Genomic DNA, 115,343 nt, shown 5'->3' with positions numbered 1-115,343 from the left:
GATTCCCCACGATTGTCCGATTCTCCACCAAGGATGAAACGCGGTCCACATCTGCGCAAACGAATTTTCGTCCCGAACCATCCTCCGGTCGGTTTGTTCCGAATATGTACTGCGGCGGGAAAACGCGGAGGTTTCGATATGAGAGCGATATGACCACTAGTGTCGTGATCGATGAACTCGATCATGAACCCGTCTGTTGGGACGACTTTCCGATGAGCGCGCCGTTGTCGGGTGCGTCCGGATCGTCGGATGCCGGCCGTGACCGGACGACATCCGATGCCTCGGAGAACTACTCGGCAGAGGATGCGGTGTGTGCTGTTCCCAGTCCACAGCTCAAGAACCTCCGTGCCGACGAAGCGGATCGTCTCCGTCGGTTGATGGCGTCGATCGCGCAGGGCGATCGGGCGGCATTCGCCGAGTTGTACGACGCGACCTCGTCGCGGGTCTACGGCATGGTGCTGCGGGTGCTTCGTGACCCGGGGTACAGCGAGGAGACCGCGCAGGAGGTGTTTCTCCAGATCTGGCGTGCGGCACCGAACTACGACCCGAACCAGGGCAGTCCACTGGCCTGGATCATGACGCTGGCGCACCGTCGAGCCGTCGATCGCGTTCGGAGCGAGCAGTCGGGTACCGACCGTGAGGCCGCGTACGGCGCAGTCAGTCACACACCGGAGCACGACGAAGTGCTCGAGACGGTGACGCAGCGGCTCGAATCGGAAGCCGTGGTCGCCTGTCTCGACACTTTGACCGATACGCAGAGCGAGTCGGTCCGAATGGCTTATTACAGCGGTTACACCTATCGCGAAGTTGCGGAGCGGCTCGGGGTCGCGGTTCCTACCATCAAATCGCGCATACGAGACGGATTGATCAAATTGAAGACATGCCTGGGGGTGATCCCGCAATGAACGAATCGTCACGACAACGACTGCTCGACGACGCGGAGGTCTATGCCCTGCACGCGACCACCGAAGCCGAACGACGCGACATCGAGACAGAACGGTTGCGCGTCGACGACACCGCACGCGCCCAGTTCGACGTCCTGGTGGGCGAGATCCACGAGACGCTGGCCCTGGCAGCGGCGGCCGACGCCTCTCCCGCGCCCGAGTCCCTTCGGCAACGGGTGCTCGATCAGGTCGCCGTCAGCGATCAGGAGCCCACGGTCCACAAGCTGCCACCGAACGTCACACCGCTGCACAGGCATCGGCGCGAACGCTCGAAGGCCTGGCGGTACTCGATGGTCTCGGCTGCGGCCGCGGTGGTCGTCGCCGTCGGTGGCGTTGTGGTCGTCAGTCAGACCATGGGCACCGATGCGCAGCCGTCTCAGGCGGACCAGATCGTGGCCGCGCCCGATTCACGACAGGTGACGGCGGAGTTCCCCGGTGGCGGCTCGGCGACCGTGGCGTACTCGCTGGCCCGGAACGCGGTCGTCGTCGATCTCGATGGAGTTCCGCAGCCACCGCCGGGCCGCGTTTACCAGATGTGGTTCGTGGACGGTTCGCCTCGCTCTGCCGGTGTGGTGACCGAGGATCAGCTTTCCTCCGAGGACGGCACGGTGATCGACGGTCTCGGGGCGTCGACGAACTTCGCGTTCTCACTCGAGCCCGCAGGCGGGTCGGCGCAGCCGACCGAGGTGCTCACGATGCTGACGTTGGGCGCCTGAGAGCAGCACACGCACAGTCGCCTCGGGCGGTTCGACGTTCGGTCAGATGCCGATGTCGAACCGCCCGAGCGTTCTGATCACCGCGGCCATCTGGCCGTAGGCTCCGGTGGCGAGATTTTCCAGCAGCGCCAGCTTGATCTCCGGTGCATCGCGCGTGAGCGCCTGGAAGTGCGCCGCCGACACCACCACGAGATCGACCGGTGTGTCGGCGACCATGTCGAGCAGGAACGGTACCGACATCAGCAGGGGCATCTCACCGAAGCTCATGCCGGGGGAGAGTGTCGTGATGCGGTGCTTGCCGCCGTCGGCGGCGACGGCCGTGGACGTCACCTCACCGCGCAGCATCAGGAACAGGCCCGCAGCCGCATCACCCTGGCGAACGATCACGTCTCCGCGCGCGTAGTGCCGCTTCTCCAGATACGGAGTCACGGCGTCGAACTGTGCGGCGGACAGCCCGGCCAGCAACGGATGCTCGGCCGTGGTGACGACCGTCGGCTGTCGCACACCCGCGCAATGGCGATCGAGCAACAGATTCTCGGCCCACTGGATGGCCGCACCCAGGCTCGAGTAGGTTCGGCCCGCGGGGTCGGCCGGGTCGAGACTCGACGTCGTGTGACCCATGATCGCTCTCGGATCCACCAGACCCACCACACAGCCGTGCTCCGCGAGATCCTGACGGAGATCCTCGAACATGGTCCGGGCGATGTCACTGACCTCGTCGACGCCTCGCACATCGATGACGAGGGCATCCAGTTCCCGATCGAGGTCGCCGATCTCACGGACAGCAGTCTCGGCACCGGAGAACAGCAGATCCCCGTGTAGTTCGTACACGCGGGCTCGATCGCCCACGGCAGCCAAGGTGTTCTGTTCCACGTCCGATCGCCGTTTGCGTGACGGTGCCTCGGTGACCACGTATCGGCGCCGGATCGAGGACTTCGCAGCTCGGGTGACGTGCAGGAAGTGCAGTTCGAGGCGTTTCGAGAGTTCTCGGCAGGCGGCGACTCCACGGACGCTGTTCCCGTGCGAATCGAGCCGCGGGGAGTAGACGGCGATGCCCATCTGCCCCGGGAGTACCGCGAGGATCCCGCCTCCGACCCCGCTCTTGGCCGGCAGGCCGACCCTCGCGACCCAGTCGCCCGCGCCGTCGTACATCCCACATGTCGTCATGACCGACAGCACTCGTTCGACCAGAGCCGGTGCAAGTGCACGTTCACGCGTGCGCGGGTTGACGCCGTTGTTGGCCATCGTGGCCGCCATCATGGCGAGGTCCGCGGCGGTGACGTCGATAGAGCACTGGCGGAAGTACAGATCGACGGCGGCGTCGGGATCGTGGTCGATGATGTCGAACGAACGGAGCATGTACCCGATTGCGCGGTTGCGATTGCCGGTGCGGGCCTCCGACCGGTAGACGGCGTCGTTGAACGTCAGAGTCCTCCCTGCATACCGCGAGTACGAGGCTCGAATGCGCTCGAATCGATCCTCGGCACTTCGCCCGGCGATCAGCGACGCCGACGTGATGGCACCGGCGTTGATCATCGGGTTGCGCGGTCGCTCGGTGACGGGGTCGAGACTGATCTCGTTGAACGGCTCACCGGACGGTTCGACGTCGACCTTGCTCGCGACGACGTCCAGTCCCCGGTCGGCCAACGCCAGTGCATAGGTGAACGGCTTGGAGATGGATTGAATCGTGAAGGGGAGTCGAGTGTCGCCGACCTCGTAGACGTAACCGTCCGTGGTCGTCAGCGCGATACCGAACCCGTCCGGCGTGACGGCGGCCAGTTCGGGAATGTAGTCCGCCACCTGCCCGGACGTGTCGTCTCGGCATAATTCGTGAACTCGGCGCAGGATGGCATCGACCACGTTGCTCATAGGCCACACTGTATGTGTGATGTCCGATTCGTCTCCGCCGAGGTTAGGGGCGGCTGGCCCAGAGCACCTCGATGTTCGACGGTACTGTCGGCGTGACGATGCTGGGCGGAGCAGCAGTGCACGGTAACTCCGTAGACTGAAATTTCATTGTGTTTTCCGGCCGGAGGGAGCGATCTCGTTGGGTGTCCTAGCTCGAATTCAGACGCCCGAGGACTTGCGCGACCTCGGCAGTGCGGAGCTGGCCGAACTGGCTCGCGAGATCCGTGCGTTCCTCGTCGAGAAGGTGTCCGCTACCGGCGGCCACCTCGGTCCCAATCTCGGTGTGGTGGAACTGACATTGGCGATTCATCGCATCTTCGACTCCCCGCGTGATCCCGTCATTTTCGACACCGGTCATCAGGCGTACGTACACAAGATGCTGACCGGGCGCACCGGTCTGTTCGACACGCTGCGTAAGCAGGGCGGCCTGTCGGGCTACCCGTCACGGGTCGAGAGCGAACACGACTGGGTCGAGTCCTCGCACGCGTCGGCGTCCCTCTCCTACGCCGACGGCCTGGCCAAAGCGTTCGCCCTGAAAGGCGAAACCGACCGGCACGTGGTCGCAGTGGTCGGCGACGGCGCGCTCACCGGTGGAATGTGCTGGGAGGCCCTCAACAACATCGCCGCAGGCCGCGACCGATCCCTGGTGATCGTCGTCAACGACAACGGTCGCTCGTACGCCCCGACCATCGGGGGCTTGGCCGATCATCTGGCGGCCCTACGGCTCCAGCCCGGGTACGAGAAGGTGCTGGACAACGGTCGCCGCATCGTTCGTCGCATTCCGATCGTCGGGCCCACGGCCTACGCGATGTTGCACGGCATGAAGGCCGGAGTGAAGGACGCCATCAGCCCGCAGGTGATGTTCACCGATCTCGGAATCAAATATCTGGGTCCGGTCGACGGCCACGACCAGCACGCGATGGAATCGGCTCTGCGTCGAGCCAAGGCATACGGCGGCCCGGTCATCGTCCACGCGGTGACGCGCAAAGGCATGGGTTACGTTCACGCGGAGAACGACGTCGCAGATCAGATGCACGCCACCGGGATCATCGATCCGTTGACGGGACTGGCGCGGTCGAAGTCGGCACCGGACTGGACCTCGGTGTTCTCGGCGGCCCTGATCGAGCAGGGCGAACAGAACGAGGACGTCGTGGCGATCACCGCTGCGATGGCCGCGCCCACCGGTCTCGCCGCGTTCGGAGTTCGCTTCCCCGACCGGTTGTTCGACGTCGGAATCGCCGAGCAGCACGCGATGACGTCGGCTGCCGGACTCGCACTGGGCGGCATGCATCCGGTGGTCGCGATCTACTCCACCTTCCTCAATCGAGCGTTCGATCAATTGCTGATGGACGTGGCGCTGCTCGGCTTGCCGGTCACCGTGGTGCTCGACCGCGCCGGTGTCACGGGGGCCGACGGTGCCAGCCACAACGGCATGTGGGACATGTCCCTGCTCGGCATCATCCCCGGTATGAGGGTGGCGGCGCCACGAGATGCCGAGACACTGCGAGAAGAACTGGCCGAGGCGATCGCAACGTCCGACGGACCCACCGCGCTGCGCTTTCCGAAGGGCGCGGTGACCGAAACCGTGCCCGCAGTGCGCAGACTCGACGGAATTGTCGACGTACTGACCGAGCCGTCCGGTGCCACGGGCGATGTGCTGATCGTGGCCGTCGGAGTGTTCGGTCCGCTGGCCGTGCACGCCGCGGAGAAACTCCGACAGGACGGCATCTCGGCGGCTGTGGTCGACCCCAGATGGGTGCTGCCCATCCCACAGGCGCTGCTGAAATTGGCGGAGGACTATCGGATGGTGGTCACCCTCGAAGACAGTGGCCTGCACGGTGGTGTCGGCTCGACCCTGTCCGCGGCTCTTCGCGCGGCAGGCGTCGATACCCCGTGTCGTGATCTCGGTGTGCCACAACGATTCCTGGACCACGCATCACGCGAACAGCTGCACCACGAACTCGGTCTCACCTGCGAGGACGTCGTACAGCGGGTCTCGCACTGGGTCAAGAGCCTCTGACGCCGGTCTCCTGCCGGACGTCGCCGCCGTAGAACGCGCGGCGTCCGGCCACCGCGCCCGCGACTGCCATCGGAGCCGTCATCACGAGCAGGAAGAGCACCGACGGTTCCCACCGTTGCGTTGCCGAATGTACTGCGCCGCACACCACCGGGCCGCAGGCTGCCAGCATGTAGCCGACCGTCTGTGCCATCGAACTCAGCGATGCAGCATCACGTGCCGTCGCGGCCCGCAGATTCATCAGCGTCATCGCCAAGGACAACTGCCCACCTTGGCCGAGTCCGAGCAGCACGGCCCACAGCAGCGCCCATGAATCGGCCGAGGACAGCACTCCCAACAAGCCGGCAACCGTGGGCAACACCACCGCAACGGCCAGAACGCTCTGCCTCGACAATCCGGTGGCCACGTTCGGCACCGTCAGCGCCGTCACGACACTGCTGACCGACAGAGCCGTCAACAGCAATCCGGCCGCGGCGGCGTCCACACCTCGGTCCTGGTAGATCGTGGGCAGCCACGCGATCAACGAATACGCCATGAGTGACTGCACACCCATGAACGCCGTCACCGCCCACGCGACGGGGGAGCGCAGCACGCCCGAACTGCCCCGCGATCCCACGGAACCGGACACCGCCGGCGACGACCCCGTCCTCGCGAACATCCGGGACAGCAGTGCCATACACAACGCCGCGATCACCACCGGGACCGCCCACAACCCGAGCACCCACCGCCACGCGCCGTCGAGCGACTCCGTCAACGGAACCGAGACCCCCGACGCCACACCGGCACTGGCGCTGATCACGGCCGTCAACACACCGGTCAACAACCCCAGCCGGCGAGCCGACACCGCCGGACTCTCCGGTCGTTCCCGCAGGCTCCACTCCTGTTCACCGGGTCGTTCCTGCAGGCTCCACTCCTGCTTTCCTGGTCGTTCCCGCAGGCTCCACTCCTGCACGATCACGCGCACCAGTACCGGACCCAACACGTTCGCGACCGCAATGCCCGCAGCCGCCGCGAGGGTTCCCGCCACCAGTACCGGCCAGGACGGCACCGCGCGCACCGCGGTGCCGACCGCAACGAGAATCAAGCACCCGACGAGCACGTGTGTGACCCGCGCGCGACGCAGCAAAGAACCTGCAGCGGCAGCGCACACACCGAGGAAGATCACCGGTCCCGTCGTCAACAGCGCCATCGAGACGGAACCGGCAGAGTAGAACGCCGCAATATTCGAGGTGAGAGCCGAGGTGCTGCCGAACAGCAGACGCAGTCCGAGACCGAAGACCACGACGGTGAACACAGCGAACACGGTTCGGGACTTCATGGCCTGCTTTCGGCGTCCGGTCGACGGATTGTTTCTATCCCTCACAATGCACTACCGGTCATGTGAGAACCTTCTCGACCTGGCTGCAGGTTCGGTACCGAGAGCAACACCGAACTCTCGGATTTCACGAACGAGTGATCGACGAATGCAGCGAGGAGTACGGAATCGATCGCGTCGTGACATCGAGTCGATTCACGCCGAGTGTCGATCATTTTCTTTGCGAATATGTGACCTGCGTGGCTGGTGTGTCGTTGTTGTCCAAACCGTGACGACTGGCATGTTTTGTCCATGACCCTCGTCTTCGACGGTAGAACCGACGTCTCGGACAGCCGAAGCGATCCGGCTCTCGGCGACGGTGACTCCGACTGGGCCGCCGTCGAGTCCGTGGATGGCACCCCGCCGCGGGATTCCCGGAACGACGGGATCGAGCGACGGCATTCGCGGTGGTTCGTGGCGATGTCGGCAGTGATCGGTGTGGTGGCATTCGCCGCTCACGATCGTTTGCTGTCGTTCGACTCGTTGTACGGGTTGTTCGGCAACGGTGTCGACGCTCTCGTCTACCGACACGGCGGCGCAACCGTACTCGGTAGCGAAGAGCTGTACTCGTTTTCGTTGTTCGGCGCGCTGCCGTTCACGTATCCGCCGTTCGCTGCTGTGCTGTTCGCACCCCTGGGCTTGCTCTCCGATACGGCGACCGGATTGCTGGTGAACGTATCCAATGTCGTGTTGCTCTACGGCGTGGTCCATCTCAGCTGGCGACGACTCGGATACGAGAATTGCACGCGGACCAAAGTGGTGAGTGTGGGTCTGGCGGTGGGTTGCTCGTGGCTGGAGCCGGTGCGCATGTCGCTGTGGTTGGGCCAGATCAATCTGTTGTTGCTCGTGTTGGTGCTGTGGGATCTCGGCCGGCCCGAGGGCAGTCGGCTCCGCGGGGTCGGCGTCGGAATCGCGGCAGGTCTGAAGCTGACACCCGGCCTGTTCATCGTCATGTCGATCGCGCAGAAGCAATGGCGAGCGGCATGGACTGCGGCCGTCACCGGTCTGGTCACGGTGCTGATCGGATTTGTGGTCGTGTTCTCCGACGCGTGGCGCTATTGGACCTCCGCGATCCTCGCCTCGGACCGAGTGGGGTCGACCACGTCTCCCGCGAACCAGTCGGTTCGGGGGGTGGTGGCGCGGGCGTGGGGAACCGAGCATCCGCCTGTGATCGTGTGGTTGCCTGCGGCCTTGATCGTCCTTGCTGCGGGGATGTGGGTGTCGTATCGAGCTCACCGTGCGGGGAGAACACTGCTGGCGATGACGCTGTGCGGTCTCACGGCGCCGATGGTGTCGCCGTTCTCCTGGGGCCATCATTGGGTGTGGTGCGTTCCGCTGTTGGTGATCGGACTCGATGCATGTGCGAGCTCGCGGACGAGCGTGCGCGGCCGCACGCTGCGCATCCTCGGATTGCTCGCCGCCACAGCTCCTTTCGTGGCCTGGTATCGCACTCAGGCCGACGTGGTGGTGATCGGCACGTTCATGCAGTCCTTATCGCCGATCCTCGACGGAGGACTGCGGAACGCGTATTGCGTTGTTTACGTGATCGTTCTGGTGGTAGCGGCGATAGGACTGCGGAAGGACTCGACTGTCCGCTACGTCCCTGCCACCCACTCTTCGATCTGAACGCGATCTATCAGATGGGCCAGGGCGAAGGGATCGTGTGCGAACATGCGCTCCACACTCGCCTTGTCGGTGCCGTCGACGATCATCGTGGCACCACTGTGATCGGCGAGTGGGCTCGACGATCGGAGGATCTTGCGGCGCTCGAGTTCGCGCAGCCAGGCGCGGTGGTCGGTGCGGTGATCGTCACGGCCCGAGGATGTCTCGGGGGTGTACGCGTATTCGACGACGAACATCGGCATGTCAGATCTCCATGTCCTCGAGCTCCATTCCTTTGGTTTCCGTGATCTTGTACTTGACGAAGAAGAAAGACAGGATCGCGAAGAACGCAAAGAACGAATAGATGAATCCGAGTCCGATGGTGTCGGACAACGGCGGAAATGCGAGTGTGATGGCGAAGTTGGCAATCCAGTTCGCGGCAGTACTGATACCGAGAGCGACGGCTCGCATTCGGTTGGGGAACATCTCCCCGAGCATGACCCACATGATCGGTCCCCAGGTTGCGGCGAAGAAGACCACGAAGAGGTTCGCTCCGACGAGAGCGACCGGTCCCCACGGGGACGGCAATTCGAGTTGGTCCCCGCTGCCCACTGCCTGAGTGAACGAAACGGCCGCCAGTACGAGGCCGACGAACATACCTATCGAGCCGATCATGAGCAGATTCCGTCGGCCGAATCGGTCGACGAACAAGATGGCGACGAATGTCATCGAGACATTGATGACAGAGGTGATCACCGAGGTGACGAAAGATTGGTTCTCGCTGAAACCGACGGATTTCCACAGGGTCGTCGAGTAGTAGAAGATCGCGTTGATGCCGACGAACTGCTGCAGAATCGCCATCGTGATGCCGACCCAGACGATCGGTTGCAGACCGAACTTGGGTCCACGGATATCGGCGAAGGACGATTTCGATTCCCGACGCAAGGTCAGTCGGATCTCTTTGACCCTTTCGTTCGGGTTCACCTCTCCGGTGATGTCTCCCAGAATGCGAGCCGCTTCCTCGTCGAGATGTTTTCCGACGAGGTATCTGGGCGACTCGGGAATCAGTGTGGCGAGAAAACCGTAGACGAGTGCCGGTGCCACGCCGACCAGGAACATCCATCGCCAGGCTTCGAGCCCGAACCACAGGTCGTTCGACGGCCCACCTGCCGCGTTCTGCAGCACCGCGTCCGACAGCAGGGCGGCGAAAATTCCGATGGTGATGGCCAGCTGCTGCAGCGAGGCCAATCCACCTCGATAGCGCGCCGGGGCAATCTCCGAGATGTAGGCGGGCGCAATGACCGATGCGATGCCGATGCCGAGGCCGCCGAGTACACGCCACAGCATGAGATCCGGGACGCTGAACGCGAACCCGGATCCCACCGACGAGATGGTGAACAGTGCGGAACCGAGCAGCATCACCTTCTTTCGGCCCCAGCTGTCGGCGAGCCGGCCGGCGAACCAGGCACCGACCGCACAACCGAGAAGCGCGATGGCCACGGCGAAGCCGGTGACGAACGACGACAGTGCGAAGTTCTCCTGGATGGAGTCCACCGCGCCGTTGACGACGGACGAATCGAACCCGAACAAGAAGCCGCCGACAGCGGCGGCAATCGTGACTCCGATGACTTTGGCAGTGTGCCGATCGGTGGATTGCGTCATCACGTGACCCAGCTTTCGAGGTGAACCAGCATCCTTGGTGGTCGATCGCCATCATCGTCCTCGCACCGGCGGATTGGGAGCGAAATCGACTCGATATTCGAGGCGTGCGGCAATCCGCTCACCGAAAAAGGTGAATTGTCCGATATTGCGCCTGTCGAACTCGAAGTTGCGGACGGAAAACTGCCGAAAGTCGTCCATGGCTTCGAGTTCGGCGGCAGGTGGCTATCGCGCCTGGGCGGCCGCCCACTGACCGAAGGTCTGGAGACCGTGATCCGCATCGGTCGTGGTGACCAGCGTTCCGTCTCGCATCGCGCGACCGTATGCGCCGGGAATCGGGACTTCGAGCACCAGGCCGCGAGTACCGATGGCCCGTGCGTAGCGCCGAACCATCTCGGCCATGCGTTCTTCACGCGGTCCACCGAGGTCTGCGACTCGGCCGGCCGGGGTCCGCTCCGCCAGGTCGATCAGTCGTTCGGCGACCTCGCGGGCGGCGATCGGTTGCGAGACCATCTTCGGGATGATGCTCACCGGACCGAACGAGGATCGTGCGCGAATCTGGCCGGCGAACTCGTGGAACTGGGTGGCTCGAAGAATGGTCCACGGCACTGTGCCGGCTCGAATGATTCTCTCCTGCTTGACCTTTCCGGCGTAGTAGGAGTGTGGAACCCTGTCTATCCCCACGATCGACAGCGCCACGTGATGGCCGACACCGGCCGCGACCTCTGCCGTCAGCAGGTTTCGCGTGACAGCGGCGAAGAACGACATCGACTCCTTCGCCGAGATCGTCTGCGTCGACGCGACGTCGACCACCGCGTCGACTCCGGCCAGGGCGTCGGACAGACCCGACCCGCTGACGAGATCCACACCCGCAGATCGCGACAGAACGACCACCTCGTGTCCGCGTTGACGGGCGACCTCGACGACATGCACTCCGACGGTTCCGGTTCCACCGGCTACGGCTAGCTTCATCGCGTATCCACCTGATTCTCGAGAGCTGATGCGGACCGCACGGCGCGGCCCTCCACTCTCTGACGACACAGCCGTGCCGAATGTATGGCGAGTGTCAGGGCCAATGTCGGAGTTTGTCCGGATTGAGCACGATCCAGATGTCGGCCACCACCCCGTCCGCTGTGTCGAACCCGATGACGCCGAACACCTGTCCGCCGCGTCGGATCACGATGCCGGACAGGCTGTTGACGGCCTCGATGGACCAACTGAGGTCCGTGGACTTGGCGGTGATGCCGCGAACGAAACGAGCGACTCGGTCGGAGCCCACAACAGGATTGCGGGCCGCCGAGACCTGCCCGCCTCCGTCGCTGATCAGGGTGACATCGGGGGCGAGCAACGAGACGAGCGTCGCAAGGTCTCCGTCTCCCGAGGCCATCGCAAAGGCGCGCACGACGCGATCGTGCTCGAGGGGGTCGGCAGAGGTGAGATGGCGGCCGTGCACGTGTTTTCGGGCGGCAGACGCGAGCTGGCGGCATGCGGCAGGGGAGCGGTCGAGCACGGCCGCGATGTCGTCGAACGGAACGGCGAAGGCATCGTGCAGCACGAATGCGACTCGCTGCGCAGGACCGAGCGATTCGAGAACGACGAGCAAGGCGAGAGTCACCGAATCCTGTTGTGCGACTCGATCAGCCGGGTCGGCGGCCGTCGAGTTCACCGAGTGCAGGCCGCAGACGGGTTCCGGCAACCATTGGCCGACGTACTTCTCGCGGCGGACGCGGGCCGATCCGAGCAGGTCGAGGCAGATGCGGCCGACCACCCGGGTGAGCCACGCAGCAGGGACGTCGACGGCGTCGCGTTCGGCGTCGGTGAGTCGGTACCACCGAACGAGAGCCTCGGACGCAGCGTCTTCGGCGTCGCAGTAGGAACCAAGCATGCGATAGGCGATACCGATCAGCCGACCGCGTTCCTCGTTCATGGCGTCAGACCTTATCGCGACACAACGATGCCGAGTTCGAGGTGATGGACGAAAATCCGGAGAATTCCGTCCACAACCTCGAACTCGGCGGGGCAATGCTAGACGCTGGCTACGCCCGGAGCGAGGAAGCGCTGACCGGTTGCGGCCTCGGAGGCCCCGCTGCGGTCCAGGTACGGGGTGATGCCGCCGTTCCAGAAGCCGAAGCCGCCGCCGAGCAGCAGGCAGAGGTCGATGTCCTCGGCTGCTGCCACGACGCCCTCGTCGAGCATGATCTTGATCTCGTCGGCGATCGCGTTGCGGGTGCGTTCGAGCACCTGCTCGGCGGTCGACGGCGAATCACCTTGCGGCCACAGTGCGGCCACCTCGGGGTCGACGACCTGGCCCTCGGGGCCGTAGGTCCACACACCCGGCTTCTTCGCCTCGACGAGTGCACGGAATCCGGGGGAGTCCTTGAATCGATCCGGGTACGCCTCGGCAAGCGTCTCCGCGGTGTGCAGAGCGACGGCCGGTCCGACGAGTGCCAGCAGGGTCAGCGGACTCATCGGCATGCCGAGTTCGCCCACTGCGCCGTCGGCGACCTCGAACGGGGTGCCCTCGTCGATCGCGCTGATGATCTCGTTCGACGCGCGGGTGACGAGACGGTTGAAGACGAATCCGGGGAGATCCGCCGACAATACTGCCGACTTCTTCAGGGTCTTGGCCGTCGCGAATGCCGTTGCGAGGGTGGCATCGTCGGTCTTCTCGCCCTTGACGACCTCGAGCAGTGGCAGGACCGCAACGGGGTTGAAGAAGTGGAAGCCGACAACGCGCTCGGGGTGCTTCAGATCGGCCGCCATCTTGGTGATCGACAACGAGGACGTGTTGGTCGCGAGAATCGTTTCGGCAGAGACGAATTCCTCGACCTCGGCGAACACCTTCTTCTTGACGTCGAGGTTCTCGAACACGGCCTCGATGACGAAGTCGGTGTTGGCGAACGCAGACTTGTCGATCGAGCCGGACACCAACGCCTTCAACCGATTCGCGGCGTCGGGGGACAGGCGCTTCTTGCCGAGCAGCTTGTCGATCTCGCCGTGGACGTAGCCGACACCCTTGTCGATGCGCTCCTGATCGATGTCGGTGAGGATCACCGGCACCTTCAGCTGCCGCACGAACAGCAGTGCGAGCTGGCTGGCCATCAGACCGGCACCGACGATGCCGACACCGGAGATCTTGCGCGCCAACGACTTGTCGGGCGCACCGGCGGGACGCTTCGCGCGCTTCTGCACCAGATCGAAGGCGTACAGCCCGGCACGCAATTCGTCCTTGACCAGCAACGTGGACAGGGCCTCGTCCTCGGCCGCGAAGGCTTTGTCGAGCGAGGCCGAGTCGGTGATGTCGGTGTTCTTGGCGAGCTCGAGCAGCTCAACCGCGGCGACGGGGCCGGGGGCGAAGTTGTTGGTCTTGCCCGCCACGATTCCCTTGGCGCGGGCGATGGCGTCGTCCCAGGCCTGCCCGCGGTCGATCTCCGGACGGGCAGGGGTGATCTCGCCCTTGATGACCTGAGCAGCCCACGCGAGGGACTGCTCGAGGAAGTCGGCTCCGCCGAAGAGAGCGTCTGCGATACCGAGGTCGAGTGCCTGCTGCGGCTTGAGGACGCGGTTCTGGTTCAGTGCGTTCTCGATGACGACGGTGACCGCGTTCGAGGCTCCGATGATGTTCGGCAGCAACTGAGTTCCGCCCCATCCCGGTACCAGCCCGAGGAAGGCCTCGGGTAGTCCGAGCGCGGCAGCGTTCTCCGCGACGGTCCGGTAGTGCGAGTGCAGTCCCACTTCGAGACCACCGCCGAGTGCGGCACCGTTGATGAAGGCGAACGTCGGAATCGTGCTTTCGCGCAGGCGACGGAAGACCTTGTGGCCGAGCTGCCCGATCTGCAGCGCCTCGTCCTTGGTCTTGATGTTCGGCACACCGTTGAGGTCGGCACCGACGGCGAAGATGAACGGCTTACCGGTGACGGCGATGGCCACCGGGTTCGCTGCGAAGGCCTCGTCGAGGGCGGCGTCGAACTTGGCGAGTCCGCCGGGACCGAAGGTCGACGGCTTGGTGTGATCGAAACCGTTGTCGAGCGTGACGAGGGCGATGGAGCCGTCGAGTCCCGGTACGGAGACGATCTTGGTGAAGGCGTTCGTGACTACCTCGTCTTCGAACGCTGTGGTGATGTCACTCATTTGGCTGCTCCCGAGTAGTCAGCGTGGTTGGGGTTCTCCCAGATGACGGTGCCGCCCATGCCGAGACCGATGCACATGGTCGTCAGGCCGTAGCGGACGTCGGGCTGCTGAGCGAACTGGCGGCTCAGCTGGGTCATCAGGCGCACGCCTGAGGACGCGAGAGGGTGGCCACACGCGATGGCACCGCCCCACTGGTTGACGCGGGGATCGTCGTCGGCGATGCCGTAGTGCTCGAGGAAGGCGAGAACCTGGATGGCGAAGGCCTCGTTGATCTCGAACAGGCCGATGTCTTCGATTTTTAATCCGGTTCGGCCGAGCAGCTTTTCGGTGGCAGGAACCGGGCCGATGCCCATGACGGCCGGGTCGACGCCTGCGAAGCTGAAGCCGACCATGCGCATGCCGACGTTCAGGCCGAGTTCGTGCGCGGTGTCCTCGCCGGCGAGGATCGCGGCTGTGGCACGTCGTTGAGTCCCGCAGCGTTGCCTGCGGTGACGCGACCGGCAGGACGGAACGGCGTCTTGAGCTTGGCGAGGTCTTCGACGGTAGTGCCGGGGCGAGGCGGCTCGTCCTCGGTGGCCAGGCCCCACCCGGCGGCGGACTTGGTGGCTACGGGCACGAGAGTGTCGGCGATGAAGCCGGCCTTCTTGGCCGCGTCGTACTTGTTCTGACTGGCGACGGCGTACGCGTCGGTGCGGTCCTTGGTGATGCTCGGGAACCGGTCGTGCAGATTCTCGGCGGTATTACCCATCACCAGTGCGCTGGGATCGACGAGCTTGTCGGCGAGGAAACGCGGGTTGGGGTCGACGCCTTCACCCATCGGGTGGCGGCCCATGTGCTCGACGCCACCGGCGATCACGACGTCGTACTGGCCGAAGCCGATACCCGATCCGGTGGTGGTGACCGAGGTCATTGCGCCTGCACACATGCGGTCGATCGCGAATCCGGGGACGCTGCGGGGGAGACCGGCGAGCAGTGCGGACGTACGGCCGATGGTCAGGCCCTGGTCACCGGTCTGCGTGGTCGCGGCGATCGCGACCTCGTCGATGCGCTCGGGAGGGAGGTTGGGGTTCTTGCGAAGGAGTTCGCGGATTGCCTTGACGACCAGGTCGTCTGCGCGAGTGTCGGCGTACATGCCCTTGGGGCCTGCTTTGCCGAACGGGGTACGGATGCCGTCGACGAAGACAACATTCCTCTGTGAGCTGGTGGACGCGGGTACAGACACGCTTTTCGATCCTCCCGACAGATGCGGACGACTCGCCCGGGTACCCGGACGCGACCCCTACTGTAGCGGGTATTACCCGTCGGTAACTTGGGAAGGGTGCAGTGCCTTCGTCAGTACCGGCACCACCAGTGTCCGCTGCCAGGGCCGGGCCCCGCCGTCGGCCAGTCGGGCCTCGATCAGCTCGGCCGGGTCGACGTCGGGATCGGCCGGATTCTGCCAATCCCACACCAGGCGGCGCAGCAGATCCGGCATCAACAGATTCTCGACCGGCACTGCAACCGATTCGCTGAGCTCGGTCATCGCGGCCCGTACGTCGGCGAGTCGCGCAGCTGCATCGGGATCGCGTCGAGCCCACCGATTGACCGGGGGCGGACCGTCGAAAGACGCTGCCATCGAGGGCAGTTCGGACGTCGGAAGCGCTCGCGCACGGGTCAGGGCGGAGGCCCACAGTCGGGACGATCTGCGCTGACGCGGACCGCCGAAGACCGGCAGTTGCTCGAGCTCCCGCGAGGACTTCGGGTCCGCCGTTGCGGCTGCGACGATCGCCGAGTCGGGCAACACCCGGCTCGGTGCCACATCACGCTTGGCCGCCAATTCGTCTCGGGTGGACCACAATTCGCGGACGGCAGCGAGGGTGCGGGGAGATTTGATCGCGTGAATCCCCGATGTCCGACGCCATCTGTCGGTCTTGGGTTTGGGCGGTCCGAGAGTGAGGATGTGGGCGAATTCCTGTGCTGCCCAGTCCGTTTTACCCTGCTGTTCGAGCTCCGCGGCCATTGCGTCACGCAGTTCGAGCAGAACTTCGACGTCGAGTGCGGCGTAGTTGAGCCAGGTGTCGGGTAGTGGCCGGGTGGACCAGTCGGCAGCTCCGTGGCCCTTCTGCAGGGCAAGGCCGAGAGTGCGTTCGACAATGGCGCCGAGCCCCACTCGGTCGAATCCGGCGAGGCGGCCTGCGAGTTCGGTGTCGTAGAGCGTCGCGGGTACCAGGCCGAGTTCGGCGAGCCCGGGTAGGTCCTGATCGGCGGAGTGCAACACCCATTCGAGCGGGTTGATCACCTCGGCGAGTGGAGCGAGGTCGCCGGTGACGGGGATCGGATCGAGCAGAACGGTCCCTGCGCCACGCCGACGGAACTGCAGAAGGTAGGCACGCTGGGAGTACCGAAAGCCCGACGCGCGTTCGGCGTCGACTGCGAGAGGCCCGTGACCTGCCGCGAGGAGCTTCGCGGCCATGAGAACGGCATCCGGTGTGTCGACGACATCGGGTACACCGTCAGCCGGGGCGAGCAACGGAACGGCGACCGGCTCGTTGACCGGCGCGTCCGACGGGGCGTCGTCCGACGTGGTGTCGGGGGAACTCTCGGCTGACATGGACAGTGACTCTAAGCCCTACGGGTGGAAGGGCCGCCCACTATGTCCGGCTGGAACTGCGCTGACCGAGGGTGGTGATGCCCGCGGGAGGCAAACCGGCCGCGTAGGCGAGCACCTCACAGAACGCTTCGACGTGCGTCGAGAGGTCCTCGGACGTGGCCGTCCACGAGGCGCGCAGTTCGAGCTGGTGGGCCTTGGGCGGCCCGGCGATGTCGCCGTAGCGCACCGAACTGGTCGAGGTGACAGTGCCGCCGAGTGCGTTGAGCGGCTCGGACCGTGACTCCAGCGCGTCGACCAGCCAACTCCACCCGACCTCGGGGAGCAGGGGATCGTCGGCGAGGGATTCGTCGACGTCCGCCTGGATGTACGCGACCAGTCGAAGGGTGCCGTTCCATGCCTCGGCACCGTCGGGGTCGTACAGCAGGATCAGGCGGCCGAAGGCGTCACCGTCACTCTGTTCGTCGACCTGGTCGGAATCGGGATGCTTGACCTCGGCCCCGATCGCATAGCTGTAGGGGGCGAGACGCTGCGGCGGCCGGATCGGACCGATTTCGATCGCCGGGTGTACCTGAGCCCGATGCATCGCGTCGATGGCGGCGCGGAACGGCGCAGGTTCGGCGGTGGATTGGGATTCGGTCACGTCACCGGACGTTAGACGCGTCACGTTGCGCTCAGGCGGAGGCGCGCCGAGCCGTGATGGAACCGAAGTGGGTGTGTCGCCCTTGGTGGCAGGAGCTTTTTTCCCGCGTGGCAGCATGGAAGACGATGAACGCCGAACCGCACGCCACAGCCCCCGCCCGTCGAGAACTCCCGGACGCGCCGTTCCTGGCCGCGATCGCGGGTCGAGCTCCCTCGCGTCGGCCGGTGTGGTTCATGCGCCAGGCCGGTAGGTCGCTGCCCGAGTACCGCAAGATTCGCGCCGGCATCGGCATGTTGGATTCCTGCTTCCGGCCCGACCTCGTGGCGGAGATCACCCTCCAGCCTGTTCGTCGGCACGACGTGGACGCGGCAATCCTGTTCTCGGACATCGTCGTTCCGCTCAAGGCCGCCGGTATCGATCTCGACATCGTCGCAGGTACCGGACCGGTCGTCGCGCAGCCGGTGCGGTCGGCTGCCGATGTCGCCGCACTGCCGATCCTGACCGCCGATCAGGTGGAGCCGGTGGCCGATGCGGTGCGGATCCTCACCCGTGAACTGGCCGGTACGCCGCTCATCGGTTTCGCGGGCGCACCGTTCACCCTCGCGTCGTATCTGGTCGAGGGTGGCCCGAGCCGCAATCACGAGAAGACCAAGGCGCTCATGCGGTCCGATCCGGCGACCTGGCATGCCCTGCTCGACGCACTGGCCACCACGACGATCACCTTCCTGCAGGCTCAGCTCGCCGCAGGCGTCGACGCAGTGCAGGTGTTCGACTCCTGGGCGGGTGCGCTGTCCCTCGCCGACTACCGCGAGTACGTGCTGCCGCACTCGACGCGAGTGTTCGACGCCGTGTCCTCGGCCGGTGTACCCAAGATCCATTTCGGTGTCGGAACCGGAGAACTGCTCGGGGCGATGGGTGAGGCCGGTGCCGACGTGGTCGGTGTCGACTGGCGTATTCCGCTCGACGACGCCGTGCACCGGGTCGGCGGCGGCAAGGTGCTGCAAGGAAATCTCGATCCCGCGGTGCTGTTCGCCGGCTGGGATGCCGTCGAGGCCGAAGTTCGTCGTATCGCCGCCGAAGCGGACCGCGCGGTGGCGGCCGGTGCGCGCGGACATGTGTTCAACCTCGGACACGGAGTGCTCCCCGATACCGATCCCGAGATTCTGACCCGCGTGGTGTCGCTGGTGCATTCGTTGTGACGGTGCGGCGGTACGCCGTGGTCGGCGGCGGAATCTCCGGACTCGTCGCGGCGTATCGCCTCCGACAGTCCTGCGGACCGGATGCTGAGATCACGCTCGTCGAGGCCTCGTCGCGCATCGGTGGCACGCTGCGCACCACGGCAGTCGGAACGGACTCGTTGGACGTCGGTGCGGAGGCCTTCATCGGTCGTCGTCCGGAAGTGCCGGCTCTGCTCGCCGAACTCGGCCTGTCGGATCAGCTGGTGCACCCGTCGTCGGCGCGTCCACTGGTCTACTCCGGCGGTCGGACGCATCCCCTCCCGCTCGGCACCTTGATGGGGATACCGTCCTCGGCCGATTCGGTACGGGATCTGGTGGACGGTGAAGACTTGCGCCTCATCGAGACCGAGACCGCGCGGCCCTTCGCCTGGACCTCGGGTTCGGACGTGAGTGTGGCCGATCTCGTGGGCACCAGGTTCGGCTCCCAGGTCGTGAGCCGTTCGGTGGACCCGCTGCTCGGCGGCGTGTATTCCGGCTCGGCGAGCTCCATCGGCGTCCGCGCGGCTCTGCCCACGTTGGCTGCCGCGTTGGACGGCGGAGCGGCGAACCTGACCGAGGCAGTGCTGGCAGCACTGCCCACTCCGTCGCCGGGACCGGTCTTCGGCGGACTGCGCGACGGTTATGCGGTGCTGCTCGATGCTCTCGTCGCTGCGACCGATGCCCACACGGTCGTCGGAGCAGGCGTCGGTGAGATTCGCCGCGACGCCGGCGGGTGGTTCGTCGAGGGCGTCGGACTCGTCGACGGAGTGGTGCTGGCGGTCCCGGCGCCGATTCTCGGTCGCCTCATCGCCGAGGTGGCCCCCGCGGCGGCGCAGGCCGCGCGCAATATCGAACTCGCGTCCTCGGTCGTCGTCGCGCTCGCGTTCCCCAAGACGACGCAGCTACCGCAGAATTCCGGAATCCTGGTGGCCACGGACGCAGGCTTGGACGTCAAGGCATTCACCCTGTCGAGCCGCAAGTGGCCGCACCTGGAGGAGCGTGACGCGGTACTGCTGCGGGCCTCGCTCGGCCGCTTCGGTGACACCACGGCGTCGGACCGATCCGACGCCGAGTCGATCGAGACCGCACTCGCGGACCTCGCGGCGGTGGCGAACATCGATGCGCAGCCGCTCGCCGCGACCGTGCAGCGCTGGCCGGGAGGTCTGCCGCAGTACGCCCCGGGGCACCTCGATCGCGTCGCCACCATCGAGGCCGGAGTGGCCGACCTACCCGGCCTCGAGGTCACCGGGGCCTGGCAGCGCGGCGTCGGAGTGCCCGCGTGTATTGCGTCCGCCACCACCGCTGCCGCCCGTCTGATCGAAGTGGCACGATAGGGCCATGGCACGCCTCGATTACTCAGCGCTCAACTCGACTCTTCGCTACTTGATGTTCTCGGTCTACAAGGTCACGCCCGGCGTTCTCGGCGAGGATCGGGCCGCGGCTGCCAAGGAAGCGAAGGTGTTCTTCGAAGGTCGTGAAGACAAGGGCGTCGCGGTGCGAGGGGTCTACGACATCGCCGGTATGCGCGCCGACGCCGACTTCATGGTGTGGACGCACGCCGAGCGCATCGAGGATCTCCAGGCGACGTACTCCGATTTCCGTCGCACCACCGCGCTGGGCAAGGCGAGTACTCCGGTGTGGAGCAACACCGCGTTGCACCGCCCGGCCGAATTCAACAAGAGCCACGTTCCGGCCTTCATCGCCGGTGAGGATCCGGGCGCGTACATCTGCGTCTACCCGTTCGTCCGCTCGATCGATTGGTACCTGCTGCCCGACGACGAGCGTCGCACGATGCTCGCCGACCACGGCAAGGCCGCACGCGACTACAAGGACGTGCGCGCGAACACCGTGCCGTCGTTCGCGCTCGGCGACTACGAGTGGATCCTCGCCTTCGAGGCTCCCGAACTCGATCGCATCGTGGACCTGATGCGTGACCTGCGGGCCACCGAGGCGAGGCGTCACGTGCGCGAGGAGACCCCGTTCTTCACCGGCCCTCGGGTCGAGGTGGACGCGCTCGTCGAATCTCTCCCGTGACGACGACGGGCACACCCGCGATCGAGGCCGTCCTGTTCGACTTCTCGGGCACGCTGTTCAGGCTCGAGGAGCACCCCTCCTGGTTCGACGGGATTCACGATGCCGATGGCACCCCCGTCGACGGTGCCGGAGCCGCGGAACTGATGCGACGCATGACGGCACCGGTGGGGGAGACGGTCGAGTTCGACGACGCGACGCGTCATGCTTGGCGGAACCGAGATCTCGATCCGGCCCTGCACCGACAGGCCTATCTGCATGTGCTCGCGCAGTCCGGTGTCACCGATCCGGCGCACGCAGAATCCGTCTACGGTCGCGTGATCGATGCGGATTCCTGGACGCCGTACCCGGATACCGAGCCGGCTCTGAAAATGCTTGCGGCCGAATCGATTCGGACCGGTATATTGAGCAACATCGCGTTCGACATCCGTCCTGCCTTCGTCGATCGCGGTCTCGACAGATTCGTCGACGAATTCGTGCTCTCGTTCGAGGTGGGTCACGTCAAACCGCAGCCCGAGATCTTCCGGCACGCGGTAGCGGCCTTGGGAGTCGATCCCTCGGTGACACTGATGGTGGGCGACAGCGCCGAGGCCGACGGTGCCGCTCGAGAGATCGGATGCAGCTTCGCTCTCGTCGATCCGGTGCCGACGGCGCAGCGGCCCGATGCACTACTGAAGGCGCTGCGCCAGTTCGGAATTCGATGACCGGGGTGGTTCGATGAACGGGGTGGCCGGCGTTCAACACATGGGCCACTGGGGCATGTTTCGTGCCGAGTCGGACGGGCGCGATGTCACCGCGATTCATCCCCAGGTGACGGACAGTAATCCCTCCCCGGTGTTGGGCAACCTCGTCGGGTCGGTGACCCATCGATCCCGCGTCACCGCACCGGCGGTGCGCAAGGGCTGGCTCGAGCACGGGCCGGGGCCGACCGACAAGCGTGGCAGCGACGAGTTCGTCGAGGTCTCGTGGGACGAGTTGACCGACCTGCTGTCCGACGAACTACGCAGAGTGATCGACACATTCGGCAACAACGCCGTGTACGGCGGGTCGTACGGGTGGGCGAGTGCCGGACGCTTCCATCACGCGCAGAGTCAGGTGCATCGCTTTCTCAACTGCATCGGCGGTTACACGCGATCGGTGCACAGCTACTCACTGGGTGCGACCGGCGTCATCATGCCGCACGTCCTCGGTGCGCATTGGAAGATGTTCTCGCGCTCCACCTCCTGGAACGTGATCGCCGCACATACCGAATTGCTGGTGGCGTTCGGCGGAGTTCCGGTGAAGAACACCGGCATCAATCACGGCGGTACGTCGGACCACCCAACCGTCGATTCGCTCGACGCGATGCGCGCCCGCGGTGGGCAGATCGTCACCGTGAGTCCGCTTCGCAGCGACATGAACGGCGACGCGCGCTGGATCTCTCCGCGGCCCGGTACCGACGTGGCGATGATGCTGGCGCTCGCATACGTGCTCGCCGACGAAAAGCTGCACGACACAGCATTTCTCGACACGTACTGCCAGGGCTATCCGGAGTTCGAGCGATATCTGCTCGGCATCACGGACGGCACACCCAAGACCCCGCAGTGGGCCTCGGCGATCTGCGGCATCGACGCCGCGGAGATCGCGGATCTGGCCCGCGAGATGGCGTCGAAACGCACGATGGTGACGGTCACCTGGTCACTGCAGCGGACGCGACACGGCGAGCAGGCTCCGTGGATGGGCGTCACGTTGGCGTCGATGCTCGGTGGGATCGGCGTTCCTGGTGGCGGATTCGGGCACGGTTACGGGTCGATGAACGAGCCGGGCCTGGCCCCGGTGCCGTATCCGTTGCCGACTCTGCCCCAGGGAATCAATCCCGTTCCCGATCTGATTCCGGTCGCTGCTGTCTCGGACATGCTTCTGAATCCCGGTGGTGAATTCGACTACGACGGTGGACGATTGACCTATCCCGATATCAAGATCGTCTACTGGGCCGGCGGAAACCCTTTCCACCACCACCAGGATCTGGGGCGGCTACGTCGCGCTCTCGGGAGAACCGACACCGTCGTGGTGCACGACCCGTACTGGACACCGATGGCCAAGCACGCCGACATCGTCGTCCCGTCGACCACATCGTTGGAGAGGTCGGATCTGAGCTGCACGCGCAACGATCCCTTGCTCGTCGCGATGGCCCCGGCCGCCGCACGGTTCGCCGATTCCCGCGACGACTACGACACGTTCGCCGAGCTGGCGACGAAACTCGGTGTGGGCGAGCAGTTCACCGAGGGGCGTAGCTCGCAGCAGTGGGTCGAGCACCTGTACGAGCAGTGGCGCGGATATCTACGCGCCGGGGGCGTCGATACTCCCGAATACGACGATTTCGTGCGTGCGGGCTCGTTTCGGATGAAGACCGAGGATGATCTGACGTTCTTCGAGGACTTTCGACGCGACCCGGTGGGCAACGCGCTGCGCACCCCGAGCGGCAAGATCGAAATCTTCTCGTCGACGGTGGCGGGGTTCGACTACGAGGACTGCCGTGGGCATCCGATGTGGTTCGAGCCGCAGGAATGGCTCGGTGGACCGCGAGCCCGGCAGTTCCCGTTGCACCTGATCGCCAATCAGCCACGCACCAGGCTGCACAGTCAGCTCGATCACGGTGCGGTGAGCCGTAACTCGAAGGTTCAGGGCCGCGAGCCGATACGAATGCACCCGTCGGCGGCCGGGGTCAGGGGAGTGTCGGACGGCGACGTCGTACGGGTGTTCAACGACCGCGGTTCGTGTCTGGCCGGTGTGGTTCTCGACGACGCGATGCTGGAATCGGTCGTGCAGTTGTCCACCGGAGCCTGGTACGACCCGCTCGATCCGGCGGATCCCGATTCGATGTGCGTACACGGCAGCGTGAATGTGCTCACCGCGGACGAGGGCTCGTCGGCGCTTGCGCGCGGCTGCACCGGCCAGCACGTGTTGGTGGAGATCGAACGCTACGACGAGCCGTTGCCGCCGATCACAGCGTTCGATCCACCTGTTCGATCCGAGGTCAGAACACGACGCGAGAGATGATTTCGGCGACCAGCGCCGGCTTGTCCTCGCCCTCGATCTGCAACGTTCCCGCCGTCACCATCTGCAGTGCCCCGCCGGATACCTCTTCGACGGAGACGAGGGTGGTCTGCAGGCGCACGTGGGCACCGACCTTCACCGGGTTGATGAAGCGAACCTTGTTGGAGCCGTAGTTGATTCCGAGCTTGGTGTTCTCGATGGTGTAGATCTGCCAGTTGAGCATCGACACCAGGGACAGGCTCAGAAATCCGTGGGCGATGGGTGCGCCGAACGGGCTTTCCTTCTTCGCCCGCTCGACGTCGACGTGGATCCACTGATGATCGCCGGTGGCGTCGGCGAAGGTGTTCACCCGTTCTTGGGTGATCTGCAGCCAGTCACTGGTGCCGAGGTCTTCGCCGACGGCCGCTTTGATCTGCTCTGGTGAGGTGAAAGTGCGCATGCTCACAGTATGCACTTTCGCAGCAGGACGCTCGAGGGCGAATGAGTGGGTGAACGAAGTTCGGCTCTGTTCTCGGCCTGCGGAATTCAGGCCGCGCAGCGCGGAGCGAACGGAAAAGCGGCAATCAGATCGTCTTGGATTTCCGTCAGATTCGGAATCGGGCGATAGTCCTTCCGAAGTTGCGCGATTTTCTCGTGATCCCGCGCAAGGTCCGACGAATGCTGGAGTGCTTGTCGGTCGAAAGCGGAGTAGTAGTCGTCGAATTTGTATCCGTTGCCGCCGATGTCCTGCGCCAGCTTTATCCACGCGTTGGGGACTCCGTACGAGTCTGCGACGATCAAGCCGTGCAGACTCGTCGACATCACGAACTCACATGCAGTGATGTCCGCGATGACAGCTGCGGGATGTCTGGACGGGTCGATCAACGTCACGTTCTTCTCTCGCGCGAGCGCTTGCACTACGGGATCCTTCTTGTGCACCCAGTGGTAGACGAGGCCGATTCGACCTGGTACGCGCGGAGAGCGTGAGTAGACCCTGTTCGCCAAGAGCCCGGGGTCCCCGACCGCGACCTCGCGGTCGGACTCGATACGACTCAGCGACAGATGTCCGCGCACAGCAAAGAAATCGAAGTCGGGGTAGCTGAAGTCTTTTTCGTGGGCAGTGTCGCTGAGCATGAATCCTGAACCCCAGACCTTCAGGCTCTTTCGTGCCTCCATGAGCTGGACCATTTCGAGGGTGGAACCCGCCCCGATCATGTCGCTCCGCTTCGCACGACGCCAGGAACACTTCAGCCCGAACAGTGACCTCACCAGTCCGGGCGTCAATTCGTCGCCGAAATTGGGTCTGACGCCGGTGAGTTTTACCTGACGCCACCAGAAAGTTTTGATCGACGTGGCCATAACCGTAAATTTACCTTATGCATAGGTAATCAAAGGTAAATCTACCGAGTTCTGGGCTCTGTTTCGACGGATCTGCAGCTCATGACGCGCGGTACTGCGCGGCGATCCCCGGGATTTCCTGGTCGATCAGGATGCAGGCTTGAGTGTCAACGAGATCGAGTTGATGCAGTACCGCTGATCGGTCGGGGTGGGGTAGCCCTCGCCCTCGAAGACGTGCCCGAGGTGGCTGTGGCAGGTGCGGCAGACGACCTCGACGCGGCGCATTCCCAGTGTGGTGTCTTCCTTCAGGATGACGGCGTCGCTGTCGGCCGGGTCGAAGAAGGACGGCCAGCCGCAATGCGATTCGAACTTTTCGGTGCTGCGGAACAGTTCGGCTCCGCAGGCGCGGCATTCGTAGATGCCTTCGGTGGTGGTATCGGTGTATTCGCCGACGCCGGGACGTTCGGTGCCTGCCTGGCGGAGCACCGCGTATTCCTCGGGGGTCAGCTTCTCGCGCCACTGCGCGTCGGTGAGCTGGACGGCCGGGGCGGAGTTTTTGTCGGTAGCTGAACTCATGCTTACACGCTAATACGATTTGTCGGGCTATGCCGTTTTCGCTGGTGGAGCGCTCGGCAACAGGTAGCTCGGTTCGATTCCGTCGTCGAGTCGCCCTTCGCTTCGGGCGGCGAACCAGCGTCCGACGAGCACGCCGAAGATGACGACGATCAGCAGGGCCCAGCCGAAAGTGGTGCGGAGATAGTCCAGCGCGCGCCCGGTTTCGATCCATCGCCCCGAGAGCCATCGGTCGTAGTTCATGAACCCGTAGATCGCGAGCCAGGCAGGCCAGTTTCGCAGCAGCGAATTCTTCAACACGACGGTCATGAGCAGCGGGAACAGCATCATCGAGTAGTACATCTGGCCGAGCGAGCCCAACAGCCAATGCGCGGTGAGGATCAAGCCCGAGGTGGTCGCGAAGAAGAACAGTCGGTCCTCGCGGCAGTACCGGTAGAGCAGCCACAGCGAGATCAGAACCATGATTCCCAGGACCGCGCGGATGCCGAGGGTGAGCAGTTCGGGAACACCGTAGTAGCGCCCGTTACCCACGACAGCACTGTTGAAGTAGTCGCGAGTCTGCAGTAGGTATGGCAGCGTCCGGTCGATGAAGTTCATCGGGTCCACCGAGAGCGGCCAGGCGATGGCCATCATGACCACGGGGATCGCGATCGAGGTGATGAACACCTTCCACTGACGCGTCATCAGGGGAAGCAGCAGTAGCGGCGCAAGCATGGGCTTGATCGCCAGAGTCAGACCCATGGCAACGCCGGCCGACAGGTCCTTGCGCTGGAGGAGGAATCCGAGGAAGGCGACCTCTCCGAGAAGCACGAAGCCGTTGAAGTTGGTGAACACCAAGGTGTTGGTCACCGTTTCGCTGACGAAGGCGGCCAGCAGGAGTGCGGGGGCTGCCACCGAATCGAGGCGGAATCCGAAGATGCGCAACAGGATGTACAGCGCCAGCAGTATTGCGATCGTGCTGGCGATGATGAACAGCCAGCGGGATCGCTCGGGATCGATGACGGCAATGGGGGAGAGCAGCATCGTCGCGCTCGGCTGATACAGGTAGTGCGGATCGACCGAGTCGAAATTCGCCGTGTACACCGGCTGGCGGTTGAGGAATGCCAGGGCGGCGCTGTACACCGGGTTGAAATCGTTGGTGATGTCTCCGTTGACCGCCTTGATCACCACCCGCTGGATGACGGTCATGATGGCGATCGGCCACAGGGCGTACTTGATTACCTCGGCGGTCGTCCGCCCTGACCGCGGCTCCAGAAAGCTAAGTGACACCCGGGAACGGTACCCGAGACGGGGACCGCACCGGCGAAGGACACCCCGCGATGGGCGCCCGACTCAGGCGGGGCAGACGGTGCCGTCGGTCGGAAGTGCGGTGTCGCGTGCGTAGTTCACCGCAGCGCTCTGTAGACACTGCGATCCGCCGAGGCTCGGATGCCCGCTGCCCTGCCACGCGGCCGACGCGACGCCTGCACCGGTCGCCCCGACCAACCCCGTGACCGAGGACAAACCGCCGTTGCCCACGATCGGATCGCCTGCATTGGACAGGACCAACACCGGAACCTCCAGGGAAGTGGGCAGCGGTGTGGACGGAGCCGTCGGCCACGACGAGCACAGCAGCGCCGTCAGAGCGGCGTCGGTGCCGTAGATCGGGTAGCGGTCGTTCCACTGCGACGACAGGTCGCGAACGCCCTGCGGCGACGGCCACTGCTGCCCGTCCGTGCACCGAGACACGAACTGACCGTCGGTGCTGTAGGCGTTTCGGCCGCGTTCGGCGAGGGCCGCCAGCGCGGTGGTGTCGGAATCGGCAGCCGAGGACAGGGCTGTGGAGAGCCCCGTGGCCCGAGACGAGGCGTCGCCTGCTGTCGATGCCAGGGCGAAGGTGATGCCGTCGAGAATCTCGTGGGTGGACAGCGGTGAGAACTCGCCGCCGGCGGCGCGTCGGAGCAGCTCGGCGACGGCGGCCGTCGGATCGCTGCCGAGGGAGCAGTTCAGCGCGACGCATCGCTGCGCGAACGCTCTGAAGGCCGCTTCCTTGCCCTGCGTGCGCTGCTCGGCCAACGTGATCTGATCGGTGCCGACACCGGTCGGCGAATCGAGGATCAAGCGCGAGATGTTGGCCGGGAACTTCGCCGCGTACGCCAGCGCGGTGAGCGCGCCGTTGCCCGATCCGATCAGGCCGATCTGTTCCACACCCCACAGTTGCCGCAGACGGTCCAGATCGTCCGCCGCGTAGGTAGTTCCGAACGCGAGCTCCTGCGGTTGCAACGTGTCGGTGCACTCGATCGTGGCGTCACGACCGGCGTCGACAGCGCGGTCGACCGTGTCGGCATCGGATCTGGTGAACTGCCCCAGCGCGTCGACGGCGGGTCCGGTGACGTCGTCGATGCAGTCCACGGCAGTGGATCGGCCGATTCCGCGTCGATCCACCGCGACGATGGGATGAGCCTCGAGCAGCGTCGCGAGCGGACCGGCGGCCATCGTGGCCAACGTGGCAATCGAGGACCGATCCGAACCGGACGTGAACACCAGCGGTCCTGCATCGGCTGGCGTTCTGTCGAGCCGCGCTCGCAGCGCCCCGACGGCGAAGGTGCCGAACATCTGCCCACTCGCATCCACGTCGGCTTCGTATTCTGCGCATTCGAGTGTCAGACCGGGGGTGGTGGAGGTGAGCCCGAAGGTCCCGAGTGTTGCTGCGGTGCAGTCGGCCCAGTCGAGATCGGTGGCCGGAACGGCGAGTGCGACCGGTTCCGGTGGCGCGTCTGCCGAGGACTCGGCGGGCTGACCGGGGGAGCGTTGTTCCACCGCGACGTCGGGTCGGATCGACGGGCCGGCACCGCAGGCCGCGCACATCGTGGCGAGGACGAGGACCGCGGCGAGCAACGTTCGTTTCTGCGTCACCGTGCGAGGCTATCGACTTTTCGATCGACGGCGGTCCGCGCGCTGCTCATCGCTGACGCACCCAGCGCGTGAGCAGCGTTCCGTCCGCATCTCCCAGGACGTGTGCCCGGTGCATGGGCGCGTCGGACGCGTCGGATGCATGGGCGATACGGCCCGCCTCTCCGGCGACCAGCGTCGGCGAGATCGTCAGACACAGATCGTCCGCCGCCCCGTCGGAGACGAGTTGCCCGAACAGTCCTGGTCCGCCCTCACACAGGATGCGACGGAATCCGAGGTCGCCCAGCGTCGCAACGATGTCGTCGGTCGACACCGATTCGCCGGAGACCTCGAGCACCGTCGCTCCCGCCGAACGAAGCGCTGCCACCTTCGAGCCGTCCGCCGCCGCCGAGGTCAGCACCACCGGCTGCACGTCGGTGTCGGTGATCAATCGAGAATCTGCGTCGATCGACCCGGAGGCGGTGACCACCACGATCGTCGGAACCGGTGCCAGTCCGCCCGCCACCCGCCGTGCCTTTGCTTCGGCGGACAGTGAGACGCCGCCGTAGTTCTCGGCGCGCGCGGTACCGGCCCCGACCAGGACGGCGTCGCACATTTCTCGGAGAATGCCGAACAGTCGGGCATCCGCGGGGGTTCCCAGGCCCGCCGACTTACCGTTCGCGGTGACCGATCCGTCGATGCTGGCGACGAAGTTCGTGCGGATCCACGGTCGGTCGAGATCGGTCGGGTACGCGTGCAGGGCGCGGACGGCATCGTCGTCGAGTGTCGATCCGACGGTGAGCACGGACTCGGTTGCCTGCTCCGATGTGAAGTAGGTCCCAATATGGAGAAGCTGCATGAGAGAGATCAGACCACGTCGTTACGCTTGACAAATGCCCGCACGCCTTGTCGACCGAAATCCCGTGGTCCCCTCCGATCAGCTGATCGCGCAGATGGTCCCGCCGGCGATGTTCGACGACGTCAGTTTCGCCTCGTACATTCCCGACCCCAAGGAGCCGACGCAGGCTGCTGCGGTCGCGAAGGCCGAGGAGTTCGCGAACAAGGTGCAGAAGATCCGCGGCAAGGGCAAGCGCGGCCTTTTCGGCAAGAAGACCCCGGCCATCGGTGCAGGCCTGTACCTCGACGGTGGCTTCGGCGTCGGCAAGACCCACTTGCTCGCCTCGATTTACCACAGCGTTCCCGAACCCAAGGCGTTCGGCACGTTCGTCGAGCTCACCCACGTGGTCGGTGCCCTCGGCTTCAACAAGGCACTCGAAGAACTCTCGAACCACAGCGTGTTGTGCATCGACGAGTTCGAGCTGGACGATCCCGGCGACACGATGTTGGTCTCGCGGTTGCTCTCCGAGCTCTCGCAGCGCGGAGTGTCCATCGTCGCGACCTCGAACACCTTGCCCGGGCAGCTCGGTGAGGGTCGCTTCGCTGCCGAGGACTTCATGCGGGAGATCAAGAAGCTCGGTTCGATCTTCGAGTCCATCCGGGTCGACGGCCCCGACTACCGCCACCGCGATCTGCCCCCGGCTCCCGAGCCCACGTCCGAGTCCGAGCTGATCGACCGCGCCGATACTGTCGAGGGCGCAACCTTGGACGATTTCGACGAGCTGCTGGCGCATCTGAGCACTCTGCACCCCTCGCGCTACGGCAAGTTGCTCGACGGCATTCCTGCGGTGTTCTTGAAGAACGTGCACCCGGCATCGGATCAGGCCATCGCCCTGCGCCTGGTGGTTCTCGCCGACCGCCTGTACGACGCGGGCATCCCGGTGACGGCCTCGGGCGGCAAGCTCGACGAGATCTTCACCGAGGAGATGTTGGCCGGCGGCTACCGCAAGAAGTACCTGCGCGCTACCTCGCGTCTGCTCGCGTTGTCCCGTTTCGCCGCAGTCGGCTGAGCTGTCGTCACAGCCGCACCTGCATGACGTAGTCGTCGTGCGTCTGGACCCCGACGACGAACGTCTTGGTGCCCACGATCTCGAAGCCGTGTTTGGCGTAGAACTTCTGGGCCCGCACGTTCTGCTGATTGACGCCCAACCATGCTGTCGCACAACCGGAGTCACGTGCATGGACGAGCGATGACGTCATCAATCGCCCTGCTGCTCCGCTGCCGTGCTGGGTCGGCCGCACATAGAGTTTGCTGATCTCCGTGGTCGGATGGTGCGAGAGGGTCGCGCGAATGTCCGGGTCCGTAGGAGTTCCCGACACGAGCATCGCGTAGCCAACGACGTCGGCATCGACGGTTTCGTCGACGAGGACCGTCCGGGCAGCGTCGGCGATGTAGTTCTCGAAGTGCTCGGTCGACAACACGGTGGAGATGAACTGCTCGATGTCCTCGGGCCGGGTTCCCGGCGGGCAGGCGAGCGGAAAAGTCGACGCGGCCACCTCGGCGACGCGATGTGCATCGGCGAGTGCTGCCACGCGCACGGTCACAGCAGATCCACCGCGTTCTTGGCATCGCTCAACGACAGACCGGTTCGGTCACGAAGCAGCTTGATCGCCGAGATCGCTTTGCCCTCCGATTTCAGTGACTGCAATCGCGGGATCAGATCGTCCCAGGGTGTCGGACCGGAGTGAGCGGCGTCGACGATGGTGGCCGAGGACGGAAAGGGCTCGCCGCGTTGGACGCTTTCGATCGCGTTCTTCGCGTCGAGGAGACCGGCACCTGTCCGTTGACGAAAGACCTTGATGGCCTGGATCTTCTTGTTCGCGGCAAGCAGCCGATGAATATCTGCGCGGGCACCCTCGTCGAGACCGACGAGCCCGATGGTGTGCGAGCCCGCCGGGGACGTGCCGGGCTTCTTGCGGGCCAGCAGCCACGCTGCCAGCACTGCGGCGTCGACGAGGACCAACGCCACGATGAACCATCCCCAGGTCGGCATGCCTTAGTAGACCACTTCAGCGCGACGGGTCGAAGAGCGGGACGACAACCGACGAATCGGACGTCGGGCCACCGAACAACGAGGAGGCACCGGCAAGGGTCTTCGTGGCTGCGTCGTATTTGATCGGAGCAAGGTCGTGGCCTGCACCCTCGATGTCGACAAGCAGTGTGGGGGCCGGGACGAGCGCGAGCGCAGCGATCGATTCGGCAGTGGTGCCGAACGGATCCTTCGTGCCGTGCACCATCACCGTCGGTGTTCGCAGTTCGGGCAGGTGCTGGGTACGAGCTTTCTCCGGCTTGCCCGGCGGGTGCAGGGGATAGGAGGTCAGAACGAGTCCGTCGACGAGACCTGGTTGCTCGGCCGCGATCATCGACCCTTGTCTGCCACCGTAGGAATGCCCACCGAATGCGATGAAGCCGCCGGTCTCGGCGCGAAGGCGGTCGACGGCAGCGGCGATGCCCAGCCGGTCCTCGGCCGACCGGGACGGGTGCGGCGGCCCCTTGGGCTTGCGTACTCGGAAAGGAAGGTCGAAACGCAGCACCGTGAAGCCGGCTGCTGTCCATACCGACGCTATGCGCTGCAGTAGAAGCGACTCGCAGTTGCCGCCCGCACCGTGCGTGAGAGCGAGGCCGCCCCGTGACGGCATCGAGGGGGTGTGCAGAAAGGCGACGCCCCCGCCGAGATCGATGTCGGCGGGGGCGTCGGGACCATCGAGTTCAGGCATCGTTCGAGGACGTTACCTTTTCCTGGGTGTCGGCGTGATCCGTGTCAGTAGGGCTGTCGGAGTCGGTGGAGTCCTGGTCATCGGCGTCCACCATCTCACCGTTGTCGTCGACCATGTCGGCGAAGGCGGTCCCGGCGACGGTGCCGTTGGTTCCCGGAAGGGCCACGGTGGGCCGGGCACCGGGGCGATACCGGTCGTCGAGGCCCTCGACGGACTTCTTCGCTTCCTCCAGGGTGGCGTCGTCGACTGTGGGTTCGCTCTGAGCATCGTCCGACACGTGAGTGTCCTTCCATCGAAGTGTGTGCGTCATCTCCACTGTGCACTTCTATGGCGTGAATCACCACAATTGATTCGTGAAGCACAAAAAAGACCCCCTCGACAGGGGGTCTTAGCCGCAATGCGGAAGCAGGTAGCAGGTAGGAACCATCCCGTGCGACCGGTGTCAGCAACTGATCGTTCCTAACACACCATAGGGCTTGGGCCACTCCGACGATCGATCAAACTATATCGGGCCATCCCACGCGACGTGCATCCGCGCAGAAGCAGGGCGCGTGAGCCGCCTGTACCGATAGGCACGCACCGCAGCTCAGCGTGACACGTAAACCCTCTGACCTGCGGCTAGGTAGTCTACCCGCCCTGGTGCTGATCCTTACGCCAAGCGCCGACGGAAGCGCTGGTCAAGGGCCGTCTTTGGCCGGACAAGTTCAAAGCTTGGGCTAGCTTGTCGTACCCGTGGGATAGAAATGCAGGTATGTTGAGATATCCGAGCAAGGAGGCAAACATGACTGCCGTGCTGGAACCGGACGATACCGTGATCGTCGCTACGGCCGAGGACCTGACCATCGCAATCGAAAACGCTCTAAGGCGTGCGGGGTGCACGTTCGATGAACTAGCCGAGCAAGCGCGGGATGGCTACTTCGACTCTCTGCGCGCGCGACTAGCTTGGTCCGCCGTGGGCGACTTGTACCGGGGCCGAGTTGGCGCGACAGTTTGACTTGAATCGTGAGGCGCATGGGTTCGCAACTGGGTTGTCAGAGACGCTGAACAGCACAGTCTGCCACGGCATCAGACTAAACTCGGTGGTAACGCATGGCACCAACCCACGAGCCACCGTCGGTTACAAACTTGACAGGTACAACCTGGATGCTCAGGTAGGAGTACCACTATCTATAGGTGGAGAGCCTTCTCTCTTCCTCGGCATTCAGATGCGCCTGGAGTGCGACGACGAGCAAAAGTATCTGATGGTGACGAGTTCAGTCCTGGTGCTTTCCGTTGATGCCGATCTCGAACAGACGCTGCTGCACTACGACTATGAACGCGAGAAGTCACACGGCTACCCGGAGGCTCACGTACAGATTAACGCCACGTCACCTGACTGGGAGCTAAGTTGCACCCGGTCGGACGGCAACGTGCGGGCCCTTCGTAAGCTTCACCTGCCGGTGGGCGGACGCCGCTTTAGACCGACGTTGGAAGACTTCATCGAGTTTCTGATTCTAGAGAAGTTGACGCTCGGCCGTGAAGGGTGGGAGCGAAGCATCAAGATCACGCGAGATGAGTTTCACCACCGTCAGCTGAAGGCCGCGATCCGGCGAAATCCGGCCCTCGCCCGGCAGTGCCTAATTGACGAAGGCCTGCTCGACGATCGGTAGGCCTATGCAATTACGTGTTGCAACTACCTGGCGTGAGGCCAACGATTACGATTCCCCAATGCCTGTAGATGCAGAGGAAGTCCAAGAGCTTGGACGAGTAGGGGTGGCAGCAGTGAAACGCTGGCTCGAAGCCACTACTTTCATCGAACTCAACTGGAACGTCTACGAAGACGCAGGTCAGTGCATTGCCCTGTGCCTTGACGGCTCGCGAAAAAAGTTCGACCTGGCCGGTTCATTCATCGGAAGCCGCCGGTCGCCCGTGGTAGTCGAGAGCAAGAGATACTCGTCCCCAGGGAATCAGCACAAATACTTTAAAGAATTCTTAGCTACTGCCTACAGCTCGACAGTTCACGAATCTGAGCTTCGTGGATCAGACATTAAGCGCGAGTATCTATGGGTCACATCCCACCCGTTTCAGATTAGTGAGTGGCCCGAACTGACTACGGAAGAGAAAATTCGCTCGGCTCTTGAAGAATACTCTGATCTCCTTGACGGTCGAGAAATTGATTCGAAGATGCTGAGGCGAGTCTCTGAGCGGATATGGATCCTAGTTTGGCACGAAAAACAGGAGGACATCTCGCTTACCCACGAAGAACTAATGACAGTGCTGGCAACCTTGAACCGGAAGGCACCGACCCTATGAGCACCTTTGTGAATGAACTTGCCTATGCGCGTTCGGCCGAGGATCCGGATTCATACATCGCCGGCGTTAAAGCTGCGGTAAGGCGAGAATTTCAGAGAATAGATAATACTGCTAAGTTGGACGATACCGAATATTTTAACCATTCCGCTGTTCCGGACTTCGTAATCAAGTGGCCAGACAAGACGGAAAGGCGGCTTTATCTCAGAAATTCATATGAATCTATTGTTGCCGCCAATGATGCAGTGAGATTTAACGCCGTTCGTCCAGTTGTTTTAGCGCTCAATTCAAATCCGGCCGAAAACCGCGTAGAAGAGGAGATGCGTGAGCAGTCATCGGCAGCGCCTGAGACGTTAGTAGCCGACGCGCAATCCTTTGATGCCGTTTCGATTGACGACGATGAGGTCGTTTCCGAATCCCCCCTTGCTGGGCTTATTCGATCTAATCTGGCCCGCGGTGGTCGAGGTCTGCTGACTACTTCGCGTGTCAGTGAGCTACTCTCGCTAGGAACATCATCCACTGACGACAGTGATCTCACCTATGTGGAAAAGCTTTCCGAAAGTTTCCTTCCTGAGTCGGTTGCGCGGATAACGCGAACTGCACGTCTTGTTGAATTGGCCCTTGGCGACGACTTTTCAGAATTGGAACGCCTCAGCCAAGAAGACTCGAAACTCGATGCGTCAGAGATTCGAAAAATGATTCCCTGGCTGATTGAAAATGAAGGAGTTACCCGCAATATATCCTTCTGGCGATATGTCGGTTCGATGGTTGATTTCATGGACGTGGTGTCCTTAAAAGAAGCACTTGGCGGTCTGGACTTGACGCCACTGGTCAGTGCCAATATGGGTAAATGGGCTGGAAAGCGCGCGTATATTGGGCTTGAAAACATTCCGTCTGACAACGCGACTGAGCAAGAGGCTAGAGTTCGTGCCGATGGCGTTTGGTCTATCCTCGGATCGACTCTGGGTGTCAATTTTGGAGGCTCGCGATTGCACCTTGCTCCGTCTGGAGCGACGTTGCGTGGTCGCGACAAGAAGTCCGCTGTTCTGTGGCCAGATCTTGAGGAAGCCCTTGACGGTTTCGACGTCTTGTCCGTCAGTTTGACGGGTATCTCGCGGTCGATAAGCGTAAATGCGGAAGAGAGTCGAGATGTGTCCGAGGACGTCGAAAGCATCGCTCGTTCGGTAGACGACACGTACTACGTTCGCAGCTTGGGTTTGGGATTTCCTGCTGCCGACGCAGAGGATGAGATTGCTGACGTCAAGGTTAACTTCGACGGTCAGATCGTTGCTGCAGATCGTTCGGTGGCGCTCGCAGACTTGGCTTCGGTTGCCCTGAAGGTGCTCCGATACCGCGACCCCGTGGAAGAATCGGTTGTCAATGTTCTGACTGGCTCCAGCGATGTACCGTTGGAGGGCTCAGGTGTTGAGGGGTAGCGCGTAGTTGCCAATGACGGCTAGGGGACTGGAACGCTACTGATCAGGCGCGAGTGCCCATTCTGTCGGTGACACCTGTACCCAGTTCTCGGGATCGGCTGTGGTCAGCACGTGCTCGGGTACGCCGAGCGTCCGACCTAGGGCCGTAGCGTCGTCGTGGTACGGGATCGTTCGGTCCAGTTGGCCCTGCAGATCCCGGATGCCCGATTTTCTCCCGGCCTCGTCCACCGTCAGGCCGGCGGCGTCACACTTCTCGGTCACGACTCGTTTGTTCCACATGACCATCAGTCAACGCCGGTCGGCGTCGGATCGGCGTCGTTCGAGTGAATGAACGTGGGCTGGGTCGCCGGGTTTGTCGCACTCGCCTGGCACACTGCCGCCCATGGCACTCACAGACCCACCGCCCCGAACTCTAAATGCCGTGGATGCGCAGCTTCGCGAGCGTTTAGAAGCGCTCCTGTCCGTGATCGACGGTGCTGTGGAGCTGTTCGAGTCCCGGAACACACTCCGTGAGGGCTGCGACTTTGTCGCCGAATTCTGCCTATTTAAGAGTCGGACGCCGTACGAGACTGCCGTTCTGGTGTCGCTGAACGTTCTCGACCATGTGCGGTTTGTCGCGAAGGCCGTACTGTCCGGGGACCGACTGACCGCCTTCGCCCCGTTTTCGATCGTTCGTTCGGCGCTGACCGGGGCCACACTGGCGGCATGGATATTGGACGAGAATCCGAACGAGCGGCGAAGGCGCACGCTGACGATCACACATCACGAGCTGAAGAATCAGCGCAACGCGTTTCGCGGCCTAGCTGATGCTCCGGAGCGTCCCAATACGGAGGCCAACGTGTACTACAACACGCGACGTGAACAGGCTCGCAATCAAATCGCGAAGGTGAATGCGCAGATTGCGGAAGTAAGGACGGACGCAGCGGCCTTCGGGTTCGACTTTGACGAAATTAAGCGGAAGCCGTACGACACCGACATCGTCGAGATCGGCGCGGCTGTGATATCGCCTGATCTGCCCTATTACGAGGACTTTGGTAAGCAGTACGAGGCCGTCCGAACCTGGCGAACATTGAGCGCCCATGCGCACGGATTCAGTTGGGCCGCGGAGCTGACAACCGCAACGGCGAACCGGGCGGACGGCTCAAAGGTCCACGCGTTCGATCCTCAGGGCGAAGACCTGCTGCAGGGGATACAGGTCGTTTGGGACGTGTTTTACGGGGTAATGGATCGGTTCATCATTCTGGCGGGAGCACGCGAATAGCCGCAGAGTGGCTCTGCACTCTGCATCATGGTCAACGAACTTGGGCTAGTGGCGTGGGCCGCGGCAACTTCTCAGAAGGGTGTGGGTCACTTTGAATGCTTAGATTCCAGTCGTCGGAATCGTTCTTACGGCGTTCGGGGCATGGGCGGGGGATCTGGTTAGACAGTGGATCGGACGTCGTGACGTCCGAACGCTGTTGAAATCGGACTTAGACCTTTACACCAGCTTGGGGAACGAGTTTGAAAGCCGCTCGGATCTTGCGGCCAGCATCGAGGCAAGGGTCCGCGGCATATCCGCGTTGCCGCTTTCGGCTGAGTCCGAAACTGACCAGGTGCGGGCAAGAATCGGCAGGTTCCGGCGCTTTCAGTACGCTGGCTTTTCGCTCTACGTCTTGGGCACACTCGTTACCGCGTTGACTGTTGTCAGCCAGGTTGGACGGTCGACGGAGGAAATGAACGCAGCAAGTTTGGGTGTAGCCGGTGCTGGCCTAGTAGCAGCGGCGCTCGGGCTAGCGATTTACGTCCGAAGCGGAGCCGCACGCCGTCGTGCGGAAGTGGGACCGCCCGATTTGGTACGCATCTTCGAAGACGCTTTGAGGGACGACGATTCTTCGAATGGTGGCACCACTTAGAACAGTTACAACTGCACCTTCGACCTAGCTTGCGGTGAGGACGGTGCCTAAGTAGGGGCCATCGTGACCCACAGGCACGCCGAAGGATCTGGTACGTATCTGGCACAAAACAAATCAGGCCCCCTCGAAAGGGGGCCTGACTTGTCTTGCTGTGGTGCGCGATACTGGGATTGAACCAGTGACCTCTTCCGTGTCAGGGAAGCGCTCTCCCGCTGAGCTAATCGCGCGTGTCCTCGCATCGATCTTGCAACCGATGCACTAGCGAGGTGGAGACGGGAATCGAACCCGTGTGCACGGCTTTGCAGGCCGTTGCCTCACCACTCGGCCACTCCACCATGGGTCGAGACCCTCGAGCGGATGACGGGATTCGAACCCGCGACCCTCACCTTGGCAAGGTGATGCGCTACCACTGCGCCACATCCGCATACCCCGGAGGCGCTCACTGCTGGGCAGTTGTTGTCTCCGTGGTGCGGGGAAAACATTAACCCAACGGGAGTGAAACTCACAAATCTCGTGGTCAGGCATCGAATTCGGTAGATCGGCGCGTGTGAAAGGTGTGAAAGCAGAGGCCAGAGCAGCCCCGCGGAGGCAGTCCGTCGACTTGTTCGGCGATCGGACAGGCGATTCGGTTCGCCGCGGCACCTCGTGTTAATGTTTTGCCTCGTTCGGTCCCGTGGCTCAGTGGGAGAGCGTCCGCTTCACACGCGGAAGGTCGCTGGTTCGATCCCAGCCGGGACCACAGAAAAGAAGGCCCGCACCGCCAGTCGGTGCGGGCCTTCTTTCGTTCGAGGCCGGTAACCTGAGCCGGTGAGCACCGAACAGTCGAAGCCCCGGGCCGTCGCCGACCAGGGTCCGATGGACACAGCCAAGGTGAAGCACCGGCGTTTCCGGGCGCGCATCGCCGAGAACAAGTCCCTCGATCTCGCGTACCGAATAACGGTCGGCGTGGTCGGAACAGTCGTGTTGGTGCTGGGAGTACTCGCCATTCCGTACCCGGGGCCCGGCTGGCTGATCGTGTTCGCAGGCCTGGGCATCCTGGCCTCGGAATTCGCGTGGGCCAAGAGTGCGCTGCGGTTCGTCCGCAAGAGATACGACGCCTTCATGGCGTGGTTCTCGAAGCAGTCCATGTTCGTGAAGGGTCTCGGCGTGCTGTTCACCACCGTCGTCGTGCTGGCAACACTGTGGTTGCTGGGCACGTTCGCGTTGGTCGGGGGCTGGATCGGGCTCGACTGGACGTGGCTCGAAAGCCCGATCTGACGTCACTCGTCGCGCTGAGGCCAATCGAGTGGACTGTTGCCGATAGGCTGTCGGAGGCCTTCCTGGCCAGAAGAACCGATCGAGGAGTACATCGCTGTGAGCATGCCCGTTGTCGCCGCTGTTTCGCCCGCCCGCATCATGGTGCCGGCCGGAACCACGGCAGGTACGGCGCTCCGCGACACCGGCCTGCCGAACAAGGGACCCGACGCGATCGTCGTCGTGCGCGATCCCGACGGCAAGCTCCGTGACCTGTCCTGGGCACCGGAGGACGACACCGAGGCCGAGCCCGTTCCGGCGAACACCGAGGACGGACGAAGCGTCATCAGGCACTCGGCTGCGCACGTGCTTGCGCAGGCCGTTCAAGAGCTCTTCCCCGACGCCAAGCTGGGCATCGGACCGTTCATCAAGGACGGCTTCTACTACGACTTCGACGTGAAGCAGCCATTCACTCCCGAGGATCTGACGGCACTCGAGAAGAAGATGAAGCAGATCGTCAAAGCCGGACAGCGTTTCTCGCGTCGGGTGTACGAGTCGGTGGAGCAGGCCCGCGAGGAGTTGGCGAACGAGCCGTACAAGCTCGAACTGATCGACGACAAGTCCGGCATCGACGATCCCGAGGTCATGGAGGTCGGTGGGGGAGAGCTGACCGCCTACGACAACCTCAATCCCCGGACCGGCGAGCGCATCTGGGGCGATCTGTGCCGCGGACCGCACATCCCCACCACCAAGTACGTGCCCGCGTTCAAGCTCACCCGCAGTTCGGCTGCGTACTGGCGCGGCAATCAGGACAACGCCGGACTGCAGCGCATCTACGGAACTGCGTGGGAGTCCGCCGAAGCACTCGACGCTCATCTCGAACTGCTGGCGGAGGCGGAACGTCGCGATCACCGCAAGCTCGGATCCGAGCTGGACCTGTTCAGCTTCCCCGACGAACTGGGCTCCGGTCTGCCGGTGTTCCATCCCAAGGGTGGCGTGATCCGCAACGAGCTGGAGAACTACTCGCGCCAGCGGCACATCGAAGAGGGCTACGAGTTCGTCAACACCCCGCACATCACCAAGGGCCATCTCTACGAGGTCTCCGGTCACCTCGACTGGTACCGGGACGGCATGTTCCCGGCGATGCACCTGGACGCCGAACTCGACGAGAACGGCGACGTGCGCAAGCCCGGCCAGGATTACTACCTCAAGCCGATGAACTGCCCGATGCACAACCTGATCTTCCGTTCCCGCGGCCGCTCGTACCGTGAACTACCGTTGCGCCTGTTCGAGTTCGGCTCGGTCTACCGCTACGAGAAGTCCGGCGTTATCCACGGTCTGACCCGCGTGCGCGGCATGACCCAGGACGACGCACACATTTTCTGCACCCGTGAGCAGATGCGCGGCGAGCTCACCAGCACCCTCGAATTCGTTCTCGGGCTGCTCAAGGACTACGGCCTCGACGATTTCTACCTCGAACTCTCCACTCGCAACCCGGAGAAGTCGGTCGGTAGCGACGAGGTCTGGGAAGAAGCGACCAACACCCTCGCCGAGGTAGCGGCGGCGTCGGGCCTGAACCTGGTGCCCGATCCGGGTGGTGCCGCGTTCTACGGACCGAAGATCTCGGTGCAGGCCAAGGATGCTCTGGGGCGCACCTGGCAGATGTCGACCATTCAGCTCGACTTCAACCTGCCCGAACGCTTCGAGCTCGAATACACCGGCTCGGGCGGAACCAAGGAACGCCCGGTGATGATTCACCGCGCGCTGTTCGGTTCCATCGAACGCTTCTTCGGAGTGCTCACCGAGCATTACGCGGGCGCCTTCCCGGCCTGGCTCGCTCCGGTCCAGGTCGTCGGAATCCCGGTTGCCGAGGTCTACCAGGACCATTTGTTCGCGGTGGTGAACGAGCTCAAGAAGCGCGGAGTGCGCGCCGAGGTCGATGCCAGTGACGACCGGATGCAGAAGAAGATCTTCAACCAGACCGCCCAGAAGGTCCCCTTCATGCTGCTCGCCGGCGAACGGGACGTCGAAGCCGGTGCCGTGAGCTTCCGATTCCGGGACGGCACTCAGGTCAACGGCGTCCCCGTGGCACAGGCCATCACTGTCGTCACCGACTGGATCTCCCAGCGCAACAACGCATCACCGACCGCCGAGCTCGTGCAGACCGAACCCGCAGGAGTGAGCTGATCATGTCGGAACAGGACGAGTCGATCGTCGTCACCGGAGCCGGTGAGCCCGATCGGCTGCAGCGACTGTGGACACCGCACCGGATGTCCTACATCGCCGAGGCTCCCCAGGGGTCGGCGAAGTCGAACGAGCCCTTCACCGACATTCCGAAGATGAGCGACGAGGACGGTCTCGTCGTCGCACGAGGCGAGTCGGTGTACGCGGTCCTCAACCTGTACCCCTACAACCCCGGCCACGCGATGATCGTGCCGTATCGCCGCGTCGCAGCACTGGAAGATCTCACGCCCGCGGAGAGCGCCGAGTTGATGGCATTCACGCAGCAGATGATTCGCGTCATCAAGCGGGTGTCACGTCCGCACGGTTTCAACGTGGGACTCAACCTCGGCGCAGCCGCGGGCGGGTCGTTGGCCGAGCACCTGCATCAGCACATCGTGCCCCGGTGGGGCGGCGACGCGAACTTCATCACCGTGATCAGCGGCGCCAAAGTCATGCCGCAGTTGCTCCGCGACACTCGGGCCCTGCTCGCGTCGGCCTGGAACGAATGAACCACAGGCGAGAGGAGCACGCGCCGTGCTGAGCATTTTCGGCCGTGCGCCGGTCTCGAAGGTGACCGCCCCGCTCGGGCGTGCCCTCAACAGCACCGGGCTGACCCCCAACTCCGTGACGATCATCGGCACCGTCGTCACCATCACGGCCGCGGTCACGATGTACCCCGCCGGCTACCTGTGGTGGGGTTCGGTCGTCATCACCCTGTTCGTGTTGTTCGACATGCTCGACGGTGCCATGGCGCGGGCTCGGGGCGGTGGCACGAAGTACGGTGCCGTCCTCGATGCGACGTGCGATCGAGTGGCCGACGGTGCGATCTTCGGCGGCCTGGCCTGGTGGGCGGTGTACTCCGAGCAGGACAAGCTACTGCTCGTTGCCACTCTGATCTGCCTGGTCACCTCCCAGGTGATCTCCTACGCCAAGGCGCGCGCCGAGGCCAGCGGACTCTCGGCGGACGGGGGTTGGATAGAACGCCCGGATCGCTTGGTCATCGTTCTCGTCGGTGCCGGATTCACCGGCGTCGGACGGCATTTCGACATCCCGTGGCTGGACAGCGTGATCTACCCGGCGATGTGGATTCTCGCCGCCCTGAGCATCGTGACCGTGTTCCAGCGCGTTCTGGCAGTCCGTGGATCCGAGGGTGCTCGCGACATCATCGTGCCTCCGGTGGCACCGGTATCCGACGACGGCGACGTGGCCGCGTCGTGAACGTCTCGGAAAGAGCCAGCGACCTCGGGTACGCAGCCGGGTGGCGACTTGTCCGATCGCTGCCCGAGGGTGTGGCGAGAAGTCTCTTCGATCGAGGCGCGGATTTTGCGTCAACCCGAAACGGTGGACCGGACCAATTGCGCCGCAATCTCGCTCGTGTCCTCGGGACCACTCCAGCCGAGGTGCCCGACGAGCTGATACGCGACAGTGTTCGCTCCTACGCCCGGTACTGGCGTGAGGCGTTTCGGTTGCCGTCGATGGATCTGGCTGCGCAGGCCGCCGTCATCGATCGGTGCGTGAACGGCAAGGAACATCTCGAGGGTGCGCTCGCAGCCGGTAAGGGAGTGGTGCTGGCGCTGCCGCACAGCGGCAACTGGGACATGGCCGGAATGTGGCTGGTGCGCACGCACGGTGGGCTCTCGACCGTTGCCGAACGGCTGAAGCCGGAGTCCCTGTACCAGCGATTCGTCGCCTATCGGGAGAGCCTGGGCTTCGAGATCTTTCCACTCAGCGGCGGTGAGCAGCCGCCTCTTCTCGCGCTGTCCGAAAGGCTGCGCCAGAACAAGGTCGTCTGCCTGCTCGGCGAGCGAGACCTCGCCAAGCACGGAGTACCGGTCACCTTCTTCGGCGAACCGACCCGGATGCCCGCGGGCGCCGCGAAACTCGCGATCGACACCGGAGCGACTTTGCTGCCGGTGCACGGCTATTTCGACGGCGACGGCTGGGGCTTCGACATCTCGCCCGCCGTGGACGTCTCGGCCGGAGTCGGGCCCGCCACCCAGACGTTGGCCGACCATTTCGCTGCCGGAATCCGAGCCCATCCGGCGGACTGGCACATGCTGCAACCCCTGTGGATGAGCGACTGGTCGGCCGAGCGACGCGCCCGAATCGAGGGCGCGTGAAGATCGGCATGGTGTGCCCGTACTCGTTCGACGTTCCCGGTGGAGTGCAGGCGCACGTTCAGCAGTTGGCCGAGGTGTTCATCGAACGCGGACATCGCGTCAGTGTGCTGGCTCCGGCGTCGGAGGACGTCGAGTTGCCGGACTTCGTGGTGTCGGCGGGCGAGGCACTCGCCATTCCATACAACGGATCCGTCGCGCGCCTGCGATTCGGACCGGTCACTTATTCTCGAATCCGTAAGTGGATCTCCGACAACGATTTCGACGTCCTGCACATCCACGAACCGAACGCGCCGAGCCTGTCGATGTTGGCGCTCAAGGCCGCCGACGGCCCGATCGTGGCAACCTTCCACACCTCGACGACGAAGTCCTTGGTGCTCAGCACCTTTCAGGGTGTGCTCCGTCCGTACCACGAGAAGATCAGCGGCCGAATCGCCGTGTCCGAACTCGCCCGACGCTGGCAGGTCGAGGCCCTCGGCTCCGACGCCGTCGAGATCCCCAACGGAGTCGACGTGCCCGCGTTCGCCGATGCCCCTGTGCTGGAGGGCTATCCACGCGCCGGTCGCACGGTGCTCTTCCTCGGCCGTTTCGACGAACCGCGCAAGGGAATGGCCGTCCTGCTCGGTGCCCTTCCCACGCTCGTCGAATCCCATCCCGACATCGAGATCCTCATCGTCGGGCGCGGCGACGAGGACAAGCTACGTAAGGACGCAGGCGCACTCGCGTCGCACCTGACGTTCCTGGGGCAGGTGGACGACGCGACCAAGGCATCCGCGATGCGCAGCGCCGACGTCTACTGTGCACCCAACCTCGGCGGTGAGAGCTTCGGCATCGTCCTCGTCGAGGCCATGGCCGCCGGAACTCCGGTGGTGGCAAGCGAACTCGACGCATTCCGTCGAGTTCTGCGGGACGGCACCTGCGGGCTTCTGGTCCCGATCGACGATTCCGATGCCATTGCCGCCGCAGTGACCTCGGTCCTCTCCGACGACTCCGTTCGTGAGCGCCTGGTCGACGCCGCTTCGGTGGCCGTGGCCACCTACGACTGGCCCGTCGTTGCCGAGCAAATCCTGCGCGTCTACGAAACCGTCACCCTCGGGGGCCAGAAAGTGCGGGCGGCGAACTGATGACCCTCTCGGCGCTCACGATCCTGGTACTCGGGCTGGTCGCGGTACTGATCCTCGTCGTCGGCCTGTGGGCGTACGGAACGGCGAACCGACTCGACCGCCTCCACGTGCGCACCGACCTCGCCTGGCAGGCTCTCGACGCAGCACTCGCCCGCCGTGCCGTCGTCGCGCGAGCGGTGTCCGCTGCCACCCGAGACTCGGCCCCGTCGAGCAGAGAACTTGCCGCACTGGCCGACCGGGCCGAGCGCGTAGACCGGTCGCAGCGCGAAGAGGCCGAGAACGCGGTGTCCATGGCTCTGGCCGTCGTCGAACCGAACGCCTTGCCCCCGCAACTGGTGGCCGAACTCGCCGACGCCGAGGCCCGCGTGCTGATCGCACGGCGTTTTCACAACGATGCCGTTCGCGACACCCTGGCGCTGCGCGTCAGACGTCCGGTCCGCTGGTTGCACCTCGGCGGAACCGCGGCCCTGCCGTCGTATTTCGAGATCGCCGAGCGGTCTGCTGCCGCGGCGTTCGGCAGCGAGAACCGCGCCACTCCGAGAACGTCCGCGCGGGTGGTGCTGCTCGACGAGCGTGGCCGCGTCCTGCTGCTGCGCGGACACGATCCGACGGTTCCCGACACTTTCTTCTGGTTCACCATCGGTGGGGCAGTGGAGAAGGGCGAGTCGCTCCGCGAGGCTGCGGTGCGTGAGGTACACGAAGAGACCGGCCTGACCGTCGCCGCGTCCGATCTGCGCGGTCCGTTGTGGCGCCGGGTTGCGACGTTCCCGTTCAACGGAACCCTGATCCGCTCCGAGGAGCTGTTCTTCGCGCATCGAACGCAGGAGTTCGAGCCGCAGAGCGCCGGCTTCACCGACTTCGAGCGTCGCACCGTGACCGGCCACCAGTGGTGCACCGAGGCCGACATCCGTGCGCTGAGCGCCGTCGGCGAGAACGTCTATCCCCAGGACCTGGCCGAACTGCTCGACGAGGTCAACGTGGCTCTCGCTCGACGCGGCGATCCGGACGTGCGCGCTATCCGCTAGCAATCTGGACCCTTTTCGAGCAGTCCAGCAATCGTCAAGTGGTTATGGGAAACCGCCGCGTCGAGGCCTACAGTTCTGGGCGCGACTTCGCGCCGCGCGCAATCGTCCGCTCGTGCGCGGCCGGACGTGGTCGCACGTATCAATCCGGAGCACCGCGAACGGTGCCCAGAACACAGGAGTTGGCTTGAGTACCCCACACGCATCCACTACACCCGCTGGATCGGCCGAAGGCGGGTCGAGCGAGAACGGAATCGGCACCGCGCGCGTCAAGCGGGGCATGGCCGAGATGCTCAAGGGTGGCGTCATCATGGACGTGGTCACCGCCGATCAGGCCAAGATCGCCGAAGACGCCGGAGCAGTGGCCGTCATGGCACTCGAGCGCGTCCCCGCCGATATTCGCGCTCAGGGTGGGGTGTCGCGCATGAGCGATCCCGACATGATCGACAGCATCATCTCCTCGGTCAGCATCCCGGTGATGGCGAAGGCCCGCATCGGCCACTTCGTCGAAGCGCAGATCCTGCAGAGCCTCGGCGTCGACTACATCGACGAGTCCGAGGTGCTCACCCCGGCCGATTACGCCAACCACATCGACAAGTGGAACTTCACCGTTCCTTTCGTCTGTGGTGCCACCAACCTGGGTGAGGCACTGCGTCGAATCACCGAGGGCGCGGCCATGATTCGCTCCAAGGGCGAGGCCGGAACCGGCGACGTCTCGAACGCGACGACGCACATGCGCAAGATTCGCGACGAGATCCGTCGTCTCACCTCGCTTCCCGAGGACGAGCTGTACGTGGCGGCGAAAGAACTGCAGGCCCCGTACGACCTCGTCGTCGAGGTCGCCCGGGCCGGCAAACTGCCCGTCACACTGTTCACCGCCGGCGGCATCGCGACTCCCGCAGACGCAGCGATGATGATGCAGCTCGGTGCCGAGGGCGTGTTCGTCGGATCGGGAATCTTCAAGTCCGGCAACCCCAAGGAGCGCGCCGAGGCGATCGTCAAGGCCACGACGTTCTTCGACGACCCCGACGTGCTCGCCAAGGTCTCGCGCGGTCTCGGCGAGGCCATGGTCGGCATCAACGTCGACGATCTCCCCGTCGGACACCGTCTCGCCGAACGTGGCTGGTGACGATTTTACGTCAGTTGCGTTCGAGTGCCGGGCGGTCCGGATGGTCCCATCGGACCAGAAAATCCGGCCGCTCGGCCGAGGGGTCCAGGCTGTCGTAGTAGTCGATCAGTGGGGCGCACGTCCACTGATCGGCAGCGCTGGTTCTGCGGCGTAAAGCGCTCGCGGACAGGCGTAGATGCACCGACAGGTCGGCGTTCAATCCCCGTCCGAGCAGCATGGGTCCCGCGATCAGGACGATCTGATTCGCTGCCGCCGAGGCGCTGCGGGCCCGAGCCGAACGGTCGGCGGCCTCATCCCACAGTCGCGGTAGAAAGTGACCTCCGCCACCGGGCCGCAGTGGGACGATGACCTCTCGAACGAGGGCGTCGTAGTCGAACCACAGTGTGCGATAGCTCAATTCGTCGGTGCGCGAGTACTCGAATCGAATCGATGCAGGTCGGACGTAGTCGTGCAGGTCGACGACGGCAGCCGGACGGCCCCGTGAGCGGGCGTGTTCGGCTGTGCGCGTGGCGAAGTCGACCGGCCGCGCGGCATCCGCGCCGTCGATCACGATGATCGAGCGCGCCCCGTCCTGGCACGAATCGACGATCGACTCCACCAGAAGATCGGGAAATATCGGCACCGGTTGACCCACACCGACCATCTTGCCTGGTCCGTCCATTGTTAGCCTGAGCCGTTGTCACAGAAAGGTGGACACCAGCCATGGCCAGCATCGAGGACATTCTCGAATTGGAACGGATCGAGAACGACATCTATCGGGGACGGACTTTCCCGAGTCGGCTGCCCCGTACGTTCGGCGGTCAGGTGGCGGGCCAGGCGCTCGTCGCGGCGGTGCGCACAGTGGCACCCGAGTTTCGTGTGCACTCGCTGCACGGCTACTTCCTGCGTCCGGGAAATCCGAACGAACCGGCCGTGTTCATGGTCGACCGGATTCGCGACGGACGCTCGTTCTGCACGCGCCGCGTCACCGGAATTCAGCACGGCAAGGCGATCTTCACGATGTCTGCCTCGTTCCACGGCGACGACGACGGCATTTCGCATCAGGACGTCATGCCCGAGGTCGTGGGGCCGGACAGCCTGCCCGATCCCACCACCCTCGCCGAGTACGACCACTCGTACTACAAGGAGTGGTCGGAATGGGACATCCGCCTCATTCCTGATGACCAGACCGTCAAGCATCCCAGTTTCGCTGCGCAGCAACGTGTGTGGTTCCGCTACCGAGACACGTTGCCCGACGATCAGGTGTTCCACGTCTGCGCACTCGCCTACATGAGCGACATGACGCTGCTCGGATCGGCCAAGGTGCCACACCCGGACGCCGTCACGCAGACGGCCTCGCTCGATCACGCGCTGTGGTTCCTTCGTCCCTTCCGGGCAGACGAATGGTTGCTCTACGACCAGACGTCGCCCTCGGCCGATTTCGGGCGCGCACTGACCCAGGGGCGAATCTTCGACACGTCCGGACGGCTGGTTGCCGCGGTGGTGCAGGAAGGTCTCATGCGGTACGAGCGGGACCCCGACGCGCCCCATGTCGATCCCTTCGGGCGCAAGTGAACGCTCCGACCATCGGAGTTCTCGCACTGCAGGGCGACGTTCGCGAACATCTGGCTGCGCTCGAGTCGAGCGGCGCGCGCGGTGTCACGGTGCGTCGGCCCGCCGAGCTCGCGCAGATCGACGGACTGATCATCCCCGGCGGGGAATCGACGACCATGAGTAACCTGCTCGACGTGTTCGATCTCCTCGAACCGTTGCGCGCCCGGTTGGCCGACGGGCTGCCCGCTTACGGTTCGTGCGCGGGCATGATCCTGCTGGCGTCAGAGATTCTCGACACCAGGCCCGACGCCCGACATCTCGATTCCCTCGACATCACCGTGCGACGCAACGCTTTCGGCCGTCAGGTCGATTCCTTCGAGACCGACCTCGACGTCATCGGCATCGACGGTGGGCCGGTGCGGGCGGTGTTCATCCGCGCGCCCTGGGTGGAGCGGGTGGGCGAGCACGTCGAGGTGCTCGCCACGGTGCCGCACGGACCGGCCGCCGGACGCGTGGTGGCCGTTCGTCAGAACTCCGTTCTCGCGACGAGCTTTCACCCCGAGGTCACCGGCGACGATCGAGTACACGCACTCTTCGTCGACATGGTGCGAGGCCGCTAGAACCTTCGACGGTCGGTCGGTGCCGAGCGTGGAACCGGGCGAGTAAAGTCGACAACACTGATTTCGAGCAGGAAGGGGCCCTATCGCATGAGCGGCCACTCAAAATGGGCCACCACCAAGCACAAGAAGGCGGTGATCGACGCCCGACGCGGCAAGTCTTTCGCCAAGCTCATCAAGAACATCGAGGTGGCGGCCCGCACGGGTGGCGGTGACCCCACCGGCAACCCGACCCTCTTCGACGCCATTCAGAAGGCGAAGAAGACCTCGGTTCCGATCGACAACATCGAGCGGGCCCGTAAGCGCGGAGCGGGCGAAGAGACCGGTGGAGCCGACTGGCAAACCATCATGTACGAGGGCTACGGACCCAACGGTGTCGCCATTCTCATCGAGTGCCTCACCGACAACCGCAACCGCGCCGCAGGCGAGGTGCGTGTCGCGATGACCCGCAACGGCGGAAACATGGCCGACCCGGGTTCGGTGTCCTACCTGTTCTCGCGCAAGGGCGTGGTGACCCTCGAGAAGAACGGTCAGAGCGAGGACGACGTTCTGATGGCCGTTCTCGAAGCCGGTGCCGAGGAAGTCAACGACAACGGTGACACCCTCGAGATCGTCAGCGAGCCGACCGACCTGATCGCCGTGCGCACCGCGTTGCAGGAGGCCGGAATCGACTACGACTCGGCCGAGGCGAGCTTCCAGGCGTCGGTGAACGTTCCGGTCGATGCCGACGGTGCACGCAAGGTGTTCAAGCTCATCGATGCACTCGAAGACAGTGACGACGTCCAGAACGTGTGGTCCAACGTCGACCTCTCCGACGAGGTCATGGCGGAGCTCGACGCAGAGGACTGAGCCTGGCGCACCCGACGACGTGATCGACCGGGTGTCGTATCCCTGATCCGACGGTGGGCTCCGCTACGCTATCGAACAACAGTTCGTAAGCGGAAGGTGTGGTGGCGTGCGGGTGATGGGTGTCGACCCCGGTCTCACCAGGTGTGGGCTCAGTCTGATCGAGGGTGGCGTGGGCCGAACGGTGGTCGCGCTCGATGTCGATGTGGTGCGGACGCCCGCGGACATGGATCTCGCGCAGCGTCTGCTGAGGATTTCCGAGGCCGCGGAGTACTGGCTCGATACGCACAAGCCCTCGGTGGTCGCGATCGAGCGAGTCTTCGCCCAACACAATGTGCGGACGGCGATGGGCACGGCCCAGGCCGGTGGCGTCATCGCCCTCGCGGCGGCCAGGCGCGGCGTCGACGTCTGCTTCCACACTCCCAGCGAGGTCAAGGCCGCAGTCACGGGCAACGGCTCGGCCGACAAGGCTCAGGTGACCGCCATGGTCATGCGCATTCTCGGCCTGCAGACCGCACCGACTCCCGCCGACGCGGCCGACGCTCTGGCCCTCGGTATCTGTCACTGCTGGCGAGCGCCCATGATCGCCCGGATGGCGAAGGCCGAAGCGATGGCCGCCGAACAGAAACGCAAGTACGACGCGCGTCTGGCCGAGGAGCGCAAGGCTCGCGCCGTCGTGGCACGCAGGATCGAGAAGATGGCCAAGAAGGAGGCGGGCGCACGATGATCGCGTCGATCAGGGGTTCGGTGTTCGACATCGCGCTCGATCACGCCGTGCTCGAGGCGGCGGGCGTCGGGTACCGGGTCAACGCCACTCCGGCGACGTTGGCCACGCTGCACCGGGGGAGCGAAGCGACCCTTTTGACGACCATGATCGTGCGTGAGGATTCGCAGACGCTGTACGGGTTCCCCGACAAGGAGTCGCGTGAGCTGTTCGAGTTGCTCCTCACCGTGACCGGCGTCGGCCCGCGAATCGCCATGGCAACTCTTGCTGTACACGAGCCCGATGCGCTGCGAACTGCGTTGGCGGACAGTGATATCGGAGCTCTGACCAGGGTGCCCGGTATCGGGAAGCGCGGCGCGGAGAGAATGGTCGTCGAGCTGCGCGACAAGGTCGACGCGGTGGTCGGACGAGCCGGAAGCGCGGCCGTGCCGGGATCCGGTGCGGGCAATTCGATGCGAGACCAGATCGTCGAAGCGCTGATCGGTCTCGGATTCCCCACGAAGCAGGCCGAGGAAGCAACCGACGCGGTACTCGCTCAGCAGCCGGAGGCCACGACGTCGACCGCGTTGAGGTCGGCGCTGGCGTACCTCGGCAAGTCCAGGTAGGCCCGGGTGACCGAGGACGACCAGTTCGCCGAATCCCAGGTCGGTGCGGACGCGATGTCCGACGACTTGGACGTCGAAACGAGTCTGCGTCCGAAGAACCTCACCGATTTCATCGGCCAACCTCGCGTGCGGGAGCAGCTCCAGCTCGTGTTGTCGGGTGCCAAGATGCGTGGCGGCACCCCCGATCACATCCTCATGTCCGGGCCGCCGGGCCTCGGCAAGACCAGCATGGCGATGATCATCGCCGCAGAGCTGGGAACCTCGCTACGGCTCACGTCGGGTCCGGCGCTCGAGCGGGCAGGTGATCTGGCGGCGATGCTCAGCAACCTGGTCGAAGGGGACGTGCTGTTCATCGACGAGATCCATCGCATCGCCCGTCCGGCCGAGGAGATGCTGTACCTGGCGATGGAGGATTTCCGGGTCGACGTCATCGTCGGCAAGGGGCCGGGAGCGACGTCGATCCCACTCGAGGTCGCGCCGTTCACCCTCGTCGGCGCCACCACCAGGTCGGGTGCGCTGACCGGGCCGTTGCGCGATCGGTTCGGATTCGTGGCGCACATGGATTTCTACGAGCCCAGCGAGCTCGAACGAATCCTGATGCGGTCGGCAGGGATTCTGGGCGTACCGATCGACCGGGACGGCTGCGCAGAGATCGCCGGGCGCTCGCGCGGAACCCCCCGAATCGCGAACCGATTGCTCCGTCGAGTCCGCGACTACGCGGACGTCCGGGGCGACGGCACCGTCACCCAGGACACCGCGAAGGCCGCGCTGGTGGTCTACGACGTCGACAAACTCGGGCTCGACCGACTCGACCGCGCAGTACTGAGCGCGCTCATCCGGAGCTTCGGCGGGGGACCGGTGGGTGTATCGACACTGGCCGTCGCCGTCGGCGAGGAACCGTCGACGGTCGAGGAAGTGTGCGAGCCGTTCCTGGTGCGTGCCGGAATGATCGCCCGTACCCCCCGCGGGCGCGTCGCGACCGCTGCTGCGTGGCAACACCTCGGTCTGACGCCGCCGCCGGACCTCGCAGTGGGTGGAATTTCGGTCCGATCGTCGGAGGTCCAGCAGGGATTATTCGAATGAATCGGGCACAACGGGACACGAACGGACCGGACCGGTTCCAGGTAATGGCACACTGGGTAGCTGCGAGGCCCGCACCGGCGACGTTCTCGCACGAGACAATGACGTATTTCGAACCCGACTTCGAGGACTGACCTTCCGATGGATTTGCTGTTTCCGCTGCTGATCGTGGCCCTTCTGGTACCGCTGTTTCTCAATGCGCGTCGACAGAAGAAGGTGTTGGCCAAGACCACGGAAATGCAGGACTCGCTGAAGATCGGCGACGAGGTCGTCACCACCGCAGGCCTGTATGCCCGCGTCGTCCTGGTCGAGGACGACACGATCGACCTGGAGATCGCCGACGGCGTCATCACCACCTGGTCGCGTGCGGTCGTACGTGAGGTGTTGCCCGACGACACCGAGTTCGACGACACCGACATCGACGCGACCACCGAGGCGGACCTCGCGGCCCTCGGCTCGAACGACACCGCGGGACCGTCCCTGAGCAAGGCAGACGCGACCCGGCCGGACGAGACGATCGAGCAGACGTCGAAGAGGCTCGAAAAAGAGTGAGCACGATGTGAACGAACCGCTGTCGGAGACAGTATCCGGCAGCGGTTTTCTCTGCGGTGACCGATGTGGTGCACAATCGCACCGCTCACTGCTGACACAGCGGGCCGCCAGGCCCTGCAGGAACCGACACTTTCCATCGCCTCAGAGGAGAAACACACACCGTGGCACCTTCCAGCGGACCGGTGCAACCCGCCCGCTATCTCGCCGTTTTTGCGGTGCTGATGGCAGCGGTGTACGCCATGGTCTTCTTCACCGGAGACAAAGACCCCTCGCCGAAGTTGGGAATCGACCTGCAGGGCGGCACGCGCGTGACACTCACCGCGCGGACCCCCGACGGCAATGCACCGACGCAGGACAGCTTGAAGCAGGCGCAGCAGATCATCGAGACCCGCGTCAACGGTCTCGGTGTCTCCGGCTCCGAGGTGGTCATCGACGGTGACAACCTCGTCATCACGGTGCCCGGCGACGACAGCTCCCAGGCGCGCACCCTCGGGCAGACCGCGCGACTGTTCATCCGGCCCGTCGTTGGATCCGTTGCTCCGTCGACGGGCGAGGGTGCTGGCACGCAGCAGACCCCGGTCGACCCGGCCGCGCCGGTCGATCCTGCGGCACCGGCAGACCCTGCTGCTTCGGCGGATCCGGCTGCGCCCGCAGATCCGGCCACTCCGCAGAACCGTGTGTTCCCGGCGCAGGATCCGTCTGCGGTGGATCCGACGCCTGCTCCTGCGACCGACGCACCCGCTACAGACGAACCCGCGACAGACGATCCCGCCGCGGATGCTTCGCTGTCCGACGCGGATCGCGCTGCCCAGGAGATCGCCGACGCCAAGACCCTTCGGCAGAGCGAGGACCCGCAGGTCCAGCAGCTCGCGATGCAGTCCCTCGACTGCAACGCAGCAGACCCGCTCGCCGGTAACGACGATCCGGCGCTGCCCCTCGTGGCGTGCTCGACCGACGGAACGGCCGTCTACCTGCTCGGTCCCACGATCATCGACGGTCAGCAGATATCCGACGCCACCTCCGGCTTCGACAGTCAGCAGGCCCAGTTCCAGGTCAGCCTGACGTTCGACTCGGAAGGCTCGAACACCTGGGCTCAGTTCACCGCGGCCAATCTGCAGAAGCAGGCGGCGTTCGTGCTGGACTCGAAGGTGATCAGTGCACCGGTCATTCAGGGGGCCACCCCAGCGGGCAGCGCCACCTCGATCACCGGCAACTTCAACAACCAGACCGCGTCCGAGCTCGCCAACACCCTCAAGTACGGCTCTTTGCCGCTCTCCTTCGTGTCCTCCGAGGCCGAGACGGTGTCGGCAACACTGGGATTGGCCTCGCTCGAAGCAGGTCTGCTCGCCGGTGCCATCGGACTGGCGCTGGTGTTGGTCTACTGCCTGCTCTACTACCGTGCCCTCGGGCTGCTCACTGCGCTGTCGTTGGCGCTGGCCGGTCTCGTGGTCTACGGAATCATCGTTCTGTTGGGCCGATGGATCAGCTTCACACTCGACCTCGCAGGCATCGCAGGCCTGATCATCGGCATCGGTATGACCGCGGACTCGTTCGTGGTGTTCTTCGAGCGCATCAAGGACGAGATCAGGGAGGGCCGCAGCTTCCGATCGGCGGTTCCTCGCGGTTGGGCACGCGCCCGCAAGACGATCCTGTCGGGCAATGCGGTGAGCTTCATCGCTGCCGCAGTGCTCTACGTGTTGGCGGTCGGTCAGGTCCGCGGCTTCGCGTTCACCCTCGGACTGACGACGATCCTGGACATCATCGTCGTGGTGCTGGTGACATGGCCGCTGGTGTACCTGGCATCGAAATCCACGTTCTGGTCCAAGCCGTCCGTCAACGGACTCGGTGCCGTCCAGCAGATCGCGCTCGAACGCAAGCGCGCAGCCAACAAGGCACTCGCCGTCAAGACCGGCACTGCGCCGTCGAAGGAGGCATGACATGTCGGACACGACCACGTCGACCCCATCGCCCCTCGACGATTCGGGTGTCGATCAGTCCACCCAGCCGAAGCACAGCTGGCTGTCCAGGTTGTACACCGGTACCGGTGCCTTCGACATCGTCGGTCGTCGCCGGTTCTACTACATCCTCACCGGCGTCATCGTGCTGGTGTGCCTGCTGAGCTTCCTCGTTCGCGGCTTCACCCTCGGTATCGACTTCGAGGGCGGAACCCGGATCGCGCTGCCCGCGGCCGACAACATCACTACCGAGCAGGTCGAGACCGTGTACGACGACGCGCTCGGCATGCCGCCGGTGTCGGTACAGACCGTCGGTGCGGGTGCCGCAGCAACGGTGCAGATTCGCTCCGAAGCTCTCGACCCAGCCGAAGTGGACACCCTTCGCCAGGCGTTGTTCGAGGCATTCCAGCCGCAGGACAACTCGGGTACCGCGACCCCCAACGCCATCAGCGTGTCGGACGTCAGCGAGACCTGGGGCAGCCAGATCACCCAGAAAGCTCTGATCGCGCTCGTAGTCTTCCTGGTCATCGTCAGCATCTACATCGCTGTCCGATACGAACGAGACATGGCGTTGGCGGCGCTGGCCGCCTTGGGATTCGACCTCCTGGTGACCGCAGGCGTGTACTCGCTCGTCGGATTCGAGGTGACGCCGGCAACCGTGATCGGCCTGCTGACAATCCTCGGTTTCTCGCTGTACGACTCGGTGGTGGTGTTCGACAAGGTCGAGGAGAACACCCGCGGCATCCTGAACCTGCATCGCAAGACCTACGCCGAACAGGCGAACCTGGCCGTCAACCAGACCCTGATGCGCTCGATCAACACCACCGTGATCGGTGTCCTCCCGGTGATCGCACTCATGATCATCGCGGTATGGCTACTCGGAGTGGGCACGCTGAAGGATCTGGCTCTGGTGCAGTTGGTCGGCATGATCGTCGGTGCCTACTCGTCGATCTTCTTCGCCACTCCGTTGCTGGTGACGCTCAAGGAGAAGTGGGGCCCCGTCGCAGTCCATACCCGCAAGGTCCACTCCAAGCGCGCCGAAGCGGCAGCCCGCGCAGCCGGCCTCGCTCCGGAGCCGGTTGCCGTCGGTGTGGCCGCCCCGAAGGCGTCGGCTCCGCAGCCGGGCAACCGCCCGACCGGGAAACGAAACAAGAAGCGTCGGTAGAACCACCCTCGACAGGGACGGAGAGTGCACGTGAAACGACGGTGGAGCGCGGCACTGGTGGCAGCGAGTGTCGGCGCAGTGTCCATCACTGCGTGTTCGTCGCCCGAGGACAAGGTGCCCTCGATCGGCTACTCGTTCGACAACGTGGTGAACACGTACAACGCCAGAACCGTCGACGGCGCGGCGTCGGGAGCCCGGCAGGCGTTCACTCGGGTGCAGGTGGGCTTCAGCTACCTCGGGCCCGAGGGAGACGCGTTGTCGGACAACGACATCGGAACAGCCACGGTGGTTCCCGGTGACACGCTGACCGTGCAGTACTCCATCGCCCCGGCCGCGACGTACTCCGACGGTGCGCCGATGGCCTGCGACGACCTGGTGTTGGCCTGGGCGGCGAACAGCGGAAGGTTCGCCACCGACCGCCCCCTGTTCGACGCGGCGTCGACGGCCGGGTACTCCGACATCGAGCGCATCGATTGCGTTCCTGGGGCCAAGGAAGCCACTGTCGTCTTCGCGTCCGGCCGCAGCTACCAGAACTGGCGCGCCCTGTTCGGTGCCACCGACCTACTACCGGCACACGTCGCGGCTCGGGCCGCGGGCGTGCCGAACGTCGTCGATCCCATCCTGGGCGAGGACGACGACGTGGTGAGCCGCATCGCCGACTTCTGGAACACCGGATGGACCCTGACTCCGGGCTCGATCGACCTCTCGCTACTGCCCTCGGCCGGCCCGTACCGGGTCGAGTCCTTCTCCGCCGAGGACGGTCTCGTGCTCGTGGCGAACGACGCCTGGTGGGGAAACCCGCCCGAGACCGCGCAGGTGGTCGTCTGGCCCAAGGGCACCGACCTGACGGCGAAGGCTGCGGACGGCTCGCTGGACGTGATCGACCACGGGGCCGGTGCCGTCGATCTCGGGACCCCCGAGGGATTCACGACCACCGGGCAACCGTCGCGAGGCGTCGAGCAACTGACGTTCGCAACCCAGGGGGTGTTGGCCGACGCGAGTGCACGTCGAGCAGTGGCCGCGTGCATCCCGAGATCGGATCTGTTCGACACGTTGGGTCACCCCGGTTTCGAGGCGGCTGCGGCGGGCCTCGGCTCGGGCCTCGTCGACTCTCGTCTCGTCCAGCCCGACACACTCGAGTACCCATCGGTCGCAGCGGTGGTGGGTGATCGATACCAGCGTTCGGACCTGGACCAGGCGGGCCGAGAACTGGAGGCCGCAGGCGTGGACGCACTGACCGTTCGTGTCGGCTACCGGGGACCGGACGCGCGCCGCGCCCAGGTGGTGAGTCGCATGGCTGCAGATTGCGCGGCCGCAGGCATCACCGTCGAGGACGCGAGTTCACCGGACTTCACACCGTCCGCCCTGCGGGCCGGGGCGGTCGATGCCGTCCTCGGTAGCAGTGGATCGCTTCCCGGACCGTCGGGTTCGGCTGCCGCGGTCACCGCACGGTATTCGTTGCGGACGGGCATCGGTCTGAACGTCGGCGGATACAGCAACGGCAGGATCGACTCCATCGTCGATCAGTTGGCGGTGACCGACGATCCCGAGCGCATTCTGGCGCTGGCCACCGAGGGCGAGAACATCCTGTGGAACGACATGCCGTCGCTTCCCCTGTACAACGAGCCGCGTACGACTGTCGTCAGTGACGGCATGCAGGACGTGGTGCCCAACCCGACGGCCGCTGGTGCCGGATGGAACATGGATCGGTGGGTGCTTCTTCGATGAACGACGCAGGCGGTGCAGTGGGTGCTGCCGCTGCCGTGACCAGGCTGACGCGGTGGGTCGACGACTTCCCCGTCCCCGGTGTGCGCTTCGGCGATCTGACACCGGTGTTCGCGGACGGGCCGGCGTTACGCAGTGTCGTGTCGGAGCTGGCGCAAGGGTTCGAGGACGTCGACCTGGTGGCGGGTATCGACGCACGGGGATTCCTGCTGGGGGCCGGAGTCGCCCTCGAACTCGGGTGCGGTGTGCTCGCGGTGCGCAAGGCGGGAAAGCTTCCGCCTCCGGTGCATTCACGGTCGTACGATCTCGAGTACGGAACCGCCGAACTGCAGATCCCGACTGCGATCGACGTGGCCGGACGACGAGTTCTGGTGGTCGACGACGTGCTGGCGACCGGCGGTACCGTCGATGCGACGGCTCGGTTGTTGGCCGAGCAGGGCGCGGTGATCGCCGGTGCTGCTGTGGTTCTCGAGATCGCCGTTCTGGGTGGGCGCGACAAGTGCAGTGGCTACCCGCTCGGCTGCCTGGTTCGAGTATGAGGACTAAAGTCTCTTTCACAATGCGTTGATGTTCCGGCGTCAGCACGGAACGTGTGGCAGGAGGTGATGAGAGTGACCCGTTACATCGATCAGCCCTTGCCCGATCGGCCTGCCGTCCCCGAGCGGCCCGCAGTTGCCGATCAGACCGGCGTTACCGATCGGACCGGTGGACTCGTCACGACCGACGAGGCCGCGTCCGGTGATGCCGGCCCGGCCGTCGACACTCCGGTTTCCCGCGATCCGCTGGCGTCCGATTCGCAGGCGCCGTCGGGAACCCGTAACTCGGCACCTGTCCCCACTTCGGCGTCGCGGCGGGTGCGAGCACGTCTGGCGCGCCGCATCACCGCTGGACGCAGCGCCGCGGTCAAGCCGGTGCTCGAGCCACTGGTAAGCCTGCACCGCGAGCTCTATCCCAAGGCCGACCTGGCGTTGCTGCAGCGGGCCTACGACGTGGCGGACGAGCTGCATGCCTCGCAGATGCGCAAGTCCGGGGACCCCTACATCACGCATCCGCTCGCCGTGGCCAACATTCTGGCCGAGTTGGGGATGGACACGACCACCCTGGTTGCGGCGCTGCTGCACGACACTGTCGAGGACACCGGATATTCGCTCGCCAAGTTGACCGAGGAATTCGGCGACGAGGTGTCTCATCTCGTGGACGGAGTGACCAAGCTCGACAAGGTCGTGCTCGGAACCGCGGCCGAGGGCGAGACGATCCGCAAGATGATCATCGCGATGGCGCGAGATCCACGGGTGTTGGTCATCAAGGTCGCCGACCGGTTGCACAACATGCGCACCATGCGGTTCCTGCCTCCGGAGAAGCAGGCGCGCAAAGCCAAGGAGACGCTGGAAGTCATTGCGCCGCTTGCTCATCGGCTCGGGATGGCGACGGTCAAGTGGGAGCTCGAAGACCTGGCGTTCGCGATTCTTCATCCGAAGAAGTACGACGAGATCGTGCGTCTCGTCGCCGATCGTGCGCCGTCCCGCGACACCTACCTCGAAAAGGTTCGGGCCGAGATCAACGCGACACTCGCCGCGTCGCGAATCAGTGCCGTCGTCGAGGGTCGCCCGAAGCACTACTGGTCGATCTACCAGAAGATGATCGTCAAGGGCCGCGACTTCGACGACATCCACGACCTCGTCGGCGTCCGCATTCTGTGCGACGAGATCCGTGACTGCTATGCCGCTGTCGGCGTGGTCCATTCGTTGTGGCAGCCGATGGCGGGCCGTTTCAAGGACTACATCGCGCAGCCGCGTTACGGGGTCTACCAGTCGCTGCACACCACGGTGATCGGCCCCGAGGGCAAGCCCCTCGAAGTGCAGATCCGCACGCGCGACATGCACCGCACAGCCGAGTTCGGCATCGCTGCGCACTGGCGTTACAAGGAGACCAAGGGCAAGCATTCGCAGGACAATGCCGAGGTCGACGACATGGCGTGGATGCGTCAGCTTCTCGACTGGCAGCGAGAAGCCGCCGATCCGGGGGAGTTCCTCGAGTCGCTGCGCTACGACCTCGCGGTCAAGGAGATCTTCGTCTTCACCCCCAAGGGTGATGTCGTCACCCTGCCTGCCGGATCGTGTCCGGTCGACTTCGCGTACGCGGTGCACACCGAGGTGGGGCATCGCTGTATCGGCGCGCGGGTCAACGGTCGACTCGTCGCACTGGAACGGACTCTCGACAACGGTGAAGTGGTCGAGGTGTTCACCTCCAAAGCCGCCACTGCCGGTCCAAGTCGGGACTGGCAGGGGTTCGTAGCCTCTCCGCGAGCCAAGACCAAGATTCGCCAGTGGTTCGCCAAGGAGCGCCGCGAGGAAGCCCTGGAGGCAGGCAAGGACGGCATCGCCAAGGAGGTTCGTCGAGGCGGACTTCCCTTGCAGCGCTTGATGAATGCCGAGTCCATGTCGGCGATCGCGCACGAGCTACGGTACGTCGACGTCTCCGCGCTCTACACCGCGGTCGGCGAGAATCATGTGTCCGCCCGCCACGTGGTGCAGCGGCTGGTCGCCCATCTCGGTGGCGTCGGCGATGTCGAGGAAGAGCTCGCCGAGCGGTCGACACCGTCAACGATCCCGACTCGACCCCGTCAGGTCGGCGACGCGGGAGTGCTGGTCACCGGTGCCGAGGGTGTTGTCGCGAAACTGGCGAAGTGCTGCACTCCGGTGCCGGGAGACGAGATCCTCGGATTCGTCACCCGTGGTGGATCGGTGAGTGTCCACCGCACCGACTGCACCAACGCACGCTCGCTCGAAGAGCAGTCCGAACGGTTCATCGAGGTTCAGTGGGCACCGTCGGCGTCCTCGGTGTTCCTGGTCGCCATTCAGATCGAGGCACTCGACCGTCACCGGCTGCTCTCCGACGTCACCAAGGCGCTCGCCGACGAGAAGGTCAATATTCTCTCGGCGTCCGTCGCGACGTCGGGGGACCGGGTTGCGATCAGCAAGTTCACGTTCGAGATGGGCGACCCGAAGCACCTCGGGCACGTGCTGAACGTCGTGCGCAACGTCGAGGGAGTGTACGACGTGTACCGCCTGACGTCTGCGGCCTGAGCGGCAGTCCACGGAAGCAACGAGAGGGTGAGCAGATACTCTGCTCACCCTCTCGTCTTTCTGAACTCAGGCTGCGGACTCCACGATCACCGGATTCGCCGGTGCACCGTCCTCGGAGCCACCGGTGACCCCGCCCGCTGCGATGGCGTCGAGGGTTTGCAGACCGGCGTCCGAGATGGTGCCGAACACCGTGTACTGCGGCGGCAGCACCGAATCGGCGTACACCAGGAAGAACTGGCTGCCGTTGGTATCGGGGCCTGCATTGGCCATAGCCAGCGTTCCGCGGGGGTAGACCACCGGATTCTCGGCCTGCGCCGGATCGTCGGTGTACGCGGTGGTGGGGTACTCGTTGGCGAAGGTGTATCCCGGTCCGCCTCGACCGGACCCGGACGGGTCACCGCACTGCAGCACCTCGAGGCCCGGTGACGTCGTCAGACGGTGACAGGGCGAGCCGTCGAAATATCCCTGCTGGACGAGGCCGACGACGCTGTTGACGGTGCACGGTGCCTGCGTCCGGTCGAGCGTGATGTCGATGGGACCCTGATTGGTGGACAACGTCACATCGACGTTTCCGTACACGTCGATGTTGTCGGTCGCGGGAGCCTCGACCTCCTTGGCGGCCGGGGACTCGGCCGGATACGAGCAGGACACCGTGTCGGTCGTCGGCTGCGGCACGGGCGGCAACGCGCCGAAACGGGACAGATCGAGGGCAGGCCGCGGCGCGGGTGCTGCGGTGGTCGTCGTCGTTGTCGACGACGGTGTGGTGGCCGGTGCAGCTGTCGGTTCGGCCGAACTGGAACACCCTGCGAGTACCAGCGCGGTGGCCGAGACCACGATCGTCAGCGCCGAGGTGCGCTTCACAGGTCGCTCAGCATGGACGTGATGTCGACCGGTTCGGCGGGGGCTCCGTCGGATGCGCCGCCCTCCACTCCCTTGGCTGCGATGGCGTCGAGAGTGGCGAGTCCGGTCTCGTCGATGGTGCCGAACGCGGTGTAGGCGGGCGGCAGTTCCGAATCGCCGTAGACGAGGAAGAACTGGCTGCCGTTGGTACCCGGGCCTGCGTTGGCCATGGCCAACGTTCCGCGTGGGTAGGCGATCGGGGTCTGAGCAGCGGGGTCGCCCTCGGCATAGGTATCGGTGGGGAATTCGTCGGCGAACTGATAGCCCGGTCCGCCGGAGCCGGTGCCCGTGGGATCGCCGCACTGCAGAACCTGCAGGCCCGCGCCCGTTGTGAGTCGATGGCAGGTGGTGCCGTCGAAGTAGCCCTGATTGGCGAGCGAGACGAAACTGTTGACCGTGCACGGAGACTCGGGATTGTTCAGCGTCAGCCCGATGTTCCCCGCAGACGTGGTCATGCTGTAGCTCAGCGGCTCGTCGCTGGTGGGGACGTTGTCGGTGCGCGGGGGAGTGTTCTCCTTGGCCGCAGGCTGTGTCGCGGCGGGATAGGAGCAGTTCACCGTCTCGGGCAGCGGCTCGGTGCGCCCTGCTGCGATGATCGAATCGGCGGGTGCCGACGTCGTCGACTCCTGGGCGGTGCTCGCATCGTCGTCACCGCGGGTCACCACGAACACGACCGAGACGACGGCCACGACCGCGACGACACCGAGAATGGAACCGGCGATCGTCAATTGCTTACGACGTCGCGCTCGCTCGGCGCGGCGTACGAGTTGGCGTTCGAGCTTTCGTTTGGCAGCCTCGCGCCGTTGCTCGTTGCTGGGCAATTCGTGTTCCTCCCGCTTGTCGAAAAACGACCTCGCCCGCTCGCTGCACGGACCGATCGTGTGGTAATCGGCCGAGAATCGGCCAACGCGAGTTTGCCATCACTGCCTGAGAGCATGCTGGGGGGACCCGGCGGGAGCGGCCCCACTAAGCTTGCTCGGTACTTCGGCCTCAGCCTTTAGGAGCGTTTGTCTTGCTCGTCACCGGATTCCCCGCAGGCATGTTTCAGACGAACTGTTACATCCTGGCCCAGGACGACGCGTCCGAGTGTGTCGTCGTCGATCCCGGTCAGGACGCCGCTGATCCGTTGATCGACTTCCTGACGCAGTCCTCGCTCACCCCCACCGCAGTACTGCTCACGCACGGTCATCTTGACCACACGTGGTCGGTGGAGCCGATCTGCGCAAAGTACGGCATCCCGGCGTACATCGCACCCGAGGACCGCTACATGCTGTCCGATCCGATCAAGGGAACGGGTCCGACGTTGGCGGCGGTGCTCGGCGACCTCGAGTTCCACGAACCGGCCGAGGTGATCGAGCTCACGGACGGTCTACGGCTCGAGCTGGCCGGCATCGAATTCACGGTGGTGCACACTCCCGGGCACACCCAGGGGTCGGTGGTGTTCCTCGCCCATGCCGACGGGCCCGACGGATCGGTTCCGCTGGCCCTGACCGGGGACACCCTCTTCGCGGGATCGATCGGGCGCACCGATCTGCCCGGCGGCGATCACGACCAACTGCTGAGGTCCATCGCGACTCGGCTGCTCCCGCTGAGCGACGACACGGTGGTGCTCCCGGGGCACGGCGGACAGAGCTCGATCGGCCAGGAGCGCGGGTCCAACCCGTTCCTCGTTGGACTCACCGACCCCGAGCAAGGAAAGCTGTGAGCGTGAGCAAGCCGACCGCCTTTTCCGCCCCCAAGGGGATTCCCGATTACTTTCCCCCGAACTCGGCCGAGTTCGTCGCCGTTCGCGAAGGGCTGCTCGACGCGGCCCGCAACGCTGGCTACGGCCACATCGAACTGCCGATCTTCGAGGACACCGGCCTGTTCGCCCGCGGGGTCGGGGAGTCGACCGATGTGGTGAGCAAGGAGATGTACACGTTCGCCGATCGCGGAGATCGGTCGGTGACGCTGCGCCCCGAGGGCACCGCAGGGGTCATGCGCGCGGTGATCGAGCACGGTCTGGATCGGGGAGCACTGCCGGTCAAGCTCGCCTACGCCGGGCCGTTCTTCCGTTACGAGCGCCCACAGGCCGGGCGGTACCGGCAGCTGCAGCAGGTCGGTGTCGAGGCGATCGGCGTCGACGACCCGGCGCTGGACGCCGAGGTCATCGCCGTGGCCGATGCCGGTTTCCGTGCCCTCGGGCTCACCGGGTTCCGACTCGAGATCACCTCGCTCGGTGACGACACCTGCCGCCCGCAGTACCGAGAGCTGTTGCAGCAGTTCCTGTTCGCCCTTCCCCTCGACGAGGACACCCGTCGACGCGCCGAGATCAATCCGCTGCGGGTTCTCGACGACAAGCGGCCGGAGGTGCGTGAAATGACCGCGGACGCGCCGTTGATGCTCGATCACCTCTCCGACTCGGCGAAGGAACACTTCGACGAAGTGCTGGCATACCTGGACGTGATGAACGTTCCGTACCTGGTGAATCCGCGGATGGTGCGTGGCCTCGACTACTACACCAAGACGACGTTCGAGTTCGTGCACGACGGGCTCGGCGCACAATCGGGCATCGGCGGCGGTGGACGCTACGACGGATTGATGGAACAGCTCGGTGGGCAGGCACTCTCCGGAATCGGGTTCGGTCTCGGCGTCGATCGCACAGTGCTGGCACTCGCCGCCGAAGGCAAGACCGCGGGCGCGACGGCACGATGCCAGGTCTTCGGCGTTCCGATGGGGGCCGGCGCCAAGCTGGCGATCGTCGACATCGCAGCTCAGCTTCGCGAACGAGGAATAGCCGTGGACATGGCCTACGGAAATCGCGGAATCAAGGGTGCCATGAAGGCCGCCGACCGATCCGGCGCGCGGATCGCGTTGGTGCTCGGCGACCAGGAATTGGCTGCGGAATCGGTTCTGGTGAAAGACCTTTCGAACGGCGAGCAGGAGACCGTGCCGATGGCCGACGTGGTCGATGCCCTCGGAGCGCGCCTTGGCCGGTGATCCTCGGCCCGGTGACTCCGGGTCCAACGCGGGGCCGGTAGCCCTGGACCTGGTCTCGGTGGAGTTCCTGGCACCGCGCCTGCGCAAGATCATCGTCGGGTCGGCCGCGATCGGGATTCTTCTCGCCGTCGTCCTGGCGCTGTTCGCGCCGGTATGGGTTGCAGTTCTCGTCGGGGTGATCGTCGGCGGTCCCGCAGTACTGTCGGGTTGGCTCGGTCTGCGCCGACGGGTGTGGCTCGACGGCCCGCAACTGTGCGCGCGGGGGTTGCGCACTCGCCGGCTGAAGATGCCGGAGGTGGTGACGGCCGAACTGACGATTCGGACGGCCGGAATCGATCAGATCTCGCTGCGGCTCTACGACGGGCGTACCCACATCGTGCTTCCCCTAGCGCTCTACACCAGGGATGGGGGCCGTGAGCTGCCGATTCTCGCGTTACGCACCCTCGCCGACTCCCTGTGGACCACCGAGCTGGTGCCTGCCGCGGCGATCGCATCGGTGCTGGTGGATCAGCTGCGCGCCGAGGCACGCGACGCCGGACTCGACCAACGGCCGCTCTACCGCGCCGTCGAACTCGTCCGGAGCAAAGGACGAACTCCGCAGGCGACGCTGACCGACCGTGAGGTCGCTCAGCTGCTCGACTGAGTCGTGGTCAGGTGACCAGGAAGGCGTCGAGCACGACGGCTTCGGCGGAGCGAGATCCGGACGTGACGACGAGTGCGCGGTTGAGATAGGTGAACTTCGGAACTGCGGTCGACACGCTGAGGGTGCCGCGGAAGTAGTAGGTGGCGGGATCGACCTCACGTTCGGGATCGTTCAGAGCGTCGATGACGTCGGCAGGCCCGAACTGAACCCCGCGGTAGTCGAGCGAGAGGTAACCGCCGGTCGCCAATTCGAGAACGAGATCGCTGCTGAACTCGGTGCATCCGTCCGGCCGAGTGACGCTGACGACGGTCGACCCTGCTGCGAGGGTGCCCTCGATGTCGGGGCCGGGAGCTGCGCCGCCGAGCACGGTGGTGACCACCCGCTCACCGGCGGGTACCGAACCGATGTCGATTCCCGGTCCCAGCGTGAGGCCGAGACGCAGAATGGGTTCGAGGGTCGGTGTGTTCGGGGCGGTCACGGCGGTGCACTCCTAGGATCGACTGTGGGCCTACGCTATCGCCCTCCGGTGACCACACCCGAGCGGGTACCGGCGGGGTCGGCCGGCCTTGACACGACATAGAACAAATGTTCGACTGTGTGCATGCGATGGGCCGGTCAGACTCTCGACGCCGCGGACGACGGGGCGCTCCCGGGGCTCGAGCGGTCCGGGCTGGTCCGAAGCGTGCAGACGCCCGAGTTCGAGGGCATCACCTTCCACGAGGTGCTGTGCAAGAGCGCCCTGAACGAGGTGCCGAGCGAATCGCAGGTGCCGTTCTCCTGGACCGTCAATCCGATGCGTGGGTGCTCACACGCATGCCGGTACTGCTTCGCTCGCCCGACGCACGAATATCTGGATCTGGACTCCGGCAACGATTTCGACACGCAGATCGTCGTGAAGACGAACGTGGCGGCGGTACTGCGCAAGGAACTCTCACGCCGGTCGTGGAAACGGGAGCCGGTGGCCCTCGGTACCAACACCGACCCCTACCAACGCGCGGAGGGTCGGTATCGGTTGATGCCCGGCATCATTCGGGCACTGACCGAATCGGGCACGTCGTTCTCGATTCTCACCAAGGGCACCTTGCTGCGGCGTGATCTGCCCCTGTTGACGCTCGCCGCGCAGCAGGTCGACGTGCAGGTGAGCATCAGCCTGGCCATTCACGACGCCGACCTGCAGAAGCAGCTCGAGCCCGGAACCCCCAGTCCGCGAGCGCGATTGGACCTCATTCGTGCGGTACGTGATGCGGGACTGGACTGCGGGGTTCTGGTGGCACCGGTCATTCCGTTTCTCACCGACGGGGCCAAGCAACTGGACGGTCTGATCGGTGCCCTGGCCGAGGCCGGTGCGACGACCGTGACGGCCCTGCCGATGCATCTGCGTTCGAGCACCAAGGACTGGTACATGAGCTGGCTGGTGAAGGAACACCCCGCGTTGGTGCGTCGATACCGTCAGCTCTACGGACACGGGGCGTACGTGACTCCCGAGTACAAGCAGTGGCTGAAAGCCAGAATCGATCCGCTGCTCGACACCTACGGGTTCGCCGCAGAGCAGACCCGCTCGCTGCCCGCCAACGAGCCGGCCGATTCCCGAGAACTGGTGACCTCGGGGCCCGCTCTCACCCTGTTCTGATCGGTGCCGGTTCAGGGATTGTTCAGATCGCGTGCCGCGAACGTGTCGCAGGCCGCCACCTGTCCGGTCTCGTAGCCCGCGGTGAACCACGCCTGTCGCTGCGCGGACGAACCGTGAGTCCAGCCCTCGGGGTTGACGCTGCCCGTGGATGCCTGCTGAATTCGGTCGTCGCCCACCGACGATGCCGCGGAGAGGGCGTCGTCGATGTCGGTGGTGGTCAGCGGCTCGAGGAACGGAACCCCGGTGTCCGGGTCGACGGTGTCGGCTGCGTAGTGCGCCCAGATTCCCGCGTAGCAGTCGGCCTGCAACTCCACTTTGACGCCACCGGACTCGGGTCCCTGCGGATCGGCCTGGGCGCGGCCGATGTCGCCCAGTTGGTTCTGCAGGTGGTGGCCGATCTCGTGCGCCACCACGTACTCCTGCGCCAACGGGCCGCCGCTGGAGCCGAACTGGTCGACGAGAACCTGAAAGAAGCTCGTATCGAAGTAGGCGGTGGAATCGGCCGGGCAGTAGAACGGCCCGACGGCGCTGGTGGCGTTGCCGCAGCCGGTGTTGGTTGCTCCCGAGAACAGATTCACGCCGGGTTGAACGTAAGCGACACCGGTCTGCGCTTGCAGCTGAGATTCCCAGACGGTGTCCAGACTCGATACCGTGAATCCGATACGGCAGTCGATCTTGCTGTTCGCTTCGGCCTCTGTCTCGCAGCCCTCGAGGGTCCCCGAGGTGCCGGAGTCGACCTGCCCGGCAGAGCTGTCGCCGCCACTGATCTGATTGAGAATCGAGCCGGGATCTCCGCCGAAGAGCAGTGCGATGACGATGATGATCAGGCCGCCTGCACCACCGCCGATGGCGAGTTTGCCACCGCGTCCGCCGCCACCGCTGCCGCCGACGGAGACTCGACCCCGCTCCATCCGCGAACCTTCTCTGAAGGTCATGCCCGAGTTCCTCTCCGCCGAGCTCCCACCCTGTGGCGAGAACACACATCGCTGCTGTCGGCCATAGCTTCGCACGCCGCGGCGCGATCTCGTTTCCTTCTACGGTCATGTGCTCCGTAGGATCGGTGAGCGAAGAACACGATCAGCGGATTTTTCTCGAAAGGACACCCGTGCTGCGCACCCACCTCGCCGGCTCATTACGCCCCGAGCACGTCGACCGAACCGTGACGCTGACGGGATGGGTGGCCCGCCGACGCGATCACGGCGGCGTCATCTTCATCGATCTGCGCGACGCGTCCGGTGTGTCCCAGGTCGTCTTCCGCGAGGGAGCAGCACTCGAGCAGGCGCACCGCCTGCGCGCCGAATACGTCGTGAAGGTGACCGGCAAGGTCGAAGGCCGCCCCGAGGGCAACGCCAACTACGAGATCCCGACCGGCGCGATCGAGGTCGAGGCCTCCGAGATCGAGGTTCTGTCCGAGGCCGCACCGCTGCCGTTCCAGCTCGACGACCAGCCGGGTGAAGAAGCGCGTCTGAAGTACCGCTACCTCGATCTGCGTCGTGAGGGCCCCGGGCGTGCCATTCGCCTGCGCTCGCACGTCAACGCTGCGGCCCGATCGGTGCTCGCGCATCACGAGTTCGTCGAGGTCGAGACTCCGACGCTCACGCGATCCACCCCCGAGGGTGCCCGCGACTTCCTGGTGCCGGCGAGGTTGCAGCCGGGTAGCTTCTACGCTCTGCCGCAGAGTCCGCAGCTGTTCAAGCAGCTGCTCATGGTCGGCGGCATCGAGCGGTACTACCAGATTGCTCGGTGCTACCGAGACGAGGATTTCCGCGCCGACCGTCAGCCGGAGTTCACGCAGCTCGACGTCGAGATGAGCTTCGTCACCCAGGACGACGTCATCCTGCTGGCCGAGGAGATCCTGGCCTCGCTGTGGAAGCTCGTCGGCCACCACTTCACGGCTCCGATTCCACGGATCACCTACGCCGAGGCGATGCGTCGCTACGGTTCGGACAAGCCCGACCTCCGCTTCGACATCGAACTGGTCGAATGCACGGACTTCTTCTCCGACACCACGTTCCGAGTGTTCCAGGCCCCGTACGTCGGCGCGGTCGTCATGCCCGGTGGCGCGAGCCAGCCCCGAAAGCAGCTCGACCGGTGGCAGGAATTCGCCAAGCAGCGAGGCCACAAGGGCCTCGCGTACGTTCTCGTCGGTGAGGACGGCACGCTGGGCGGCCCGGTTGCCAAGAACCTGACCGACGCCGAGCGCGACGGCCTTGCAGCACACGTCGGTGCGAACAACGGCGACGCGATCTTCTTCTCCGCGGGCCCGATCAAGGCATCACGTGGATTGCTCGGTGCCGTGCGCGGCGAGATCGCTCGCAAGCTCGACCTGATCGACCCGAAGGCATGGGCGTTCGTGTGGGTCGTCGACGCTCCGTTGTTCGAGCCCACGTCCGACGCCACCGCCAGTGGCGACGTGGCCGTCGGGTCAGGTGCATGGACTGCAGTGCACCACGCCTTCACGTCGCCCAAGCCGGAGTCGATGGACACGTTCGACACCGACCCCGGATCTGCTCTGGCCTACGCCTACGACATCGTCTGCAACGGCAACGAGATCGGCGGTGGCAGTATTCGTATCCACCGCAAGGACATTCAGGAACGGGTGTTCGCGATCATGGGTATCGGCAAGGAAGAAGCTCAGGAGAAGTTCGGCTTCCTCCTCGATGCCTTCTCCTACGGCGCACCGCCGCACGGCGGCATCGCGTTCGGCTGGGATCGCATCACTGCGCTGCTCGCCGGAGTCGATTCCATCCGTGAGGTCATAGCGTTCCCGAAGTCCGGTGGCGGCATCGACCCGTTGACCGATGCACCCGCACCGATCACGCCGCAGCAGCGTAAGGAATCGGGCGTCGACTTCAAGCCGGAGAAGAAGGAAGAACCGGCCGAAGCCTGAGAAGGTTCGAAGACGAATGTCCCCGTAACGCTCTGCGCTACGGGGACATTCGTCTGTTCGAGAGTAGTTCGGGAGCAGTCGGGTCAGCGTGCGGGGGACAGCGGACCGCCGGTTAAGACGCGGTACGCGTAGTTGGTGGCGATCACCGAAATCGGAATGGTGAAGAGCAAACCGAGGCCACACAGCAGAGCACCGACGATGTTGATCGCGGCCAACAGCAGGAGGAGCAGCAGCAGCGGGCCGAAGTTCTTGACGGTCAGGTCGACACTGGACTTGATGGATTCGATCGCCGACTGGTTCCGATCGATCAGGAACGTCAGGGCGAAGTTGGCCAGGAAGCCGATCACGATCAGAAGGACCGTTCCGAGGAACGGGATGAAACTGAACACCACGCTGACGACGGTCCAGATCAACGCCAGGATGGCGATCTGCCCGACGTTGGTGAGTTGAAAGAACCGCCCGAAGGACGGCTTCTCGGGTGCACCGGTCTCGTCCAAAGCTCCGCGAACATAGGCGGCGTTGACGAAATACGACGCGAACGTGGCGATGGCCGTCATGACGATGGCCACCCCGGATGTCGTGGTCGTGAAGGTCGTGTCGCCGGCGTCGGCGGCTGCCATTGCTGCGCTGAACGTCGAGACGAAGATCACGGCGAGTCCGATAGCGCTGACGGCCCAGACGATGGCGGTGATGCCCAGCCACGGGCCGACGTTGGCCTTGAACTTCGCGAACCCGTAGCTCAGCGCCGCGCCTGCGTCCAGACGACCGGGATTGGGACCCAGGGGCGTGTGCCCGTACCCCTGGTTGCCGTAATTTCCGTAATTGCCGGGAGGCGGTGGGTACGCCCCGGGAGGCGGCGGATAGCCGCCGGGTGCGCCGCCCTGCGGTGGAAAGTTTCCGGGCGGGGGTGGGTAGCCACCGGGAGGCGGGTAACCACCCTGCGGCGGGTAGTTGCCCTGCGGTGGGTAGTTGTCCGGAGATGGGTAGCCGCCGGGAGGCGGGTAGTTTCCGGGCGGGGGTTGGTACTGACCACCAGGAGGCGGTGGGGTTCTTCCCGTGTTCGGCGGGGGAGTGTTCGGCGTTTCGGGGCGGTCGGGATCGGATCCCTCGCCGGGCCGCGGTTCGTCGGTCGAGTTGTCGCTCACGTCGTTCTCCTGGTCTGTGGTCGGGACGAGTGGGGTGCTCTGGGGCACCGAGGCCCGGGAACACCCGAACGCAGACGAGCGGGCCTCCTGGAATGTCGGAGGTCCGCTCGTGCGTGGACGGGTTGTTACGAGATGCTGATGACTTGGGTTCCGCCGGCGATCTCGTCGTGCTTGCCCTGCTTGGTCGGGCTCGAGTTGATGGTCACCGCAATGACGATGTACGCCACGATCACCAGAACGTTGCCCAGCAGCGGTACCACGTTCAGCAGCATGAACGCGTTGCGCTTGGCTGCCTCGGCCTGAGTGGGCAATCCGCCCGCTGCGCCGAGGGTGCGCAATCCGAGGGCCTGCTTGCCCAGGGTCTGGCCACGGGAGGACTCGAGCAGCGTGAAGTATGCGAAACCGAGGACGGCGGACACGAGACCCAGGAGGAAAGTTCCGAAGAACCCGCTCGGCAGAATCACGTACAGGACGAACTGGACGACGGCGAGAATCAGCCCGTCCACGAAGCGTGCCGCGAACCGTGATCCGAGGCTGCCTGGCTGCGCGCCGCCGGGCAACTGCGAGCCCATCCCGAATGCCGCGTTGCCACCCACGGGCGGAGGTGGGTAGTTGCCCGGGGGTGGGTAGTTGCCGGGTGGCGGGTAACCGGACGCCGGATTCGTGGGGTACTGGGGTTGGTTCGGATCCGAGCCGTACTGCGGTCCGTTGGGTGGATTGTCGCTCACGAGATTCCCTTTGGTTGCAAAGTGTGGCGTGCGTCGAACGAATACTCGATTCTCGCTGAGCGAACCGCACCACGAAGAGGGTGTCAAGCAGTACACACCCGCCCGGTCAGTACATTTCGGACACGATTTCTCGCCGAGCGCACCGGGCCCGGTCCTACTAGGGTTGGGTGTTCTACCCATACCGGGACTATCACGAGGGGCTCGCCGTGGGCATCAAGGTTGCACTCGAACACCGCACCAGCTATAAATTCGACCGCACCGTCAAGATCTTTCCGCACGAAATTCGGCTGCGACCGGCACCGCATTCGCGTACACCGATCGAGGCGTACTCGCTGAAGATCGAACCGGCGGAGCATTTCGTCAACTGGCAGCAGGACGTGTTCGGAAACTTCCTCGCTCGGGTGGTCTTCCCCGAGCGAACCGACCATCTGTCGATCACCGTCGGACTCGTCGCGGACATGGCGTCGATCAATCCCCTCGACTTCTTCGTCGAGGAATGGGCCGAGCACTTCGGTTTCGCGTACGAAGAGCACGACCTTCCCGACCTCGAGCCGTACCTGCGCCCGGTGGACGAGGGCAAGGCCGGATCCGGACCCGGCCCGGTGGTCTCGGCCTGGGTGGAGAAGCTGCAGGCGGCCGTCGTCGAGCGCGGAGAATCGTTGCGCACCATCGATTTTCTCGTGATGGCAAACCAGGCCGTCATGGGGGACGTCGGGTACTCCGTGCGCATGGAACCCGGAGTGCAGACCCCTGATCTGACCCTGACGTCCGCCGTCGGGTCGTGCCGCGACTCGGCATGGTTGCTGGTGTCGGTACTGCGTCAGATGGGTCTGGCGGCGCGTTTCGTTTCGGGTTACCTGGTGCAGTTGTCCTCCGACGTCAAGTCGTTGGACGGCCCGTCCGGGCCGGTGGAGGACTTCACCGATCTCCACGCCTGGACCGAGGTCTATCTCCCCGGTGCGGGCTGGGTCGGGATGGATCCGACCTCGGGCCTGTTCGCCGGCGAAGGCCACATCCCTCTGTCGGCGACGCCGCACCCGTCGACTGCCGCCGCCATCTCCGGTGCGACGAGCAAGTGCAAGGCCGAACTCGACTTCTCGAACACCGTCGTGCGCGTCCACGAGGATCCGCGAACGACCTTGCCCTACACCGCCGAGCAGTGGGAGTCGATCAAGGCGACAGCCGAGAAGATCGACAAGCGGATGCTCGATCAGGACATTCGTTTGACCGTCGGCGGCGAGCCCACGTTCGTGGCGATCGAGAATCAGGAAGCGCCCGAGTGGAACACCACGGCCGATGGCCCACACAAGCGCAAGCTGGCCAGTGTGCTCGCCGAACGGCTTCGCACCATCTACGCACCGGACGGTCTGGTGCAGCGCAGTCAGGGCAAGTGGTACCCCGGTGAACCGCTGCCGCGGTGGCAGGTGGGACTGTTCTGGCGCACCGACGGTCAAGCCCTGTGGCACGACTCCGACCTGATCGCCGATCCCTGGTTGGCGGAAGATCTGCGCCCGGAGCCGGTGGACAACTCGGCGTCGCAGGAACTGATCGACGAGTTGGTCAAGGCGCTCGGACTGCCTGCCTCACAAGCGCGTCCCGCCTACGAGGACCCGTTGGTGAAACTGTTGGATCTGGTTCGCCAGCCCTACGGTGACCCGCCCGCCGACGACGAGGATCTCGAACCGGGAGCCGATTCCGCGGACGCCAGAAAACGACTGCTCGAACGGCTCGATGCCAGCACCGACGAGCCTGCGGCCTTCGTGCTGCCCATCTCCCGTACCGATGACGGGTCCGGCTGGGAGAGCTCGGACTGGAAGTTGCGCCGTGGCCGAATAGTGTTGTTGGAAGGCGATTCTCCCGCGGGTCTGCGGCTGCCACTGCGAGCGATCTCCTGGGACGGCGGACCCGTCGAGAACCCGGCGGACCCCACCGCTCCCAAGGCGGATCTGCCCACACCGCAGCTGACCCAGCAACCGCCGCGTGCGGTGAATCCGGCCGAGTCGCGGTACGCGCAGTTGGTGAACGAGACGTCCGGGGTGGGCGGCACCGCCGTCACCGCGCTGGTCGCCGAGGTCCGTGACGGCGTCCTGCACGTGTTCATGCCGCCGATGGATCGGTTGGACGACTTCGTCGACCTCGTTTCACGCGTCGAGCAGGCGGCGTCGACCATCAGCACGCCCGTCGTGATCGAGGGCTACGGTCCGCCGTCCGATCCGCGTATCCAAACCCTCACCGTCACACCGGATCCCGGTGTGATCGAGGTCAACGTGCAACCCACCTCTTCGTGGGCCGAACAGAACGAGCTGATGGAGCGTCTCTACCTCGAGGCGCGTCAGTCCCGTTTGAGCACAGAGGGATTCGACAACGACGGCACCACTCGTGGAACGGGCGGTGGAAACCACATCACCCTCGGCGGCGTGACGCCGGTGGATTCACCCGTTCTGCGTCGACCGGACCTGTTGGTCTCGCTGCTGACTCACTGGCAGCGGCACCCGTCGCTGTCGTACCTGTTCTCGGGCCGCTTCATCGGCACCACGTCGCAGGCTCCTCGCGCCGACGAGGGCCGCGAGGAATCGCTCTACGAGCTCGAGGTCGCGTTCAGCGAGATCGAGCGACTGACCGGGGCCGACCGATCGGCGTCGCCCTGGGTCGTCGACCGAGCGCTGCGGCACCTGCTCACCGACATCACCGGCAACACCCACCGCGCCGAGTTCTGCATCGACAAGCTCTACAGTCCCGACTCCACTCGCGGACGATTGGGACTGCTCGAACTGCGCGGGTTCGAGATGCCGCCGCACCATCAGATGGCGATGGTGCAGTCACTGCTCGTGCGATCGATGGTCTCGCGGTTCTGGGACACCCCGCTGAAAGCACCTCTCATCCGGCACGGTGCCAACCTGCACGGTCGGTACATGTTGCCGCACTTCGTCATCAACGATATCGGTCGTGTCGTCGAGGACCTCCGTGAGCACGGCATCGATTTCGACACCAGCTGGCTCGATCCGTTCACCGAATTCAGGTTTCCCCGAATCGGTACCACCGTGGTCGGGGATGCCGAGATCGAGTTGCGTGGCGCGATCGAGCCATGGAACACCCTCGGCGAGGAATCGACGTCCTCGGGCACCGCGAGGTACGTCGACTCTTCGGTGGAACGAATCCAGGTTCAGGTCGCCGGAGCCGATGCGGGCCGATACATGGTGACGTGCAACGGGGTGCCGGTGCCGATGTTGCGCACCGAGCGTCAGGACGTGCAGGTCGCCGGCGTGCGTTACCGCGCTTGGCAGCCGCCGAGTGCACTGCACCCGACGATCGAGGTGCAGAGTCCACTGCGTTTCGATCTGGTGGAAATGCAGACCGGACGCGCGGTCGGTGGGTGCTCGTACCACGTCGTGCACCCGGGTGGGCGCTCGTACGAGGGGCCTCCCGTCAACTCGGTGGAAGCCGAAGCACGCCGCAACGGCCGCTTCGAGGAGGGCGGGTTCACCTCGGGCAAGGTGGACGTAGCAAGATTGCTCGAGATGCACGCTCGCCAAGCGATCGATGTGTCCGCGCCCGGCATGCTCGACCTGCGCCGGACCGGAGTCATCACGTCCTGACGCGCGACTGCACAGGAGAACGAGTCGACCGGTAGCGATCGCGGTCCGACGCGTATCGGGTGGTTCCGCAGGCAGCGGAGTCACCCGGCGGCGGAGTGTGATCGACCGACGGAAGGAACAACGGCTCGATGGTGCCCGTGGATACCACCCTGAGTGGAGCCGGCAGGAACGATGATGTTTCGAGTGGAGCCGGCAGGAACGACGATGTTTCGAGTGGAGCCGGCAGGAACGAAGAAGTGTCGACCGGAGCCGGGTTGCCGTGGCTCGCGTATCGCGGTCGGCGCGAGGCCGTGAGCGGTCGCGTCGATCGGTTCGACGAGATGCTCGACGCCGACGACGCCGTGCGTCCGCATTGGGCGGAGTTGGTCGACGGGATGCGTGAGGCCGGCCCGGGTGCCATGCAGACGTTGCAGTCGCGGGTGAGCCGTCTGGTCGATGACCACGGCATCACGTACAACCCGATTCCGTCGGGTGGCAGCGAGGCGGTGCCCAGTGCTGTTCGGTGGGGGTTGGACAGCGTTCCGTTGGTTGTCGCGGCCGACGAGTGGGATCGTCTGGAAGCAGGTTTGGTTCAGCGGTCGATGCTGCTCGACGCGGTGCTCACCGACATCTACGGTGCCCAGGAAACCGTTCGTCGGGGGTTGATTCCGCCGGAGTTGGTCTTCGGCAACCCGGGCTACCTGCGGACGGCGCACGCGATCACCATTCCGGGGCCGCATCAGCTGTTCATGCACGCCGCCGATGTCGCCCGAGGTTCCGACGGCGAATTCCGAGTCATCGCCGACCGCACGCAGGCACCGTCGGGAGTGGGCTACGCGCTCGCCGATCGGCGAGTGATGTCGCGCGCGATGCCCGAGTTGTTCCAGGCCAGCAATCCCAGGCCGCTCTCGACGTTCGCTCGCGCAGTGCGATTGGCGCTTCGCGACGCGGCTCCCGCATCGGCCGAGAACCCGGTCGTGGTGGTGCTCAGTCCCGGTTCGCATTCCGAGACGGCATTCGATCAGGCTTATCTGGCAACGGTTCTCGGCTTTCCTCTCGTGGAGAATGCCGATCTCGTCGTCCGCGACGGTTGTCTGTGGATGCGGTCGCTGGGCAAGTTGCGTCGGGTGGATGTGGTGCTGCGCCGAGTCGACGCCGAGTTCGCCGACCCACTCGATCTACGCCCGGATTCGCACCTGGGTGTCGTCGGTCTGGTCGAGGTGCTGCGGCGCGGCGCCGTGAGCGTGGTGAACACCCTCGGTAGCGGTGTGCTCGAGAACCCGGCTCTGCTTCCGTTGCTTCCGGCGTTGAGCCGTGCCCTGTTGGACGAGGACCTGATTCTCGGTTCGGTGCAGACGTACTGGGGCGGTGATCCGAACCAGCTCTCGCACATCGGAAATCGGCTGCGTTCGCTGGTGCTGCGGTCGACCACCTCGCGTCGCACGGTGGTGGGGCACGATCTCACCGATGTCGCAGCCAGGGAGCTGTGGAATCGAATCGTCGCCGAGCCGTGGAAGTGGACCGGGCAGGAAGTCCCCGAGTTCTCGTTGGCTCCGGTCGGTTCGTCGATCGACGGCGGATCGGGTTCCCAGTTGTCGGTGGCCCCAGCGCAAGTGGGGATGCGGCTGTTCACGGTTGCGCAGCGCGGCGGGTACACACCGATGCGCGGCGGTCTGGGGCAGGTGGTGCTCACCGCACCGGTCACCGATCCGCTCATCACGGTGGCGTCGAAGGACGTGTGGGTCAAGTCGGTGGAACGGGTCACCCCGGCCGACTCGGCACCGCACACTCCGCCCGCCACGGTGGAGGAGTTGCCGCAGTACGCCGCGTCCAATGTCGATGTCGTCAGCTCTCCACGTGTACTCGGCGACCTGTTCTGGTTCGGCCGCTACAGCGAGCGTGCCGAGGACATGACTCGATTGCTCATCGCTGCGCGCGAACGCAATCAGGACTACCGCTCGATGCCGTGGCTCGAAGGCAGCGAAAGTCTGCCGATTCTGCTCGAAGCGGTCACCAAGGTCTCGCGCACCTGGCCGGGATTTCTCGACGAGAAGAACCGCGGCGACGCGATCGTGGAGATGCGCTCGCTGATGCTCTCGACGGGACGTATGGGTTCGCTGGCGCAATCGGTGGACCGGATGCAGCAGGCGGCGCGCGCGGTCCGCGACCAGCTCTCGAACGACACCTGGGCGGTTCTGAACCGCATCGACACCGCGCTCGAGGAGCTGGCCGAGTCGCCGGTTCACAACGGCGCACAACTGGCGTCGTCGCAGTCGAGTGTGCTGCGTGGTCTGCTCGCGCTGGCCGGCTTGGCGTCGGAATCGATGGTGCGAGACGCGGGCTGGTATCTGATGGACGCCGGCAAACGGATCGAGCGTGGTCTTCAGCTGACTGCGCTGCTTTCGGCCACGCTCAGCCACGCTCTCACGCCGTCCACCGAACAGGCGGTCATCGACTCGGTGCTGTCCGCGGCGGAGTCCTCGGTGATCTACCGCAGACGTAACAGTGGGCGCGCGCGTCCGGCAGCCGTCGCGCAGTTGCTGTTGTTCGACGAGGGCAACCCGCGGGCCTTGGTCTACCAGCTCGATCGGCTTCGAGACGACCTGGGTTCGTTGCCCGACGCCTCGGGTACGTCGCGGCCCGAGCAGCTCGTCGAGCAGATGCGGGTGCGATTGCGGCGGGTCGACCCGGGTGATCTGGAATCGGTCGACGCGAACGGCCGACGGGTGGAGTTGATCGAGCTGGTGGACGGCATCCACGACTCACTCGAGGAATTGTCTCGCGTCGTCCTCGCCACGCACATGTCGTTGCCCGGTGGCACGCAGCCGCTGTGGGGTAGCTCGAACATCCGAACTGCGAACGGGGTGCGGTGATGAGTCGTCGGTACCGAATCAAGCACATCACCACCTACACGTATTCCGACCGCGTGACCTCGTCCTACGGGCGGGGATTCCTCGCGCCGCGGGACATGGACGGGCAGCACTGCGTGGAGAAGTCGGTCACGGTGGAGCCGGCCCCCACGGACCAGTCCTTCGGAGTGGATGTCTACGGCAACGAAGACGTGTACTTCCATGTGACGAACGATCACGAGAAGTTGGTCGTCACGGCAGATTCGCTCGTCGAGGTGTATCCGCGCCCGGTGGACGAGACCACGTCGTGGCCGGCGACGGCATCCTGGGAGTCCGCTCGGATGGCGCTGTTCGGTGCGAACGTGCCTGCGGATCCGGCCCGTGCATCGGCTGTGGAGTTCGCTCTGGATCTGCCGACCCCGGAGATCACCGACGAGGTACGCGCCTACGCTGCACCCAGCTTCTGGCCCGGTCGACCGCTGGCGGACGTCATCGTCGATCTGACACATCGGATCTTCACCGATTTTCGCTATCTTTCCGGTTCGACGACGGTCTCGACCACCGTTGTCGATGTCCTCGCCGCGCGATCAGGGGTGTGTCAGGACTTCGCTCGCCTTGCCATCGCGTGCTTGCGGTCCCAGGGTCTGGCGGCCCGGTACGTGTCGGGATACCTCGCCACCGAACCTCCTCCCGGCAAGGAGCGGATGATCGGTGTCGACGCGACCCACGCGTGGGCAGCGGTGTGGATGCCGAACGATCGCTGGCTCGCCTTCGATCCCACCAACGATCAGCTGGTCGACGAGCGGTACGCGACCGTGGCGTGGGGACGCGACTACGCCGACGTACCTCCATTGCGAGGGGTGATCTACACCGAGGCGGAGGAGAGCACCATCGCCGTATCGGTGGACGTTGCACCGCAGTAGCGAACCCTGCATAATTCGGTGGCCCGGGGGTAACCGACCATCTGGTCGAATCTGCGAATGCAACGTGCGAAAAGCCGCAAAACGGACAATCGTTTCTCATTCGTAGCCACCGAGACGGCACAGCAGAACACACCGAACGGGTAGCTTGGACATCGATGACCGCAACACTGGCAGACCCTGTATCAGAGGTAGTAGCAGCAGCTCAGCGACTCCTCACCAAACGCACCGGAGCTCCGGTGACGTTGATCGACCCGGTGAATCTGGGGGGTAGCGGCCAAGCGATCGTGTTGCGAGTCCGAGTCTCCGAGAACCCGTTTCAGCTGCCCCGCACCCTGGTGATCAAGCAGGTTCGCGACCTGCCCGACGAATCGGAACTGCACGCCGAGCTCGCCGACATCTCCGGTTCCAGTGCCTTCCTTCGCGAGGCGGCGTCGTACCAGTTCGCCAACGCTCTGGCCACGGACAGCAGGCCAGGACCCGAGCTGCACGCCTACGATCTCGATGCGCGGCTGCTGGTTCTCAGCGATCTCGGCGACGCCAGTCCCATCACCACTCTGCTGCGCAACTCGGACGAAGCCGCGGTGACCAACTCGTTGATGGCCATGGCTCAGGCGCTCGGCCGCATGCACGCCGCCACCGTCGGCCGCGAGGACGACTTCGCGGCTCTCCTGCGCCGGGTGGGGCAACCCGACTCGACCGACGGGATCTCCGCCCAGATACCCGATGCGCTCGCCGAGGTTCCCGGCCTGCTGACCGATCTCCTCGGCGTCGGAACGACCCCGGATGCGATTCTCGATCGCGTCTCTCGCAGCGGGCGGTTGTTCGCGCACGGAGCCTTCCGTGCCTTCAGCCCGTCCGACCTGTGCCCCGACAACATCATCGTCAACGACGAAGGTGTGCGGTTCCTCGACTACGAGTGGGGCGGATTCCGTGACGCCACCCTCGACATCACCTATGCGCTGGCGTCGTTTCCGGGTTGCCTGTGCAGCTTCGAGCTCTCGCACGATCGCGAGCAGGCCATGATCGACGCGTGGCGCTCGGAAGTGGTGGGAATTTGGCCCGCGTTGGCCGACGACACCACGCTGGCGAGCAAGATCCTCGACGCGCGTCTGATCTGGGTATGGCTCAGCACCTACTGGTTCCTGCCCGACGATCACACCCGCATCGCAGCGGCGCGTGCTCACCATCTGTCGGTTCCGAGGTCGCAGGCGCTGATGTCGCGGTGGGCGGTCCTGGCAGACAGTGCTGCGCGCGTCGGCGAGACCGGTATCGCCGAGTACGCGACGTCGGTCGGAACCGCGCTGCGCACGAAGTGGGAGCGCTGAGGAAGACGTCGTTCGCGCATCCGGCGGTCGGATCGGTAGCGTTCGACCGGTGAGCGGCGGTTTCGGAAGTGACATCTCGGGCGGGGACATCTCGGGAAGCGACGAGTTCGGCGACGACGGACTCTTCGACACGCCTGCGGCACCGGAGGCCACGGTCGCCGAGTCCCGTCCGACGTCCACCTACATCAGGCCCGACGCCCCGCTGGCGGTGCGCATGCGTCCGACGAGCCTCGACGAGGTGGTGGGGCAGTCTCATCTGTTGGCTCCCGGTGCGCCGCTGCGCCGGCTCGTCGAGGGCTCCGGCGCATCCTCGGTGATGCTCTACGGTCCACCGGGAACCGGCAAGACGACGCTGGCGTCGTTGATCTCGGGCGCGACCGGACGCAAGTTCGAGGCGCTGTCGGCCCTGTCGGCCGGAGTCAAGGAAGTACGCAACGTCATCGAGCTGGCGCGACGGCGACTTCTCTCGGGCGAGCAGACGGTGCTGTTCATCGACGAGGTGCACCGCTTCTCCAAGACGCAGCAGGATGCATTGCTGGCAGCCGTCGAGAATCGCATCGTGTTGTTGGTCGCTGCGACCACCGAGAACCCGTCGTTCTCGGTGGTCTCTCCGCTGCTGTCCCGATCGTTGGTTCTGCAGTTGCAGCCGCTGGGATCCGAGGACATCGAGTTGTTGCTCACTCGCGCCGCGAACGATCCGCGCGGACTCGACGGTGCGGTGACCATCGCCGAGGACGCGATGGATCATCTGGTGCGTCTCGCGGCCGGTGACGCCCGACGAGCGTTGACGGCCCTCGAGGCGGCGGCAGGTGCCGCGACCGACGGAACGCTCGACCTCGCGACGGTCGAGGCCAGTGTCGACAAGGCCGCCGTGCGCTACGACCGCGACGGAGATCAGCACTACGACGTCATCAGTGCATTCATCAAGTCGATCAGAGGGTCCGACGTCGACGCCGCCCTGCACTATCTGGCGCGGATGATCACGGCAGGCGAGGACGCGCGGTTCATCGCGCGGCGCCTCGTCGTGCACGCCAGCGAGGACATCGGGATGGCCGATCCCACAGCGCTGCAGACGGCGACGGCCGCCGCCAGCGCCGTGCAGATGATCGGGATGCCCGAGGCGCGGTTGGCGCTGGCGCAGGCGACGATTCACCTGGCGACCGCGCCCAAGTCCGGTGCCGTGATCGGCGCACTCGGTGCGGCCATGGCCGACGTCGCGGCAGGCAAGTCGGGATCGGTTCCGCCGCATTTACGCGACGGCCACTACAAGGGAGCGCAAGGGCTGGGAAACGCCGTCGGGTATCGGTACCCGCACAGCAGTCCTGGCGGCGTACTGGGGCAGCAGTATCCGCCGGACGAACTGGTGGGCGTGAACTATTACGAGCCCACCGAACACGGTGCCGAGCGCGAAATCGCGACCAGGGTGGGGAAACTGCGGCGCATCATCCGAGGCCGATAGGCCCTCGAGTCGGCACAGGGTCTCGGACGCTAACCTGTATCAGTGCAGACCCATGAGATCCGCAGGCGTTTCCTCGACCATTTCGTGAAGGCGGGGCACACCGAAGTACCCAGTGCGTCGTTGATCCTCGACGACCCGAACTTGCTGTTCGTCAACGCGGGCATGGTTCCTTTCGTGCCGTTCTTCCTCGGTCAGCAGACGCCGCCGTACAAGACGGCGACGAGCGTCCAGAAGTGCGTGCGCACCCTCGACATCGAGAACGTCGGTATCACCACCCGCCACAACACGTTCTTCCAGATGGCCGGCAACTTCTCGTTCGGTGACTACTTCAAGCGCGACGCGATTCGGCACGCCTGGTCGTTGTTGACCGACAGCGTGGAGGACGGTGGGTACGGGTTCGATCCCGAGCGCATCTGGGCCACTGCATATCTCGACGACGACGAGGCGATCGAACTCTGGAAGGAGATCGCAGGCCTGCCCGACGAGCGGATTCAGCGTCGAGGAATGGCCGACAACTACTGGTCCATGGGCATTCCCGGCCCCTGCGGCCCGTGCTCGGAGATCTACTACGACCGTGGACCCGAGTTCGGTGCCGAGGGTGGTCCCGAGGCCGACGAGGATCGGTACATCGAGATCTGGAACCTCGTGTTCATGCAGAACGAACGCGGCAAGGGAATCAGCAAGGACGACTTCGAGATCCTCGGTCCGCTGCCGAAGCAGAACATCGACACCGGTATGGGCGTCGAGCGCGTCGCCTTCCTGCTGCAGGGCGTGGACAACGTCTACGAGACCGATCTCGTCCGGCCGGTGATCGCCAAGGCCGAGGAGCTCTCGGGACGCGCCTACGGTGCCAACCACGACGACGACGTGCGCTTCCGCGTCATTGCCGATCACGCCCGCACCGCCGCGCTGCTGATCTCCGACGGCGTCAACCCCGGTAACGACGGGCGGGGCTACGTACTGCGCCGACTGCTGCGCCGCATCGTGCGATCGGCACGCCTGCTCGGTGCCCCGGACGAGACGATGGCGCAGTTCGTCACCGTCGTGCGCGACACGATGGCCGAGTCCTACCCGAACCTCGTCACCGACTTCGATCGCATCCTCACCGTCGCAGTGGGGGAGGAGACGGCGTTTCTCAAGACCCTCACCTCGGGTTCGCGGCTGTTCGAGGGTGCCGCCGAGGCGGTCAAGGCGTCGGGCGCGAAGAAGATCGGCGGCGCAGAAGCATTCGCGCTGCACGACACCTACGGTTTCCCGATCGATCTGACGCTCGAGATGGCCGCCGAGGCCGGCCTGTCGGTCGACGAGGACGGTTTCCGGTCGCTGATGGCCGAGCAGCGCACCCGGGCCAAGGACGACGCCCGCGCCCGCAAGCACGCACACGCAGACCTCACGGTCTACAAGGATTTCGTCGACGGTTCGCCGACCGAGTTCACCGGATTCGACGAACTCGGCTCCGAGGCAACGGTATTGGCGTTGATCAAGAACGGTGTTCGCGTTCCGACCGCGGTTGCGGGCGAGAACATCGAGATCATCCTCGACCGCAGCCCGCTCTACGCCGAGTCCGGTGGTCAGATCGCCGACATCGGCACCATCACCGCACCCGGCCTCGGCGTCAAGGTCAACGACGTGCAGAAGATCGCCAAGAAGGTCTGGACGCACAAGTCCGTGGTCGAGTCGGGTCAGATCACCGAGGGCGACACAGTTCATGTCGACGTCGACCACGCGTGGCGCAAGGGTGCCACTCAGGGCCACTCCGGTACCCACATGGTGCACGCGGCGCTGCGACAGGTCCTCGGGCCGAACGCGACCCAGGCCGGATCGCTCAACAAGCCCGGCTACCTGCGCTTCGATTTCTCGTGGCAGGGCGCGCTCTCGGAGGCGCAGCGCGACGACATCGAGAATGTCGCCAACGATGCGGTCGGTTCGGACTTCGCGGTCAACACCATGGTCACCGACCTCGACAGTGCCAAGAAGATGGGCGCGATGGCCCTGTTCGGCGAGAACTACGGCGACGAAGTGCGCGTCGTCGAGATCGGCGGACCGTTCTCGATGGAACTGTGCGGTGGTACGCACGTGCGGCACTCGTCGCAGATCGGCCCGGTCACCATTCTCGGTGAATCGTCGGTCGGCTCGGGCGTGCGCCGAGTCGAAGCATTCGTCGGCCTCGATTCCTACCGCTATCTCGCCAAGGAACGCGCGCTGCTGGCCGGCATCGCGTCCTCGCTGAAGGTGCCGTCCGAGGAGGTCCCGGCTCGCATCGAGACCCTCGTCGAGCGTCTGCGTGTCGCGGAGAAGGAACTCGACGCGGTCAAGGCCGCTGCCGTGCTGGCCTCGGCGGGCGAGTTCGTCGGAAAGGCCGAGCGGTTCGGCGATCTGCGGGCGGTGATCGCGCAGGCACCCGACGGTGTCGGCGGCAACGACCTGCGCACCCTGGTGACCGATATCCGAGGCCGGCTGGGCGCGGATCCGGCCGTGGTGGTGCTGTTCGGCACCGTGAACGGCAAGGTCCCGTTCGTGGTCTCGACCAACAAGGCAGCTCAGGATGCGGGCATCGCGGCAGGCGATCTCGTGGCGGCCTTCGGTCCGAGCATCGGTGGCCGAGGCGGCGGCAAGCCCGAGCTGGCACAGGGGTCGGGATCGGACGTCGCCGGAATCGCAGCCGGTATCGACGCCGCCCGGGCTCGACTGACCGAACTCACCCACTGACGATCGTGGTAGCTCAGGGGCGCGGCCCCGATCGGCCGGGCGTCGACGATCCCGGCCGCGGCCGTCGTATCGGCATCGACGTCGGTAGTGTCCGCATCGGCATCGCCTCGAGCGATCCCGACGGTGTACTCGCCACGCCGGTCGAAACCGTGCCGCGATCGAAGATCAAGGGTCCCGAGGCGCCGGACGTGGTGCGTGTGGCGGAGATCGTCGCCGAATACGAAGCCGTCGAGATCGTGATCGGACTACCTCGGACGCTGCGCGGAGAGCGCGGCAGTGCGGTCGACGCAGCCGAGAGATTCGGCCGTTCCCTGCACCGGCGGTTGGGTGATGTGCCGATTCGGATGGCCGACGAGCGACTGACTACCGTGAGTGCTTCGCGCGCGCTACGGGACAGTGGAGTGCGAGCCAAGAACCAACGATCGGTGATCGATCAGGCTGCGGCGGTGGCGATACTGCAGGGCTGGCTCGACGAGCGCCGTGCCGTATCGGAACGTGCAGCGAACAATTCAGGATCGACGGAGGTCGACGAGTGAACTACGAAGGGTCCGATCGGGACCGGCGAGATGCGCGCTCGGACGAGGCGCACACCGACCCGATCGGCTATCGCGTGGACGAGGGCAGTGAGTTCCACCGCAGCATGCAGGGCCATCCGCAGCGTCAGGAGCCGCACCCTCGGGCCTCTCGCAACGCAGACCGGGAGCCCGGTCACGAGTCCGAGCGCGCAGCGGTGCCACAGGAGGTCGGTCGCAGCCGCGCCGCGACCCGCAAGGACCGAGCTGCGTCCAGCCGCAAGCGTCGCGGCCGGCTGGTGGCTCTGGTGCTCGGGCTCGTTCTGATCGTGGCAGTGGCGGGCGGAGGGTATTTCGCGGTGAACAAATTCGGCAATCGCACGACGCCGAACGCCGACTTCACCGCAGGCTCGCCGGGTGACGGTGTGGTGATTCAGGTTCATCCCAACGACACCGCGCAACAGATCGGTACCCAGGCAGCGGACAAGGGTGTGGTGGCCAGCTCGGGGGCGTTCCTCGAAGCAGCGCTCCTGAACAACGCCATCACCTCGGTTCAACCCGGCTTCTATCTGCTCACCAGCAACGTGCCTGCCTCGCAGGCCGTGGGTCAACTCGTCGACCCCGCATCCCGAGTGGGCAACATGGTGATCTCGGAGGGCCGCCAGCTGCACGACGCGCGCGACGTGAACACCGGTGCCGTGAAGAAGGGCATCTACACCCTGATCTCCGAGGCCAGCTGTGTGGACCGAACCGGTAGTGGAACCCCCACGTGCGTGAGCTATGACGACCTCAACGTGGCCGGCGCTGTGGACGACCCGGCTGCTCTGGGCGTTCCCGACTGGGCCACCGATCGCGTCGAGGGAGTCCCGGACCGCGATCGGCAGCTCGAAGGCCTGATCGCCGCGGGAACCTGGGACTTCGACCCCAGCGCGACTCCGACCGACATTCTGAAGCAGTTGGTGTCCGAGAGTGCGACCCGCTACGAGGACACCGGGATCCTCACCGCGGGCACCAACTCCGGGCTGACTCCGTACGACACTCTCGTCGCCGCGTCGCTCGTCGAGCGTGAGTCGCTGCCGCAGGACTTCAGCAAGGTGGCCCGGGTGATCCTCAATCGCCTCGCCGTGCCGCAGAAGCTCGAGTTCGATTCGACGGTCAACTACTCGCTCGATACGACCGAGGTGGCCACCACCGACGCCGACCGCGCCCGCGTCACCCCGTGGAACACCTATGCCAGCGAGGGGCTGCCGGCAACCCCGATCTCCTCGCCGAGTATCGGGGCGGTGCAGGCGGTCGAGATGCCTGCCGACGGTGACTGGCTGTACTTCGTGACCATCAACCAGGCGGGCGAAACCCTGTTCACCCGCAGCTACGAGGAACACCTGGCGAACATCACCAAGGTCGAGGGCGGCTTCCTCGACAGCGGCCGCTGACGTGCGCGCCGCCGTTCTGGGTAGGCCTGTCGAACACTCGAAGTCGCCGGTGCTGCACTGTGCTGCGTACCGCGCGCTCGGCCTCGCCGACTGGACCTACGAGCGCATCGACTGCACCGGCGAGCAGTTGCCCGGCCTGCTCGACGGTTTCGGTCCGGAATGGGTCGGCGTGTCGGTCACCATGCCGGGCAAGGTTGCGGCTCTGGCGTACGCGACCGAGCGGACCGCCCGGGCAGTGCTGGCCGGCTCGGCGAACACCCTGGTGCGCACCGCGACGGGTTGGCGCGCCGACTGCACGGACGTCGACGGAATCGTGGGTGCTCTGCGCGACGCCGGAGTCGAGGACCTGTCCGGTCGCACCGTGACGGTGGTCGGCGCAGGAGGAACGTCGAGGCCGGCGATCGTCGCGCTGGCCGGACTCGGCGCGACTGCGGTCACCGTCGTCGCGCGGTCGGCCGACCGCGCCCGGGACACACTGGACTGCGCCGTCGCCGCAGGGATGCGCGCAGAGTTCGCAGAGATGACCGACCCACGTCTTGCCACCGTCGCAGCGGAGTCCGCTGTGCTGGTCAGCACCGTCCCCGCGGCCGGAGCGGCGGATATCGCGTCGGATCTCGCCCATGCGCCCCTGGTCCTCGACGCCATCTACGATCCGTGGCCGACGCCCCTGGCAACTGCCGTGGACGCTGCCGGTGGAACCGTCATCAGCGGATTGTCGATGCTGCTCAATCAGGCGTACGGGCAGGTGGAACAGTTCACCGGCAGGCCGGCGCCGCGAGCGATCATGCGGGACGCGCTGTTCACCGTGTTGTGAGTTCGAGCCGGCGGTAGTCCACAGGCACCGAGTTGTGCACAGGGCAATGTCCCACCTGGGCTTTCGCCGCAACCGGTCGCCGCCTCGGTGCAACCCTTCGATCGTGACGATTGTGTGTGGTGCGGTCGTGGTCGGTGCCGTTGTCGGGCTGACGATGCGCCGGTGCCTGATCCGATGGAATCCTCGGCTCCTGCCGCTGCTGTCTGCGATCGGCACCGGATGGGTCTGGTGGCGGTTCGGCGGTACCGAGTACGCGGTTCCGTTGTGCGCGACGACCTGGTGGTTCGCCGCACTCAGCGCGGTCGACCTGCAGCGACGCCGGTTGCCGAACGCCCTGACCGTCCCCGGGGCGATTCTCGTGACGGTCGCGCTCGTGCTCACCGGTTCCGCGAAGGCGCTGCTGGGCGGCGCTCTGCTGTTCGCGATCTACCTGGTCGTTCACCTTCTTGCGCCCGCGGCGTTCGGCGCGGGCGACGTCAAACTCGCCTGGTCGGTCGGATCGATCGCGTGCGTCGGCGGCGGGGGAGGATGGGCGATCGCCGCGCTGTCGGCACCGGTGGCAACTGCCGTGGTGGGGACGATCGCCGCGGCGTTCGGGCACGGGCGAGCCCGCATCCCGCACGGCCCGTCCATGTGCGCGGCCACCCTGCTGGCATCCGCGGCGTCCCTGGCGTGAAAAGATGTTCGAGTGCTGCGCTGGATAACTGCCGGAGAATCCCACGGACCCGCTCTCGTCGCCATTCTCGAAGGAATGGTCGCGGGAGTAGAGGTGACCTCGGACGACATTGCCTCTCAACTCGCTCGTCGTCGCCTCGGCTACGGCCGTGGTGCCCGCATGAAGTTCGAGGCCGACAAAGTGACCCTCACCGGCGGTGTCCGCCACGGGCGCACCATGGGTGGTCCGGTCGCGATCGAGGTCGGCAACACCGAGTGGCCCAAGTGGGAGCAGGTGATGTCGGCCGACCCCGTCGACGACGCCGTGCTCGCGGATCTCGCCCGCAACTCCCCGTTGACGCGGCCCCGGCCCGGCCACGCCGACTTCTCCGGAATGCTCAAGTACGGCTTCGACGACGCTCGGCCGGTGCTCGAACGTGCCAGCGCGCGTGAAACCGCCGCCCGGGTCGCGATCGGCACCGTCGCCCGTCTGTTCCTGAAGCAGGCGTTCGGAGTCGAGGTGGTGTCCCATGTGATCTCCATCGGAGCATCCGACCCCTACGTCGGACCGCCGCCCGCAGGTGCCGACCTCGACGCGATCGACGCCTCTCCGGTGCGCGCCTTCGACAAGGCCGCCGAAGAATCGATGATCGCCGAGATCGAAGCAGCGAAGAAGGACGGCGACACTCTCGGCGGCGTCGTCGAGGTCGTCGTGCACGGCCTCCCCGTCGGCCTCGGATCGTTCGTCTCCGGAGAACGCAAGCTCGATGCCAGGCTGGCAGCAGCCCTGATGGGTATCCAGGCCATCAAGGGGGTCGAGATCGGGGACGGCTTCGAGACCGCGCGTCGACGCGGAAGCGTCGCCCACGACGAGATCAAGCCCGGCCCGGACGGAGTGTTGCGCTCGACCAACCGGGCAGGCGGCATCGAGGGCGGCATGACCAACGGTGAGGCACTGCGAGTGCGGGCGGCGATGAAGCCCATCTCCACGGTCCCGCGCGCGCTGGCAACGGTCGACATGACTACCGGAGACGAGGCGGTGGCCATTCATCAGCGCTCGGACGTCTGCGCTGTTCCGGCCGCCGGTGTCGTGGCCGAGACGATGGTCGCCCTCGTGGTGGCGCAGGCAGCGTTGGAGAAGTTCGGTGGGGACTCGCTGGCGGAGACGACGAGCAACGTCGACCACTACGTGAAGGGCACCGCCGCCCGACCTCCACGATGACCCCGTACGCGGTCCTCGTCGGACCGCCGGGAGCAGGGAAGTCGACGATCGGTCGACGGCTGGCCCAGGCTCTCGACCTGGACCTGTTCGACACCGATGTGGCCATCGAGCGAGACACCGGTCGTACGATCGCCGATATCTTCTCGCACGACGGCGAACCGGCCTTTCGGCAGATCGAGGAGCGCATAGTCGCCGGTGCTCTGGCCTCGCACGACGGGATCGTCTCCCTCGGTGGTGGTGCTGTGCTGTCGTCCGCGACTCGCGCCCTGCTGTCCGGGCACACCGTGGTGTACCTGGAAATCAGTGTGGCCGAAGGGCTTCGGCGTACCGGCGCGAACACGGTTCGGCCGTTGCTGGCCGGTCCTGACCCGCGTGCGAAGTATCAGGAACTGATGCGTCATCGGCGACCTCTCTACCGATCGGTGGCCACGGTGCGAGTGCGCACCGACAGTCGCAGCCCCGCTCGGGTCGTGGGTCAGTTGGTGACGAAGCTGACGGCGATCGCCCCTGTTCCCGGGCGCAATGCGAACGAGAGAAACCCCCAGTAGATGAAGGTGATTCGATGACAGAGCCAGTGCGCGTCCAGGTCGAAACTGCCAGCCCGTACCCGGTGATCATCGGCCGAGGTCTGTTGACGGACCTCGTCGACGAGCTCGCCGGAACGGCCACCGTGGCGATCTTCCACCAGCCTCCGCTGGCGGAGACCGCCGAGGCAGTACGAGCTGCGTTGGCGGACAAGGGAATCGACGCTCACCGCATCGAGATCCCGGATGCTGAGGACGGCAAGGATCTGGCAGTGGCCGGGTTCTGCTGGGAAGTTCTCGGCCGGATCGGTCTCACCCGCAGCGACGCCATCGTCAGTCTGGGCGGCGGAGCGGCAACGGACCTGGCCGGATTCGTGGCAGCGACCTGGATGCGCGGAGTTCGTATCGTCCACGTCCCGACGACGCTGCTGGCCATGGTCGACGCGGCCGTGGGCGGCAAGACCGGCATCAACACCGATGCGGGCAAGAACCTCGTCGGTTCCTTCCACGAACCCGCCGCCGTGTTGATCGATCTGGCCACGCTCGAGACCGTCCCGAAGAACGAGATCGTCTCGGGCCTGGCCGAGGTGATCAAGACCGGGTTCATCGCCGATCCGAAGATTCTGGACATCATCGAGGGCGATCCTGCCGCGGCGCTCGATCCGACCGGTGACGTTCTGCCGGAGTTGATCCGGCGCTCGGTCGAGGTCAAGGCGAAGGTCGTTGCGGCCGATCTGCGTGAGTCGAACCTACGCGAGATCCTGAACTACGGGCACACGCTCGCGCACGCCATCGAGCGGCGCGAGCAGTACCGCTGGCGTCACGGTGCCGCGGTGTCGGTGGGTCTGGTGTTCGCGGCCGAGCTGGGACGCCTGGCCGGTCGCCTGGACGACGCCACTGCGGACCGCCACCGTTCCATTCTCGAATCGGTCGGCTTGCCGGTCACCTACGACGAGCATGCGTTCTCGGACCTGCTCAAGGGCATGCAGACGGACAAGAAGAACCGGGCCGGGCTGCTGCGATTCGTGGTTCTGGACGGTCTGGCCAAGCCCGGACGGCTCGAGGGTCCGGATCCGGCACTGCTCGTCGCAGCATTCTCCGCGGTCGGTCGCGAGGCCCCGGCCACAGGTGGGTCGGCCATTCTGTTGTGACACAGTCGGCCCGACTGGGGGCCTGACGACAACGGGCGGTGATCGACGCAGTACAGCGTCGATCACCGCCCGTAGGTCGATGGGGGGAGTTCAGGAACCGTCGGCGCTGCCGTGCCTGCCGCGCTTGTCCAGCCGCGGCTTGCCGTCCGCGTCCACCGCCGAGAACACCTCGGTGTCGGCTTCGCCGTGCTCGGGAGCCCACTGAGTGTCGGTCCTCGTCGCCTCGGCCTGCGTTGCCGCTGCCCTACCCGACCGATTCTCCTGGCCGGCGTTGACCAGTTGGCGGTCGTGCGCGCGTTCGGCGTCCGATGTGGCCAACTTCTTCTTGGCCTCGCGGTTGACGATCTGTCGTCCCACGAACACCGCGACGCTGGCGGCGATGAAGATGGTGAGAATCGTGAACGCCGCTCCGGAGGTGAGCTCGAAGACCAGACCGTTCTGGCCCAGGCTGAAGTCGACGAAGAAGTCGACGATCCAGCTCAGGAGACCGCCGAGCAGTCCACCGACCGCAGCGGCTTTGAGCCAGACCATGGTCAGGTCCTCGCCGTCTTCGGGGTCGGGATGCTTACGTCGGTCGCGGATTCCGTCGATGCCGGCCCACACGATGATGATGAGCAGCACGAGGGCGTATGCCACCCAGCGCAGTGCCGATCCGCTCAGCGGCCACATCGACACAGCTGCCCCCAGCAGCAGTCGAACCACGACGTTGACCAATCCCATACTTATGCCACGCACTGCCCACCCAGTCATGCGGCACAGCATATCCGCACGTCGAAGTTCATGTGTCGCGGCCCACACGTTCGATGACCCGGTCGAGTGAAATGGGGCCTGTGGAACGACCGGTAATGTCGACGACATGCCTGCCGATTTCGGTGCCCGTCGTGGTGCCCTACGAGAACTGTTGGCCGCCGACGGACTCGATTCGATGTTGATCACCGATCTTCTCAACGTCCGATATCTGACGGGCTTCACCGGGTCGAACGCGGCATTGCTGGTCTCGGTGGCCGATTCGCCCGGTGACGAGGATCGGACGGTCATCTGCACCGACGGCCGGTACGTCACTCAGGTGGCCGAGCAGGTGCCGGCTCTGCGGGCCGAGATCGACCGGGCGTCCGCGGTGCACCTGCTCCGTTCGGGGTCGTCCGGCCGCGGCGGTCGAGTGGGTTTCGAGAGCCACGTGGTGACCGTCGACGCTCATCGCGCGTGGTCCGAGCTCGACGGCGCTGCGGAGTTGGTACGTGCACCGGGTGTCGTGGAGGCGTTGCGCATGGTCAAGGACGAGTTCGAGGTGGGGTTGCTCCGAGACGCCTGCCGCGCCGCTGACCACGCTCTGGCTCGATTGATCGGTGGAGGCGGTATCCGTGCAGGCCGGACCGAGCGTGAGGTCGCCCGCGAGCTGGAGTCGTCGATGCTCGACCACGGTGCCGATGCGATCTCGTTCGAGACCATCGTCGCTGCCGGAGCCAACTCGGCGGTTCCGCATCACCGGCCGACCGATGCGGTGTTGGCCGACGGCGATTTCGTCAAGCTCGACTTCGGCGCACTCGTCGGCGGCTACCACTCGGACATGACTCGGACCTTCGTCATCGGGACTCCCGCGCAGTGGCAGCGCGACCTGTACGAGCTGGTGCAGCGGTCCCAGACGGCCGGGCGAGAGGCGCTGGCACCAGGGGTGAACACCGCTTCGGTCGACGCGGCGTCGCGCTCGGTGATCGAGGACGCAGGGTACGGGGAGTACTTCCTGCACGGTCTCGGCCATGGCGTCGGCCTGGAAATCCACGAAGCGCCGGGAATCGCGAAGACGAGCACCGGTACACTGCTGAGCGGTGCAGCGGTCACCGTCGAGCCGGGTGTCTACTTCTCCGGTCGCGGCGGCGTTCGGATCGAGGACACACTCGTCGTTCGCGACGGGGGTCCGGAACTGCTCACCCTGACAAGCAAGGAACTCACGTCCGTCTAGCGCGGGCGGGAGCGAATCCCGCACGTGACCGACGGCGCGTCACGCGCACAAACGATTGAGGAGACGCGAAGCAAGTGGCTTCCACCAGCGATTTCAAGAACGGACTGGTTCTCAACCTGGAGAACCAGCTGTGGTCGATCATCGAATTCCAGCACGTCAAGCCCGGCAAGGGGCCCGCATTCGTGCGGACCAAGCTCAAGAACGTGCTCTCGGGCAAGGTCGTCGACAAGACGTTCAACGCCGGTGTGAAGGTCGAGACCGCAACGGTCGACCGCCGCGATATGACGTACCTCTACCACGACGGTAGCGACTACGTGTTCATGGACGCCGACACCTACGACCAGCTCTCGATCGGTGAGGCCACCGTCGGTGACGGCGCGCGCTTCCTGCTCGAGAACCTGCGCGTTCAGGTCGCCATGCACGAGGGTGTCCCGCTGTACGTCGAGCTTCCCGTCACCGTCGAGCTCGAGGTCAAGCACACCGATCCCGGCCTGCAAGGCGATCGCTCCACCGGCGGCACCAAGCCTGCGACCCTCGAGACCGGAGCCGAGATCTCGGTGCCGCTGTTCATCAACACCGGCGACAAGCTCAAGGTCGATTCGCGTGACGGAAACTACCTCGGGCGTGTGAACTCCTAACGTGTCATCGAAGAAGTCGACATCCTCCGCCTCGCAGAACGGTGCTCCCGGTGCGAAGAAGCTCGGTGCGCGCCACAAGGCCCGCAAGCGTGCGGTGGACTTTCTGTTCGAGGCGGAGGCGCGCAACGTCGACCCGGTCGACCTGACCACCGAGCGCATCGAACTCGCACGCGGCGACGACACGATCGCTCCCGTCAGTGATTACACCTCGACCTTGGTCGAGGGCGTCGCCGAGAATCTCGATCGACTCGACGGCGTGATCGCCGATCACCTCAAGGACTGGACGCTCACCCGTCTGCCTGCAGTCGACCGGGCCATCCTCCGCGTTGCGGTGTGGGAGTTGTTCCACGCCACCGATGTGCCACCGGTCGTCGCTGTCGACGAGGCCGTCGAGCTGGCCAAACAGCTGTCCACCGACGACTCGCCCGGCTTCGTCAACGGCGTGCTGGGTCAGATCGTCCTGGTCGCGCCGCAGGTACGTGCCGCGGCCGCGGCGGTCTCCAGCCGTACGCAGTCCGACGCGTCCGGTGCAGCGTCGGTCGACGCCGAGCAGTGATCGGACCTCCGACATTCATGTGACCGAACGCTCTGCGAGCCTGCTGGTCATGGTTCGCAGAGCGTTGCTAGGCTCTACGCAGTTCTTGTCAGACATCCTTTAACGATCCGTCCAGAGAGGCGGAGAAGGAGGTCGTAGTTTGCCTGCGCCCGAAAGCTCGCCCGCGAACCCCGCCGTTCGCGAATTGCTGTCCTCGGCCGATGTAGGACGCACCATCTCCCGCATGGCCCATCAGATCATCGAGAAGACGGCCCTCGATGCCGCGGACTCGCCGCGCGTGGTGTTACTCGGCATTCCCACTCGCGGAACCACGTTGGCGGAACGACTCGTCGAACGTATCGAGGCATTCTCCGGTGTGCGTCCTCCGCTCGGGTCCCTCGACATCACCCTCTACCGCGACGATCTGCGGAACAAGCCGCACCGTCCGCTCGAACGCACGTCGGTGCCCGCAGGCGGTGTCGACGACGCACTCGTCGTACTGGTCGACGACGTGTTGTTCTCCGGACGAACCGTCCGATCCGCGCTCGACGCTCTTCGTGACCTCGGCCGCCCCCGGGCCGTGCAGCTCGCAGTCCTGATCGACCGCGGCCACCGCGAGCTCCCGCTTCGTGCGGACTACGTCGGCAAGAACGTCCCCACAGCCCGTACCGAGGACGTCTCGGTGCTGCTCTCCGAACACGACGGCCGCGACGGGGTCAGCCTGTCCGAGGGAGGATCCGCTCGATGAAGCATTTGCTCTCGGTCGCCGACCTGACGGCCGAATCGGCCACGGAGCTTCTCGACGAAGCCGAACGATTCGAGCAGGCGCTTCTCGGCCGCGAAGTCAAGAAACTCCCGACACTGCGCGGACGCACCATCATGACGGTGTTCTTCGAGAACTCGACGCGTACCCGCGTCTCGTTCGAGGTGGCAGGCAAGTGGATGAGCGCCGACGTCATCAACGTCAGCGCCAGCAGCTCGTCGGTGTCGAAGGGGGAGTCCCTGCGCGACACCGCGATGACGCTGCGCGCCGCCGGTGCGGATGCGCTCATCGTCAGGCACCCGGCGTCCGGTGCCGCTCACCAGATCGCCCAGTGGACCGCCGATCAAGGAGCCGGCCTCGACGGTCGTTCCACAGGCTCCACTCCTGGTGGCGGCCCCGCGGTGATCAATGCCGGTGACGGTACCCACGAACATCCCACCCAGGCGCTGCTCGACGCCCTGACGGTTCGCCAACGACTCGGAGACATCGCCGGCCGACGAGTCGCGATCGTCGGCGACATTCTGCACAGCCGGGTGGCGCGCTCGAACGCGATCCTGCTGGCCAAGCTCGGTGCCGAGGTGGTGCTGATCGCACCACCGACCCTGCTTCCCGTCGGAGTGACCGGCTGGCCGGTGCGGGTCTCGCACGACATCGACGCCGAACTGCCCGGTCTGGACGCGGTGTTGATGCTCAGAGTGCAGGCCGAGCGAATGAACGGCGGGTTCTTCCCCTCCGCTCGTGAGTACTCGATCACGTACGGGCTCTCGCAGCGCCGGCTCGACCTGCTGCCCGAGCATGCCGTCGTACTGCACCCGGGTCCGATGCTTCGCGGTATGGAGATCGCGTCCTCGGTGGCCGATTCTCCGAAAACTGCAGTTCTGCAACAGGTTACGAATGGAGTTCACGTGCGGATGGCGGTGCTGTTCCGATTGCTGGTCGGTTCGGACGGGGGTGCATCGTGAACGCGCCTGCGACCTCCGTTCTGCTCCGCGGCGTCCTTCTGTACGGCGAGGGACCCGAAACCGACGTGATGATCACCGGCGAAGAAATCGTCGGAATCGGTTCGGACCTCGACGCCGACGATGCCGAGGTGATCGAAGCCCGCGGCCAGATTCTGCTGCCCGGATTCGTCGACATGCACACGCACCTGCGCGAGCCCGGCCGCGAGGACACCGAAACGATCGAATCCGGTTCGGCAGCAGCGGCTCTGGGTGGCTACACCGCCGTGTTCGCGATGGCGAACACCGATCCGGTTGCCGACTCGGTGGTGGTCACCGATCACGTCTGGCGTCGGGGACAGGAAGTCGGCCTCGTCGATGTCCACCCGGTGGGTGCGATCACCGTCGGTTTGAAGGGCAAGCAGCTCGCCGAGATGGCCACGATGGCAGCGGGAATCGGCCGGGTGAAGATGTTCTCGGACGACGGTCACTGCGTCGACGATCCACTGATCATGCGTCGAGCGCTGGAGTACGCGAGTTCACTCGGTGTGCTCATCGCTCAGCACGCCGAGGAGCCCAGGCTCACCGTCGGTGCCGTCGCACACGAGGGGCCCACTGCGGCGCGGCTCGGACTGGCCGGTTGGCCGCGCGCGGCAGAGGAATCGATCGTCGCACGGGACGCGCTGCTGACCCGGGACGCCGGTGCGCGAGTGCACATCTGCCATGCGTCCACCGCGGGAACCGTCGAGTTGATGAAGTGGGCACGCGGACAGGGCATTTCGATCACCGCCGAGGTCACTCCGCACCACCTGCTGCTGGACGATTCGCGGCTCGAGACGTACGACGCGATCAACAAGGTGAACCCGCCGCTGCGTGAGAAGTCCGATGTCGAGGCCCTGCGCAAGGGCTTGGCCGACGGTGTGATCGATTGTGTGGCAACCGATCACGCTCCGCATGCCGAACAGGACAAGTGCTGTGAGTTCTCGATCGCCCGGCCAGGGATGCTCGGGCTCGAAACCGCACTGTCCATCGTCGTCGACACGATGGTGACCCCGGGACTGCTCGATTGGCGCGGCGTGGCGCGGGTGATGAGCGAGCGTCCCGCTCGGATCGTCGGATTGGCCGATCAGGGGCGGCCCATCGAAGTCGGCGAGATCGCCAATCTCACGCTGGTGGACCCGAATGCGAGCTGGACCGTCTCGGGCAAGAGGCTGGCCAGCGTCGCGCACAACACGCCGTTCGAGGACATGACCTTCTCCTCGAAGGTGACCACGACCGTGTTGCGCGGACGAATCACCGTTCGCGGCGGAGTCGTGGCGAACAGGGCAGGGGAGTAGAGCCGTGGACAGAGTTCTCATCGTCATCGGATTCATCCTGTTCTGGGCGCTGATGATCGCGCTGATCTTCTGGGGTTGGCGCGGACGCCAGAAGCGGCAGGAAGAGCGAATCGGCGACTTCCCGGCCGTGCCCCAGGATCTCGGTGCCACCCACATCGAGCCCAGCACAGGCCTGTACGTCGGCAGCACCATCGCGCCGAGCTGGCAGGACCGCATCGCCGTCGGCGACATCGGCCACCGCGCCACCGGTGAGCTGTCGCGACACGAGAAGGGCATTCTGCTCGACCGAGACGGCGAATCTCCCATCTGGATTCCGGCCGAATCGATTCGCGCGATCCGCACCGAACGCGGGTTGGCAGGCAAGGTCATGACCAAGGACGGGCTCCTGGTCATTCGCTGGGAGTTGCCGACGGGGACCGAGATAGACACCGGCTTCAGGGCCGACGACAAGCAGATCTACCCGGTGTGGACAGCGAGTTCCACCGGAGAAACCAAGGAGGAAACCGCGTGAGCAGCGCAGTTCTTGTTCTGGAGGACGGCCGGACATTCCGCGGCACCACATTCGGCGCACAGGGGCGCACCCTCGGCGAGGCCGTGTTCTGCACCGGAATGACCGGCTACCAGGAGACACTCACCGACCCGAGCTACCACCGACAGATCGTCGTCGCGACCGCGCCGCAGATCGGCAACACCGGCTGGAACCAAGAGGACGGTGAAGCCGCGAGCGCCCAGGATCCCAACAAGATCTGGGTGGCCGGATACGTCGTCCGCGATCCGGCTCGCCGCACCTCGAGCTGGCGCTCGACCGGAACGCTGCAGGATCAGCTCAAGGCCCAGAACGTCGTGGGCATTGCCGGAATCGACACACGCGCCCTGGTACGGCACCTGCGCACCCGCGGCTCCATGCGTGCGGGAGTGTTCTCGGGTGACGCGCTCGGCACCTCGGACGAGATGCTCGAGCAGGTGGTCGGCCAGCCGTCGATGCTCGGTGCCGACCTCGCCGGTGAAGTGACCACCGGAGCGGGCTACACCATCGAGCCGTCCGGTGACGCTCGATTCACCGTCGTCGCAGTCGATCTCGGTATCAAGACCAACACTCCGCGGATGTTCGCCGAGCGCGGTATCCGCGTGCACGTGGTGCCGTCGAACACCTCCATCGAGCAGGTTCTGGAACTGAACCCCGACGGCGTCTTCCTGTCCAACGGACCGGGCGACCCGGCCACGGCCGACACCAGCGTCGCGTTGACCAGGCAGGTACTCGAACGTGAGCTGCCGCTGTTCGGTATCTGCTTCGGCAACCAGATCTTCGGGCGGGCACTGGGCCGTGGCACCTACAAGATGAAGTTCGGCCACCGCGGCATGAACATCCCGGTCATCGAGCACACCACCGGTCGCATCGCGATCACCGCGCAGAACCACGGATTCGCACTCGAAGGCGAAGCGGGCGAGGAGTTCGACACCGACTTCGGCCGCGCCCGGATCAGCCACACCTGCGCCAACGACGGCACCGTCGAGGGCGTCGAACTGATCGGCGGCAGCGCCTTCTCGGTGCAGTACCACCCCGAGGCCGCGGCGGGTCCGCACGACGCCGCCTACCTCTTCGACCGTTTCACCAGCGTCCTTCAGGAGAAGAAGTAATGCCACGCCGCACAGACCTGAACCACGTCCTGGTCATCGGATCGGGCCCGATCGTCATCGGCCAGGCCTGCGAGTTCGACTACTCCGGCACCCAGGCCTGCCGAGTGCTGCGCGAGGAAGGACTCCGCGTCAGCCTCGTCAACTCCAACCCCGCGACGATCATGACCGACCCCGAGTTCGCCGACGCCACCTACGTCGAGCCGATCACCGCGGAGTTCATCGAGAAGATCTTCGCCCGCGAGGCCGAGCAGGGTCACCCCATCCAAGCTGTGCTCGCCACCCTGGGTGGGCAGACGGCGCTCAATGCCGCTGTCGCACTGCATGATCAGGGCATTCTCACCAAGCACGGCGTCGAGCTGATCGGTGCCGACTTCGACGCCATCCAGCGCGGCGAGGATCGACAGAAGTTCAAGGACATCGTCGCCAAGGTCGGTGGCGAATCCGCCAAGTCGGCCGTCTGCTACACGATGGACGAAGTGCGCGAGACCGTCGCCGAGCTCGGCTTCCCGGTCGTCGTACGTCCGTCCTTCACCATGGGAGGTCTCGGATCGGGACTGGCCTACAACGACGAGGACCTGACCCGCATCGCCGGCGGCGGGCTCGCGGCCTCGCCCACGGCGAACGTCCTCATCGAGGAGTCCATCCTCGGCTGGAAGGAATACGAGCTCGAGCTGATGCGCGACGGCCGCGACAACGTGGTCATCGTGTGTTCCATCGAGAACGTGGATCCCGTCGGTGTGCACACCGGCGACTCGGTGACCGTCGCGCCTGCGATGACGCTGACCGACCGCGAGTACCAGAAGATGCGCGATCTCTCCATCGACATCCTGCGCGAGGTGGGCGTCGACACCGGCGGCTGCAACATCCAGTTCGCGATGGATCCGGCGGACGGGCGCCTCGTCGTCATCGAGATGAACCCCCGCGTGTCGCGCTCGTCGGCGCTGGCGTCGAAGGCCACCGGTTACCCGATCGCGAAGATGGCCGCCAAGCTGGCCATCGGCTACACCCTCGACGAGATCGTCAACGACATCACCCGCGAGACCCCGGCGTGCTTCGAGCCGACCTTGGACTACGTGGTCGTCAAGGCACCCAGATTCGCGTTCGAGAAGTTCCCCGGTGCCGACGGCACGCTGACCACGACGATGAAGTCCGTCGGTGAGGCGATGTCGATCGGCCGCAACTTCACCGAGGCATTCGGCAAGGTGATGCGCTCGCTCGAAACCAAGCGCGCGGGGTACTGGACCGGCCCCGACGTCGAGGCGGAGAGCCTCGACGCTCTGCTGGCGGACCTGTCCGTTCCTCAGGACGGCCGGATGTACGGAATCGAGAAGGCGTTCGCGATGGGCGCCACCCTCGAGCAGCTCTTCGAGGCGACCAAGATCGACCCGTGGTTCCTCGACCAGTTCCAGCAGATTCACGAACTCGGCGTCCAGGTTCGCGAGGCGGCCGAATTCGACGAGGCGCTGCTGCGGCAGGCGAAGTACCACGGGCTGTCCGACCGCCAGATCGCCGCTCTGCGCCCCGAACTCGACGGCGAGGACGGAGTGCGTGCGCTGCGCGACGAGCTCGGCGTGCACCCGGTCTACAAGACGGTCGACACCTGCGCCGCCGAGTTCGAGGCCAAGACGCCGTACCACTACGGCACCTACGAGCTCGACCCCGACGCCGAGACCGAGGTGGCTCCGCAGCCGGACCGGCCCAAGGTCCTGATCCTCGGATCGGGTCCCAACCGCATCGGTCAGGGCATCGAATTCGACTACAGCTGTGTGCACGCAGCGCTGACGCTGTCCGAGGCCGGCTACGAGACGGTCATGGTCAACTGCAACCCCGAGACCGTCTCCACCGACTACGACACCGCCGACCGCCTGTACTTCGAGCCGCTGACCTTCGAGGACGTTCTCGAGGTGTACCGGGCCGAGGCCGCCTCGGGAACGGTGCGCGGGGTCATCGTCCAGCTGGGCGGGCAGACCCCGCTCGGCCTGGCGAAGCGGCTGAAGGCCGCGGGCGTCCCGATCGTGGGAACATCGCCCGAGGCCATCGATCTCGCCGAGGACCGCGGCGAGTTCGGCAAGGTCCTCGACGCGGCAGGCCTGCCCGCTGCCAAGTACGGCACGGCGACCACGTTCGACGGGGCCCGTGAGATCGCGTCGGGCATCGGCTACCCGGTACTGGTCCGCCCGTCCTACGTTCTCGGCGGACGCGGCATGGAGATCGTGTACGACGAGGCATCGCTCGCCACGTACATCTCGAACGCGACGGAGATCTCGGACGACCGTCCGGTTCTGGTCGACCGGTTCCTCGAAGATGCAGTCGAAATCGACGTCGACGCACTGTGCGACGGCACCGAGGTCTACATCGGCGGCATCATGGAACACATCGAGGAGGCCGGTATCCACTCCGGCGACTCGGCGTGCGCGTTGCCTCCGATCACCCTCGGCAAGACCGACATCGAGAACGTCCGACGGTCCACCGAGGCTCTGGCGAAGGGCATCGGCGTGCGCGGCCTGCTCAACGTTCAGTACGCGCTCAAGGACGACATCCTGTACGTCCTCGAGGCCAACCCGCGTGCGAGCCGCACCGTTCCGTTCGTCTCCAAGGCGACTGCCGTGCAGCTGGCGAAGGCATGCGCCCGAGTGATGCTCGGGGAGACCATCGCCGAGCTGCGGACCGCAGGCATCCTGCCCGAGACCGGGGACGGTGGCACCGTCCCGGCCGGTGCCCCGATCGCAGTCAAGGAAGCGGTGTTGCCGTTCAACCGGTTCCGTCGTGCGGACGGAACCGGAGTGGACACCCTGCTCAGCCCCGAGATGAAGTCCACCGGCGAGGTGATGGGAATCGACTTCGATTTCGGTACCGCATTCGCCAAGAGCCAGACCGCCGCGTACGGCTCGTTGCCCGCGGGCGGCGCGGTGTTCGTATCGGTGGCCAACAAGGACAAGCGATCACTGATCTTCCCGGTGAAGCGACTCGCGGATCTGGGCTTCACGATCCTGGCAACCGAAGGTACCGCCGATGTGTTGCGGCGCAACGGAATCAAATGTGAGCAGGTCTACAAGCAGTCCGGTGAGGATGTGCCGGAGGGGGAACGGACCATCGTCGACCGGATACTCGCCGGGGACATCGCCATGGTGATCAACACCCCGTACGGCAACTCCGGCCCCCGCGTCGACGGGTACGAGATCCGGAGCGCCGCAGTGGCGCAGAACATTCCGTGCATCACCACGGTGCAGGGCGCGTCCGCGGCGGTGCAGGGCATCGAAGCCGGAATCGCCGGCGGAATCGGCGTCCGCTCGTTGCAGGATCTGCATGCGGGATTGAAGCAGGGGCTGGGAGTGGAGCCTGCGGAACGACCCGGGAATGGGGGAGTGGAGTGAGCCATCATCGCAGTTGGTCGGATCGGTTGCGCGCCGCGGTCGCGGCGCGCGGTCGACTGTGTGTCGGAATCGATCCGCATCCGGCGCTGCTCGAGGCGTGGGAGTTGCCACGCTCGGCGGACGGTCTCGAGGTGTTCGCCGAGCTCTGCGTCGAGGCGTTCGTCGGTGAGGTGGCGATCGTCAAGCCTCAGGTGGCGTTCTTCGAGGCATACGGATCCGCGGGGTATGCGGTCCTCGAGCGCACCGTCAGTGTGTTGCGCGACGCGGGCACCCTGGTGATCGCAGATGCCAAGCGCGGCGATATCGGCACGACGATGGATGCGTACGCACAGGCCTGGCTCGAGCCCGACTCTCCGTTGTCCTCGGATGCTGTCACGGTGTCGCCGTACCTGGGTGTGGATTCACTGGGGGAGACGGTCGATCGTGCAGTGCGACACCAGCGAGGTCTGTTCGTGCTGGCTCGAACCTCCAATGCGGAAGGCGCTGCTCTGCAGCAGGCGGCGACGTCGAACGGCGGGTCGGTGGCTCAGTCGATCGTCGACGCGGCGGCGACGCGTAATCGCATCGATGCCGACACGCTTGGCCTGGTCGTGGGTGCCACTCGTGATCACGGTCTCGACCTGTCGAACTACACCGGACCCATACTCGCGCCGGGTCTGGGAGCGCAGGGAGCGACGGTGGCCGATCTCGCGGAGATCTTCCGTGATTCGCGTGAGCTGTTGCTGCCCAACTCCTCTCGGGGTGTCCTGGCCGCAGGACCGTCGGTGACGGCATTGCGCGACGCGGCGATGCGGTTGCGCGACGAGATCGAAGCCGGTCTCGCATAGTCGACGCTGCTGCGCTCCGGCACGCGGGGGTGAGTTAGCGGTGAACGCGAGTCGTCGGTACGGTCGCTAGCGCTGCCGACGAACAGTGCGGATCTCCGGTGCGGAGCGCCGATGACCGTGGTCCGTGGCAGTGGAACACCGATGGTCGACGTGCCGACAACGATCGTGTGCGTCGTACCGCCCAGAACGAGAAGACGGAGGAACCGACAGTGGCCCTTCCCCAGTTGACCCCCGAGCAGCGTGCCGCTGCCCTCGAGAAGGCAGCGATCGCACGGAAAGCGCGCGCCGAGCTCAAGGAGCGCCTCAAGCGCGGCGGCACCGATCTCAAACAGGTGCTCAAAGATGCCGAGACGGACGAGATTCTCGGAAAGATGAAGGTCTCCGCGTTGCTCGAGGCCCTGCCGAAGGTGGGCAAGGTCAAGGCCGCGGAGTTGATGACGGAATTGGAGATCGCGCCCACCCGACGACTGCGCGGTCTCGGCGATCGGCAGCGCAAGGCGCTGTTGACGAAGTTCGATTTCGAGGCCTGACGGCGGTGAGTGACGCTGCGGCGACCTCGGCCCCGGAGACGAAGCGCGGCCGGTTGGTGGTGCTGTCCGGACCCTCCGGCGTCGGCAAGTCCAGTGTCGTTCGGCTCGTTCGCGCGGCGCTGCCCGAGCTGGTCTTCAGCGTGTCGGTCACGACGCGATCGCCGCGGCCGGGCGAGGTGGACGGTCAGGATTACCACTTCGTGTCGGCCGGCGAGTTCGATCGGATGATCGCCGACGACGAGCTGCTCGAGTGGGCGAGCATTCACGGTGGCCTGCAGCGGTCGGGGACTCCGGCTGCACCCGTGGAGGCCGCGCTCGAGGCGGGCAGCCCGGTGTTGCTCGAGCTCGATCTTGCCGGTGCCCGTGCCGTGCGGGTGTCCAAGCCCGAGGCTCTGCTGGTGTTCATGGCACCACCGACGTGGGACGATCTGGTCTCTCGCTTGGTCGGACGCGCGACCGAGGAGAGTGCGGCCACCGAGCGGAGGCTCGAGACCGCACGGGTGGAATTGGCCGCACAGAACGAGTTCGACACGGTGGTTGTCAATACCGATGTCGACCATTCGTGCGAACAGTTGGTATCCTTGTTGGTCGGTAGGTCGTCGGTCGGCAACAGCTGACCAGTTTCACGGCGCACGAGGCCCCGACCAGCTAGTTCGTAGCACCAACGATGCAATTTCAGGAGATCATCAGTGAGCAGCATTTCAGCGGCCGTTTCCGACTTCGACGGACGCAGCGCTCTGCCGGCCTACGACACGCCGCTCGGCATCACCAATCCGCCCATCGACGAGCTGCTCGCCCGCACCTCGTCCAAGTACGCCCTCGTGATCTACGCAGCCAAGCGTGCGCGTCAGATCAACGACTACTACAACCAGCTCGGTGACGGCATCCTCGAGTACGTGGGACCGCTGGTCGAGCCGGGTCTGCAGGAGAAGCCGCTGTCGATCGCTCTCCGCGAGATCCACGCGGACCTCCTCGAGCACACCGAAGGCGAATAAGAACCTCACAGAGGACATCTGACTTGCACGTTGTCGTCGGAGTCGGCGGAGGTATCGCCGCCTACAAGAGTTGTTCGCTCATCCGCAGTTTCACCGAGAGCGGGCATCAGGTACGGGTGATTCCGACCGCGTCCGCTCTGGAGTTCGTCGGGCGCGCGACGTTCGAGGCGCTGTCCGGGCAACCGGTGCAGACCGGGGTCTTCGCGGACGTGCCGGAAGTCCCGCACGTGCGCCTGGGTCAGGAGGCGGACCTCGTCGTCGTCGCCCCCGCCACTGCGGACCTCATGGCCCGCATCGCCGGGGGACGTGCCGATGACCTTCTGACGGCCACCCTGCTCACCGCGCGGTGTCCGGTGGTGCTTGCTCCCGCGATGCACACGGAGATGTGGGAGCACCCCGCCACGGTCGCGAACGTCGCGACCCTTCGCTCGCGCGGTACGCACGTGATCGAACCTGCATCGGGTCGTCTGACCGGGCGAGACACCGGGTCGGGTCGGCTGCCGGAGCCGGACGAGATCTTCGCGCTCTCGATGCTGGTGACCGAGCGAGCGGATGCTCTTCCCCGGGACCTCGAAGGACGCCATGTTCTGGTGTCTGCCGGCGGCACTCGCGAGCCTCTCGACCCGGTCCGCTTTCTGGGCAATCGAAGCTCCGGAAAGCAGGGATACGCCCTGGCGCGAGTGGCCGCGCAACGCGGAGCCCAGGTGACGCTGGTCGCCGGGTACACCAGCGACCTCGACGCGCCGGCCGCGGTGGACGTGGTGCACGTCAAGACGGCGTCGGACATGCAGGACGCCGTTCGCAAACTTGCCGTCGGTGTCGACGCAGTGGTGATGGCGGCCGCGGTCGCCGACTTCCGCCCGGAGTCCATCGCAGGAAGCAAGATCAAGAAGGGTTCCAACGAGCCGTCGTCGATCCCGCTGGTTCGCAACGACGACATACTCGCCGGCCTCGTTTCCGCTCGCCGCGACGGAGAACTCGAATCGTCGACGGTCATCGTCGGATTCGCCGCCGAGACCGGAGACGCGGACGGAGACGTGCTGACCTATGCGCGGGCCAAGCTCGAACGCAAGGGCTGTGACCTGCTCGTGGTCAACGCGGTCGGTGACGGCAAGGCATTCGAGGTGGACCACAACGACGGCTGGTTGCTCGGGTCCGACGGTTCCGAGGCTGCACTCGGCGAGGGCTCCAAAGCCTTGCTCGCGAGCCGCGTACTGGATTCGGTAGCGCAGATGCTCGGCGCGCGGAGTCCTCGACCGAGTTCGAATCCGTGATGATGCCGAGGGTGCACGAGCGATGTCGCACCGGCTACCGTGCTGAGCACCACGTGTAGTGCCGTAGAGGTTTGCCTGGCTCCGGCAGGGGCGATAACACCGAGGGAACGTCAAATTTTCGTGGAGTGCCCGACCGGCGCGAGGCGTCGGGTCGGGCAGGAACATGCGTCGAGAGGAAGTCCGTGATCAAGTCCGGTAGTCGGCTTTTCACCAGCGAGTCCGTCACAGAGGGTCATCCCGACAAGATCTGTGACGCCATCAGCGATTCGATTCTCGATGCACTGTTGACGGAGGATCCGCGTGCCCGGGTGGCCGTGGAGACTCTGGTCACCACCGGTCAGGTGCATGTCGCGGGTGAGGTCAACACCACCGCGTATGCCGACATCCCCAAGATCGTGCGCGAGAAGGTGCTCGAGATCGGGTACGACTCGTCGGCCAAGGGGTTCGACGGAAATTCCTGCGGTGTCAACGTTGCGATCGGCGCGCAGTCTCCCGAGATCGCTCAGGGCGTAGATCATTCGCACGAGGCCCGAGTCGAAGGACTGTCCGACGACGAGATCGACCGTCAGGGCGCGGGGGATCAGGGGTTGATGTTCGGCTACGCCAACACCGACACTCCCGAGCTGATGCCGTTGCCGATCGCGTTGGCGCACCGGCTTTCTCGGCGGCTGACCGAGGTCCGCAAGAGTGGGGTGCTGCCGTACCTGCGTCCCGACGGCAAGACGCAGGTGACGATCGAATACGACGGTGACAACGCCGTTCGCCTCGACACCGTGGTGATCTCGACTCAGCACGCGGCCGACATCGATCTCGACAACCTGCTCACTCCCGATATTCGGGAGAGGGTGCTCGGGTCGGTGCTCGCCGAGTTGGACGTGCCGACGCTGGACACGTCGAATGTGCGTCTGTTGGTCAATCCCACCGGAAAGTTCGTGCTCGGTGGGCCGATGGGTGACGCCGGGCTGACCGGTCGCAAGATCATCGTCGACACCTACGGCGGCATGGCACGGCACGGCGGTGGCGCGTTCTCCGGCAAGGACCCGTCCAAGGTCGACCGCAGTGCTGCCTACGCGATGCGCTGGGTTGCGAAGAACGCTGTGGCCGCCGGGCTGGCGGATCGCATCGAGGTCCAGGTGGCGTACGCCATCGGCAAGGCTGCACCGGTCGGGTTGTTCGTCGAGACGTTCGGCACCGAGAAGACCGATCCCGCGCGTATCCAGGCGGCGATCAGCGAGGTGTTCGATCTACGTCCCGGTGCCATCATTCGTGATCTTGATCTGCTCCGACCGATCTACGCGCCCACTGCGGCCTACGGTCACTTCGGCCGCACCGACATCGATCTGCCGTGGGAGTCCACCGATCGCGCCGGCAAGCTTCGCGAGGCCGCCGGACTCTGAGTTCGGCTTCGACCGTTCTGCACGTACCCTGCTCGCACCGGCTCGGTGCTCCGACATCGAGTGTGGGGTGAGAATCGAGGAGGAGGTGCGGTGGCAGGCGTAGCGCGGGTGGCGGCGTCGGATCTTCCGATCGCGCGCATTCTCCCGATGTTGCCGCTGCCGCATCTCGACCGCGAGTTCGACTACCTCGTTCCCGAGGAGGTGAGCAGTGATGCTCAGCCCGGTGTCCGAGTTCGGGTGCGGTTCGCAGGACGATTGGTCGACGGTTTCGTGCTGGCGAGACTGGCAGAGACCGAGCACTCCGGCAAGCTCGGCTGGCTCGATCGGGTGGTGTCGGCGGAGCGAGTTCTGACCCCGGAGATCGCGGAACTGGCCGAGGCGGTGGCCGATCGGTATGCCGGGACCAGAGCGGATGTGCTGCGTCTGGCGATCCCGGCTCGCCATGCCCGAGTCGAGGCGGAGCAGACACCTGTCGTCGAGCCGCCCGTCGAGCCCGACATCGACCGGGCAGCCTGGTCGGCCTACACCCACGGCTCGAACTTCCTCGATGCGTTGGCATCGGGACGCGTACCGCGAGCGGTATGGCAGGCGTTGCCCGGTGAGCGGTGGCCGGTGCGATTGGCGGAGGCCGCTGCCGTGACCGTGGCAGGCGGTCGTTCCGCGGTGGTGGTGGTAGCCGATCAGCGAGACCTCGATCGACTGGAGACGGCCTGTGTGACCCTGCTCGGTGCCGACCGGGTGGTGGCGCTGTCCGCCGGACTGGGCCCGGCGAAGCGGTATCGGCAATGGTTGCGTGGTCTGCGATCGGGCCCGGTCGTCGTGGTGGGGACACGCAGCGCCGTGTTCGCGCCGGTGTCCACTCTCGGCATGATTGCCATCTGGGACGACGGTGACGACAGTTTCGCCGAGCCCAGATCACCGTATCCGCACGCCAGAGAAGTGGCGTTGCTTCGGGCGCACGTGTCAGGGGCAGCAGTGGTGATCGGAGGACATTCACGGACGGCGGAGGCGGAAGCTCTCGTGGATTCCGGTTGGGCACACGACCTGGTGGCCTCCCGCGAGCTGGTCCGTGAGCGTCAACCCCATGTGGTGGCCTTGGCGGACTCTGACCATGCGCTCGCGCGGGATCCGGCAGCCCGTGTCGCCCGGTTGCCCGCGATCGCGTTCGAGGCGGCGCGAGCCGCACTGAAGGCCGATTCGCCTGTGCTGGTTCAAGTTCCGCGCGGCGGATACGTACCGTCACTGGCGTGTGCCAAGTGTCGGCACCCGGCTCGGTGTCGCCGGTGCAACGGGCCGCTGGCGCTGCCCTCCGCCCCGGGCAGCGACGGAGCGGGCAGTCCGACGTGCTCGTGGTGTGGAATCGCCGACACCGCGCATCGGTGCACGGTATGCGGATCACGCAACCTGCGTGCGGTCGTGATCGGAGCGGGCCGCACCGCCGAGGAACTCGGACGGGCATTTCCCGGCGTACCGGTACACAACTCGGGAGGTGCCGCCGTGCTCGACGCCGTCCAGCCGGGTGCCGGTCTCGTCGTGTCCACCGTCGGTGCCGAACCGACGGTCGACGGTGGGTACGGCGCTGCCCTCTTGCTGGACGGCTGGGCGCTGCTCGGCCGGGCAGACCTGCGCGCGGCAGAGGAAACACTGCGTCGGTGGATGACGGCCGCCGCCTTGGTCCGGCCGGGTGCGGCAGGTGGCCGAGTGGTCGTCGTCGCCGAATCCGAGATACCCACGGTGCAGGCGCTGGTTCGCTGGGATCCGCTGTGGCACGCCAGAAGTCAGTTGGACGAGCGAGTCGAGGTACGGTTCCCACCCGCCGTGCACGTCGCGGCGATCGACGGAACCACCGATGCGATCACTGCGTTGGTGGAGAGCGCAGATCTGCCCGAGGCAGTGGAAATACTCGGACCCGTCGATCTGCCGGACGGCCAACGGGCACCTGCGGGCAGCGGTGAGGACGTACTTCCCGGTGATGTGCAGCGGCTGTTGATACGCGTGCCGCGGAGCACCGGGGCGGCGTTGGCGCGGGCGCTGGCCACCGCGCAGGCGTCCCGTAGCGCCAAGAAACTCGGTGCGGGAGTGCGGGTTCAGATAGACCCGATTCGAATCGGTTGACACTGCCGTCGGGGCTCGCCGTGGCCTAGGGTTGCCTCGGGGCGGTGCACGGGGCGCCGACGAGAGATGGGTCGGGGGACATGAAGAGAAGACAGCTTTTTCGCCGTGTGACAACAGGTTTGGCAGTGGTGATCGGGGCCCGTCTGGTGTCGCCCACCACCGCCGACGCCCTGCCCGGTACCGGCTCGGCGCAGCCACCGATACCGGCCGTTCCGTTGGACCGACTGCTACGGATCGTGTCGCTCTCGCACGTCAACGATCCGGCGCTCACCCCGATCTTTCCCGGCGATCCCGAATTCTCGCTAGAGACGGCGTTCACCGTCGCGGACGACGGCTTCTACCTCCAGTACGTCAAGGAGGGCGAGCACACCGGCACGCATTGGGGAGCGCCTGCGCACTTCCAGGAAGGTGGGCTGACCGCCGACCAGCTCGATCCGGAGGATCTGTTTCTGCCTGCGGTGAAGATCGACATCCGTGATCGGGCGGCGGCCGACGCCGACTACGCCGTGACCGTGGCAGACCTGCAGAACTGGGAAGCAGTCAACGGAGCCATTCCGCCAGGGGCGGCTGTCGTTCTGTGGACCGGCTGGGAGTCACGGTGGGGGACCGATGCGTACGCCAACGCGGACGCGGACGGGGTGACGCACCAACCCGGGTTCTCCGCGGAGGCCGCGCAGTGGTTGATCGACACGGGCAGGCTCGCCGACAGAGGTGCCCTCGGCACCGACACCTTCGGGCCCGATCTGGGCAACGACGACACCTATCCGGTGTCCGTCAAGCTCTACGACCGGCGTCGGATAAGTCTGGAGAACCTGACCAATCTGGAGTCGATTCCGACCACCGGCGCCTACGTTCTGGTCGGTGGTCCGATCAACCGAGCCGGATCCGGCTCGCCTGCAACCATTTTCGGTTTGGTCCCACGAGTCGCGTGATCGGTGCCGCTCGGCACCGCGCTGAGTGTGCCCGCGGTGTCGTAGGCGTAGATTCCGGCCTTGCCCTCGCGTTTGGCCTTGTACATCGCGCGATCGGCCAGCCGCATCAACTCGTCCTCCTCGTCGACGTCGGCGGTGTCGGTGCCGGTGTCGGATCCGGCCACGGTCGTGGAGTCGTGGGGTGTGCGGTCGAGTCGACCGATCTGCACCACGCCCACGCACACGCCGACCGACACCGAATGGCCGTCGATCTCGTGGGCGGTCCGCATCGCGTCGGCGATGCGGACAGCCGTCGCGCGACCGGCATCGAGGTCGGCGTACACCAGTGCGGTGAACTCGTCACCGCCGAAGCGCGCCACCACACCGTCGACCACGCATCGGTCGAGGCGGCGTGCGAGTTCGACCAGTAGTCGATCACCGCCGCCGTGGCCGAATCTGTCGTTGACGCTCTTAAAGTCGTCGAGGTCGATCAGCAGTAGGACGGCGGGGCCTCGGCCCGCTCGGGCGTCGTTCACCGCGGCTCGAAGGTGTTCGTCGAACGACGACCGGTTGAGCAGTCCGGTCAGTCCGTCGTGGTGCGCGCGGTACGTCAGCTCGGCCTGTGCCCGAGTCAGGCTCCGAAGCAGATTGTCGTTCTGAACCAGGGTGATCACCTGGCGAACCAGGGACAGCAGCACCACTGCAACCCCGAGGACGATGACGGTCGAATCCAGGTTCCCGGTCTGCACACGCAGTATCGCCAACACGATCCCTATCGCACCCATGAGCCCGTACGGCAACAGCAGCTGCGTTCTCTCACCGGTGACGGTCTCGGTACACGCCCCTGCGGTGGGCTCCGATCCGTACCGCGACGATCCGTGTGACGACGAGCCGAGCGGCGACGGGGTTTCGTCGACGGTCCGCGGGGAGGCGGCCGCGAGAGCGATGAGCGCAGTGCCGGCGATGAACCCGCCGTCGGTCAGAACCGGCATGAAGTCCGCGCCGGTGGCGACGAGGTACGCGTAGATGCTGTCGGATACCGCCATCATCAGGATGCCGGCACCGAGCAGGGTGAGCTGCGTTCGGTATCGCGCCGCGATCTTCGGGATCACGGCGAGTAGCACGATCATGGCCACGAGAACCAGGTCGGTGATGGGATACATGATCGCCACGAGGAACTCGATCGATTCGGATTCCGACGAGTGCACGACTGCACCGAGCACGGTGGCCCAGGAGAGAACGAACAGGGACCCGACGACGACGGCCCCGTCGAGCAACGACATCACCCAGACATGGCGTGCACCTGCGGCAGCCCGTCGGGGCGACAGACCGACGAAGGCGAGCAGCGCGGGCACGGCGAAGATCGGGAAGAGAAAGAACCCGACATCGGCGATCGATGCAGTCGGCAGCGGCATGTCGAGAGCGGATCGATAGAAGGCCCAGACCGCCATGCCTGCACTCCAGCACGCCATTCCTGCGGCCATCAGAACGCGCCACTGTCGTTCGGAGCCCGTCCTCGTGGATGCGGTCCGCCAACACACGATCGTCGCGGTGATACCACCCGCGAGCTGTGCGACGTCGTCGATCAGCACGGAGATTCGCTGGCCGAGAACGTTGGAGCCGGCGAGCAGGACGATGGCGAGGACGCAGCCGAGAACGACGGTCACGCGTCGCCTCGTCGATCCGGCCACACGGCCCCCCTCGTTCGTGAGCGGGCGCTGTCGAGCCGGCCGCTGGATTCCGGTGCGGTCCACGAGAGCTCGTACCGACCGCGCCATTCTAACGAGCGAGAGCGATCCACGACGCGTTCCTCGGATGCGGAAATTCGGAGGTTGCCTCTGGGCCTTGCCAAAGATCTATTGCCGATATATCGTCGACTTGTCAATCGATACGAAGGAGTACGACATGAACTACGCATTCGAAGGATTCGCACACGAATTCGGACGTCGCGCAGGCGCACGTCGACACATGCGAGGAGCACCGTTCGAGATGTGGGTCGCGCAGAGCGACGATCGCGGCCCGTCGGACGATCAGGGTCCGCGAGAGCGAGGCCGCGGAAAGAGAGGGCACAGCGAACGCAGTCGGCATGCCGGTGGCCCGTTCGGACGAGGACGAGAGGGCATGCGCCCCGGCTTCGGCCCCGGCGGTTTCGGGCCCGGCGGTTTCGGACCCAATGCAGATTTCGGTCGAGGCCGGGGTCGGGGAGGGCGAGGGCGACGCGGGGACGTGCGTGCTGCAATCCTCCTCTTGCTCGAGGAACGTCCGATGCACGGATACGAACTGATCCAGCAGATCGCCGAGAAGAGCAACGGCACCTGGAAGCCGAGCCCGGGCTCCATCTATCCGGCCCTGTCGCAACTCGAAGACGAGGGTCTGGTCCTCATCGACAAGGTGGCCGGTCGAAAGACGGCTGCGTTGACCGACGAGGGGCGATTACACACGGAGAATCATCGAGCCGACCTGGGCAGCCCATGGGACGACGTGGCCGAGTCCGTCGGTGTCGACGCCAGGGATCTTCGGGCGCTCATCGGTCAATTGATGGGCGCCGCCGGTCAGGTAGCCGGAGTCGGCACACCGAAACAGGTGGAACAGGCAGCCGAGATTCTCACCGAGGCACGCAGGTCGCTGTATCGGATCCTCGCCGACGACGGTCCGGCCGATCGAGATCCCGACGACACGGTCGACGCCCCCGACGCGACGTGATCGACAGGTGCGGAATCGTCCGCAGCGCTCGCGACTCCCTAGGATGAACACCCGAGATCCTTTCGTCCATCCCAGGGAGTTGCTCGAGTGCGCGTCGTCTTTGCCGGTACACCGGAGCCCGCAGTCCCGTCGCTGCGGCGACTGCTGGAGTCCGAACGCCACGAGGTGATCGCGGTGGTGACTCGGCCCGACGCCGCTGCAGGCAGGGGTCGCAAGACGATGCGGTCACCGGTCGGGCAGCTGGCCGACGAGCACGGAATCCCGGTGTTCACACCCGCGAAGCCCTCGGATCCGGATTTCGTCTCACAGCTCACCGAACTCGCACCCGACGTGTGTCCGGTCGTCGCATACGGTGCACTGCTGCCGCAGCCGGTGCTCGATATCCCTCGCTTCGGCTGGATCAACCTGCACTTCTCGCTGCTGCCCGCGTGGCGAGGTGCCGCACCGGTGCAGGCGGCCATCGCCGCAGGTGACGAGATCACCGGTGCCTCCACCTTCCTGCTCGACGCGGGAATGGACACCGGGCCGGTATTGGGCGTCGTCACCGAGCGGGTACGCGCAACCGATACGACAGGGGACCTGCTCACCCGACTGGCATCGAGTGGAGCGGACCTACTCGCTGCCACCCTCGACGCAATCGAGGACGGGACGGCATCCGCGCACCCGCAGCCCGAGGACGGAATCTCCTACGCGAGCAAGGTGAGCGTCGACGCCGCCCGCATCGACTGGACTCGATCTGCAGCATTCGTCGACCGGCACATCAGATCGGTCACCCCCGCACCGGGCGCATGGACGACGATCGGTGAACTCCGCGTCAAGATAGCCCCGACGACACGCTCCGAGGACACGTTGGCCCCGGGCGAGATAGCGGTGCGCAAGTCCGGCGTGCACATCGGAACAGGCACGACCGCAGTCGTTCTCGGCGATGTTCAACCACAGGGCAAGAAGCTCATGAAGGCACTCGACTGGGCGCGAGGCGCTCGGCTGGACGATACGGCGGTAGCGCGATGACAGAACCCGACAGGCCTCGAAAGCGCGAGTCGAGTCCAGCCCGAAAGACCACCAAGAAGTCGCCCGGTGCGCGCGGTCCGAAGGGAAACCGACCCCCGCAGGGTGCAGGACCCCGTGCCGTCGACGCGATCGACCCGGCCCGACGTGCCGCCCGGGACGTCCTCAAGGCCGTGCGTGAACGGGATGCGTACGCCAACCTGGTGCTCCCCGGACTGCTGCGCGAGCGCAAGTTGGATTCGCGCGACGCCGCGCTGGCCACCGAACTCGCCTACGGTGCGTCCCGAGCGCGTGGCGTGCTCGACGCGGTGATCGCCCATGCCGCCGGTCGGCCCGCCGCCGAGATCGACGGGCCGCTGCTCGACATTCTGCGGCTCGGCTCCTACCAACTGCTCCGCACCCGGGTGGCACCCCACGCGGCCGTAGCCACGTCGGTGGACCTGGCTCGGTCCGAATTCGGTACCGGCAAGGCAGGTTTCGTCAACGCGGTGCTGCGGCGCGTGTCCGAGCGTACGGCCGAGCAGTGGGTGGACGAGCTCGCACCCGAGGCGGCGGTCGATCCCGTCGGCCACCTCGCGTTCGAGTACGCCCACCCCAAGTGGATCGCACAGGCCTTCGCCGACGCACTCGGGGCGGACGCCGGTGAACTCGCCGCCGTCCTCGAGGCCGACGACGCGCGTCCCTCGGTACACCTGGTGGCCCGGCCCGGCGAGATCTCCGCCGAAGAGCTGGCGCTGATCACCGGGGGAGAAGAAGGTCCCTATTCGCCGTACGCCGTGCACCTCGACGGCGGAGATCCTGGCAAGATCGACGCCGTCCGTGACGGACTGGCCGGAGTGCAGGACGAGGGCAGTCAACTCGTCGGCCGGGCGCTCACCCTCGCGCCACTCGTCGGCGAGGACGGGGGCCGGTGGCTGGACCTGTGCGCCGGACCGGGCGGTAAAGCTGCCCTGCTCGGGGCCATCGCCGAAATCGACGGAGCCACGGTCGACGCCGTCGAACCGACACCGCACCGAGCCGATCTGGTGTCCAAGACGACCAAGGACCTTCCGGTGACGGTGCACACCGTCGACGGTCGAACGTCCGGACTCGACCGCGGCTACGACCGAGTGCTCGTCGATGCGCCGTGCACCGGGCTCGGTGCCCTGCGCCGCAGGCCCGAGGCCCGGTGGCGTCGTCGACCCTCCGATGTGGCGGCATTGGTGACACTGCAGAAAGAACTGCTGGCAGCGGCGATCGACCTGGTACGCCCGGGCGGAGTGGTGCTGTATTCGACGTGTTCTCCGCACCTGTCCGAAACCACCGCCGTCGTCGCCGACGCGGTCCGCCGCTACGGCGTCGAACAGCTCGACACCCGCGAGCTCGTGCCAGGAGTGCCGCAACTCGGCGACGGTACGTCCGTGCAACTGTGGCCGCACCGGCACGGTACGGACGCGATGTTCATGGCGGCGCTGCGTAAACCGATGTGATCAGTTGCCGGCCAGGAACGTCTCGGCCACGGGTTTCGGGGCGTAGACGAGCCACCCGTCGATGACCAGTTCCCGCAGTTCGTCGTCGTCGGTGTTGTCGAGATCCACCAGAACGGCAGCGAACCCGTCGAAATGCGAGATGGTGAAGCACGCCCGCGGGTGTGCGGCCAGGATGGCTTCCTTCTCGTGGAGGTCGGCGGTGCGGACGGCGAGGATCGGCCCGCTGGGCGGAATCTCGCTGCCGAACCGCTTCAGATCGGCTTTGCTGAACGGGCGGACCCACGCGAACACG

At 65.4% G+C, this 115,343-nt stretch carries 103 protein-coding genes, 4 tRNA genes and 1 pseudogene (1 of these 108 cut by a window edge); 74 read left to right on the top strand and 34 right to left on the bottom strand.

The window, feature by feature from the left end; all coding sequences use genetic code 11:
• The first annotated feature begins 149 nt into the window (after positions 1 to 149).
• Positions 150 to 905, top strand: coding sequence for a sigma-70 family RNA polymerase sigma factor (locus CH295_RS23130; RefSeq protein ID WP_094742014.1), 756 nt, complete (start codon positions 150 to 152; stop codon positions 903 to 905).
• Positions 902 to 1,660 (top strand): anti-sigma factor, encoded by a 759-nt coding sequence (locus CH295_RS23125; RefSeq protein ID WP_094742013.1) that lies wholly within the window; start codon positions 902 to 904, stop codon positions 1,658 to 1,660. The genes CH295_RS23130 and CH295_RS23125 overlap by 4 nt, the downstream gene beginning before the upstream one ends.
• A gap of 42 nt (positions 1,661 to 1,702) precedes the next feature.
• Here the strand turns inward: CH295_RS23125 and glsA are convergent, their stop codons facing one another.
• The gene (glsA, locus tag CH295_RS23120) at positions 1,703 to 3,529 is read right to left on the bottom strand and encodes a glutaminase A (protein WP_094742012.1); all 1,827 of its coding nucleotides are present in this window, start codon (positions 3,527 to 3,529) and stop codon (positions 1,703 to 1,705) included.
• 178 nt (positions 3,530 to 3,707) lie between these two features.
• Between glsA and dxs the strand changes: the two genes are divergently transcribed.
• A complete protein-coding gene (dxs, locus tag CH295_RS23115) occupies positions 3,708 to 5,588 on the top strand; it encodes a 1-deoxy-D-xylulose-5-phosphate synthase (RefSeq protein WP_037189461.1) in 1,881 nt (626 codons plus the stop codon).
• On the opposite strand, the gene CH295_RS23110 is transcribed toward dxs, so the two are convergent.
• Entirely contained in the window at positions 5,575 to 6,903 is a 1,329-nt protein-coding gene (locus CH295_RS23110) for an MFS transporter (RefSeq protein WP_094742011.1), read from the bottom strand. The two genes, dxs and CH295_RS23110, sit on opposite strands and share 14 nt — an antisense overlap.
• Before the next feature lie 288 nt (positions 6,904 to 7,191).
• On the opposite strand from CH295_RS23110, the gene CH295_RS23105 reads away from it, so the two are divergent.
• Positions 7,192 to 8,565, top strand: coding sequence for a glycosyltransferase 87 family protein (locus tag CH295_RS23105; RefSeq protein WP_094742010.1), 1,374 nt, complete (start codon positions 7,192 to 7,194; stop codon positions 8,563 to 8,565).
• Here CH295_RS23105 and CH295_RS23100 read toward each other — a convergent pair.
• The 8 genes and pseudogenes from CH295_RS23100 to CH295_RS23065 all read right to left on the bottom strand — a co-directional run bounded on the left by CH295_RS23100 (position 8,535) and on the right by CH295_RS23065 (position 17,561).
• The gene (locus CH295_RS23100; protein WP_037189460.1) at positions 8,535 to 8,804 is read right to left on the bottom strand and encodes a YciI family protein; all 270 of its coding nucleotides are present in this window, start codon (positions 8,802 to 8,804) and stop codon (positions 8,535 to 8,537) included. The two genes, CH295_RS23105 and CH295_RS23100, sit on opposite strands and share 31 nt — an antisense overlap.
• A 1-nt stretch (position 8,805) precedes the next feature.
• Entirely contained in the window at positions 8,806 to 10,203 is a 1,398-nt protein-coding gene (locus CH295_RS23095) for a sugar porter family MFS transporter (protein WP_037189459.1), read from the bottom strand.
• Between the two features lie 222 nt (positions 10,204 to 10,425).
• Entirely contained in the window at positions 10,426 to 11,172 is a 747-nt protein-coding gene (locus CH295_RS23090) for an SDR family oxidoreductase (protein ID WP_094742009.1), read from the bottom strand.
• 94 nt (positions 11,173 to 11,266) lie between these two features.
• Entirely contained in the window at positions 11,267 to 12,127 is an 861-nt protein-coding gene (sigJ, locus tag CH295_RS23085; RefSeq protein ID WP_094742008.1) for an RNA polymerase sigma factor SigJ, read from the bottom strand.
• 98 nt (positions 12,128 to 12,225) lie between these two features.
• Positions 12,226 to 14,331, bottom strand: coding sequence for a 3-hydroxyacyl-CoA dehydrogenase NAD-binding domain-containing protein (locus tag CH295_RS23080; RefSeq protein WP_094634317.1), 2,106 nt, complete (start codon positions 14,329 to 14,331; stop codon positions 12,226 to 12,228).
• Positions 14,328 to 15,553, bottom strand: a pseudogene (locus CH295_RS23075) (thiolase family protein). The gene CH295_RS23080 and the pseudogene CH295_RS23075 overlap by 4 nt, the downstream one beginning before the upstream one ends.
• A 72-nt stretch (positions 15,554 to 15,625) precedes the next feature.
• A complete protein-coding gene (locus CH295_RS23070; RefSeq protein ID WP_252342151.1) occupies positions 15,626 to 16,921 on the bottom strand; it encodes an HRDC domain-containing protein in 1,296 nt (431 codons plus the stop codon).
• Positions 16,922 to 16,961: 40 nt separating this feature from the next.
• A complete protein-coding gene (locus CH295_RS23065; RefSeq protein ID WP_037189453.1) occupies positions 16,962 to 17,561 on the bottom strand; it encodes a DUF3000 domain-containing protein in 600 nt (199 codons plus the stop codon).
• A 125-nt stretch (positions 17,562 to 17,686) separates the two neighbouring features.
• Between CH295_RS23065 and hemE the strand changes: the two genes are divergently transcribed.
• The 5 genes from hemE to CH295_RS23040 are packed head-to-tail and all read left to right on the top strand — an operon-like array spanning position 17,687 to position 23,848.
• Positions 17,687 to 18,760, top strand: a complete 1,074-nt coding sequence (hemE, locus tag CH295_RS23060; protein ID WP_037190079.1) for a uroporphyrinogen decarboxylase — start codon at positions 17,687 to 17,689, stop codon at positions 18,758 to 18,760.
• The gene (locus tag CH295_RS23055; protein WP_094742007.1) at positions 18,757 to 20,112 is read left to right on the top strand and encodes a protoporphyrinogen oxidase; all 1,356 of its coding nucleotides are present in this window, start codon (positions 18,757 to 18,759) and stop codon (positions 20,110 to 20,112) included. Before hemE ends, CH295_RS23055 begins: the two co-directional genes overlap by 4 nt.
• A gap of 4 nt (positions 20,113 to 20,116) precedes the next feature.
• Positions 20,117 to 20,812, top strand: coding sequence for a hydrogen peroxide-dependent heme synthase (gene hemQ, locus CH295_RS23050; protein ID WP_032397941.1), 696 nt, complete (start codon positions 20,117 to 20,119; stop codon positions 20,810 to 20,812).
• The gene (locus CH295_RS23045; protein WP_170946028.1) at positions 20,809 to 21,513 is read left to right on the top strand and encodes an HAD family hydrolase; all 705 of its coding nucleotides are present in this window, start codon (positions 20,809 to 20,811) and stop codon (positions 21,511 to 21,513) included. The genes hemQ and CH295_RS23045 overlap by 4 nt, the downstream gene beginning before the upstream one ends.
• Positions 21,514 to 21,526: 13 nt before the next feature.
• Positions 21,527 to 23,848, top strand: a complete 2,322-nt coding sequence (locus CH295_RS23040) for a molybdopterin-dependent oxidoreductase (RefSeq protein WP_170946027.1) — start codon at positions 21,527 to 21,529, stop codon at positions 23,846 to 23,848.
• Here the strand turns inward: CH295_RS23040 and CH295_RS23035 are convergent.
• The 6 genes from CH295_RS23035 to CH295_RS23010 all read right to left on the bottom strand — a co-directional run bounded on the left by CH295_RS23035 (position 23,826) and on the right by CH295_RS23010 (position 29,465).
• Positions 23,826 to 24,284 (bottom strand): MaoC family dehydratase, encoded by a 459-nt coding sequence (locus CH295_RS23035; protein WP_045195371.1) that lies wholly within the window; start codon positions 24,282 to 24,284, stop codon positions 23,826 to 23,828. The two genes, CH295_RS23040 and CH295_RS23035, sit on opposite strands and share 23 nt — an antisense overlap.
• An 86-nt stretch (positions 24,285 to 24,370) precedes the next feature.
• Positions 24,371 to 25,183 carry a polysaccharide pyruvyl transferase family protein gene (locus CH295_RS23030; RefSeq protein ID WP_094742006.1) on the bottom strand — a complete coding sequence of 271 codons (813 nt, stop codon included), beginning with the start codon at positions 25,181 to 25,183 and terminating at the stop codon, positions 24,371 to 24,373.
• 126 nt (positions 25,184 to 25,309) lie between these two features.
• Entirely contained in the window at positions 25,310 to 25,738 is a 429-nt protein-coding gene (gene msrB, locus CH295_RS23025) for a peptide-methionine (R)-S-oxide reductase MsrB (protein WP_037189448.1), read from the bottom strand.
• A 27-nt stretch (positions 25,739 to 25,765) separates the two neighbouring features.
• Positions 25,766 to 27,004: a glycosyltransferase family 87 protein gene (locus CH295_RS23020; protein ID WP_037189446.1), complete on the bottom strand. Its 1,239-nt coding sequence runs from the start codon at positions 27,002 to 27,004 to the stop codon at positions 25,766 to 25,768.
• A 63-nt stretch (positions 27,005 to 27,067) separates the two neighbouring features.
• Entirely contained in the window at positions 27,068 to 28,630 is a 1,563-nt protein-coding gene (locus tag CH295_RS23015) for an alpha/beta hydrolase (RefSeq protein ID WP_094742005.1), read from the bottom strand.
• Positions 28,631 to 28,676: 46 nt separating this feature from the next.
• On the bottom strand, positions 28,677 to 29,465 hold the full coding sequence (locus CH295_RS23010) for a pyrimidine reductase family protein (RefSeq protein WP_094742004.1): 789 nt from the start codon (positions 29,463 to 29,465) through the stop codon (positions 28,677 to 28,679).
• A 34-nt stretch (positions 29,466 to 29,499) separates the two neighbouring features.
• Here CH295_RS23010 and zapE point away from each other — a divergent pair, with 34 nt between their 5' ends.
• On the top strand, positions 29,500 to 30,513 hold the full coding sequence (gene zapE / locus CH295_RS23005; RefSeq protein ID WP_037189441.1) for a cell division protein ZapE: 1,014 nt from the start codon (positions 29,500 to 29,502) through the stop codon (positions 30,511 to 30,513).
• Between the two features lie 7 nt (positions 30,514 to 30,520).
• On the opposite strand, the gene CH295_RS23000 is transcribed toward zapE, so the two are convergent.
• The 4 genes from CH295_RS23000 to CH295_RS22985 are packed head-to-tail and all read right to left on the bottom strand — an operon-like array spanning position 30,521 to position 32,498.
• Positions 30,521 to 31,048: a GNAT family N-acetyltransferase gene (locus tag CH295_RS23000; RefSeq protein ID WP_094742003.1), complete on the bottom strand. Its 528-nt coding sequence runs from the start codon at positions 31,046 to 31,048 to the stop codon at positions 30,521 to 30,523.
• Entirely contained in the window at positions 31,045 to 31,497 is a 453-nt protein-coding gene (locus CH295_RS28140; protein WP_052047498.1) for a hypothetical protein, read from the bottom strand. The genes CH295_RS23000 and CH295_RS28140 overlap by 4 nt, the downstream gene beginning before the upstream one ends.
• A 16-nt stretch (positions 31,498 to 31,513) precedes the next feature.
• Positions 31,514 to 32,221, bottom strand: coding sequence for an alpha/beta hydrolase family protein (locus CH295_RS22990; RefSeq protein ID WP_094742002.1), 708 nt, complete (start codon positions 32,219 to 32,221; stop codon positions 31,514 to 31,516).
• Positions 32,214 to 32,498, bottom strand: a complete 285-nt coding sequence (locus CH295_RS22985; protein ID WP_230596216.1) for a hypothetical protein — start codon at positions 32,496 to 32,498, stop codon at positions 32,214 to 32,216. Before CH295_RS22985 ends, CH295_RS22990 begins: the two co-directional genes overlap by 8 nt.
• 504 nt (positions 32,499 to 33,002) lie before the next feature.
• Here CH295_RS22985 and CH295_RS22980 point away from each other — a divergent pair.
• The 4 genes from CH295_RS22980 to CH295_RS27560 all read left to right on the top strand — a co-directional run bounded on the left by CH295_RS22980 (position 33,003) and on the right by CH295_RS27560 (position 35,946).
• Entirely contained in the window at positions 33,003 to 33,215 is a 213-nt protein-coding gene (locus CH295_RS22980; protein WP_094742195.1) for a hypothetical protein, read from the top strand.
• 85 nt (positions 33,216 to 33,300) lie between these two features.
• Positions 33,301 to 33,870: a hypothetical protein gene (locus CH295_RS22975; RefSeq protein ID WP_252342150.1), complete on the top strand. Its 570-nt coding sequence runs from the start codon at positions 33,301 to 33,303 to the stop codon at positions 33,868 to 33,870.
• Positions 33,871 to 33,928: 58 nt separating this feature from the next.
• Positions 33,929 to 34,513, top strand: coding sequence for a hypothetical protein (locus tag CH295_RS22970; protein WP_094742000.1), 585 nt, complete (start codon positions 33,929 to 33,931; stop codon positions 34,511 to 34,513).
• Positions 34,510 to 35,946, top strand: coding sequence for a hypothetical protein (locus tag CH295_RS27560; protein WP_141217073.1), 1,437 nt, complete (start codon positions 34,510 to 34,512; stop codon positions 35,944 to 35,946). Before CH295_RS22970 ends, CH295_RS27560 begins: the two co-directional genes overlap by 4 nt.
• A gap of 36 nt (positions 35,947 to 35,982) precedes the next feature.
• Here CH295_RS27560 and CH295_RS22960 read toward each other — a convergent pair whose 3' ends face one another.
• Positions 35,983 to 36,207 carry a hypothetical protein gene (locus tag CH295_RS22960; protein ID WP_141217072.1) on the bottom strand — a complete coding sequence of 75 codons (225 nt, stop codon included), beginning with the start codon at positions 36,205 to 36,207 and terminating at the stop codon, positions 35,983 to 35,985.
• Between the two features lie 121 nt (positions 36,208 to 36,328).
• Here CH295_RS22960 and CH295_RS22955 point away from each other — a divergent pair, with 121 nt between their 5' ends.
• Positions 36,329 to 37,207, top strand: coding sequence for a hypothetical protein (locus CH295_RS22955; RefSeq protein WP_141217071.1), 879 nt, complete (start codon positions 36,329 to 36,331; stop codon positions 37,205 to 37,207).
• Positions 37,208 to 37,990: 783 nt separating this feature from the next.
• Here CH295_RS22955 and CH295_RS22945 read toward each other — a convergent pair.
• From CH295_RS22945 to CH295_RS22935, 3 genes are all read right to left on the bottom strand, one after another.
• Positions 37,991 to 38,065: transfer RNA gene (locus tag CH295_RS22945), tRNA-Val, on the bottom strand.
• A 37-nt stretch (positions 38,066 to 38,102) separates the two neighbouring features.
• Positions 38,103 to 38,173: transfer RNA gene (locus tag CH295_RS22940), tRNA-Cys, on the bottom strand.
• Between the two features lie 17 nt (positions 38,174 to 38,190).
• Positions 38,191 to 38,262, bottom strand: a tRNA-Gly gene (locus CH295_RS22935).
• Between the two features lie 243 nt (positions 38,263 to 38,505).
• On the opposite strand from CH295_RS22935, the gene CH295_RS22930 reads away from it, so the two are divergent.
• The 9 genes from CH295_RS22930 to pdxS all read left to right on the top strand — a co-directional run bounded on the left by CH295_RS22930 (position 38,506) and on the right by pdxS (position 46,686).
• Positions 38,506 to 38,577: transfer RNA gene (locus CH295_RS22930), tRNA-Val, on the top strand.
• A gap of 116 nt (positions 38,578 to 38,693) precedes the next feature.
• On the top strand, positions 38,694 to 39,095 hold the full coding sequence (locus CH295_RS22925) for a TIGR02611 family protein (RefSeq protein ID WP_037190070.1): 402 nt from the start codon (positions 38,694 to 38,696) through the stop codon (positions 39,093 to 39,095).
• Between the two features lie 102 nt (positions 39,096 to 39,197).
• Complete coding sequence (thrS, locus tag CH295_RS22920) at positions 39,198 to 41,258, top strand: threonine--tRNA ligase (RefSeq protein ID WP_037189438.1); 2,061 nt, start codon at positions 39,198 to 39,200, stop codon at positions 41,256 to 41,258.
• 2 nt (positions 41,259 to 41,260) lie between these two features.
• Positions 41,261 to 41,803 carry an ATP adenylyltransferase gene (locus CH295_RS22915; protein WP_037189437.1) on the top strand — a complete coding sequence of 181 codons (543 nt, stop codon included), beginning with the start codon at positions 41,261 to 41,263 and terminating at the stop codon, positions 41,801 to 41,803.
• A 25-nt stretch (positions 41,804 to 41,828) separates the two neighbouring features.
• The gene (gene pgsA / locus CH295_RS22910) at positions 41,829 to 42,512 is read left to right on the top strand and encodes a phosphatidylinositol phosphate synthase (protein ID WP_094741995.1); all 684 of its coding nucleotides are present in this window, start codon (positions 41,829 to 41,831) and stop codon (positions 42,510 to 42,512) included.
• Entirely contained in the window at positions 42,509 to 43,414 is a 906-nt protein-coding gene (locus tag CH295_RS22905; protein WP_037189435.1) for a phosphatidylinositol mannoside acyltransferase, read from the top strand. The genes pgsA and CH295_RS22905 overlap by 4 nt, the downstream gene beginning before the upstream one ends.
• Positions 43,411 to 44,535, top strand: coding sequence for a glycosyltransferase family 4 protein (locus CH295_RS22900; RefSeq protein WP_094741994.1), 1,125 nt, complete (start codon positions 43,411 to 43,413; stop codon positions 44,533 to 44,535). Before CH295_RS22905 ends, CH295_RS22900 begins: the two co-directional genes overlap by 4 nt.
• Entirely contained in the window at positions 44,535 to 45,560 is a 1,026-nt protein-coding gene (locus CH295_RS22895) for an NUDIX hydrolase (protein WP_094741993.1), read from the top strand. Before CH295_RS22900 ends, CH295_RS22895 begins: the two co-directional genes overlap by 1 nt.
• A gap of 184 nt (positions 45,561 to 45,744) precedes the next feature.
• On the top strand, positions 45,745 to 46,686 hold the full coding sequence (gene pdxS / locus CH295_RS22890; RefSeq protein ID WP_082323586.1) for a pyridoxal 5'-phosphate synthase lyase subunit PdxS: 942 nt from the start codon (positions 45,745 to 45,747) through the stop codon (positions 46,684 to 46,686).
• Between the two features lie 10 nt (positions 46,687 to 46,696).
• Here the strand turns inward: pdxS and CH295_RS22885 are convergent, their stop codons facing one another.
• Positions 46,697 to 47,347: a nucleoside/nucleotide kinase family protein gene (locus CH295_RS22885; protein WP_252342149.1), complete on the bottom strand. Its 651-nt coding sequence runs from the start codon at positions 47,345 to 47,347 to the stop codon at positions 46,697 to 46,699.
• A 41-nt stretch (positions 47,348 to 47,388) separates the two neighbouring features.
• On the opposite strand from CH295_RS22885, the gene CH295_RS22880 reads away from it, so the two are divergent.
• From CH295_RS22880 to CH295_RS22825, 12 genes are all read left to right on the top strand, one after another.
• Positions 47,389 to 48,240, top strand: a complete 852-nt coding sequence (locus CH295_RS22880) for an acyl-CoA thioesterase (protein WP_037189431.1) — start codon at positions 47,389 to 47,391, stop codon at positions 48,238 to 48,240.
• Positions 48,237 to 48,839, top strand: a complete 603-nt coding sequence (gene pdxT / locus CH295_RS22875) for a pyridoxal 5'-phosphate synthase glutaminase subunit PdxT (RefSeq protein WP_094741992.1) — start codon at positions 48,237 to 48,239, stop codon at positions 48,837 to 48,839. The genes CH295_RS22880 and pdxT overlap by 4 nt, the downstream gene beginning before the upstream one ends.
• 87 nt (positions 48,840 to 48,926) lie before the next feature.
• Entirely contained in the window at positions 48,927 to 49,685 is a 759-nt protein-coding gene (locus CH295_RS22870; RefSeq protein WP_037189429.1) for a YebC/PmpR family DNA-binding transcriptional regulator, read from the top strand.
• Between the two features lie 106 nt (positions 49,686 to 49,791).
• Positions 49,792 to 50,409 carry a crossover junction endodeoxyribonuclease RuvC gene (ruvC, locus tag CH295_RS22865; protein WP_037189428.1) on the top strand — a complete coding sequence of 206 codons (618 nt, stop codon included), beginning with the start codon at positions 49,792 to 49,794 and terminating at the stop codon, positions 50,407 to 50,409.
• Entirely contained in the window at positions 50,406 to 51,011 is a 606-nt protein-coding gene (ruvA, locus tag CH295_RS22860) for a Holliday junction branch migration protein RuvA (protein WP_037189426.1), read from the top strand. The genes ruvC and ruvA overlap by 4 nt, the downstream gene beginning before the upstream one ends.
• A gap of 54 nt (positions 51,012 to 51,065) precedes the next feature.
• Positions 51,066 to 52,094, top strand: coding sequence for a Holliday junction branch migration DNA helicase RuvB (gene ruvB / locus CH295_RS22855; protein ID WP_052047563.1), 1,029 nt, complete (start codon positions 51,066 to 51,068; stop codon positions 52,092 to 52,094).
• 138 nt (positions 52,095 to 52,232) lie between these two features.
• Positions 52,233 to 52,643, top strand: coding sequence for a preprotein translocase subunit YajC (yajC, locus tag CH295_RS22850; protein ID WP_094741991.1), 411 nt, complete (start codon positions 52,233 to 52,235; stop codon positions 52,641 to 52,643).
• Positions 52,644 to 52,804: 161 nt separating this feature from the next.
• The gene (secD, locus tag CH295_RS22845; RefSeq protein ID WP_170946026.1) at positions 52,805 to 54,580 is read left to right on the top strand and encodes a protein translocase subunit SecD; all 1,776 of its coding nucleotides are present in this window, start codon (positions 52,805 to 52,807) and stop codon (positions 54,578 to 54,580) included.
• A gap of 1 nt (position 54,581) precedes the next feature.
• The gene (secF, locus tag CH295_RS22840) at positions 54,582 to 55,763 is read left to right on the top strand and encodes a protein translocase subunit SecF (protein ID WP_037189423.1); all 1,182 of its coding nucleotides are present in this window, start codon (positions 54,582 to 54,584) and stop codon (positions 55,761 to 55,763) included.
• A 24-nt stretch (positions 55,764 to 55,787) separates the two neighbouring features.
• Positions 55,788 to 57,491, top strand: coding sequence for an ABC transporter substrate-binding protein (locus CH295_RS22835; RefSeq protein WP_094741990.1), 1,704 nt, complete (start codon positions 55,788 to 55,790; stop codon positions 57,489 to 57,491).
• Positions 57,488 to 58,027 (top strand): adenine phosphoribosyltransferase, encoded by a 540-nt coding sequence (locus CH295_RS22830; protein ID WP_037189421.1) that lies wholly within the window; start codon positions 57,488 to 57,490, stop codon positions 58,025 to 58,027. The genes CH295_RS22835 and CH295_RS22830 overlap by 4 nt, the downstream gene beginning before the upstream one ends.
• 243 nt (positions 58,028 to 58,270) lie before the next feature.
• Positions 58,271 to 60,574: a RelA/SpoT family protein gene (locus CH295_RS22825; protein ID WP_252342172.1), complete on the top strand. Its 2,304-nt coding sequence runs from the start codon at positions 58,271 to 58,273 to the stop codon at positions 60,572 to 60,574.
• Positions 60,575 to 60,640: 66 nt separating this feature from the next.
• Here the strand turns inward: CH295_RS22825 and CH295_RS22820 are convergent, their stop codons facing one another.
• Together CH295_RS22820 and CH295_RS22815 are read right to left on the bottom strand one after the other, a co-directional pair.
• Positions 60,641 to 61,435, bottom strand: a complete 795-nt coding sequence (locus CH295_RS22820) for a peptidylprolyl isomerase (protein WP_094741989.1) — start codon at positions 61,433 to 61,435, stop codon at positions 60,641 to 60,643.
• On the bottom strand, positions 61,432 to 62,295 hold the full coding sequence (locus CH295_RS22815; RefSeq protein ID WP_094741988.1) for a peptidylprolyl isomerase: 864 nt from the start codon (positions 62,293 to 62,295) through the stop codon (positions 61,432 to 61,434). The genes CH295_RS22820 and CH295_RS22815 overlap by 4 nt, the downstream gene beginning before the upstream one ends.
• 191 nt (positions 62,296 to 62,486) lie before the next feature.
• On the opposite strand from CH295_RS22815, the gene CH295_RS22810 reads away from it, so the two are divergent.
• From CH295_RS22810 to CH295_RS22800, 3 genes are read left to right on the top strand one after another with little or no spacing between them, the layout of a single operon-like run.
• Complete coding sequence (locus CH295_RS22810; protein WP_037189418.1) at positions 62,487 to 63,179, top strand: MBL fold metallo-hydrolase; 693 nt, start codon at positions 62,487 to 62,489, stop codon at positions 63,177 to 63,179.
• A gap of 2 nt (positions 63,180 to 63,181) precedes the next feature.
• The gene (hisS, locus tag CH295_RS22805) at positions 63,182 to 64,453 is read left to right on the top strand and encodes a histidine--tRNA ligase (protein WP_094741987.1); all 1,272 of its coding nucleotides are present in this window, start codon (positions 63,182 to 63,184) and stop codon (positions 64,451 to 64,453) included.
• Positions 64,425 to 65,096 (top strand): hypothetical protein, encoded by a 672-nt coding sequence (locus tag CH295_RS22800; RefSeq protein WP_230596214.1) that lies wholly within the window; start codon positions 64,425 to 64,427, stop codon positions 65,094 to 65,096. The genes hisS and CH295_RS22800 overlap by 29 nt, the downstream gene beginning before the upstream one ends.
• Positions 65,097 to 65,103: 7 nt before the next feature.
• On the opposite strand, the gene CH295_RS22795 is transcribed toward CH295_RS22800, so the two are convergent.
• A complete protein-coding gene (locus CH295_RS22795; protein ID WP_037189416.1) occupies positions 65,104 to 65,574 on the bottom strand; it encodes a DUF3237 domain-containing protein in 471 nt (156 codons plus the stop codon).
• Positions 65,575 to 65,697: 123 nt separating this feature from the next.
• Here CH295_RS22795 and CH295_RS22790 point away from each other — a divergent pair, with 123 nt between their 5' ends.
• Positions 65,698 to 66,726: an Rv2578c family radical SAM protein gene (locus tag CH295_RS22790; RefSeq protein WP_037189415.1), complete on the top strand. Its 1,029-nt coding sequence runs from the start codon at positions 65,698 to 65,700 to the stop codon at positions 66,724 to 66,726.
• Positions 66,727 to 66,737: 11 nt separating this feature from the next.
• Here the strand turns inward: CH295_RS22790 and ypfJ are convergent, their stop codons facing one another.
• Positions 66,738 to 67,661 (bottom strand): KPN_02809 family neutral zinc metallopeptidase, encoded by a 924-nt coding sequence (gene ypfJ / locus CH295_RS22785; protein ID WP_094741986.1) that lies wholly within the window; start codon positions 67,659 to 67,661, stop codon positions 66,738 to 66,740.
• Positions 67,662 to 67,831: 170 nt separating this feature from the next.
• On the opposite strand from ypfJ, the gene aspS reads away from it, so the two are divergent.
• Positions 67,832 to 69,616 (top strand): aspartate--tRNA ligase, encoded by a 1,785-nt coding sequence (gene aspS, locus CH295_RS22780; protein WP_094741985.1) that lies wholly within the window; start codon positions 67,832 to 67,834, stop codon positions 69,614 to 69,616.
• 83 nt (positions 69,617 to 69,699) lie between these two features.
• Here aspS and CH295_RS22775 read toward each other — a convergent pair whose 3' ends face one another.
• Both CH295_RS22775 and CH295_RS22770 read right to left on the bottom strand, forming a co-directional pair.
• Complete coding sequence (locus CH295_RS22775) at positions 69,700 to 70,761, bottom strand: hypothetical protein (protein WP_094742191.1); 1,062 nt, start codon at positions 70,759 to 70,761, stop codon at positions 69,700 to 69,702.
• A gap of 125 nt (positions 70,762 to 70,886) precedes the next feature.
• On the bottom strand, positions 70,887 to 71,489 hold the full coding sequence (locus CH295_RS22770) for an RDD family protein (protein ID WP_252342148.1): 603 nt from the start codon (positions 71,487 to 71,489) through the stop codon (positions 70,887 to 70,889).
• Positions 71,490 to 71,695: 206 nt separating this feature from the next.
• On the opposite strand from CH295_RS22770, the gene CH295_RS22765 reads away from it, so the two are divergent.
• The 13 genes from CH295_RS22765 to aroB all read left to right on the top strand — a co-directional run bounded on the left by CH295_RS22765 (position 71,696) and on the right by aroB (position 90,639).
• On the top strand, positions 71,696 to 75,085 hold the full coding sequence (locus CH295_RS22765; protein ID WP_094634579.1) for a transglutaminase family protein: 3,390 nt from the start codon (positions 71,696 to 71,698) through the stop codon (positions 75,083 to 75,085).
• A gap of 128 nt (positions 75,086 to 75,213) precedes the next feature.
• On the top strand, positions 75,214 to 77,937 hold the full coding sequence (locus CH295_RS22760) for a circularly permuted type 2 ATP-grasp protein (protein WP_094741984.1): 2,724 nt from the start codon (positions 75,214 to 75,216) through the stop codon (positions 77,935 to 77,937).
• On the top strand, positions 77,937 to 78,836 hold the full coding sequence (locus tag CH295_RS22755) for a transglutaminase family protein (protein ID WP_094741983.1): 900 nt from the start codon (positions 77,937 to 77,939) through the stop codon (positions 78,834 to 78,836). The genes CH295_RS22760 and CH295_RS22755 overlap by 1 nt, the downstream gene beginning before the upstream one ends.
• A 155-nt stretch (positions 78,837 to 78,991) precedes the next feature.
• Positions 78,992 to 80,161 (top strand): protein kinase family protein, encoded by a 1,170-nt coding sequence (locus tag CH295_RS22750; protein ID WP_037189411.1) that lies wholly within the window; start codon positions 78,992 to 78,994, stop codon positions 80,159 to 80,161.
• 49 nt (positions 80,162 to 80,210) lie between these two features.
• Positions 80,211 to 81,620 carry a replication-associated recombination protein A gene (locus CH295_RS22745; RefSeq protein ID WP_170946025.1) on the top strand — a complete coding sequence of 470 codons (1,410 nt, stop codon included), beginning with the start codon at positions 80,211 to 80,213 and terminating at the stop codon, positions 81,618 to 81,620.
• Between the two features lie 42 nt (positions 81,621 to 81,662).
• Positions 81,663 to 84,329 carry an alanine--tRNA ligase gene (alaS, locus tag CH295_RS22740; protein ID WP_094741982.1) on the top strand — a complete coding sequence of 889 codons (2,667 nt, stop codon included), beginning with the start codon at positions 81,663 to 81,665 and terminating at the stop codon, positions 84,327 to 84,329.
• Between the two features lie 5 nt (positions 84,330 to 84,334).
• The gene (ruvX, locus tag CH295_RS22735; protein WP_094634349.1) at positions 84,335 to 84,865 is read left to right on the top strand and encodes a Holliday junction resolvase RuvX; all 531 of its coding nucleotides are present in this window, start codon (positions 84,335 to 84,337) and stop codon (positions 84,863 to 84,865) included.
• Positions 84,862 to 86,274, top strand: a complete 1,413-nt coding sequence (locus tag CH295_RS22730) for an endolytic transglycosylase MltG (protein ID WP_094634350.1) — start codon at positions 84,862 to 84,864, stop codon at positions 86,272 to 86,274. The genes ruvX and CH295_RS22730 overlap by 4 nt, the downstream gene beginning before the upstream one ends.
• Position 86,275: 1 nt before the next feature.
• Positions 86,276 to 87,088 (top strand): shikimate dehydrogenase, encoded by an 813-nt coding sequence (locus tag CH295_RS22725; RefSeq protein ID WP_094741981.1) that lies wholly within the window; start codon positions 86,276 to 86,278, stop codon positions 87,086 to 87,088.
• 103 nt (positions 87,089 to 87,191) lie between these two features.
• Complete coding sequence (locus tag CH295_RS22720; protein ID WP_252342146.1) at positions 87,192 to 87,764, top strand: prepilin peptidase; 573 nt, start codon at positions 87,192 to 87,194, stop codon at positions 87,762 to 87,764.
• Between the two features lie 12 nt (positions 87,765 to 87,776).
• On the top strand, positions 87,777 to 88,964 hold the full coding sequence (aroC, locus tag CH295_RS22715) for a chorismate synthase (protein ID WP_094634352.1): 1,188 nt from the start codon (positions 87,777 to 87,779) through the stop codon (positions 88,962 to 88,964).
• Positions 88,961 to 89,512, top strand: a complete 552-nt coding sequence (locus tag CH295_RS22710; protein ID WP_094741980.1) for a shikimate kinase — start codon at positions 88,961 to 88,963, stop codon at positions 89,510 to 89,512. Before aroC ends, CH295_RS22710 begins: the two co-directional genes overlap by 4 nt.
• A 14-nt stretch (positions 89,513 to 89,526) precedes the next feature.
• The gene (gene aroB / locus CH295_RS22705; RefSeq protein WP_094741979.1) at positions 89,527 to 90,639 is read left to right on the top strand and encodes a 3-dehydroquinate synthase; all 1,113 of its coding nucleotides are present in this window, start codon (positions 89,527 to 89,529) and stop codon (positions 90,637 to 90,639) included.
• 90 nt (positions 90,640 to 90,729) lie between these two features.
• Here aroB and CH295_RS22700 read toward each other — a convergent pair whose 3' ends face one another.
• Positions 90,730 to 91,389: a B-4DMT family transporter gene (locus CH295_RS22700; protein WP_094741978.1), complete on the bottom strand. Its 660-nt coding sequence runs from the start codon at positions 91,387 to 91,389 to the stop codon at positions 90,730 to 90,732.
• 106 nt (positions 91,390 to 91,495) lie between these two features.
• Between CH295_RS22700 and CH295_RS22695 the strand changes: the two genes are divergently transcribed.
• The 17 genes from CH295_RS22695 (at position 91,496) to CH295_RS22615 (ending at position 109,892) form a co-directional block, all read left to right on the top strand.
• Positions 91,496 to 92,599, top strand: a complete 1,104-nt coding sequence (locus CH295_RS22695) for a M24 family metallopeptidase (protein ID WP_094741977.1) — start codon at positions 91,496 to 91,498, stop codon at positions 92,597 to 92,599.
• A 74-nt stretch (positions 92,600 to 92,673) separates the two neighbouring features.
• Positions 92,674 to 93,237 carry an elongation factor P gene (gene efp / locus CH295_RS22690; RefSeq protein WP_027496978.1) on the top strand — a complete coding sequence of 188 codons (564 nt, stop codon included), beginning with the start codon at positions 92,674 to 92,676 and terminating at the stop codon, positions 93,235 to 93,237.
• A gap of 1 nt (position 93,238) precedes the next feature.
• A complete protein-coding gene (gene nusB, locus CH295_RS22685; protein WP_037189400.1) occupies positions 93,239 to 93,793 on the top strand; it encodes a transcription antitermination factor NusB in 555 nt (184 codons plus the stop codon).
• A 139-nt stretch (positions 93,794 to 93,932) separates the two neighbouring features.
• Positions 93,933 to 94,520: a bifunctional pyr operon transcriptional regulator/uracil phosphoribosyltransferase PyrR gene (pyrR, locus tag CH295_RS22680; protein ID WP_037189399.1), complete on the top strand. Its 588-nt coding sequence runs from the start codon at positions 93,933 to 93,935 to the stop codon at positions 94,518 to 94,520.
• A complete protein-coding gene (locus tag CH295_RS22675) occupies positions 94,517 to 95,497 on the top strand; it encodes an aspartate carbamoyltransferase catalytic subunit (protein WP_094741976.1) in 981 nt (326 codons plus the stop codon). Before pyrR ends, CH295_RS22675 begins: the two co-directional genes overlap by 4 nt.
• On the top strand, positions 95,494 to 96,810 hold the full coding sequence (locus tag CH295_RS22670) for a dihydroorotase (protein ID WP_094741975.1): 1,317 nt from the start codon (positions 95,494 to 95,496) through the stop codon (positions 96,808 to 96,810). Before CH295_RS22675 ends, CH295_RS22670 begins: the two co-directional genes overlap by 4 nt.
• A 4-nt stretch (positions 96,811 to 96,814) precedes the next feature.
• Positions 96,815 to 97,321: a PH-like domain-containing protein gene (locus CH295_RS22665; protein ID WP_094634359.1), complete on the top strand. Its 507-nt coding sequence runs from the start codon at positions 96,815 to 96,817 to the stop codon at positions 97,319 to 97,321.
• Positions 97,318 to 98,448, top strand: coding sequence for a glutamine-hydrolyzing carbamoyl-phosphate synthase small subunit (gene carA, locus CH295_RS22660; RefSeq protein WP_094741974.1), 1,131 nt, complete (start codon positions 97,318 to 97,320; stop codon positions 98,446 to 98,448). Before CH295_RS22665 ends, carA begins: the two co-directional genes overlap by 4 nt.
• Positions 98,448 to 101,822 carry a carbamoyl-phosphate synthase large subunit gene (carB, locus tag CH295_RS22655; protein WP_094634361.1) on the top strand — a complete coding sequence of 1,125 codons (3,375 nt, stop codon included), beginning with the start codon at positions 98,448 to 98,450 and terminating at the stop codon, positions 101,820 to 101,822. Before carA ends, carB begins: the two co-directional genes overlap by 1 nt.
• Positions 101,819 to 102,649: an orotidine-5'-phosphate decarboxylase gene (gene pyrF / locus CH295_RS22650; protein WP_037189393.1), complete on the top strand. Its 831-nt coding sequence runs from the start codon at positions 101,819 to 101,821 to the stop codon at positions 102,647 to 102,649. The genes carB and pyrF overlap by 4 nt, the downstream gene beginning before the upstream one ends.
• A gap of 209 nt (positions 102,650 to 102,858) precedes the next feature.
• Positions 102,859 to 103,179 (top strand): integration host factor, actinobacterial type, encoded by a 321-nt coding sequence (gene mihF / locus CH295_RS22645; protein ID WP_027496987.1) that lies wholly within the window; start codon positions 102,859 to 102,861, stop codon positions 103,177 to 103,179.
• A gap of 5 nt (positions 103,180 to 103,184) precedes the next feature.
• The gene (gene gmk, locus CH295_RS22640) at positions 103,185 to 103,796 is read left to right on the top strand and encodes a guanylate kinase (RefSeq protein ID WP_094634362.1); all 612 of its coding nucleotides are present in this window, start codon (positions 103,185 to 103,187) and stop codon (positions 103,794 to 103,796) included.
• Between the two features lie 72 nt (positions 103,797 to 103,868).
• Positions 103,869 to 104,174, top strand: a complete 306-nt coding sequence (rpoZ, locus tag CH295_RS22635) for a DNA-directed RNA polymerase subunit omega (RefSeq protein WP_032377808.1) — start codon at positions 103,869 to 103,871, stop codon at positions 104,172 to 104,174.
• Entirely contained in the window at positions 104,171 to 105,448 is a 1,278-nt protein-coding gene (gene coaBC / locus CH295_RS22630; RefSeq protein WP_052047494.1) for a bifunctional phosphopantothenoylcysteine decarboxylase/phosphopantothenate--cysteine ligase CoaBC, read from the top strand. Before rpoZ ends, coaBC begins: the two co-directional genes overlap by 4 nt.
• A gap of 182 nt (positions 105,449 to 105,630) precedes the next feature.
• Entirely contained in the window at positions 105,631 to 106,845 is a 1,215-nt protein-coding gene (metK, locus tag CH295_RS22625) for a methionine adenosyltransferase (RefSeq protein ID WP_094741973.1), read from the top strand.
• A 147-nt stretch (positions 106,846 to 106,992) separates the two neighbouring features.
• Positions 106,993 to 108,960 carry a primosomal protein N' gene (locus CH295_RS22620; protein ID WP_212556211.1) on the top strand — a complete coding sequence of 656 codons (1,968 nt, stop codon included), beginning with the start codon at positions 106,993 to 106,995 and terminating at the stop codon, positions 108,958 to 108,960.
• 80 nt (positions 108,961 to 109,040) lie between these two features.
• Positions 109,041 to 109,892 (top strand): cyclase family protein, encoded by an 852-nt coding sequence (locus CH295_RS22615; protein ID WP_094741972.1) that lies wholly within the window; start codon positions 109,041 to 109,043, stop codon positions 109,890 to 109,892.
• On the opposite strand, the gene CH295_RS22610 is transcribed toward CH295_RS22615, so the two are convergent.
• Entirely contained in the window at positions 109,808 to 111,538 is a 1,731-nt protein-coding gene (locus CH295_RS22610; protein ID WP_252342145.1) for a GGDEF domain-containing protein, read from the bottom strand. The genes CH295_RS22615 and CH295_RS22610 overlap by 85 nt on opposite strands.
• Before the next feature lie 322 nt (positions 111,539 to 111,860).
• Here CH295_RS22610 and CH295_RS22605 point away from each other — a divergent pair, with 322 nt between their 5' ends.
• From CH295_RS22605 to CH295_RS22595, 3 genes are all read left to right on the top strand, one after another.
• Positions 111,861 to 112,574, top strand: coding sequence for a PadR family transcriptional regulator (locus CH295_RS22605; protein WP_502694540.1), 714 nt, complete (start codon positions 111,861 to 111,863; stop codon positions 112,572 to 112,574).
• Between the two features lie 87 nt (positions 112,575 to 112,661).
• Entirely contained in the window at positions 112,662 to 113,585 is a 924-nt protein-coding gene (gene fmt, locus CH295_RS22600) for a methionyl-tRNA formyltransferase (protein ID WP_094741971.1), read from the top strand.
• Positions 113,582 to 115,051, top strand: a complete 1,470-nt coding sequence (locus CH295_RS22595) for an RsmB/NOP family class I SAM-dependent RNA methyltransferase (protein WP_094634366.1) — start codon at positions 113,582 to 113,584, stop codon at positions 115,049 to 115,051. Before fmt ends, CH295_RS22595 begins: the two co-directional genes overlap by 4 nt.
• Here the strand turns inward: CH295_RS22595 and CH295_RS22590 are convergent, their stop codons facing one another.
• Positions 115,052 to 115,343, bottom strand: partial view of an MmcQ/YjbR family DNA-binding protein gene (locus tag CH295_RS22590; protein WP_141217070.1) — the 3' portion only. Its footprint extends 98 nt past the window's final position; the window shows 292 of its 390 coding nt (coding positions 99-390); the start codon falls outside the window, past its right edge; the stop codon is at positions 115,052 to 115,054.

This window comes from Rhodococcus sp. 14-2483-1-2, from assembly GCF_002259405.1.
Taxonomy (GTDB): Bacteria; Actinomycetota; Actinomycetes; order Mycobacteriales; family Mycobacteriaceae; genus Rhodococcoides.
Note: the sequence above shows the minus strand (reverse complement) of the source record. Positions and strands in the feature narration are given on the sequence as shown.

What these genes read in the sequence shown, in the direction of transcription:
- CH295_RS23130 (WP_094742014.1), top strand. Translation starts at nt 150, where the DNA reads ATGACCACTAGTGTCGTGATCGATGAACTCGATCATGAACCCGTCTGT.
- CH295_RS23010 (WP_094742004.1), bottom strand. Translation starts at nt 29,465, where the DNA reads ATGCAGCTTCTCCATATTGGGACCTACTTCACATCGGAGCAGGCAACC.
- CH295_RS22675 (WP_094741976.1), top strand. Translation starts at nt 94,517, where the DNA reads ATGAAGCATTTGCTCTCGGTCGCCGACCTGACGGCCGAATCGGCCACG.
- CH295_RS23030 (WP_094742006.1), bottom strand. Translation starts at nt 25,183, where the DNA reads ATGGCCACGTCGATCAAAACTTTCTGGTGGCGTCAGGTAAAACTCACC.
- CH295_RS22925 (WP_037190070.1), top strand. Translation starts at nt 38,694, where the DNA reads ATGGACACAGCCAAGGTGAAGCACCGGCGTTTCCGGGCGCGCATCGCC.
- msrB (WP_037189448.1), bottom strand. Translation starts at nt 25,738, where the DNA reads ATGAGTTCAGCTACCGACAAAAACTCCGCCCCGGCCGTCCAGCTCACC.
- CH295_RS22870 (WP_037189429.1), top strand. Translation starts at nt 48,927, where the DNA reads ATGAGCGGCCACTCAAAATGGGCCACCACCAAGCACAAGAAGGCGGTG.
- glsA (WP_094742012.1), bottom strand. Translation starts at nt 3,529, where the DNA reads ATGAGCAACGTGGTCGATGCCATCCTGCGCCGAGTTCACGAATTATGC.
- CH295_RS22990 (WP_094742002.1), bottom strand. Translation starts at nt 32,221, where the DNA reads ATGCCTGAACTCGATGGTCCCGACGCCCCCGCCGACATCGATCTCGGC.
- CH295_RS23100 (WP_037189460.1), bottom strand. Translation starts at nt 8,804, where the DNA reads ATGCCGATGTTCGTCGTCGAATACGCGTACACCCCCGAGACATCCTCG.
- CH295_RS22880 (WP_037189431.1), top strand. Translation starts at nt 47,389, where the DNA reads ATGGCCAGCATCGAGGACATTCTCGAATTGGAACGGATCGAGAACGAC.
- CH295_RS22755 (WP_094741983.1), top strand. Translation starts at nt 77,937, where the DNA reads ATGAGTCGTCGGTACCGAATCAAGCACATCACCACCTACACGTATTCC.
- CH295_RS22615 (WP_094741972.1), top strand. Translation starts at nt 109,041, where the DNA reads ATGAAGAGAAGACAGCTTTTTCGCCGTGTGACAACAGGTTTGGCAGTG.
- CH295_RS22980 (WP_094742195.1), top strand. Translation starts at nt 33,003, where the DNA reads ATGACTGCCGTGCTGGAACCGGACGATACCGTGATCGTCGCTACGGCC.
- ruvA (WP_037189426.1), top strand. Translation starts at nt 50,406, where the DNA reads ATGATCGCGTCGATCAGGGGTTCGGTGTTCGACATCGCGCTCGATCAC.
- CH295_RS23040 (WP_170946027.1), top strand. Translation starts at nt 21,527, where the DNA reads ATGAACGGGGTGGCCGGCGTTCAACACATGGGCCACTGGGGCATGTTT.
- sigJ (WP_094742008.1), bottom strand. Translation starts at nt 12,127, where the DNA reads ATGAACGAGGAACGCGGTCGGCTGATCGGTATCGCCTATCGCATGCTT.
- CH295_RS23090 (WP_094742009.1), bottom strand. Translation starts at nt 11,172, where the DNA reads ATGAAGCTAGCCGTAGCCGGTGGAACCGGAACCGTCGGAGTGCATGTC.
- CH295_RS22620 (WP_212556211.1), top strand. Translation starts at nt 106,993, where the DNA reads ATGTTGCCGCTGCCGCATCTCGACCGCGAGTTCGACTACCTCGTTCCC.
- carB (WP_094634361.1), top strand. Translation starts at nt 98,448, where the DNA reads ATGCCACGCCGCACAGACCTGAACCACGTCCTGGTCATCGGATCGGGC.
- CH295_RS23080 (WP_094634317.1), bottom strand. Translation starts at nt 14,331, where the DNA reads ATGAGTGACATCACCACAGCGTTCGAAGACGAGGTAGTCACGAACGCC.
- secF (WP_037189423.1), top strand. Translation starts at nt 54,582, where the DNA reads ATGTCGGACACGACCACGTCGACCCCATCGCCCCTCGACGATTCGGGT.
- CH295_RS22955 (WP_141217071.1), top strand. Translation starts at nt 36,329, where the DNA reads ATGGCACTCACAGACCCACCGCCCCGAACTCTAAATGCCGTGGATGCG.
- CH295_RS22695 (WP_094741977.1), top strand. Translation starts at nt 91,496, where the DNA reads ATGCCTGCCGATTTCGGTGCCCGTCGTGGTGCCCTACGAGAACTGTTG.
- CH295_RS22595 (WP_094634366.1), top strand. Translation starts at nt 113,582, where the DNA reads ATGACAGAACCCGACAGGCCTCGAAAGCGCGAGTCGAGTCCAGCCCGA.
- CH295_RS22885 (WP_252342149.1), bottom strand. Translation starts at nt 47,347, where the DNA reads ATGGACGGACCAGGCAAGATGGTCGGTGTGGGTCAACCGGTGCCGATA.
- zapE (WP_037189441.1), top strand. Translation starts at nt 29,500, where the DNA reads ATGCCCGCACGCCTTGTCGACCGAAATCCCGTGGTCCCCTCCGATCAG.
- CH295_RS23125 (WP_094742013.1), top strand. Translation starts at nt 902, where the DNA reads ATGAACGAATCGTCACGACAACGACTGCTCGACGACGCGGAGGTCTAT.
- CH295_RS27560 (WP_141217073.1), top strand. Translation starts at nt 34,510, where the DNA reads ATGAGCACCTTTGTGAATGAACTTGCCTATGCGCGTTCGGCCGAGGAT.
- CH295_RS28140 (WP_052047498.1), bottom strand. Translation starts at nt 31,497, where the DNA reads ATGCCGACCTGGGGATGGTTCATCGTGGCGTTGGTCCTCGTCGACGCC.
- CH295_RS23105 (WP_094742010.1), top strand. Translation starts at nt 7,192, where the DNA reads ATGACCCTCGTCTTCGACGGTAGAACCGACGTCTCGGACAGCCGAAGC.
- CH295_RS22790 (WP_037189415.1), top strand. Translation starts at nt 65,698, where the DNA reads ATGCGATGGGCCGGTCAGACTCTCGACGCCGCGGACGACGGGGCGCTC.
- yajC (WP_094741991.1), top strand. Translation starts at nt 52,233, where the DNA reads ATGGATTTGCTGTTTCCGCTGCTGATCGTGGCCCTTCTGGTACCGCTG.
- CH295_RS22800 (WP_230596214.1), top strand. Translation starts at nt 64,425, where the DNA reads ATGCCCTCGGAGCGCGCCTTGGCCGGTGATCCTCGGCCCGGTGACTCC.
- thrS (WP_037189438.1), top strand. Translation starts at nt 39,198, where the DNA reads ATGCCCGTTGTCGCCGCTGTTTCGCCCGCCCGCATCATGGTGCCGGCC.
- CH295_RS22895 (WP_094741993.1), top strand. Translation starts at nt 44,535, where the DNA reads ATGACCCTCTCGGCGCTCACGATCCTGGTACTCGGGCTGGTCGCGGTA.
- CH295_RS23035 (WP_045195371.1), bottom strand. Translation starts at nt 24,284, where the DNA reads ATGCGCACTTTCACCTCACCAGAGCAGATCAAAGCGGCCGTCGGCGAA.
- CH295_RS23070 (WP_252342151.1), bottom strand. Translation starts at nt 16,921, where the DNA reads ATGTCAGCCGAGAGTTCCCCCGACACCACGTCGGACGACGCCCCGTCG.
- CH295_RS22750 (WP_037189411.1), top strand. Translation starts at nt 78,992, where the DNA reads ATGACCGCAACACTGGCAGACCCTGTATCAGAGGTAGTAGCAGCAGCT.
- hemQ (WP_032397941.1), top strand. Translation starts at nt 20,117, where the DNA reads ATGGCACGCCTCGATTACTCAGCGCTCAACTCGACTCTTCGCTACTTG.
- aroB (WP_094741979.1), top strand. Translation starts at nt 89,527, where the DNA reads ATGACAGAGCCAGTGCGCGTCCAGGTCGAAACTGCCAGCCCGTACCCG.
- CH295_RS23095 (WP_037189459.1), bottom strand. Translation starts at nt 10,203, where the DNA reads ATGACGCAATCCACCGATCGGCACACTGCCAAAGTCATCGGAGTCACG.
- ypfJ (WP_094741986.1), bottom strand. Translation starts at nt 67,661, where the DNA reads ATGACCTTCAGAGAAGGTTCGCGGATGGAGCGGGGTCGAGTCTCCGTC.
- CH295_RS22710 (WP_094741980.1), top strand. Translation starts at nt 88,961, where the DNA reads ATGACCCCGTACGCGGTCCTCGTCGGACCGCCGGGAGCAGGGAAGTCG.
- CH295_RS23110 (WP_094742011.1), bottom strand. Translation starts at nt 6,903, where the DNA reads ATGAAGTCCCGAACCGTGTTCGCTGTGTTCACCGTCGTGGTCTTCGGT.
- hemE (WP_037190079.1), top strand. Translation starts at nt 17,687, where the DNA reads ATGAACGCCGAACCGCACGCCACAGCCCCCGCCCGTCGAGAACTCCCG.
- CH295_RS22760 (WP_094741984.1), top strand. Translation starts at nt 75,214, where the DNA reads ATGGTGCCCGTGGATACCACCCTGAGTGGAGCCGGCAGGAACGATGAT.
- CH295_RS22915 (WP_037189437.1), top strand. Translation starts at nt 41,261, where the DNA reads ATGTCGGAACAGGACGAGTCGATCGTCGTCACCGGAGCCGGTGAGCCC.
- CH295_RS22830 (WP_037189421.1), top strand. Translation starts at nt 57,488, where the DNA reads ATGAACGACGCAGGCGGTGCAGTGGGTGCTGCCGCTGCCGTGACCAGG.
- CH295_RS22605 (WP_502694540.1), top strand. Translation starts at nt 111,861, where the DNA reads ATGTGGGTCGCGCAGAGCGACGATCGCGGCCCGTCGGACGATCAGGGT.
- ruvB (WP_052047563.1), top strand. Translation starts at nt 51,066, where the DNA reads ATGTCCGACGACTTGGACGTCGAAACGAGTCTGCGTCCGAAGAACCTC.
- CH295_RS22970 (WP_094742000.1), top strand. Translation starts at nt 33,929, where the DNA reads ATGCCTGTAGATGCAGAGGAAGTCCAAGAGCTTGGACGAGTAGGGGTG.
- CH295_RS22700 (WP_094741978.1), bottom strand. Translation starts at nt 91,389, where the DNA reads ATGACTGGGTGGGCAGTGCGTGGCATAAGTATGGGATTGGTCAACGTC.